Below are 110,709 nucleotides of genomic sequence, written 5' to 3'. Positions count from 1 at the left end.
AGGGGCAGGATGCGGGCCTGCGCCTCGATCCGGTGGATTTGGTCGGGCGTCAGCGCGGCCAGTGCACGGGCGGAAAGCGCCAAGACCGGCCCGTCATGGCCCGTCAGTTCAATGGCGTTGCCGGCAAATTCACCAATCTGATGTTCGCTCAGCGCAATCACGTCGCGGCCCGTTTCCTCAAGCCGCTCCTGCACCATCTGCCGCCGTGCGACATCCGTGATCATGTCCAGCCCGACCAGCGCGATGCGACTGCCCACGGCCATCAGCACATTGGTGTGATAGACCGGGCGGCCCTCGGCGTCTGCGGCGTCAAAGACAATGGGCTCGAAGTTGAAATGCGTGCAAAAACGCTCCAACAGAACCGGATCAGCCCGGTGTGAACGGGCGACATAGGCCACCCGCCCGATATGATCGAGCACCATCGCCCCCGTGCCTTCCAAGGCCAGCCCGTCATGTTCCAGCCCGGAATAGTCGATCACATCCTGCACCCGGTACCGAGTCTTCAGCAGGTCGATGACGTCCCAGCGGCGTTCGCGCCGACGGTTTGCGGCATACATCGGATAGACCGCCACATGGCCGCCCGCGTGGGTCGAGAACCAGTTGTTCGGAAAGACGCTATCGGGCGTCTCATCGCTGGTGTCGTCGAAATCATGCACGGTCACGCCATGATCGCGCAGCGCGGCCACGACGGTGTCAAACTCTGCCCGCGCGGCTTCGGCGACATCACCGGTGCTGGCCCGCTGAAAGGCGTTGTCGGCCTGCGTCTCGGGGTTGGAGCGGAAATGATGCGGGCGGATCATCACGACCGCCTGCGGTGCCTGAACCTGCATCATCAGTAGGCCCGTGTCGGACGGTCGAAGACGCGGCGGCCAAAGGCCGAGGCGGTCAGATCCACCATCAATTGCGCGGTGCGGCCACGCTCGTCGAGGAAGGGGTTCAACTCGACCAGATCGAGCGAGGTCATCAGCCCGCTGTCATGCAGCATTTCCATCACCAGATGGCCCTCGCGCACGGTGGCACCGCCCGGCACGGTGGTGCCGACCGCCGGGGCGACGGAAGGATCAAGGAAATCCACGTCGAGCGAGACATGCAGCATGCCGCCCGCCGCTTCGACTTTATCGAGAAAACGCTGCAAGGGTTTGGCAATGCCGCTCTCGTCAATCTCGCGCATGTCGACGTAAGTCACGGTGGTCTCTTGCAGGGCCGCGCGTTCCGCAGCATCGACCGAGCGCAGCCCGATCATCGCGATATTGTCATGGGGCAGGGGCTTGGCCACCTCGGGAAAGCCGTCAAACCCCTCGCGTCCGGTGACATAGCCCAGGGGCGTGCCGTGCAGGTTGCCGCTGTCGCTGGTCTGGGGCGTGTGGAAATCCGTATGCGCGTCGAGCCAGAGCACGAAGAGCGGACGGCCCGCCTTCTCGGCATGGCGCATCGCGCCCAGCACGGTGCCAAGCGCCAGCGCATGATCGCCGCCCATGAAGATCGGCAGCCCGTCGTCCATCGCCGCATCGGCGGCAGCGGCAAGGCTTTCGGTCCAAGCGATGGTCTCTTCCAGCGCGTGCAGTTTTTCATGCTCTTTCGCGTGATAGGGCGCGGGGGCGACATTGCCCCGGTCCACAACGCGATGCCCCAGATCGCGCAGCGCGCGCTCCAACCCGGCGGTGCGGAAGGCATCCGGCCCCATCAAACAGCCCCGGCGGCGTTTGCCACTGTCCAGCGGGACGCCGAGCAAGATGCAATTCTGTTCAGGTGACATCGGGAACTCCTCTGGTGTTTCAATCCAGATAGAGCACTCTTTGATGGTTCAACAAGCGGTCAAACTGCACATTTCGGGTAGGTTTTGCACAGATCGAAAGGCGATCTGTCCAGTTTGTCAACTCGCCCGTTTTGCAGCCATGACCCAGACCACCACCAGCACCGCCGAGATGAGCGCATTCCACCCTGCCATCGACAGGCCGAGCAACTGCCAGACGATCTCATCGCACATCACCAGCCCCACCGGGCCCTCGGTCGACAAAAGCGCGCCGCCATCAAGGCTGCCCATGTCCAAGCCGCCCCCGGTGCAAGAGCTTGGCCCCGGCCACCAGCCCCATTCGACACCGGCGTGAAACGCCCCGATCCCGGCCGTCACCGCCGCCGCGGCGGCCCCGAACCACGCCAGAAGGCGCGGCCCGCCCAAAAGCAGCAGCGCGCCAATCAGCACCGCCGCCGCATGGGGCCAGCGCTGCCAGAGGCACATTTTGCAAGGCGCATAGCCGCCCAGATGCTGAAAGCCAAAGGCCCCCAGCAACAGGGCGGCAGAACCGAGGGTCGCCAGTGTAATCAATGTCTTGCGTGTCATAGAACCTTCACCACCATAAAGCCGCCGATCAGCAGGGCCACCGCCAGGGTAAACATCATGCCCAGGCGCCGTTCAATGAAATCCCGGATCGGCGCGCCGAATTGCCACAAAAGCCCCGCCACCACGAAAAACCGCAGCCCCCGGGCAAGGATCGAGGTCATGATGAAAGTGCCCAGCGGCATCCCCGTCCAGCCCGACATGATGGTGATGACCTTGTAAGGAAAGGGCGTCACCCCGGCGACCAGCACCGCCCAGAAGCCCATGTCGTTGAACCGGGTCGAGAACTCCGCCATCGCATCGGCTTTGCCGAGGCTGGCAAGGATCGGCTGGCCAAGGCTTTCAAAGGCCAGCGCGCCAATCGCATAGCCCAAAAGCCCGCCCAGCACCGAGGCCAGCAGCGCCACCCCGGCGATCAACCAGGCGCGCCGCGGCTGCGCGATGATCATCGGGATCATCAGAATGTCAGGCGGGATCGGAAAGAATGAGCTTTCCACAAAAGCGACGACAGCCAGCGCCCAGAGCGCGTGGCGGTGTTGGGCCAGACCCAAGGTCCAGTCATAGAGGCGGCGGATCATGTATGGGGGCTCCGGTCTGTTTTGACTGCATCACCACGTGCAGGGCGCGAGGTCAAGCCAAGCGGGTCGCTTTGCGGAAAATCCCCTTGCCCGCCTGTGCAAGTCAGGCTACATGAGCCCCAGTGCCCAAGTGGCGGAATGGTAGACGCAGGGGATTCAAAATCCCCCGCCGCGAGGCGTGCCGGTTCGAGTCCGGCCTTGGGTACCACCTTGTTTCAGCAAGGCTTTCCGTTGAATTTTCCGGCGATTGAGCCCAGGTGAAAACCTGCGCGCGGCAGGTCTGTTTCCCCGGTTCTGGCGGAGCAGGCCCGGGCCATACGGGGAATCGCCGGCCTCGCTCCCGCCCCGCCGCTGCCAGCCCTCTCAGGTCCCATTGCGTTTCGGTTTGCCGGGCAGCAGCGACAGGATCTCGCCATCGGTGGAGTTCTTCGGCTCCTTCTCCGGCCCCAGAAAACGCAGGTTGCCATTGCTCTCAAGCTCCGCGATCAAGATCGCCTCAGGGTGTTTTTCAAGCCATTGCTCAAGGGTGAATTCCTCGGAAAGGCTGGTCACCCGAAACTCCCAGCCCTGCGCGATCAGGGCGTTGGATTCGAAATAGGTCTTGCCGCCGCCAATCACCTGACCGCCCAATGTGGCGGGCAAGGCGTGGCGTGAACTGGATTCGCGCACCCGTTGAAGCTGGAACACATTCTCGCGGCCAAACTCCGGCGCCAGATCGGTGGCCACCAGCGTGTTATAGGCGTCATTGTCAGTGGCAGAGATCAGTTTTTCATAGGCCACGAGATCAAGCCGTTCCTCGGCGGCTTTCGACAGGATATCGCCAAAAAACGTATCGATCCCCGCATCGCGCGCGCTGCGTAGATGGGCGTGGTTCGGATCGGCGATGATCACTTTGAGCTCCATCTTCTGAAGCGCTTCGGCCAAGGCCACGGACCAGCGCGAGCCGCCCAGGATGATCACCCCCGGCGCGGCAGAGGCGGTGAGCCCCAAGAGCCGCGCCATCGGGGTCAAGGTGAACCCATGCAGCACCACCGTCGCGGCGACGAGGGCGAAAGCCAAGGGCGCGATACGGTCCGCATCTGCGATCCCGAGCTGCACCAGACGCTCGCCAAAAAGCCCCGCCACCGCGACCAGCACCACCCCGCGCGGCCCGGTGAAGGCCACCAAGAGCCTTTCGCGCCACGGCACGTCGGAGAAGGCCAGCGCGGCAAAGACCGGCAAGGGCCGGGCGATCAGGATCACCGCCACCACGAAAAGCAGCGCGGTCAGGTCCAGCGAGGCCAATGCCGCCCAGCTCATATTCGCCGCGAGCAGGATAAAGACGCCGGAGACCAGCAAAACCGTGGCATGTTCCTTGAAACGGCGCATTTCGACATAGCTCGGCAGCCGCGCATTGGCGATCCAGATGCCCATGATCGTCACCGCCAGCAGCCCGGATTCATGCAGCACGTAGTCGGACAGGGCAAAGACCCCGAGCAGCACGACGAAAAGCACCGGGACTTTCATATATTCAGGCACATAGGCCAGCCGGAACGACCGGGCGATGCCCCAGCCCCCGGCCAGACCAAGCAGCGTGGCCACGCCGATACCAACCGCCAGAGCCTGTGCTGCGGCCCCGGCTGAACTTGACGCCTGAAGCACCATGACGACCTGAAACGCCAGCACCGCCGCCAAGGCCCCCACCGGGTCGTTCACGATGGCTTCCCATTGCAACAGGGCGGCAGGGCGTTTTTGCAGCTTCGCCTGCCGCAGCAGGGGCGCGATCACGGTCGGACCGGTCACGATCATAATGCCGCCGAAAACCGCCGAACTGGCCCAGCTCAGCCCCGCGACATAATGCAGGGTCAGCGCCGAGGCGAGCCACCCCAGCGGCGCGCCAAGGGCGACCAGCCGTTTGACCCCGGTCGCCGCGTCGCGCAGGGTGTGAAAATTCAGCGTCAGCCCGCCTTCGAAGAGGATAATCGCCACAGCGATCGAGATGATCGGCCCCAGCATATCGCCAAATTGCGTGGCCGGGTTGAGAATGCCCAAGATCGGGCCAACGATCAGCCCCGCCAGCAGCATCAGCACGATCGAAGGCATCCGCAGCCGCCAGGCCAGCCATTGGCTGCCGACCCCGAGCCCGCCGACAAGAGCAAATGCAAGAACCGGGGCCAAGCCCGCTGTTTCCGCTGTCGCCATATAGTCCTCACGATATGTCTCTGGCCAAGGCTAGCGCGCTCAGCAATTTCTCGCCAGTCTTTCCGCGGGATACCCTCCGCCGGGCCGGTAAAGTTCTGGTCGGGATGAAGTAGCGGTGCGGGGCGAGGCTTCAATCGCGGCAGGGATTTTAATTGCCGTGCACCGCCCGCAGGCAGGGACGGGCAGGGCCCGCGCGCATATTTCAAATAATCCGCAGGTCATCCCACCGCATACTGCGGTATACCGTCGACCTTCCCCACGGCTTCGGTTATCAGGGGCGCAAATGCAGCATTAGGGAGCATATCATGTCCGATATCATCTATACCAAGGTCGACGAAGCACCGGAATTGGCCTCGGCCTCGTTCCTGCCGATCATCCAGAAATTCGCCGACGCCGCGGGCGTCAGCGTTGGCACCAAAGACATCAGCCTCGCCGGCCGTATCCTCGCGACCTTCCCCGAGCACTTGAGCGAAGCGCAGCGCCAATCCGACGATCTGGCCGAGCTGGGCCGTCTGGTGAAAACGCCCGAAGCCAATGTGATCAAACTGCCGAATATCTCCGCCTCGGTGCCGCAGCTGGTCGCCGCGATCAAGGAGCTTCAGGCCCAGGGCTATGCGCTGCCCGATTATCCCGAAGAGCCGAAGAGCGACGAAGAAAAAGCCGTGCGGGCGAAATATGACGGGATCAAAGGCTCCGCCGTGAACCCGGTTCTGCGCGAAGGCAACTCCGACCGCCGCGCGGCCAAGGCCGTGAAAAGTTTTGCCCAGTCGAACCCGCACCGCATGGGTGACTGGGCCTCCGACAGCAAGACGCATGTCTCGTCGATGTCGGGCAATGATTTCTTTTCCAACGAGGTTTCCGCCACGCTCGACGCCGCCAGTGGCGCGAAGATCGTGCTGGAAACGGCGGATGGTGAGAAGGTGCTGAAAGAGGGGCTAGAGTATCCCGCGGGCACCGTGGTCGACGCGACCTTCATGAGCGCCGCCGCGCTGAAGGACTTTCTGAACAGCCAGATCGAAAAGACCAAGGAAGACGGCATCCTCTTCTCGCTGCACCTCAAGGCCACGATGATGAAGGTCTCCGACCCGATCCTCTTTGGCCACGCGGTCAAAGCCTATCTTGCGCCGGTGTTTGAAAAGCATGGGGAGAAGCTCAAGGAACTCGGGGTGAACCCGAACTCCGGCCTCGGCGATCTGCTGGCGCGTGTGAAGGGCGAGAGCGAGATCATGGCCGATATCGACGCCTGCATGGAAGACCGCCCGCCGATGTATATGGTCGATTCCGACAAGGGCATCACCAACCTGCATGTCTCCTCGGACGTGATTATCGACGCCTCGATGCCCGCGCTCATTCGCGCCGGCGGCAAGGGCTGGGGCCCGGATGGCAAGGAACATGACGCTAACTGCGTGATCCCCGACAGCTCCTATGCGCCGGTCTATGATGAGGCGATCAATTTCTTCAAAGAGAACGGCAAGCTCGACCCGGCAACCGCAGGCACGGTGCAGAACATCGGCCTGATGGCGCAAAAGGCCGAAGAATACGGCTCCCACCCCACCACCTTTGAATTGGCCGAAGCGGGCACCGTCAAGATGATCCTCGACGACGGCACCGTGCTGCACCAGCATAAGGTCGAGGCCGGCGACATCTGGCGCTCCTCCTCGGCGCGCAAGGCGCCGATCGAGGATTGGGTCAACCTCGCCATCTCGCGTCAAAAGGCCGAAGGCTGCCGCGCGATCTTCTGGCTCGACGCAAACCGCGCCCATGACGCCGAGCTGATCTCCTACGTCAAACCGATCTTGGAAGCCCAAGGCGTGGCCGATAAGTTCGAGATTATGGCCCCCCGCGACGCCACCCGCGCCTCGCTGGAGACGATCACCAAGGGCGAGAACACCATCGCGATCACCGGCAACGTGCTGCGCGACTATCTGACCGACCTCTTCCCGATCCTGGAACTGGCGACCTCGGCCAAGATGCTGTCGATCGTGAAGCTGATGAACGGCGGCGGTCTGTTCGAGACCGGGGCAGGCGGCTCGGCCCCGAAACATGTGCAGCAGCTGGTCGAGCAGAACCACCTGCGGTGGGACAGCCTGGGCGAGTTCTGTGCGCTTGGTGAAAGCCTGAAGTTCCTCGCCGATGCCCGTGGCAACGAGAAGGCGCGGGTGCTGGGCCATGCGGTGGAGACCGCGACGCAGGGCATTCTCGACAATGGCCGCTCCCCCTCGCGCAAAGTCGGCGAGCCGGACAACCGCGACAGCCACTACTGGTTCGCCCGCTACTGGGCCGAAGCCGTGGCGGCACAGTCCGACGACGCGGATCTCGCCGCATATTTCGCCCCCATCGCGAAGGAACTGGCAGAGAAAGAGGCCGACATCCTGTCCGAGCTTGCGGCGGCGCAGGGCCAGTCGGTTGACCTTGGCGGCTACTATCACACCGATGCGGCGAAAACCGCTGCGGTGATGCGCCCCTCGAAGACGCTCAACAGCATCATTGGCTAAAGCGGCTGATAGAAAACCTGTCGCGCCCTTAATCGGGGCGCGGCGGGACAATAGATAGCGGATAAACTGAGGATAGATCAGCGGCGTTAAACGCGCTGCCCCGATCTATTGCGTCCGCACCTCACGCACCCAGGCAACGATGGCCTGCCGCGCCTGCGCGTCCATCTGAATCGCATTCGGCGGGGGCATCGCATGGCTCACCCCCGCCTGCAGGTAGATCTCGCTGGCCTGACGCGCCACATCGCCGGGGGTTTCCAGATGCACCCCTTTGGGCGCCCAGCGAAGCCCCTCCCAAACCGGCTCGCGCGCGTGGCACATCGAACAATTGCCGATCACCGCATCATAGGCCGCCTCGAAACCCTCCGCCGCGGCAAAGCGCTGCTCATAGGGCGTGAGCGCCCGCGCCTCAGCCTCCTCCCAGGTCTCCCCGTCGCGCAGGGTGGAGAGCCAGGCGATCAGCACCATCAAAAGCACCGTCACCGCCCAGGTCCAATGCGGACCTTTGCCGGTCTTGTGCATCGTGTTGAAATAATGCCGGATCGTGACCCCGGTGAGGAAGATCAGGCTGGCGATGATCCAGGCGTATTGGGTGGCAAAGGCCAGCGGATAGTGGTTCGACAGCATCAGGAACACGACCGGCAGCGTCAGATAGTTGTTATGGGTCGAACGCACCTTGGCGATCTTGCCGTATTTCGCATCCGGTGTCCGCCCGGCCTTGAGGTCGGCCACCACGATCCGCTGGTTCGGCATGATCTGGAAAAACACATTCCCGGTCATGATCGTGGCGGTAAAGGCCCCCAGATGCAGCAGCGCCGCGCGGCCGGTGAAAATCTGGTTGTAGCCCCAGGACATGATCACAAGGATCACGAAAAGCAGCAGCATCAGCAGGGTCGGCCTTTCTGCCAGCTTGGATTTGCACAGCGCGTCATAAAGCAGCCAGCCGATGGTCAGCGAGCCGCCCGAGATCAAGATCCCCTGCCAGAGCGCCAGATCGGCCTTGGTCGGGTCAAGCAGGAACAGCTCCCCGCCAACCCAATAGATGATCATCAACAGCGCCGCACCCGAGAGCCATGTCGAATAGCTCTGCCACTTGTGCCAGGTCAGATGCTCCGGCATCCGCGCCGGGGCGACCATATATTTCACCGTGTGGTAAAAGCCGCCGCCATGCACTTCCCATTCTTCGCCAAACGCGCCTTCGGGCAGGGCGTCATTGGGTTTCAGCATCAAATCCAGCGCGATGAAATAGAAACTGGCCCCGATCCACGCCATTGCGGTGATGACATGCAGCCAGCGGACCGAGAATGCGATCCAATCCCATAGGATGGCTAAGTCGTACATTTGGGGGTCCTCCGGATTCTCATCTGCGCCCAGTCTAGGCAGCCGCGCATTCTATCGCTATGTCTGCTTCAGGCCCAGCAGCATCAAATAAATCAAAATAATGTCCTATCTCAACAATATCCGCACCTTTGTCCGCGTCTATGAGCTTGGCAGCATGTCCGCCGCCGGGCGCGACCTGCGGATCTCGCCCGCGGTCACCTCCTCGCGCATCTCTCAGCTTGAGGATCATCTCGGCGTGCGCCTGTTCCAGCGCACCACCCGCAGCCTTGCGCCCACCGATCAGGGCAAGACCTTCTACAGCGCCGCCTGCGATGTGCTGGAGGCGGTGGAGAATGCCGAGGCGCAGGTCATCAATATGACCGACAACCCCAAGGGCGCGCTCTATATCGCGGCGCCTCTGGGGCTCGGCAGGCGGCTCATCGCGCCGCAGGTGCCGGGGTTTCTGGAGCGCTACCCCGAGGTCAAGCTGCGGCTCAGGCTCACCGACCGCAAGGTCGACCTGACGACAGAGGGGCTCGACCTCGCGTTTTTTCTGGGCAACCCCGAAGACAGCAATCTGCGCATTCGCAAGATCGCAGATGTGCGCCGCGTGCTCTGCGCCGCGCCCGACTATATTGCGCGCCGCGGGCATCCCAAAGACGGGGCGACCCTGCTGGCCGAGAACCACGAATGTCTGAACCTGCGCTTTCCCGGCGCGCGGGAATTTCAATGGCCCTTGATGACCGCGCAGGGGCCGGAGCGGTTTCGCGTCGCCGGGCGGCTTGAATCCGACGACGGCGACGTGCTGACCGATTGGGCGCTCGGCGGGCAGGGGATCACGCTGAAACCGGTGTTCGAAGTGGCCGACCACCTGCGCGCGGGCCGCCTTGTCCCGGTCTGCGAGGAGACCCCGCCGGAGCCCATTCAGATGGCATGTCTGTTTACCCACCGCAAAGGACAGGACCCGAAGACCCGTCTGTTCATGGAATATATTATCGAGAAGATCGCGGATATCGTTAGTGCGGAGTGAGGCTGCCTATGGGGCGGAAGAAGGGCAGAGCGATCGCAGGGAGCCGCTTGCCGGGGGGGATCATCGCGACGAGGTTGGACTGCGATGATCAACAGGACGCTGGTCCGCTTTGAGCCCAAACCGTCTATCACAGATGGTTATGGCTTGCCCTCGAATGCCAGAGCATTTGATTTCAGATCGTCCGGCGTAAACCTGAAAATCGTCATCTCATCGACGCTATAGGCGCCAAGGCTTCTGTAGAATTCAATGGTGGGTGTGTTCCAGTCCAGAACCCCCCACTCCATCATCTCGCAGTTTCGTGCGAGGGCAAGAGAGCAAAGATACCCCATAATGATCTTGCCAAGACCCTGATGGCGGACTTTCGTATCCACGAAAAATCCATCGATATAAATTCCTGACCGTCCAGTAAACGCAGATGACTTCTGGCAAAAATAGGCAAAGCCCGCAATTTCGCCCTTGTAGTATCCAAACAGCGCCTCGCCCAGTTTTTCATTCAGAAGCCGTTTGATCTGAGGCTCGGTTGCCGTGATCTTGTCCGACATCTTTTGATAGGCGCCCAGTTTTTTCATGTATTCGACAACAAGCCCCGCATCATCCGGAGAAGCGTGTTGGATCATGAAGTTTGGATTAGATGTCGCTATTTTCTGCACAGTTTCATTCTCCCATACCTGTGTTTGCGAAGGTAAATGTCCTGCTGGTCACAGCAAGTCAGAAGATGTCTGCTTTGTCCGCTCTCTTGTCCCCTCGAACCACACAACCGAAAGGGGCAGGGCCATCACAGCCCCGCCCCCTGTCTTACACCACAGCCCTCTGCGGCAATCAGTCGTTGGACCAGCCAGAGACCGCTTTGACTTCGCAGAAGTCCTCGATCCCCCAGACGCCGCCTTCGCGGCCGTTGCCGGAGCGTTTCATGCCCCCGAAAGGCGCGCCGGCGCCTCGGCTTTCGCCGTTCATCTCAACCATGCCCGAGCGCAGTTTCTGCGCCAGACGGTTGCGACGTGCGCCATCTTGCGACTGGACGTAGTTGGTCAGCCCATAGACCGTGTCATTGGCCATTTCCACGGCCTGATCTTCGCTTTCGAACTTCATGATCGACAGCACCGGGCCAAAGATTTCCTCGCGCGCGATGGTCATGTCGGGGGTTACATCGGCGAACACCGTGGGTTTGACATAGAAACCGCGGTTCAGGTTCTCGGGGCGTCCGGTGCCGCCCGCGACGAGCCGGGCGCCTTCGTCGATGCCCTTTTGGATCAGATCCTGGATCTTGCCCCACTGGCTTTCATTGACCACCGGGCCAATGTGGCGGCCTTCTTCGCTGGCCGGGCCGACAGTGACCTTGGAGGCGACTTCGGCAGCCGTTTCAACCGCTTGGTCATAGACGCTGGCCTCGACCATCATCCGGCTCGGCGCGTTGCAGCTTTGGCCGGAGTTGTTCATCATATGCAGCACGCCGCGTTTCACGGCTTTTTCATCCGCATCGGCAAAGACAAGGTTCGCGCCTTTGCCGCCAAGCTCCAGATGCACCTTCTTCAGCGTATCCGCCGCGTTTTTCGAGATCGCGATGCCGGCGCGGGTGGAGCCGGTGAAGCTCACCATATCCACGTCCTCATGGCCGGTGAGCGCGGTGCCGACACCCTGGCCGTCGCCGTTGACAAGGTTGAAGACACCGGCGGGGAAACCGGCCTCATCCATCATCTCGGCAAAGAGCACGGCGCTCAGCGGGCTTTCCTCGGAAGGTTTCAGCACCATGGTGCAGCCCGCGGCCACGGCGGCGCCAACTTTCAGCGTCACCTGGTTCATCGGCCAGTTCCACGGCGTGATCATTGCCACCACACCCACGGCTTCATGGATGATCCGGTCATTCGGCGCGTGGTCGCCCAGAGGTTTGATGAACTTGAACTCTTTCGCCGCCTTGATGAAGTTTTTCATATGGCCATAGCCCGCGCCCCATTGCGCGGCACGGGCCATTTCAATCGGCGCGCCCATCTCGGTGCTGATCGCCTGGGCCATCTCTTCGGCGCGGGTCTTGTAGATCTCGACGAATTTTTCCATCAGCGCGATGCGCTCTTCAGGCGCGGTCGCCATCCAGCCGGGCAGGGCGGCTTTGGCGGCGGCCACGGCCGCGTCGACATCGGCCTGACCGCCCAGTGAAATGGTGGTGCAAGGCTCTTCGGTGGAGGGGTTGATGACCTGATGATCGCGGCCGTCCTGCGGGGCGACCCATTTGCCATCGATGTAGAAATCACGTTTTTCGATCATGCTTGTCTCCGTTGCTGTCTTGGGGGCCGCAGGGGGCCTTGTTCTGGTCCGGTCATTCCCGGCTCACGCTAGGCTTAGGACATATTTACACAAGGGAAAAGTTCGCGCTGCATATTTTGATCAAAATATTGCGATCCGCGCGGCTCAGCCCAGCGACGGGAACCGGATATCGACGCTCATCCCGTCGTTACTCTGCACCGACAGGGTCGCCTCATGCTGGAAGGTCAGCGTGCGGATCATCCGCCAGCCCAGCGAATTGGACCGTTCCGGCCGGGGCGCGTCTTCGGGCAGGCCGACCCCGTTGTCAAAGACCCGCAGCGTCAGCCCGTCATCGGCCTCGCGGGTCACCTCGATGGTGATCAGCCCCTCGTCGCGCCCGACAAAGGCGTGTTTATAGGCGTTGGTGATCAACTCCCCGACAATCAGCCCGATATCGACGGCCAGTTTATTGTCGAGCAGCAAAGGCGGGCAGTTGAGCTTGATGCCGATGATCTGATCGTCGCCGGTAAAGGCGCGTTCGGCGTTTTTCGTCACCTCATCGAGCATATCCGCAAGGTCGAGATCGGAACTGGAGGTCGAGCGTTGCATCAGCTCATGCGCCTTGGAGAGCGAGCCCACCCGGGTTTCCAGATCGCGCAGCACCTGCCGGGTCTCTTCCGCCTTGGCCTGCGATTTGCTCATGCGGATCAGCGCCACGATCAGGGCGAGGTTATTGCCGGTGCGGTGGTGCAATTCCTGCATCAGGAGGTCGCGGTCGGCAATGCCCTCGCTGAGCTCGCGGTTCTGCTCGGTCAACGCGGCGGTCGGGTCCTGCGCGCTATAGGCTTCCAGCGCCTGCTCGGCATTGGCGGTGATCGATGCGGCATCGGCCTGACAGTCGGGCAGCAGGAACTCCGCATGCACACGGGTGCCCTCATGGCCGGTGTCCACGTCAAAGCGCGCCGCAATCCGCTGCACGCCGCGCAGCCCCAGACCGAGCCCGCTGGAGGAGACGATGTCGCGCGCCGGGTCGAGCTTTTCCTTCTCGATCCCGCGGCCCTGATCGATCACCGTCAGGCCAAGCGCCAGCTTGCCCTCCACCTCAGTGAGCGAAAACCGGGCGCGGCCCTTCTGGCCATGCTCGATCGCATTGCGCGCCAGTTCCACGGCGGCGGTCACCGTGCGGGTGCGCTCGAACGGGGCAAAGCCCATGGCGGCGGTCAAGGTCAGCGCGATCTGGCGCAGGGTCGCGATATCGCTGCCTTTTTCAAGGTTCACCGAGGTCAGATGGATAGGTTTCATTGCGCGGCCTCCCGGGTGACCCTGAGCACGACGATAGAGGCGTCATCCCGGCCGCGAAAGGCGCGGTCGAGCAGATAGCCTGCGATCAGCAGGGGGGATTTATGCAGCAGCCCCTGAGGCAGGAAACCGTCGCGCAACGTGCGCAGCCCGTCGCTGTGCAGGATGATCAGATCGCCCGGCTCCAGATCAAAGCTTTCCTCATAGCCCCGGGTGCTGCGCGCGCCGATACGGCCATCGCGCACCGGCAGACGTTTGATCTCGGTCCCGCGCACCCGCAGGGTCGCGATATTGCCAAGCGCGGCATAGCGCAGGGTCATCTGGGGCTGTGCGACATGCAGCAAGGCTGCCACCGCCCCGCGTTTGCCGACCAGTTGCTCGGTCACCTCGCCCATCACGGCGCCCGGTTCGCCGTTGCTGGCGCGGCTGTTGAGCACCGCATCGCGGACTTCCTGCCCGGCGGCATCGGCCTCTGGCCCGTGGCCCAGCCCGTCGCAGATCAGCACATCGGTGGCATTCGGGGTCTGACGCAGCAGGAAATGATCGCCGCAGACCCGTTCATTGGGGTGGCAGACCCGCAGCCCGATGGCGTCGATCCCATAGCTTGGCGGGGGGGCGGCCTTGGCAAAGCTACAGACGATGGTGGTGCCAATATCTGGCCCGGTGAAAATATCAAACGTCGTCGACAGCCGCCGGATCGCGCCCAGACCGAGGCCGGCGGAATCGCCACTGCTGACCCCGTCCTGAAACATATTGTCGAGATCCGAAATGCCCGGCCCCCGGTCGGTAAAGACCATGACGATCTGGTCACATTCCGGCTCGGGCATGGCATTGATCAAAACCCGGCCCTTTTCCGCATAGCGCAGGATATTGGTGGTGGCCTCGGTCGCGACGATGGCGAGCTCATCCATCCGCCGTTTCGGCCAGCCATGCCGTGCGGCCAAACGCTGCGCAAAGCGGCGCACCACGGCGATGGCGCTTTGGTCCTGAACGTCAATCCATTGTTTCATAGGGTCACACTCATCAACACACTGGTCCCCGCACCGACGGCAGTGCGAATTTCAAACCGGCCCGCCAGACGCTGCGCGCCGCCCAGACCCCGGCCCAGACCGCCACCTGACGTATAGCCATCGCTCAGCGCCAAATCGACGTCCGCGATGCCCGGCCCCTTGTCCCAGCAGACCACGGTCAGCGTTTTGCGCCCCCGGTCGACATAGATGGAAAACTCGCCCCCGCCAGCATGCACGATCGCATTTCTGGCGATTTCGCTCACGGCGGTGGCAAAGCGGGTAACGCCCAAGGCCGAGGCGCCGTTCTCCTTCATGTAGCGCGCCACCGCCTGACGCACGGTCACGGCATCGCCGCTGGTCTTCAGCTTGTGCTGAGACAGCAGAACCTGCGCGCCAAAGTCGCTTTCATCAAATGCGGCGTAGCTGGGCAAGAGCATGGGTCAGGCTGAGCGCGGTGCGTATTTCGGGCAGATACATGCCAAGCTCGACCAGCGTTACGGCCACGGTGGGCCGCATGCCGACGACATAGGTCTCTGCCGCCAAGAGTTTGGAAATGCCGGCAAGCTGGGCAATGACCCGCCCGACGAAAGTGTCCACGATCTCCAGCGCGGAGATGTCGAGGATCACCCCGTCGATACGGTTCTGCGCGATCTTGTTGGACAGCCGGTCCTGAAGCTCCAGAATCTCAGTGTCCGTGATGTCATCCTGAATCGAGACAAGAAGCGCCCGTTCGACCAGATTAATCGACGTGACACCGGCCACCTTATTGAGCCTCGGTCTTTTGGATCACATAGCCCACGGTCAGCAAGGCGTCCGCCAGGGCGGCGCGGATGCTCGACCGGGTCGAGACGGTGCCCACATCGATGCCAAGCTGTACCATGGTCTGCGCGATCATCGGGCTGATGCCGCTGATGATACATTCGGCGCCCATCAGGCGCACCGCGGCAGCGGCGCGCAGCAGATGCTGGGCCACCTGCGTGTCCACCGTGCCGACGCCGGTGATGTCCATGATGACCACTTCGGCCTGACGTTCCAGAATGGTTTGCAGCAGGTTTTCCATGACCTCCTGCGCGCGGGCGGAATCCAGCGTGCCGATCAGCGGCAGGGTGAGGACACGGTCCCAAAGCTCGACAACCGGGGTCGAGAGTTCCAGCATCTCCTGGCGCTGGCGGTCAATGATCTGCTCGCGCTCGTTAATGAAGATCTCATTGGTGTAGATCGCAAAGGCATCCACCAGCCGGGTGACCAGCATCACATCGCGGATCAGGGCGCTGTGGTCGGAGGCGACCAGCGCTTCGAGCCGTTTGAACAAGGGCGCCTTCAGCGCCAGAACAAAGGTGGCCATTTCGGTGGGGGTCACGCCGCGGTTGACGCGCTCGCGGCTCACATCGGCCAGCACGGCGCGCAGATCGTCCCATTTGTCATCCTCAAGGTCCAAATCCTCGCCCGCGATCCCGTCGCGGATGCCCTTGGAGAAGGCTTTGAGCAATTCGCGGTTCTGGGCCAGGCTTTCGCTGTCCGAAAACAGGTCGGACCGTTTGACGCCCTCCTTGACCTGCGTCCCAAGCCATTCCTCAATAATGCCTTTAAAATCAGTATCGAGAACAGTCAGTATATTGGCCGTAGCAGATTGCGGCATCTTGCACCCCAGAGTTTATTTCTTAGCCTCATAGGCCAATCGCAGCAGCCAGTGTCAAGGGGAAGGGGGAAATTGATTGGCGGCAATGCGCCGCTTTGCCCGGGCCCGGGCGGGCAGGCGGCTCTGGTCAGGGGGCGGGGATCGGGTAAGGTGAGCGCATATAGATAGCGATCAGGAGATTGAGATGAAGAGATTTGCATATGCGATCGGTCTGCTCTGCGCAGCCGGGGCGGCCTGGGCGGATGTGACGGTGGGGATCACCAAGGACATGCCAAGCGTCACCGTGCCGGGCGCCGAGGGAGAGGTCGAGATCAAGCGCATTCAGGATACGGAGAACACGCTTCAAGGCGACTGGGCCAAAACCTCGCGCCCCTGTCCGGAGTTCTGCATCCAGCCCTTCACCCCCGCCGAAGGGGTGAAGACGATTGGCGAGTTGGAATTGATCGAGATGCTGAAAGACCCCGAGGCCGTGGTGGTCGACAGCCGGACCAGCGACTGGTTCCAGGGCGGCACCATCCCCGGTGCGATCAACATCCCCTACAGCTATGTGGTGGATGAGTTGGCCAAGCTCGGCTGTGCGGCGGATTTCGACGGTTGGGATTGTGAGGCCGCGAAACCGGTGGCGCTGTTCTGCAACGGCATCTGGTGCGGCCAGTCGCCCACCGCGATCCGCAATATGATCTCGGCAGGCTATCCGGCGGAGAAGATCTCCTATTACCGCGGCGGGATGCAGGTTTGGCGGATGCTGGGGCTGACGGTGACGGGGGAGTGAGGGCGCGGGAAAACGCTGACGATTTGCAGCAGCGGCAGTGAAGGATACCACCCCAGCCCGGAATCAAGCCGAAGGCGCCGGGCCATCGCCTGCCCGCCCGTCACGCCAGAGGCGTGCCGAGATGTATTCGCGCACCTTTGGTGCGGCGGGTAGGCGATTTGGTGAGGCTCGGCGCGACTTCCCGAGCGCACATCCCAGTTGAAAGATAAAGTGGTAAGAACGTCTGTTTGTCCGCCGACCCGCGATCAGGCGCTGGCCCTCGTGCAAGCGGCAGACGATGCCACCGAGCCCGGAATCAAGCCAAAGGCGCCGGGCCATCGCCTGCCCGCCCCATCGGGTAGGCGATTTGGTGAGGCTGGGTGCGACTTCGCAAACACACATCACGGTTGAGAGATAAAGTGGTAAGAACGCCCGTCAGATCGCCAACCCGCGGGCAGGTGCTGGCCCTTGAGCATGACCGCTAAAGAAAAACGGCGCCACCCCAAAGGATGACGCCGCTCTCCTACCTTCTCGGCAAACCGCTTACGCCGCTTCGCCCGGATGCCGCGGCACCAGCGCCCGCACCAGATCGCGCATGTGCAGCACGCCAACCTGCTTGCCCTCGCGCATCACGCGGTAGTTGTTGGTCGTATCCCCTTCGGACACCGCGATGATCGATTCCAGCGTGTCGTCATAATCGACCTCACCGGCGATATCGGCGGGCATCACATCGGTCTTCTCCATTACCGAACGCACGCGCAATACCCGGGCGCGGTTGATGTCGCTGACAAAGGCTTCGATATAGGGGTCATTGGGATTCAGCAGGATATGCTGCGGCTCACCCTGCTGCACGACGAACCCGTCCTTCAGGATCACCAGATGGTCCGCCAGTTTCAGCGCCTCATCCAGATCATGGGTGATGAAGATCACCGTCTTGTGCAACTCGGCCTGCAACTCGATCAGCAGGTCCTGCATGTCGGTGCGGATCAGCGGATCAAGCGCCGAGAAGGCCTCGTCCATCAGCATCACGTCAGAGTTCGACGTCAGCGCCCGGGCAATGCCCACACGCTGCTGCATCCCGCCCGAAAGCTGCGCCGGATACTGTTCGCCTTGCCCTTCCAGCCCCACGCGGTTGAGCCATTTGGTCGCCTCATCCGCGTATTTCTTGCGGCTCTTGCCTTCGATCTCCCAGCTCAACCCGGTGTTTTCCAACACCGTGCGGTGCGGCAGCAGGGCGAACTTCTGAAACACCATCGACATCTCGTGCTTGCGCAGCTGACGCAGGCGGCGCTCGTTATAGTCGAGGATATTCTCACCGTTCACGATCACCTCGCCCGCGGTGGGGTCAATGAGCCGGTTGAGGTGCCGGATCAGGGTGGATTTCCCCGAGCCCGACAGCCCCATGATCACCGTGGTCTTGCCCGCGGGCATGTCCACGTTGATGTCATTGAGCCCCAGCACATGGCCGGTTTCGGCCTGAAGATCGGCCTTGCTCATGCCGCCGCGCACCTTCTCCAGCGCGCCCTGCGGGTCGTCGCCAAAGATCTTATAGAGATTGCGGACGGAGATTTTGATGTCGTCTGTCATATCTGGCCTCACTTCTGCGCCGCATTGATCCGCGCAAGCGCGGCTTTGGTGACCCGGTCAAGGATGATCGCCAAGAGGACAATCCCCAGACCCGACAGAAGACCGACGCCCAATTCAAGGCTCCGGATACCGCGCAGCACCAGCACACCGAGACCCGGCGCCGACACCAGCGAGGCGATGACGACCATCGCAAGGCTCATCATGATGGTCTGGTTCACACCGGCCATGATATTGGGCAGGGCCAGCGGGATCTGCACCTTATAGAGCTTCTGGCGGTTGGTCATGCCAAAGGCGTCGGCGGCCTCGATCACGTCCTGATCGACCAGACGAATGCCCAGATCCGTCAGACGCACCACCGGCACGATGGCATAGAGGATGATCGCGATGCCATAGAGCTTGGGCTCGGTCACCGAAAAGAGGAAGATCAGCGGGATCAGGTAGACGAAAGGCGGCAGGGTTTGCAGCATGTCGAGCACCGGGATCATCGAGCGCTGCACCCGGTCGCTGCGCGACATGGCGATGCCGATGGGCACGCCGAAAAGCACACATATAAAGGCACAGACAAAGATGATCGCCAGCGTCTGCATGGTGTGGTCGTAAAAGTCGATAAAGGCGAGAAAGCCAAAGACCAGCGCCACCAGCCCGACCAGTTTCATCGAGCGGCCCACGGCATAGGTCACCGCCATCAAGAGCGGGATCATCACGAACCACGGCACCGATTGCATCAGCCAAAGCGCGTTTTCCAGCGCCCAGCTCAGCGGTTGGGTCAGCGGATCGACCACCACCTTGAGACTGTCTTTGATCGCAAGAAAGCCCTGTTCCAACCCTTGGGTCAGATCGCGCGACTGGGGGATCGCATCGCAGCTGTCGTGCAGCGCGTCGAGCGAGGGGAAGGGCATGTCCCAAAGCGTTGTATTGGTGTCGCCGCCGGCCTGGCCCATGAGGTCGGCCATGGAGCTGAGCCCGCCGCCTTCGTCGTCGCCGCACCAGTCGCGCAGGCCGATCGTGTCAAAGAAGTTGTCGTAAGTTGCCATCTGTCGCTTTCCCGGTCTTACCTGACCGTTTGCTTCTCAAGAGCGCTGTTCAACGTCGTACGGAACAGCTTGCCCCAAAGAGGGGCGGCAAATCTACTTATATCCTTGCAAAGAAACTGCCGCTCAGCGGGTGCCGGGTGCAGTAGGTGTGAAAAGATCTAAGCCTTTGCCGCCGGTTTAGAAACAAACGGGCGGGAACCTGGCTTAGGTCCCCGCCCGCAAATCTGTCATCCTGTCTTACTGCTCAAGCAGTTTCGACAGGTTGTCACGGGCGTCGTCACTCAGCCAATCGGCCCAGACGTCCTTGTTGTTCTGCAAGAAATACACCGCCGCTTCCTCGTTGGAGGCGTTGTTTTCATCCTGCCAGGCCAGCAGCTTGCTCATGTCGTCGGTCTTGAAGGTGACCTTGCCGATGAATTCCGCGATCTCGGGATTGTTGTCGTGGAAATCCTTGGTCATCACGGTCAGAACCGGCGCCGTCGGGAAGGCCGAAGGCTTGGGGTTCGGCGTGTCGACGTTCTGGTTGGCCAGATGGGCTTCTTCGTCATATTCGCCCAGATCGACGCTGGTCATGTCGTATTTGCCCAGCGGCGTTGTCGGCCCCCAGTAGTAGCCGAACCATGGCTCTTCGCTCTCATAGGCGGAGGCCATCGAGGTCACCATGGTCTCACCGGAACCGTGGTTGAAGACTTCGATACCGTTGCCTTCAAGGTCATAGGCGCGGGCGAGGTTGTCGCTCACCACGCGGCAGCCCCAGCCATCGGGGCAGTTGTTGAACATGCCGCCAACCAGTTCGGGATTCTCAAGAATGCCGTCGATGGTCTTCAGCTCAGGATGCGCTTCGGCGAGATAGGTGGGGATCCACCAGCCTTCGACGCCACCGGGATCAAGCACCGAGGTCAGCTCGACAATCTTGCCGTTCTCTTTCAGCTTCTTATAGGCGTCACCGGCCGAGTTGGGCCACATTTCCGGCACGATGTCCGGCTCGTTGTTTTCGGCCAGCGAGGTCACGGCGGGGGTGGTGTCGGAGGGCACCACGGTCACGTCGCAGGAATAGCCCTGCGTCAGCAGAAAGTTGGTCACGGCGGTGACGATCTGGGCCGATGCCCAGTTCATTTCCGCGATCGAGACTTCACCGCAATCCTGTGCCGCCGCGGCCATCGGAGTCGCTACGGCGAAAACCGTGCCAAGTAAAAATCGTTTCAAGTTCTATCTCCTCTGTATGTCGCCGACCTGCAAACACCTTCGTGCCTGCGTGTCGATCTCGTGCCCGCTCGCATCAGAATGCAGCCGGTCGCAGCCATAGTTGACCCGACCCGCTGCCAAGGCAAGCGGAATGCTGAGGGATAGAAAACAGGTTCGCCGCAGGAGTGCAACCAATCGCCGGTCGCATTCTGGCGACCGGCTGTCGGTTTTGTCCTGCTGGCGGGGGGCGGCCCCGCGCGGGGCGGCGCCTTTAGCGTCTGTTGCTGACGTCGATCTCCGCGACATAGGAGTGAATGTCGGCGCGGCGCAGGCCGATGTCGCTCAGCAGCCGGTCATCCATGCTGTTGAGCGTGGCCGCCGTGCGGTTGCGCAGCCAGCGGCGGGCGATCTTGGTCAGCAGCGGGCGCAGATTGGGCGCGCCGATGCCGGGTGCGCTGCGGCGCGGGATCGAGGGGCCGGCAAGGGCCGTGCGGGGCAGGGCAGGGGCGAGGGGGGTGTCTTTCAGCAGGTGGAAATGCATGGCATGCTCCAATTCAAAAATGGCGATAGAGATGCCCACAACCCTCCCGAACAGGCGCCGATACGCCGGTTCGCAAGTGCGGTGGGTTTCATCCCGGGTAAGATCCAGAAGTCGGTGGAGCCCCCAAGGGTCGAGCAGGCGGATCGGCCTGTCCCGCCCGGGGTTACCGGCGGTTCAGTAGTCTGCCTGGATGGTCCAGGCGCCTCATGTGAACTGCATTGATCATATGCCGCATTTGGCCTCCCGGCGTGACCTTTGCAAGAGCCCAAATGCGGGTGCGACACCCTGTCGCAATGACAAGGGCCTCAGCCACCATAGCAGGCCGCTAAGCGGGGTAGACCACGCGGCCATCGGGCTGGCGTTCCGCCCCCTCACTGGGTTTGGCGGGGTCGGTCCGACCAGGGGCCATCAGGTGCTGTACCTCATGTCCGTTGAGCAGCAGATAATCGGTGATGATCCGGCGGTGGCAGCGCCACCAAACCGCCTCGGAACACATCATCGCGATACGCTGCTCACTGCCCAGTTCCAAGAGCTCGGCGAAGGCCGCCTGAAACTCGGGCCCGAGCGCATAGTCGGCGTAGTTCTGAAAACTGCGCACCCGCCAGAAGTCGTTCACCGCGTCATCGACCTGCGGCTGCTTTTTGCGCCGCCCGCCCAGAGCGAGCATATGGCGGTAGCCGATCTGCACCTCGGCCAGACGCTCGGGGAAGCGGTCATCGTTGAAATCCGGGTTGCTGCGCGACTTTGGGAAAGAGCGCACGTCGATCAGCAAGCCGATCTGCGCCGCGCGCAGCATGTCGATCACCACCTCGGGGGCACGGTTGGAGTGGCCGATGGTATAGAAACCGCCGCTCATGATTTCAGCTTGGTCAGCGCGTCCTCTTTATGCGCGGCGATATGATCGGTCTTGTCGCTTTCGATCTCATATTGCGGCTCTTCCTTCGAGGCCCGGCGCTTGTGACCCTTATAGGTAAAATCCGCCTCATGCACTTTGGTGATATGGCCCTGCACCCGTCCGGCTTCGGAATTCCAGCTGACGTGATCGCCCTTTGCAAATTTAGCCATGGTGAACCTCCTATCCTATAGAAAGATAACGAAAGCCGGGCTGGCCCTGTTCCGCGCCGGGGGAAAGGCGCTCTACGACAGGTTGAGAATGATTCGACGTAAATATGGCGCTTGCGCCGGGATTGCGTCACCAGTCAGCGGGGTTTTGCACCATTGGTTCCGCTCTGCGAACAAGGCAAATGCAAGCTGGGCGAGAAAGAGGCGAAAAATTTGCGCGCTGGTTTACGCCCTATTGTTCAACACCGCGAAACAATGGCAGGGGCGCGCGGGGGCGGCTGCGCCGCGAAATACCTCCGAAACCCCAGGTTTCCTTAACGATCGGCGCTATCTGACTGATCGCAAAGGGAAACAATTGTCCCCGATTTGGGCCGGAGCGCGGGGCGAATGCGGCCAAATCGCATATTGTTCCGCCCATTTTCAAACATTTTTCGCTTTGTTGGACCGAAACGCTTGGCTATGCATGAAGATGCCCACTGGGGGGCAAAGAAAGTCTGTAGGTCACGGGGGCGGCCGCATTAAGCGCATCGAGGATGCGGGAGATGTGGGTACGCTGCATAACATGCGACCGTATTCACATAGCCGTCAGGGGTTGCGTCCCTCGGCCCGAGCCGCCTGTCGGCTTCTCCCTCTTGGTGCCGCGCCGATGCGTGTCGTCTGACCTGGATTTTTGCCAGCGGGGCGCGTGTGAACGAAGGGAGAAAGAAGATGTTTCAACTGCGACAGGGGGTTAAAGCGCCCCAAACGCAATTTTCTGCGGTCCAGGCTATTTCCTCCAGCGTTTCGCGCTCCATTCTACTCAAATCCGCATCAATATCTAAATCGGCCGCGTTGCGCGCCGCGTGCAACAAAGCTCAGGAGATTATTCAATGATCAGAACACTTGATTTCAACGCCTTCGCTGCCGGTACTGTGATTGACGACGAATATGCCGATCTGGGTGTGACGGTCTCCGCGAGCGGCGGGTCCGGCGATGCGATGATTTTTGACAGCGCCAACCCCACCGGGGGCGACCGCGATCTGGCCTCCGACACGCTCGAAGGGGTGCTGATCGTCTCTGAGGATGGCGACAGCAGTGATCCGGATGACAATGCGGGCGGTGGCAGCCTGTTCTTTGATTTCGACGATGCGGTGCGCATGAAAGGGGTCACCTTCAAAGACATCGAAGAGACCAGCGGCGACGGCACGCGGGTGATCTTCTATGACGAAGCAGGCGAGGTGATCCAGAACCACTATGTGAAACCCACCGGCGATGGCGGTGAGCGTTTCGTGCAGTTCAACATCGACGGCGTGTCGCGTTTCGAAGTGCGGCTCGAAGGCTCCGGCGCGATCGACAATCTGGTGTTCGACGATTGCAAGCCCGACACGGGCGGCGAGAATGAAGCGCCGGTGACCGAGGATGACGTGCTGATCCTTGACGAAGATACCGTCGGCACCGTCGATGTCTTGGCCAATGACAGTGATCCCGAAGGCGACACGCTGACCGTCACCATGGCCAGCTGCCCCGCCGGCACGGTCGAGATCGGCACCGATGGCGTGCTGACCTTCACCCCGGATGAGGATTTCAACGGCGAAACCACGATCACCTATACCGTCGATGACGGCAACGGCAACACCAGCGAAGGCACTGTCAATGTCACCGTCAACCCGGTGAACGATGCGCCTGTCGCCCGTGACGACAGCGCCAGCACCATCGGCAGCGATCCGGTGGTGATCGATGTGCTGGCCAATGACACCGATGTCGACGGGGACATGCTGAGCGTCGCGGATGCCAGCAGCGATGACGGCAGCGTCACCATCAACGACGATGGCACCATCACCTTCGTGGCCAATGACAATTTCACCGGCGATGCCACCATCACCTATACCGTGACCGACCCCGACGGGGCGACGGATGAGGCGGTGGTGACCGTGACCGTCGGCGCGGGCGAGCCCAGCCGCGACGGCTATGTCGATGGCACGCCGGGCGCCGATCTGATCGACGAGGATTATACCGGCGACCCTGATGGCGACATGATCGACAATAACGACGCGATCCTGCCCGGGGCCGAGGGCAATGACGACTATGTCCGCGCCGGCGACGGCGACGACACCGTTATGGCTGGCCGTGGCGATGATATCGTCGAAGGCGGCGCTGGCTCTGACGTGGTCTATGGCGGCGCGGGGGATGATCTGATCGACACCGGCAACGGCGATCTGGCCCCCGATCTGGGCTATCCCGAAAGCGACCGCGATAGCCTTGGCTTTGACCCCGATGCCGACCCCGAGAATGACCGCGACTATGTCGAAGGCGGCGCGGGCAATGATACCATCCGCACCGGCGACGACCGCGACACCATCTTTGGCGGCAGCGGCAATGACGTGATCGACGGCGGCATCGACGATGACCAGATCAATGGCGGTGCCGGCGATGACCGGATCGTCGGCGGGGAGGGCAATGACAGCATCCGTGGCGGCCGCGGCAATGACACGATCTATGCGGGCAATGACCCCGAGCTCGGTCTCGACGTGCTCGACATCCCCGATGAGGCCGATCCCGCCAACCCCTTCACCCCGGACCGCGTGCCCCATAACGGCATGGACACGGTTGACGGTGGCGCGGGCGATGATGTGATCTATGGCGCCGATGACGCGGATCTGCTGCGCGGCGGCTCGGGTGATGACTATATCGACGGCCAGATCGACAATGACACCATCGCAGGCAACACCGGCAATGACACGCTCTTGGGCGGTCAGGGCGACGACAGCATCTCCGGCGGTCAGGGCAATGACATGCTCTATGGCGGCACCGGCGACGACACGCTGCGCGGCAACCGCGACGACGACTATCTCGAAGGCGGCGCGGGTGATGACCTGCTCGACGGTGGCGGCCAGAACGACACGCTGATGGGCGGCGCGGGCGACGACCTGCTGCGCGGCGGTCAGGGCGACGATCTGCTCGACGGGGGCGCGGGAGTTGACGTGATGATCGGCGGCGCCGATCAGGATATCTTCGTCAATGTGAATGCGGGCGATGATGTCGATGGCGGCAGCGCCGGCGTGGACTTCGACACGCTCGATCTGCGGGATTCGGCGCCCGAAGGCGGTGGTCTGACCATCACCTATACTTCGGATGACCGGGAGGATGGCTATGTCGATTACTTTGATGCCGAGGGCAATGCCGCCGGGCGTCTGAACTTTGTCGAGATCGAGAATGTCATCCCCTGTTTCACACCCGGCACCAAGATCGCCACGCCCAAGGGCGAGATCCGTGTCGAGGACCTTCGGGTCGGGGACCGGGTCATCACCCGCGACAATGGCATCCAGACGATCCGCTGGGTCGGCGCGCGGGAGATGACCGGGGCCGAGTTTGAAATGGCCGCGCATCTCAAGCCCGTGCTGATCCGCAAAGGCGCGCTTGGCCATGATCTGCCGGAGCGGGACATGATGGTCAGCCCCAACCACCGCGTCTTGGTCGCGAATGACAAGACGGCGCTCTACTTTGAAGAGCGTGAAGTGCTGGTGGCGGCGAAACATCTGACCGGCATGGAAGGGGTCGACGTGGTTGACGTGTCGAACACCACCTACATCCATGTGATGTTTGACCGGCATGAGGTGATCCTCTCTGACGGCACATGGACCGAAAGCTTCCAACCCGGGGACATGTCGCTGGCCGGTATCGGTGAAGAGCAGCGCAACGAGATTCTGGAACTCTTCCCGGAGCTTGCCACGCAGGACGGTATCAACGGCTATACCGCCGCGCGCCGCTCGCTCAAGAAACACGAAGCCAGCCTGCTGGTGAAGTAATTCCCGCGGGGGCGCGGGAACCGACATATGCAGCGATGAGACGGGGCGGGCGACCGCCCCGTTTTCCTTCGGGGCGATGCTTTCCTATCTGGCCCGGTTCACTCCCGCATCCGGCAGCGCCATGCCGACCAATCCTCCGGCGTATCCAGATCCAGCCTTGCGCGGTTGCCGGGCAGGGGGACCAGCTGCACCCGGTCCGGGACGGCCCGCACCACCGAACGGCCACCATCATCGCCGCGCAGCTGTCGCATCTGCGCGAAGAGCGGGGCGGCAAAGACAATCGGATGCCCCGGCGCGCCCTGCGCGGTGGCCGCGCGCCAGATCAGCATGTCACTCTCCACATGCACCGCCGCGACAAGCCGGGCGAGGTCCTGGGCCTGCACCTCGGGCATATCCGCCAGCATCACCATCGCGGCGCCGGTCTCGGGCGGCAGCGCGGCAAAGGCGGTCCGCAGACTGGCCCCCATCCCCTCTGCCGCGTCAGGCACCGGCAGGGCGGTGATGTCGAGCCCCGAGAGCGCCGCATAGCGCGGATGCGGGGCCGGGGGCAGGGCGACGATGACCGGGCCGACACCCCGCGCCAGCCGCGCCTGCCGGCGCAGCAGGGGCTGGCCCTCCACCTCTTCGAGCAATTTGTCGCGCCCGCGCATCCGGGTCGACGCACCGGCAGCAAGCAGGATCACGGGGAATGGGGCGCGGGTCATGGGCAAAGCCTAGCCGCGAAGACGGGCCAGGGTAACCCCCTATGCAAAGCCGCGATGCCCGGGGCAAAATCCGCTAAACCACCGTTGGCAGGGCGCTTTTTCGTGCTACCATCGGAAGATGAAGCTGCAAGACCTGATCCCCCAGACGCTGTTGCGCAAGGCGCGCGAATATTCCCGCAAACTCTGGGTGCGGGTGGTCTTCATGGGGCTTTTGGCCTTTGTCGCGCTTGGGCTGACGCAATTGTTCGAGCCCCTGGTGCCAAAGAAAATCGCGACCCGTCTGACCGGGGAGGCCGCGGACCGTCTGTTGCAGATCATCGCGGATGCGATGCTGGCCGTGACGATCTTTTCGATCACCGTCATGGTGACCGTCTATCGCTCCTCCTCCTCGCAATTCACGCCGCGGGTGCATCGGCTGATCATCCAAGACCCGACCACACAGAACACATTGGCGGTCTTCATCGGCGCCTATGTCTATGCGCTGGTGGCGATCATCATGCGCGAGCTCGGGATCTATGTGGATGAACGGGCCTTTGTGCTGTTTCTGATGACGGTACTGGTGCTTGGGATCATCGTGATCTACCTGATCCGCTGGGTGCTGCATCTGCAAAGTCTGGGCAGTCTGATCGACACCACGCGCCAGATCGAACGGGTCACGACCGCGCTTTTCAAAGAGCGGCTTGAGACGCCCTGCATGGGCGGGCATCCCCTGACCACAAAACCGCCCGAGGGCGCATGGCCGGTGCATGCGGAAAAGAGCGCCTATCTGCAACATATCTACCCTGAAGCCCTGCAAGACCATGCGGAAACCCATGGGGTGCATGTCTATGTGACCCGCCGGATCGGGGATTTCATCTTTGCGGGGGAGCCTTTGCTCTATCTGATCCAGCGCGGCACGCCCAAGCCGAAAGACTCCGACAAGGGCAAAGAGCCGACCGTCGAGGAAGCGGTGTGCAGCGCGGTCACCCTGGGGGATCTGCGCACCTTTGACCAAGACCCGAGGTTCGGGCTGCGCGTTCTGGGGGAGGTCGCCTCGAAAGCGCTGTCGCCGGGGGTGAATGACCCGGGCACGGCGATTGACGTGATCACGCGGATCGGGCGGGTCCTGACCTACTACCGGGATGAGACCAAACCGAACGGGAAGGTCGCGCTGCCCAATCTGCATATCGCACCGATCGACGCCCGGGGTCTGATCGAAGACAGTTTCGGCGCGCCCGCGCGCGATGGCGCGGATGTGGTCGAGGTGCAGATCACCCTGCAAAACGTGCTGAACGGGCTGATGCGCCACCCTGATCCCGGTCTTGTCAGCGTGGCGCGGGAAGCGGCGGAGAACCACCTGCGCCGCGCCTTTGACGCGGTGCCTTTCGGCCCCGACCGCGCGATGATCTGGCACGCGGCGCAAGAGGATGTGCGCCGCGTGGTCGCCTCGCCGGATTAAAGCGGGCGGATTTTTAGCTGGGTGATGCGGTTGCCCTCGCGGGCCATGACCTCGAAGCGGAAGCCGTGGAAGGAAAACACCTGCCCCACGGTGGGGATCATCTGCGCCTCATGGATCACCAGACCGGCAATGGTATTGGCCTCGTCATCGGGCAGCGACCAATCGGTGGCGCGGTTCAGGTCGCGGATCGTCATCGCGCCCTCGACCATCAGATGCCCGTCTTCGGCCTGTTTCAGCGGGTGGTCGCCATCGGGGTCAAACTCATCGGTGATCTCGCCGACGATCTCTTCCAGAATGTCTTCGAGCGTGATCAGCCCCTGCAGCGAGCCATATTCATCCACCACCAGCGCAAAATGCGTGCGGCGGCGCAGGAACTGGCGCATCTGTTCGTCAAGCGTGGTGGTTTCCGGCACGAAATAGGGTTTCATCACCACTTCGGAGACGTTGAACTTTTTCAGCGCCGAGGCGTCGCCATCCGGCCCGCCGATCAGCTTATACATGGCGCGCAGCAGGTCTTTGGCATGGATCACGCCGATGATGTTTTCCGGGTCATCGCGAAAGACCGGCAGGCGGGTGTGGTTGGATTGCAGACATTGCTCAAGAATGGAGGAGGGATCCGCCTGCGCGTCGACCATCTCGATGCCGGAGCGGTGCAGCATGATTTCTTCGACCGTCCGTTCACGCAGATCAAGCGCGCCAAGGATGCGGTCGCGGTCTTCTTTTTCGACCACGCCTTCGGAATGGCCCAGTTGCAGCGCCCCGGCAATCTCCTCGCGCACCGCGAGAATGTTGCTGTCCGGGTCGATCTGCACGCCAAAGAGCCGCAGCACCCCGCGCACAAAAATGCGCACGGCGCTGACGACCGGGGCGAACAGCAGCACCACCAGCGCGATCGGGCGCGAGACCAGCGCGGCGGCGCGTTCGGAATTGGTGATCGCATAGGTCTTGGGCAGCACCTCGGCAAAGACCAGCACCAAAAGCGTCATCACCAGCGTCGCCAGCGCCACGCCGCTTTCGCCGAACAGCCGCGTGAACATCGCGGTGGCCATCGAGGCGGCGAGGATATTGACAAGGTTGTTGCCCAGAAGCACCGAGCCAATCAGCCGCTCATTGTCCTCGGTGATTTTCAGGGCCCGTGTCGCCCCGCGCGAGCCTTTGTCGGCCTGCGCGCGCAGCTTCCCGCGGGAGGCGGCGGTCAGCGCGGTTTCCGAGCCGGAGAAGAAGCCCGAAAGCACCAGCAGAAACAGGATAATTCCGGAGCTGAGCCAGAAAGCTGCGTCAAAAAGGGCGGGGGCCGTTTCCATGAAGTCTTTTTCCATTCATTATGTCTTGCAGATGTTATGGGCGCGGGGGCGGTGTCATTCAAGGGCCGCCTGCACGCCCGCACGCCGAAGCGCGCGGGGCGTAGACAGGCGACCGGGCGCGGCTATTGGCTGTCGGTGGCCGCGCTGCGCCCGTCCTTGGCCAGGGGGTGCCGCTCCAGCACCAGATCCGAAAGCCGCTCTTCGAGCACATGGGTGTAGATCTCGGTGGTGGCGACATCGGCATGGCCGAGCATCGTCTGGATCGCCCGCAGGTCCGCCCCATTGGCCAGCAAATGGGTGGCAAAGGCATGGCGCAGGGTATGCGGCGTGACCTTTTCCGGGGCCACACCGCCTGCGACGGCAAATTCCTTGATCAGCAGATAGAACCGATGCCGGGTCAGATAGCCGGCCACCCCGCGGGAGGGGAAGAGGTAGCGGGCGGGCGGTTTGCCCTTGGCCTGTGCCGCCTCATCCGCCTTGTCGCGCGCCACCAGCCAGGCGGCCAGCGCGTCGCGGGCCGGTTCTGACAGGGGCACCAGACGTTCCTTGCCGCCCTTGCCCGAGATCAGCAGCAGACGTGGATCGCCACGCGCCGCACTGACCGGCAGGCTGACCAATTCGCTGACCCGCATGCCGGTGGCATAGAGCAGCTCCATCAGACAGGTGTTGCGCAGCTGGTCCGCCAGCGAGCGGCCAGAGTTGCGGGCGGCGTCGAGCAGCCGGTCAACCTCCTCAACCGAAAGGATTTTGGGCAGGCGCTTGTCCTGCCCCGGTCCGGCGATTTGGATCGCCGGATTGTCCTCGCGCAGCCCTTCTTCAAAGGCGAAACGGTAGAGCTGCTTGATCGCCGACAGCCGCCGGGCACGGGTGGATTTGGCAAGCCCTTGGGTGTCGCAATGGACCAGATAGCTTTCCACCTCGCTGCGGTTGGCGCTGAGGAAATCATGGTTCTGCCGGGCCAGAAAGACGTCAAAATCCTTGAGGTCGCGGCCATAGGCCAGCTGCGTGTTGGTAGCGGCCCCCTGTTCGGCGGCGGCGGCCTCCAGAAAGCTGGAAATCCAGTGAAAGGTCGGGGTTTGGGTCATGGTCATTGTTCGAGCAGCACAATCTGCAAAGCGGCGCGGCGGGCGGTGTCTTCAAGACCCAGAGCGCGGAGGGTGGCAAGAGCGTCGCGCAGCGCGCCGGTGTCGCCGCTGGCCCCGTCGTGGAGCATCGACAAAAGGCGCAGGATCGCCATGCCGAGCTGTTCGTCCCGCGCAAGCGCCATCAGATCGGTGCGCGGGGTCGGGTTGGAGAAAGCATCATGCACCGCCGCGGCCAGATGCGCGTCGGGGGCCGGACCCTCGGGCACATCGCCCCGCGCCACCGCGCGCAGCAGCCGCTCTTGGGGGCCGTCGCCGATCACACGGCCGGCGGCGGTCTCATAGCCGGGCGAAAGCAGCGCCACATCCCGGGCCAGCAAGGCGGCCCGGCCGGCAAGCGGAATGGTCGAGAGCGGTTCGGCAAAAAGCGCCGCAAAGGACACTTCGAGCGAGGCTTCGCGCATGGCTTCCCAAGCGGGCGGCAGGGTCTTGGCCACCGCTTCGGCACTGCCGGTGCGCAGCGCGGTTTCAAAGCGTTGCAAGGCCGCGACCCGGTCCCAGATGCCGCCCGAGGCGGCGGGCTGGCGTTCGGTGTAGAGCCCCAGCAGTTGATTGTCGGGCAGCGCCCCCGCGCGGGTCAGCCGTTCGGCGGCCTCAAGCTGGGCCTTCCAGCCGGCCAGATCGCGCAGGTCCGCCACGGCATAGGGGCGTGGCAGGCTGTTGGAGGGCAACGGCTCGCCAATGGTTTCGAACAGACGGAAGGTCATCGGGTCCATCTGGCGCGGGGCGCGCAGCGGTTCGGACCCTTCGAAATAATCCGGATTCAGGAACCGGTCGAAAAGGTCGAGCTGGGTGGCGTCGAGCAGGCCGAGCGCCTGCGCGGAGCCGAAGGTCAGCGCCGCATCCTCCCATTGGCCGGCGCGGGCGTTGCAGAAAATCCTGGTGCCATAGTCGCGGGTGAGATGCGGCGATTTCATCAGACGCGCACAGGCGCGGTCTTCGGTGCCGGTCAGCAGCGACAGCTGCATCCACAGATCGAAATGCGCGGGCGAGGTGGTGACCCCGGCCTGTTCGATCAGCGAAAGCGCGGGGTCGAGCGCGCCGAGTTCCATCAGTTTCTCCACCCGGGCGAGGGCCAATGTATCGCCCTCCCGCGCTGTGCCCTGGGGCGCTTCGGCTTCGGCCAGCAGCACCGTATAAAGCAGCGCCTGCGCGGCGGGCAGATGCAGATCGGGCAGGTCCTTGATGCGCGCGGTGAGCGCATTGACCGAAGTGCCGGTCCAGATCGTGCCGGGCAGGCCGGTGACACTGCCGGGCACCAGCCCGATCCGGCGCGGCGCGCCATCGCCCAGCGGGGTGACCGTCACATGCGGCGCTGCGGCGGAGGCGGCCACGGGCGGCTCACTGCTGCGGGTGGCATGCGGGGGGCGCTGCGCCGCGGGGCTGGCGGGCCCCTGCTGGCCGAGCCAGTCAATCACCGACAAAGGCTGATCGTTGCGCTGATCTGCACCGGCATTGCCGCGCCCTTCTTTATCGGCAAGACGCGCGGCCGCCTCGGCATGCGGCATCAGCCCCCGGTCTTCGGCCGATTCGGCAAAGGCAGCGGGGGCCGTCAGGGTGCAGATCAACGCCCCCAAAGCAGCGAGGCTACGGGTCGGCAGGGCAGCGGACATGGGGTTCAATCCGCTGTCAGGGTAACGGGTTGGCGCGTCTCTGTCTGCTCGGGTGAGAAATCGACGCCAAAGAATGGCCCGATGTAGGCATAGCCCACAAGCCCGATGAACCCGATAATCGCGAGGAAAATCAGAAGCTTGAATAGTTTACCCATGGTGACTGCCTGCCCGGAATTCTGCTGTTTTGCCAAAGTATATATGGCCTTTCGGGTAAGATCACGTCATTCAAAGAAAAATGAGCGGAATTAAGCACAATAAACCCGAAGACGCGCAGGAGCCGCCGCGTTACCGACTGCACAAGACGGTGGCTTTGGTCGGCATGATGGGCGCGGGCAAGACGGCAGTGGGCCGCGCCGTGGCCGCAAAGCTGGGCGCGCCTTTTCTTGACAGCGATGCCGAGATCGAGGCGGCGGCCAACCTCAGCGTGCCGGAAATCTTTACCCGGGATGGGGAGCCGTTCTTTCGGCGGCGCGAGACCGAGGTGATCGCGCGGCTCTTGGCCGAAGAACGCTGTATTCTGTCGACCGGCGGCGGGGCCTTTCTGGCCGAGGTGAACCGCGACAATATCGCCGCCTACGGCGTGGCGCTTTGGCTGGATGCGCCTTTGGACCTGCTGTGGAATCGGGTGCGCTACAAGGACAGCCGCCCGCTGCTGCGCACGAAAGATCCCAAGGCGACCCTGTCGGCGCTCTATCACGACCGGGTGCCGCTTTACCGGCTGGCCGATCTGAGCGTGCCCTGCGAGCCGCGCCTGTCGATCGAGGCCATGGCCGAGCGGGTGATCGACAAGCTGCTGACCCGGCCTGATGTTTTGGAGAGAGTGGATGCGTGAGACGGTTTCCGTGGCCCTGCCGGGGCGCGAATATGATGTGGTGATCGGGCCGGGCCTGCTGGCCGAGGCAGGCGCGCTGATCGCGCCGCTGCTGCGCCGCAAGCGGGTGGCGGTGATCACCGAGAGCCGGGTGGCGGCGCTGCATCTGAAGACGCTGAAAGCCGGGCTGGCGGCGCAGGGCATTGAGGTCTCTGCGCTGGAACTGGCGCCGGGCGAGGGCACCAAGGACTGGGCCAACCTGCAGCGCTCTGTGGACTGGCTGCTCGACCAGCAGATCGAGCGCGGCGATATCGTGGTCGCTTTCGGCGGCGGCGTGATCGGGGATCTGGTGGGCTTTGCCGCCGCGATCCTGCGCCGCGGGGTGCGTTTTGTGCAGATCCCGACCTCGCTGCTGGCGCAGGTCGACAGTTCGGTGGGCGGCAAGACCGGGATCAACGCAAGCCAGGGCAAGAACCTGATCGGCGCCTTTCACCAGCCGAGCCTCGTGCTGGCCGATACCGATGTGCTGCGCACCATGCCGGCGCGTGATTTCCTGGCGGGCTATGGCGAGGTGGTGAAATACGGGCTGTTGGGCGACGCCGATTTCTTTGACTGGCTGGAGACCCATGGCCCGGCGCTGGCGGCGGGCGATATGGAAGCGCGGGTCGAAGCCGTGCGCCGCTCGGTGCAGATGAAAGCCGATATCGTGCAGCGCGACGAGACCGAACAGGGTGACCGGGCCTTGCTGAACCTTGGCCATACGTTCGGCCATGCGTTGGAAGCGGCGACGGGCTATTCCGAGCGGCTCTTGCATGGCGAAGGCGTGGCGATCGGCTGTGCGCTGGCCTTTGAGCTTTCGGCGCGGCTGGGGCTCTGCCCGCAGGAAGACCCGAGCCGCTTGCGCGCGCATCTGGCGGCCATGGAGATGAAGAAAGATCTTCGCGACATTCCCGGCGATTTGCCGGGGGCGGAGGAATTGCTGCGGCTGATGGGGCAGGACAAGAAGGTGGTCGATGGCCGGCTGCGCTTTGTGCTGGCGCGCGGGATCGGGCGGGCCTTTGCCGGGGCGGAGGTGGAGAACGACGAGTTGCTGGCGCTGCTGCGGGATGCGCTCGGCTGAGGCCAGTCGGCTACGGCACCGCGTAGAGGGCCAGCGCCTGCCCGCGGGTGGGCGATCTAACAGAAGTTCATGCCACTTTATGGCTCAGCCATGATGTGCGCTCGCGAGGTAACACCTAGCCTCACCAAATCGCCTACCCGTGCGGGCGGGCAGGCGATGGCCCGGCGCCTGCGGCTTGATTCCGGGCCAGGTGGTGTTCTCGCCGTGTCGCCAAAGGCGGGCAGGGCGCCGCAGCGCCCCACCCAATAATCTAACTCAGAACGGAATCTCATCGTCGAGGTCACGGCTGCCGCCGCCGCCGCCACCGCCGCCGTAGTTGCCGCCGCCGCCCTGCGAGGGGCCGCTGTCATAGCCGCCACCGTAGTCATTGCCACCGCCGCCGCCGCCATAGCCGCCGCCACCACCGCCACCGCCGGAGCCGCCGCCGGGACCGTCGAGCATGGTCAGCGTGCCGCCGAAGCCCTGCAGCACGACTTCGGTGCTGTAGCGGTCATTGCCGCTTTGGTCTTGCCATTTGCGGGTCTGCAACTGGCCTTCGATGTAAACCTTGGAACCCTTTCTGAGGTATTGTTCGGCGACGCGCACCAGACCTTCCTGGAAGATCGCCACCGAATGCCATTCGGTCTTTTCGCGGCGCTCGCCGGTATTGCGGTCTTTCCACGTCTCCGAGGTGGCGATGCGCAGGTTGCACACTTTGCCACCGTTCTGAAAGCTGCGCACCTCGGGGTCACGCCCGAGATTGCCGATAAGGATCACTTTGTTCACTGAGCCGGCCATCTTGCCCCCTCGTTTGTCAGTTCATGTCAGATTGGGGCGCGAATCCGATCGCACCCGGTTCGGCAGGTTATATCGCGCTTGTCGGGCAGAGAACACCGACTTTCCCACGCCGCCGCCCGCCAAATCCCTGCTGGCCCGCGCGGCGCAGTTTGCTATAGTCGCGCCAATGCAACGGCAAGGGGCAGGGACAGATGCGAGATAGGAAAGCTGTGGCCGCATTGGCCGCCATGGGCATGATTGTGACGCTTGCAGCCCCGGCTGCGGCAGAAATGTTCTCTTCTAAAAATCGGCGAGCGCTGTTTTCTTCGCAAAAGAACATCCTAGATAACCGGGCATCGCAGCAATATAAGGCCTCGGTCGCGTTGCAGCCGCCCAAGGTTGTGACCCCGACGAAATGGGATGTGCCGAAATACGGCGGCGCTTACAAAGGCGCCTATCTTGATGTCGCCCGGGGCGCGGCGCAGCGGCATGGCATTCCCGTCGATTTGTTCTTGCGGCTGGTGCAGCAGGAAAGCGGTTGGAACCCCAAGGCGCTGTCGCATAAGGGCGCGATGGGATTGGCGCAGTTGATGCCCCAGACCGCGCGGCTGCTGCGGGTCGATCCTGCCGATCCCGCGCAGAACCTTGAGGGCGGGGCGCGCTATCTCAAGCTGCAATACCGCACCTTTGGCAGCTGGGAACTGGCCCTGGCGGCCTATAACGCGGGGCCGGGGGCGGTGAAGAAATACGGCGGCGTGCCGCCCTATAAGGAAACGCGGCATTACGTGAAGGTCATCACCGGCAGCTGAGCGGCGTTGAGCGGCAATCCACCTATTGCGCCTCACCCGGGCAGCGGGCGGGGGAACTTATCTGACGGGACCGGGTTCTTTGGACAGAACCATCTGCGGCGGCTTGGCTGCTGCAGGAACGTTAGAGTGGAGTCGAAACATGCTCAATAATATCAAAACCTTTGCCCTTGCGGCTGGCGTCAGTACATTTGCCCTGACCGGGGCCGCTTTCGCGGATGAGGAGCTGCGCATTTCGGCGATTGACGTCGAATCTTCGGTCGCGGCTTCGGCAGAGAGCAATGGGCTGCAATTCTACCCTGATCTGGAGGAAGATCTGCGCAGCGAAGTGGCCGAACGCGTGCCCCTGAGCAGCGATGGCGCGGATCCGCAGATCAAGATCGACATTCGGAAAATCGCATTGAACGGCGCGACCATGTTGCCGGAAACCATGGAATTCAACCAGTTGGAAGGTGTTGTTGACATCACCAGCCCAACCGGCGCCACCGCGGGATACAGTTTTCCGGTTAAGGTAACCGCCGCAAGTGGCGATGGCATTGTGCCCGAGGGCTATGTCACCGTGGCCCCCTCCGACAGTGAGTTCTATGTGGCGCTTGTCTCGACCTTTGCCGATGTCGTGGTCGAAGGGCTGCAAAATGTGAACACCGCCGGGGGCAAGATCGACCCCTAAGCTGGCATAACCCTCTCTTCGGGCTGTCTTTCCCCGAGCTTGCCCGAAGAAAGCGGCGCGGATCCTCCCCTGATCCGCGCCATTTTTATGTCCGGCAGCGGGGCGGTCAGCTTGGCGTCACGCGCTGCCAGTCCGCCATTTTGCTGCGCATCCATGTGCGTTGGCGTTTGGCAAAGCGCCGGGTGGCGGTGATGGCGGCCGCGCGGGCCTGTTCCAGCGTCCATTCGCCGTCAAAGTAGCGGATCAATTCCGGCACGCCGATGGCGCGATGGGCGGGCAGGCTCGGGTCATAGCGCGGCCGCAGCGCGGCGATCTCATCCAGCGCGCCTTGCTTTAACATCAGATCGAAACGGCGTTCGATACGGGCGTTGAGCCACTCCCGCTCGACGTCGAACACCACCGGCAGACAGTCGGAAAGCGGCAGCAGCGGCGCGCCGGTGTTGCGCTGCCACTGGGCAAGCCCGCGCCCGGTGGCGGTCCAGACCTCCCAGGCGCGCTGCACGCGGGCGCGGTTGCGCTGGTCGATACCGGCGGCGGTCTCGGCGTCCAACTCGGCCAGCAGCGCCTCAAGGGGCATCTCATCCCCTGCGGCACGGACCTCTGGCGGGGTGGGCGGGATCTCGGCCAGACCTTGAGTCAGCGCCGCAAAATAAAGGCCGGTGCCGCCGGTGATGATCGCCCGTCTGTTCCCGGCCAGAAGCGGGGCAACCTCGCGCAGCCAATGGCCGGTGGAATAGGGCGCATCTTCGGGCAGATGACCATAGAGCGCATGGGGGGCGCGGGCCTCTTCTTCGGGGGAAGGGCGGGCGCTGATGACGCGAAAACAGTCATAGACCTGACTGGCATCGGCATTGACGATCACACCGCCCTGCGCCTCGGCAATGGCCAGCGCGAGGGCGGATTTGCCACTGGCGGTTGGCCCGGCGATCAGCACCGGGCGGTCGGGGGCGAGGCCGCTCAGCAGCGCGTCCAACTGGGCTTGCGGAATATCCGGCATTTCTTTGCGTCTTCCTCTCGCGGCGCATTGAACCTTGGGCGTATTTGCGACATTTTGGCGCGAAATGAAAACCCTTCCCCTTCCGCGCGAGTCTCTCGCCCCGGAGTGGTGAGCGAAAAAGGTGCTCCCCCATGTCCCTAGACACCCCGCAAGACAGTCCGCAAGTGACCTTTAACCGCGTCATGCTCAAGATTTCGGGGGAGGCGTTGATGGGGGATCAAAGCTATGGCCTGCATCCGCCGACCGTGGAGCGGATCGCACGCGAAGTGCATTCGGTGCATGAGCTCGGCGTCGAGATCTGCATGGTGATCGGCGGCGGCAATATCTTCCGCGGGCTGCAAGGCTCGGCGCAGGGGATGGAGCGGACCACGGCGGATTACATGGGCATGCTGGCCACCGTGATGAACGCGCTGGCGATGCAATCGGCGCTCGAAGGTCTGGGCATCCACACCCGGGTGATTTCTGCCATCACCATGAATGAGGTGGCCGAGCCCTATATCCGCCGCCGCGCCGTGCGCCACCTTGAGAAAAAGCGGGTCTGCATCTTTGCCGCGGGCACCGGCAACCCCTATTTCACCACCGACACCGCCGCCACCCTGCGCGCCAATGAGATGTCCTGCGAGGCGATCTTCAAAGGCACCAAAGTGGACGGCGTCTATGACAAGGACCCGGCGAAGTTCGACGATGCGAAACGCTATGAGACGGTCAGCTATGACGACGTGCTGCAAAAGCGTCTGGGCGTGATGGATGCGAGCGCCATCGCTCTGGCCCGTGACAACAATCTGCCGATCATCGTCTTCTCGCTGGATGAGCCCGGCGGGTTCAAGGGCATCCTGGCCGGTCAGGGTACCCATACGCGGGTGCAGGGCTGATCTTTCGGCCGGGCAGCGCGGGGCCTCCGCGCGCCGCCCTTGCGAATGCCCGCTGGTCATTCGACCCGCCAATGTTTTATACCCGCAGCAAAGCCGTGCCTTGGCACGACCACAGTCAGACCACAGGATGAGACCCCATGTCAGATGAATTCATGCTCGATACCGATGATCTTGAACGGCGGATGAACGGCGCGATTGCCTCTTTGCGGACGGAATTTGCCTCTCTGCGCACCGGGCGGGGCTCGGCCTCTATGCTGGAGCCGGTGATGGTGGAAGCCTACGGTCAGATGACCCCGGTCAATCAGGTCGGCACCGTGAACGTGCCAGAGCCGCGCATGGTGACAATCAATGTCTGGGACAAAGGTCTTGTCGGCAAGGTCGAGAAGGCGATCCGCGAAAGCGGTCTCGGGATCAACCCGCAGCTCAATGGCACGATCATCATGCTGCCGATCCCCGAGCTTAACGAAGAGCGCCGCACGCAGTTGACCAAAGTGGCCGGGCAATATGCCGAACACGCCCGCGTCTCGATCCGCAACATTCGCCGCGACGGGATGGATCAGATCAAGAAGGCCAAGAACGATGGCCAGATGTCCGAAGATGATCAGAAGATCTGGGAAGACGAAGTGCAGGCTCTGACCAACCGCTATATCACCACGATCGATGAGCAGCTTGAGACGAAACAGGCCGAGATCATGCAAGTCTGATGCCGTGCCCGCTGCGGCGGGGCCAGGCGCGCACTTGAAGGAGAAGGTCAGACGATGAGCACCGCCGAAATCCAACCAGAAATGATTCCCGGTGGGCCGCGTCACGTCGCGATCATCATGGATGGCAATGGCCGCTGGGCGACCCAACGCGGGCGGCCGCGGCTGTTTGGCCATCACGCGGGCGCCAAGCGGGTGCGCGAGATTGTCGAATGCTGCCCCGAGGTGGGGGTCGAATATCTGACGATCTTTGCCTTCTCGACCGAGAATTGGAAACGCACTCAGGTCGAAGTGGCGGGGCTTATGTCCCTGTTTCGGCGCTATATTTCCAAGGAAATGCGGGCGCTGAGCGAATATGGCGCAAGGGTGCGCTTTATCGGCGACCGCGACCGGCTGGATGACAAGCTGATCAAGCTGATGGGCGAGCTCGAGGGCGCCACGGCGCATAACACCCGGATCAATCTGACCATTGCGCTGAACTATGGCGGGCGGGATGAGGTCGCGCGGGCGACGCATCGTTTGGCGCAGGATGTGGCGCATGGCAGGCTCGATCCCGACTCTGTGGACGAAGAGACCCTGCCGCGCTACCTCGATACCCATGTCCTGCCGGACCCCGATCTGGTGATCCGCACCAGCGGCGAGGCACGGATTTCGAATTTTCTGCTCTGGCAGTCGGCCTATGCGGAATATGAATTTATTGACACGCTCTGGCCGGACTTCACGCGCGAGGAGTTCACCAAGCTCTGCGCCGCTTACGGCGGACGTGATCGGCGGTTCGGTGCGGTCAAGACCTGAGGAGACAGCGCCATGAAATCACCTGAACAATGGGCCGATCTGCGGGCGCGGATGCTCTCGGCCACGGCCATGATCCTTGTGGGGCTCTTGGGCATCTGGTTCGGCGGGCTGGTGTTTCACCTGCTGGTGGCGCTGATCTGCGGCATGATGGTGTGGGAGCTGGTCGGCATGTTGCGCGGGCCGGGGCAGGCGGAATCCTGGCAGTTGGGGCTGGTGACGGGTCTGGCCGTGCTGGCTTCGGTCTATCTGCCGGTGGGGCTGGGGCTGCCGCTGCTGCTGGGCCCGGCGCTCTTGGGCTTTGCTCTGCTCAGCGCCAATCGCACGATCTATATGAGTTTCACCGCGCTGATCCTGCTGGCGGGCTTTGGCCTGATCCAGCTGCGCGATGACATGGGTTTTGGCTGGCTGATGTGGCTGGTGCTGGTTGTGGTGGTCACCGATGTGGTGGGCTATTTCGCCGGGCGCGCCATTGGCGGGCCAAAGTTCTGGCCCAAGGTCAGCCCCAAGAAGACATGGTCCGGCACCGCCTCTGGCTGGCTTGGCGCGGCGCTGGTGGGGGCGATCTTTAGCTTCAACACCGGCTTTGGCCTGCAACTTGTGGGGATTTCCATCGCGCTGTCGATGGCCTCTCAGATGGGCGATATGGCGGAATCGGGGATGAAACGCAAAATGGGCGTCAAAGACAGTTCGGCGCTGATCCCCGGCCATGGCGGGCTTCTGGACCGTTTTGACGGGATGCTGGGGGCGGCTGTGTTCCTGCTGATGGTCGGCCCGATGATCGGCTTTCCGCCGGGCCTGAACTGAGCTTTATGCCACGTAAAATCTCGATACTGGGGGCCACCGGGTCCATCGGTCAGAACACGATTGATCTGATCCGCCGTGATCCGGCGGGCTATGATGTGGTGGCGCTGACCGGGGCGGGCAATGTCGCGCAGCTGGCGGCGGATGCGAAAGCCCTGCGCGCCGATGTGGCCGTGACCGCCCGCGAAGACCTGTTGGACGATCTGCGCGATGCGCTCGCGGGCAGCGGTGTGGAGGCCGCGGCGGGGGCCGAGGCGATCACCGAGGCCGCCGCGCGCCCTGCCGATTGGGTCATGTCGGCCATCGTCGGCGCAGCCGGGCTGGCGCCCGGGCTGGCGGCTTTGCAACAGGGCGGCACGCTGGCGCTGGCGAATAAGGAATCTCTGGTCTGTGCGGGCGCCTTGATGCTCTGTGAGGCGGCGCGGCACGGGGCCACGATCCTGCCCGTCGACAGCGAGCATTCCGCCGTTTTTCAAGCGCTGGTGGGCGAGGATATGGGCGCTGTGGAGCGCATCATCATCACCGCCAGCGGCGGGGCGTTTCGCGATTGGCCGCTCAAAGACCTGCCCCATGCGACGCTCGATCAGGCGTCGAACCATCCCAATTGGGACATGGGCCAGCGCATCACGATCGACTCGGCGTCGATGTTTAACAAGGCGATGGAAGTCATTGAAACCCGTGAGTTTTTCGGCATAGCGCCGGAGAGTATCGAGGTGCTGGTGCATCCGCAATCGATGATCCACGCGCTGGTGGGGTTTTGCGACGGCGGCTTGATGGCCCATGTCGGCCCGCCCGATATGCGCCATGCGATCGGCTATGCGCTGCACCATCCGACGCGCGCGCATCTGCCGGTCGAACGGCTTGATCTGGCCCGCATTGGCCAGTTGGATTTCACCGCGCCTGACGACGCCCGCTGGCCCGCGCTGCGGCTCGCGCGGGAGGTCATGGCGGCGGGGGGGCTGATGGGGGCGGTGTTCAACGCGGCCAAGGAAGTGGCGCTGGACGGGTTCATCGCCGGGCAGTTGCGTTTCACCCAGATGGCCGAGATCGTCGAAGAGGTGCTGGAGGCGCGCGCCGATGAGGCCGCACGGGGCCGGGGGCGCGACGCTATGACACTTGATCTGGTGGCCGAAGCAGACCATTTCGCACGCAAGGCAGCATGGGCCGCAATTCAGAAAAGGGCAGGGTAGTAGCTTGGACATTATGGGGTTTTTGCCGGAGTTCGGCGGGCTGATCTGGACGATACTGGCCTTTATCGTGGCGCTGTCGGTGATCGTGGCGGTGCATGAATACGGGCATTACATTGTCGGGCGCTGGACCGGGATCAAGGCCGATGTGTTCAGTCTGGGCTTTGGCCCGGTGCTGTTTTCGCGCGTCGACAGGCGCGGCACGCGCTGGCAGTTCGCGCTGCTGCCCTTTGGCGGCTATGTCAAATTCGCCGGCGATTCCAATGCCGCTTCGGGCAAGGATGAGACCGCGATGGAGGCGCTGGCGGAAGACCCCGAAGCGCTGCGCCACACCATGCATGGCGCGCCGCTCTATGCCCGTGCGCTGACGGTGGCGGCGGGGCCGGTGTTCAATTTCGTCATGTCGATCCTGATTTTCTTTGCCGTGGCGATGTCGGCGGGCACCGCGCGTGATCCGCTCACCGTGGGCGAGATGCGCGATCTGCCCGGGGCGGCTTTTGATCTGCAAGAGGGCGACGTGCTGCGCGCGGTCGAAGGCACGCCGGTGCCGTCCTTTGCCGAACCGGGGGCCTATGACCGCTTTGTCACCGCCTTGCCGCAGCAGCCGGTGCTGGAATATGACGTGACCCGCGACAGCCGTGATCTGACCGTCGACGGCCCCTATCTGCTGCCCGCTTTGGTGAGCAGCGTGGTGCCGCAATCGGCGGCGCAGGCGGCGGGGCTGCGCGGGGGCGATGTGATCACGGCCATTGACGGGCGTGAGATTTTCGCCTTTGGTCAGTTGAAAGAGGCGGTCGAAGCCTCTGACGGGGCGGCCTTGTTGCTGACCGTCTGGCGGCAGGGCGAAACGCTGGAGTTTACCCTGATCCCCAAGGCGACGGATGAGCCGCAGCCCGATGGCAGCTTCAAGCGCAACCTGCGGATCGGCATCGTCGGCGGCATGGCCTTTACCCCCGCGACCGAGACGCCGGGCGTGGGCGACGCCTTTGCCAGCGGGTTGGACAATACATGGCGCATCATCACCGGCTCCATCGCGGGTCTGCGCGAGATGATCGTGGGCAATATCAGCACCTGTAACCTCAGCGGTCCGGTGGGCATCGCCCAGACCTCGGGCGCGATGGCGAGCCAGGGGGCGCAGTCCTTCATCTATTTCATCGCGGTGCTGAGCACGGCGGTGGGGCTTTTGAACCTCTTCCCGATCCCGGCGCTGGATGGCGGGCATCTGGTGTTCTACGCCTATGAGGCGGTGACCGGAAAGCCCCCGAGCGATGGGGCCTTGCGGGTGTTGATGACCATCGGCATCGCTCTTGTGCTGACCCTGATGCTCTTTGCGGTTGGCAATGATCTGTTCTGCCCGTGAGGGCTGAATGAGCCGGGGGGCGTCGGATTATGCATGACGCCCCTGCCGCTGGCAGGCGGGCTGGATTGCCTGCAAAAAGCCACATTTAAACAAAATTGCGCCGCAATCGCGCGGCATAATGGGGCTTTCTATGGTCGGGAGGCTCTCATGCACGCACGTCAAAGATCATATCGCGGGCTTGGCCTGTTGCTGGACCTGAACTGGGACCGTGGGCTCTTTGTTCTGGCCATCGCAGGGGCGCTTTCCGCCGGGGCTTTCGTCGCCTCCTTTTAATCCCATTTGCGGCGGGCCATGGTGAGCCATGCCGCATCTTGTCATGCAGCTTGGTCTTACCGCATGATATCGTGTAAATATCCCCCCGTTGCTTTTGACAAACTCCATTAACCTGCGTAGTCAGGTTGGCAATCAATGTCGTTAAAAAACGGGTCGGTGTCATGGGACTGAGGAACGAGGGCAGAATGCCCATCGAGTGGGCGCAGCACAGCAAAGTTAGCAAGACCCTGCGGGGGGCATCATTTTGTGTGATGCTGTCGGTGGCTTGGCTGGTGCCGGGCAACGAAGCGGCGGCGCAGCAATATCAGTTCAATACGGTGGTCATTGAGGGCAATCAGCGCATCAATGACGGCGCGATCCTGAGCCGGGCCGGCATGGGGCGGGGGCAGACGGTCTCTGGCGGCCAGTTGAACGACGCCTATCAGAACCTGCAAAACTCGGGCCTGTTTGAATCCGTGGCGATTGAGCCGCGCGGTGGCACGCTGGTCATCACCGTGGTGGAACTGCCGACGCTGAACCGGGTGAGCTTTGAGGGCAACCGCCGGATCAAGGACGAGATGCTGGCCGAGCTGATTTCTTCGACCGAGCGCCGGGTGTTCAACCCGACCCAGGCCGAAGCCGATGCCGCCGCCATTGCCGAAGCCTATAGCAACGAGGGCCGCCTTTCGGCCCGCGTGCAGCCGCGCATCATCCGCCGTGATCAAAACCGTGTCGATCTGGTGTTTGAAATCTTTGAGGGCGACAATGTCGAGGTCGAGCGTCTGAGCTTTGTCGGCAACCGGGTCTATTCAGACCGCCGTTTGCGCCGCGTTCTGGGCACCAAACAGGCAGGGCTGTTCCGCCGCTTGATCAAGCGCGACACCTTTGTTGAGGGCCGTGTCGAGGCCGACAAGCAGATGCTGCGCGATTTCTACCTGTCGCGCGGCTATGTCGACATGCGCATCGAAGCGGTCAACGCCGAGCTGACCCGCGAGCGCGACGGTGTTTTCGTGGCCTATAACATCACCGAAGGGCAGCAGTTCCGCTTTGGCAATGTCTCGCTCGAATCCGAGGTGCCCGGCCTGAACGCGGCGGCTTACCGCGATATTCTCAAGATCCGTCCGGGGGTGATCTATACGCCCGCCTTGATCGAGAATGACATCGCGCGTCTGGAGCGTCAGGCGATCCGCGACGGGATCGATTTCCTGCGCGTCGAGCCGGTGATCGACCGCAATGAGCGGGATCTGTCGCTGAATGTGACCTATAGGCTGACCCGGGGGGAGCGTATCTTTGTCGAACGGATCGACATTGAGGGCAATACCACCACATTGGACCGGGTGATCCGGCGCGAGTTTGACAGTGTCGAGGGTGATCCTTTCAACCCGCGCGCCATTCGTCAGGCGGCGGAGCGCATCCGCGCTCTGGGGTATTTTGAGAGTGCCGAGGTCAATGCCCGGCAAGGGTCGAGCCCGGAACAGGTTGTCGTCGATGTCGATGTGGTCGAACAGCCCACCGGCTCGCTGAACTTTGGCGGGTCGTTCTCCAACAACGATGGCATCGGTGTTGCGGTCAGCTTTCAGGAAAACAACTTTCTGGGCCGGGGGCAAAAGCTGAACCTGTCGATCTCCACCGCCGAGGATGCGACGCGCTATGGGCTGAACTTCGTCGAGCCGCGCTTTCTGGGCCGCGATGTGGCGCTTGGGCTGAAGCTCGACTATGCCGAGACGAATTCCTCCTTTGCGAGCTATGACACCGAGCGCCTGCTGTTTCAGCCGAGCCTGCGGTTCCCGGTGAGCGAGAATGGCCGGATGACGGTGCGCTATACGCTTGAGGGCATCGAGATGCTGGACCGGGATGAGCCGACGGGGACACCGCCGAGGACGCCGCAGACCAACAGCGCCACCATTCAAAATGAGATCGACGCAGGCGCGTTGTTCTCCTCCTCACTGGGCTATACCTATACCTATGACACCCGCCGCACCGGGTTGGACCCGACGCAGGGGATGTTGTTCGAATTCGGTCAGGATTTCGCCGGTCTGGGCGGTGACAATAAATTCATCAAGACCTCTGCGAAAGTCGCGGGCGAGAAACGCCTCTTTAACGAAGACGTGGTTCTGCGCGCCACGCTTGAAGGCGGCGCGCTGGCCTGGAACAGCGGCACCAACCGCGCGGTGGATCGGTTCATTCTTGGCCCGTCGATCATGCGCGGCTTTGAGCCGGGCGGCATCGGCCCACGCGACAGGAGCAATGGCGCCGACGATCCGCTGGGCGGCAACTTCTTTGCCGTGGCACGGTTCGAGGCGGAATTCCCGCTGGGTCTGCCCGAAGAATACGGGATTTCGGGCGGGGTCTTTTATGACGTCGGCAACCTGTGGGATCTGAGCGATGTGAATACGGCGGGCAGCACCAGCATCGTCGGTGAAGACGGCTCGTTCCGCCATGTGGTTGGCGTCTCGCTCTTCTGGGACACGCCGCTGGGGCCGTTGCAGTTCAACGTCTCTGACGCGCTGAAAAAGGAAAGCTTCGACAAGGAGCAGAGCTTTGAGATCACGCTGCGCACCACGTTCTAAACCCCTGCGCGGGACGGTTGCAGCCATAGCAATCCTTTTGGCCGGGGTCGCCCCCGGCCATGCCCAGCAACGCCCCCCCGCCGACAGCCGGCCTGCGGCGACCTCTCTGGCGGTGCTGAGCCCGATCCTGACCATCGATTCTGAACGCATGTTCCGCGACAGTGCCTTTGGCCAGCGGGTGAACGCCGAGATCGAGGCGCAGAGCGCCGAACTGGCGGCGGAAAACCGCGAGATTGAGGCCAGTTTGGAGGCCGAAGAACGCGCCCTGACCGAAAAGCGCCCGACGTTGGAGCCCGCGACGTTTCGCGCCCTGGCCGATGCGTTCGATCAGAAAGTGCAGCGCACCCGCAGTGAACAGGCCGCAAAGAACCGCGCGCTGAGCGAGCAGTTGGACCGCGCCCGCGATCAGTTTCTTGAGGCGGCGGCCCCGGTTCTTGAGCAATTGATGCGCAATTCCGATGCGGCGGTGATCCTTGAGCGGCGGCGGGTTTTCGTGTCATCCTCGGCCATCGAAGTGACGGATGAGGCGATTTCCGTGCTGGATGAGACCATCGGCAGCGGGCTCTCCACACCGGCGGAGTGAGCGGCGCGGGCCTGTCGCATGCTTGCTCCTTTGCGCGTGAATTGGTAGCCATCCCTAAGCCCCTGAGACAAAGGACAATCCATGACCGAAGAGTTGCTGCGCGCCGATATTCAACTGATCCAGCGCATTCTGCCGCACCGCTACCCGTTTTTGCTGGTCGACAAGGTTGAAGAGATCAACGGCACCACATCGGCTGTCGGCTATAAGAACGTCACCATGAATGAGCCGCATTTTCAGGGTCATTTCCCCGGCACGCCGATCATGCCCGGTGTGACCATTGTCGAGGCGATGGCCCAGACCGCCGGTGTGATGGTGGGCGCGGCTCTCGGCATGGAAGACCGCAACATGTTGATTTACTTCATGTCGATCGACAAATGTAAGTTCCGCCGAAAGGTTGGCCCCGGCGATGTGCTGCGGATGGATCTGCAGACCCTGCGCGGCAAACCGGGGGCGAAGATCTGGAAATTCGGCGGTGTGGCGACGGTCGAGGGCGAAATGGCCGCCGAGGCCGAGTTCATGGCGATGATGGACCTGCCGCAGGACGCAGCATGAGCAATATCCACCCCAGTGCCGTGATCGAAGAGGGCGCGCAGATCGACCCTTCGGCCAAGGTTGGCCCCTTTTGCATGGTCGGGTCCAATGTCGTGCTGAAGGCCGATGTCGAGCTGAAATCCCATGTTGTGGTCACGGGCCGGACCGAAGTCGGCGAGGGCACGATGATCTTCCCCTTCGCGGTGATCGGTGAAATCCCGCAGGATTTGAAGTTCAAGGGCGAGGCCAGCCGTCTGGTGATCGGGGCGCGCAACCGCATCCGCGAACATGTCACGATGAACTGCGGCACCGAAGGTGGCGGTGGGGTGACCCGCGTGGGCGATGACGGGCTCTTTATGGCCGGCTGTCACATTGCCCATGACGCGATTGTCGGCGACCGGGTAATCGTGGTGAACAATGCCGCCGTGGCAGGGCATTGCGTGCTTGAGGATGATGTCATCATCGGCGGGCTGTCGGGCATCCACCAATGGGTGCGCATCGGGCAGGGCGCGATCATTGGCGCGGTGACGATGGTGACCAATGACGTGATCCCCTACGGTCTTGTGCAGGCGCCCCGGGGCGATCTGGATGGGTTGAACCTTGTCGGCCTCAAACGTGCTGGCGTGTCGCGCAGTGACATCACCGCGCTCCGGGCGGCGTTTCAGATGCTGGCGCAGGGCGAGGGGACATTCTCGGACCGGGCGAAACGTTTGGCGGATGAGACCCAGAGCGACTATGTGCGCCAGATCACCGATTTCGTCATGGCCGACACGGGTCGCCATTTCCTGACGCCGAAATGACCCTCGCGCTGATCGCCGGGCGCGGGTCTTTGCCCGCGCGGGTGGCGGCGGCGCAGGCCGAGCCGCCTTTGGTTTGCGTCTATGAGGGCTGCGCGCCGGAGGGGCTGAAGGCGGATCTGACCTTTCGGCTTGAGACTTTGGGCAGCCTGCTGGCGCATTTGCAGGCGGCGGGGATCGATCAGGTCTGTCTCTGTGGCGCCATCGACCGGCCCGATCTGGACCCGGCGCGGCTGGACGCGCGCACCGCGCCGCTGGTGCCGCAGTTCCAACAGGCGCTGGCGGCGGGCGACAATGGCGCGCTTGAGGTGATCAAGACGATTTTCGAAGAGCATGGGCTCACGGTGATCGGCGCGGATGCGCTGGTGCCGGGGCTGGTGGTCACCGAAGGCGTGCTCTCTGCCACCCAGCCCGACGATCAGATGCGCCGGGACGCCGCCCGCGGCGCGGCGGTGCTGGCCGGGCTGGCGGCGCTCGACATCGGGCAGGGCTGTGTGATCGGCGGCGAGCAGGTCTATGGGGTCGAGACCATCGGCGGCACCGATCACATGCTGGCGAGCCTGCCAGAGCGCGTGCGCGGGGCGCGGGCGGTGCTGTGCAAGGGGCCAAAGACCGGTCAGCTGCGCGAGATTGACCTGCCGACCATCGGGCCGGATACCTTGCAAGCGGCGCATCAGGCGGGTCTTGCCGGGGTGGTGGTCGCTGCCAAGGGGGTCATCGTCTTGGAACAAGAGCGTTGCGCGGCGCTGGCAGATGAATTCGGGCTGGTGCTTTGGGTGCGGGGAGATGACGCATGAAGGTGTTTATCCTTGCCGGGGAGCCTTCGGGCGACCGTTTGGGCGGGGCGCTGATGGCCGGGCTGAAGGCGCTTCGGCCCGAGGTGTCCTTTGACGGGATCGGCGGGCCGCAGATGATGGCACAGGGGCTGCAAAGCCGCTTTGACATGGATGAGTTGAGCGTCATGGGGCTGGCCGAAATCCTGCCCAAATACCGCGCGCTGATGGCCCGGATCAATGAGACCGCGCAGGCGGTGATTGATACCAAGCCGGATGTGCTGATCACCATCGACAGCCCCGATTTCTCGCTCCGCGTGGCGCGGAAGGTGAAAGAGAAATCCAACATCAGAACAGTGCATTACGTGGCCCCCACCGTCTGGGCCTGGCGCCCCGGTCGGGCCGAAAAAATGGCCCGTTGGGTGGATCACGTGTTGGCGCTGTTCCCCTTTGAGCCGCCCTATATGGAAGCCGCGGGCATGGCCTGTGATTTCGTCGGCCATCCGGTGGTGGCCGAGCCTCTGGCCGATGATACCGAGGCGGCCGCTTTCCGTGCCGAACATCACCTAAGTGACGCGCCACTGCTCTTGGTCTTGCCCGGCTCGCGCCGAGGCGAGGTCACCCGGCTTGCGCCGGTGTTCCAGCAGGTCGTGGCGCGGCTGGTCGAGGCCGAACCGTCGCTGCGCGTGGTGGTGCCGGCGGCGGGACCGGTGGCGGCGCTGGTCAAACAGGCGACGCGGAATTGGGCCGGCAGGCCCGTGGTGCTGGACCCGCGCGGGCAGGAGGCCGAGGCTTTCGCCGCGCGCAAACGGGCGGCCTTCCGCGCGGCGGATGTGGCGCTGGCGGCCTCGGGCACCGTGTCACTTGAGCTGGCGGCGGTGAGCACCCCCATGGTGATCGCCTATGACATGAATTGGATCAGCCGCCAGATCATCGGGCGGATGCTGCGGGTGGATACGGTGACGCTGGTGAACCTTGTGTCGGAAAGCCGCACGGTGCCGGAATTCATCGGTGCGAACTGTCGCCCCGGCCCGATCGCGCAGGGTATCTTGCAGGTGCTGCGTGCGCCGGGGGCGCAGAAGGATGCGATGGCGCTGACCATGACGCGTTTGGGCAAGGGCGGCGAAGCGCCCGGATTGCGGGCGGCGCGGGCGGTCTTGGACCGGCTTTGAAGGGGCGCCTGCCGCGCCTTCTGGACAGAAAGCTGAGGGGCCGCGCCCCTCAAACTCCCCCAAGTATTTCTGGCTGTAGAGAGCTCAGCCGCGGTGAATCCAGCCGCCGCCAAAGATGCGGGTGCTGTCGGGGTCATAGAAGACACAGGCCTGACCGGGAGAGACGCCTTCCTCGGCGGTGAGCAATTCCACTTCGGCCTCGGTCTCGCTGATCGGGCGCAGGATCGCGTCGCGCGGCGGGCGGGTGGAGCGCACGCGCACGGCGATATGCCATTCCTCGCGCGACGTCAGCGGCGCATCGCCCAGCCAGTTGATCTCGCGCACCGGGATCTTGCGGGTGGCGAGCATCGCCTTGGGCCCGACGACGACCTCTTTGCGCTCGGGGTCGAGCTTCACCACATAGAGCGGATCGGCCAGACCACCAATGCCAAGACCGCGCCGCTGGCCGATGGTGTAGTGGATCACACCCTCATGTTTTGCCAACACATTGCCCTCGGTATCGACGATATTGCCCGGATCAGCGGCCTCGGGGCGCAGTTTGCGAATGACGGCGGCATAGTCGCCATTGGGCACGAAACAGATGTCCTGGCTGTCGGGCTTGTCGGCCACGACCAGACCGTATTTCGCGGCCAGCGCGCGGGTGTCATCCTTGCTCGGCAGATGGCCCAGCGGGAAACGCAGGTAGGAAAGCTGCTCTTCGGTGGTGGAGAAGAGGAAATAGCTCTGGTCGCGGTTGCCATCGGCGGCGGCATGAAGTTCCGGGCCGTTCTCGCCCATCTTGCGCTGGATGTAATGGCCAGTGGCCATACAGTCGGCGTCGAGATCCTTGGCGGTTTCCAGAAGATCCTTGAACTTCACGCGTTCGTTGCAGCGGATGCAGGGCACCGGCGTGGCGCCGCCCAAATAGCTGTCGGCGAACTCATCGATCACCGCGTCTTTGAAGACGTTTTCATAGTCCAGCACGTAATGCGGAAAGCCCATTTCCTCGGCCACGCGGCGGGCGTCCTGAATGTCGACACCCGCACAGCAGGCGCCTTTTTTGGCCAGCGCCGCGCCGTGGTCGTAGAGCTGCAGGGTCACGCCCACGACGTCATAGCCTTCGTCGGCCAGCATCGCGGCCACCACCGAACTGTCGACACCGCCCGACATCGCCACGACCACCCGCGTGTCGGCGGGGGCTTTGGCGAATCCAAGCGAATTGAGTGGCGGGGTCTGGTCGAGGGGCATGGCGGTCTCCGGGGGTTTGTGGGGGAATATAGGAAAATGTGAGTTAGTCACAAGGGCCAGCTTCACCCCCCGTTAAGGCAGATGGGGGCATCAAGACCGCAAAGCAATGGCGGATAATGTGATGTACCTGAAGAAAGTTGACGGCCCCCGGTCCGTTACATTGGCCGATGGGAGCGTCATGTCACGCGCCGATCTGCCGGATCCCGACACCCGCCGCTGGGTCGCCTCACGCAAGGCGGCGGTGGTGCGCGGGGTGGTGTACGGGCTGATCACCCAGTCCGAAGCGCTGGCGCGATACGGGATCAGCGATGATGAGTTTATGGAATGGCTTCAGGCGGTTACCGATCATGGGGAGGCGGCGTTGAAAGCCACTGCCTTGCAAAAGTATAGACAACTTTAGGTTGTCGTGCTATGGGTATAGCTCTCGGTAACGGGTAGTTAACCTTTATTGCGCAGGATCACATCAATCGCCCTCAGGAGCCGGAGAGACAAAGATGCGTGTATTGCTTGTTGAAGACGACCCTACAACCTCGCGCAGCATCGAACTGATGCTGACCCATGCGAATCTCAATGTCTATGCCACCGACCTCGGGGAAGAGGGGATCGATCTGGCAAAGCTTTATGACTATGATTTGATCCTTCTGGACCTCGATCTGCCGGATATGAATGGCCATGAGGTGCTGCGCCAGCTGCGGCTCAGCCGGATTGAGACGCCGATTCTCATCCTGTCGGGGGCGGATGATACCGAAAATAAGATCCGCGGCTTTGGCTTTGGGGCGGATGATTACCTCACCAAACCCTTCCACCGCGAAGAACTGGTGGCGCGCATTCATGCGATTATCCGGCGTTCCAAGGGCCATTCGCAATCGGTGATCGAGACCGGGCAGATCGCGGTGAACCTCGATGCCAAGACGGTGAGCGTGAATGACAATCCGGTGCATCTGACCGGGAAGGAATATCAGATGTTGGAATTGCTCAGCCTGCGCAAGGGTACGACGCTGACCAAGGAAATGTTCCTGAACCATCTTTATGGCGGCATGGATGAACCGGAGTTGAAGATCATCGACGTCTTCATCTGCAAGTTGCGCAAGAAACTGAGCCTGGCGACCGGGGGCGAGAACTATATCGAAACCGTCTGGGGGCGGGGCTATGTGCTGCGCGATCCGGAGCCTGCCGCGCTGAACCTCGCGGCCAGCGCCTGATGTTCTGAAATCGCTAGACCTGCCCCGGATCGCCACCTATCTAACGCGGAGGTGACAAAATCCGAGGGCAGATCGTGACATCTCAGATCGAAGTGGCGGCGTTGGACAGGACGCAGGCAGAAGCAGAACTGGCACGGCTGGCCGAGGTGCTGAGCGCCGCGAATGTGGCCTATCATACCGATGATGCGCCAGAGATATCGGATGCGGAATATGACGCGCTGAAGCGGCGCAATGCGGAGATTGAAGCGCGGTTCCCCGATCTGAAACGCAGCGATAGCCCCTCGGAGCAAGTCGGGGCGGCTGTCGCGGAAGGGTTCTCGAAAATCCGCCATGCGGTGCCGATGCTGTCTCTGGCCAATGCTTTTGAGGCTGAAGAGGTCACTGAATTCGACGCGCGGATACGCAAGTATCTCGGGCTCGGCAGCGATGCGCCGCTTGCCTATACCGCAGAGCCCAAGATCGACGGGCTGTCCCTCTCTCTGCGGTATGAAAAGGGCAAATTGGTGCAGGCGGCGACGCGGGGCGATGGCGCGGTGGGCGAGAATGTCACCGCCAACGCGCGCACGATTGCGGATGTGCCGCAGCAGATCACCGATGCCCCGGAGCTGCTGGAAGTGCGCGGCGAAGTCTATATGAGCCACGCGGATTTCGCGGCGCTGAATGACCGCCAAGCGGCAGCGGGCGGCAAGACCTTTGCCAACCCGCGCAACGCCGCCGCCGGATCGCTGCGCCAATTGGATGCAGAGATCACCCGCGCCCGGCCACTGCGCTTTTTTGCCTATGCATGGGGGGCGCTTTCGGCGCCGTTGGCCGAGACGCAAAAGGGCGCGATTGACCGGCTGGAAGAGCTTGGTTTCGCGACCAACCCGCTGACCGCGCTTTGCGATGGGCCGTCTGCGATGATCGCCCATTACGAAAAGATCGAAGAACAGCGCGCGACGCTGGGCTATGACATCGACGGCGTGGTCTACAAGGTGAATGATCTGGCGCTGCAAGACCGGCTCGGTTTCCGCTCGACCACGCCGCGTTGGGCGATGGCGCATAAATTCGCCGCGGAACTGGCCTGGACCCGGTTGGAGGCGATCGACATTCAGGTCGGGCGCACCGGGGCGCTGTCTCCGGTGGCGCGGTTGCAGCCGGTGACCGTGGGCGGGGTCGTGGTGTCCAATGCGACGCTGCACAATGAGGATTACATCAAAGGGCTGGACAGCAAGGGCGCCGAAATTCGCGGCGGCAAGGACGTGCGCGTCGGCGATTGGGTGCAGATCTACCGCGCCGGCGATGTGATCCCCAAAGTGGCCGATGTGGACCTCACGAAACGGCCCGAGGATGCGCAGCCCTTTGTCTTCCCGACCCGCTGTCCGGAATGCGGCTCTGACGCGATTCGCGAGCCGGGCGATGCGGTGCGGCGGTGCAGCGGTGGTCTGATCTGCCCCGCGCAGGCTGTTGAAAAACTGAAACATTTCGTGGCCCGGGGCGCCTTTGACATCGAAGGGCTGGGGGCCAAACAGGTCGAACAATTCTATCAAGATGGCTGGATCGCGGAACCTGCGGATATCTTCACCCTGAAAGACCGCTATGGCAGCGGTGTTCAACAGCTAAAAAACCGCGAGGGCTGGGGGCCGAAATCGGCCGAGAAACTGTTTCAGGCGATTGATGAGAAACGCGAAATCCCCTTGGCGCGGCTGATCTTCGCGCTTGGCATCCGCCATGTGGGCGAGGCCGCGTCGAACCTGATCGCCCTGCATTATGGCGATTGGCAGAGTTTCGAGGCCGCCATGGCCGAGGCGCGGGACCAGACCGGCCCGGCCTGGGACGATCTGCTCGGGGTCGATGGTGTCGGCAGCGTGATGGCCGGCTCTCTGGTCGCGGCCTTTGCGCAGGATGCGGAGCGGGCTTCGATCGACCGGCTGGTGGCGCATCTCACGGTGCTGCCCGCAGAGCGGCCCGATACTGCGGACAGCCCGGTGGCGGGCAAAACGGTCGTCTTTACCGGCACTTTGGAAAAGATGAGCCGCGCCGAGGCCAAGGCCCGCGCCGAACGGCTCGGGGCAAAGGTCTCGGGCTCGGTCAGCGCGAAAACCGATCTGCTGGTGGCCGGGCCGGGGGCCGGCTCCAAGGCCAAGAAGGCCGCCGATCTGGGGATCGAGACCTTGGACGAAGATGGCTGGCTGGCCCTGATCAACGGGTTATGAGCGGCCGTCCGGAACAGTTGTTCCCACTGTTTGCGGGGCTGGAAACCTTGGAGGGCGTCGGGCCAAAGACCGCGCAGCTGCTCGGCCAGATGGGCATTCAGGCGCCGCGTGATCTGATCTTTACCCTGCCGCATTCGGGGATCGACCGGCGCCTGCGCGAGACGGTGAAAGATGCGCTCTTGCCCGCGACGCTGACCGTGGCGGTGACCATCGGGCCGCACCGTCATGCCAAGAACCGGGGCGGTGCCTACCGTATCAACGTCGAGGATGCGCAGACCAGTTTCCAGCTCGTCTTCTTCCACGCCCGCGGCGACTATTGGCAGCGGCATCTGCCCGAAGGCAGCCGCCGGATCGTCTCGGGCCGGGTGGAGCTTTTTGATAACATGCCGCAAATGGTGCATCCTGATTTCGCTTTGCCAGAAGAGCAGGCGGGCGAGATTCCCGATTTTGAGCCGGTCTATCCGCTGACGGCGGGGCTGACGCAAAAGCTGATGTATAAGGCCACGCGCGGGGCGCTGACGCGGCTGCCGGTGGTGGCGGAATGGGCCGATCCGGGGCAGGTGGCGCAGGCGGGCTGGTCGGATTTCCCCACGGCGGCACGGGCCGCGCATGACCCGCAAAACGCCACGGACCTCACCGCCACCGCGCCGGCGCGCGAGCGGCTGGCCTATGACGAATTGCTCGCCCATCAGGTGACCCTGGCGCTCGCGCGGCAGCATGAGCGGCGCAAGAAGGGGCGGCCCAGTCTGGGGGATGGGCGGTTGCAACAGAGGGTGCTCGGCAGCCTGCCCTATAGCCCCACCGGGGCGCAGCGCCGCGCCATCGAAGAGATCACCGCCGATATGGCGCAGCAGACCCGGATGAACCGGCTGCTGCAGGGGGATGTGGGCGCGGGCAAGACGCTGGTCGCCTTCATGGCGCTGTTGCGCGCGGTGGAGGCCGGCGGGCAGGCCGTGCTGATGGCCCCGACGGAGATCCTTGCCCGGCAGCATTTGATGGGTCTGCAACCGCTCGCCGAACAGGCGGGCGTCGTGCTGGAAATCCTGACCGGACGTGACAAGAGCAAGGAGCGGCGCGACAAATTGGCGGCGCTGGAGCGGGGGGATATCCACATTCTCGTCGGCACCCATGCGGTGTTTCAAGCCGATGTAGCCTTTGCCGATCTGCGGCTGGCGGTGGTCGATGAGCAGCACCGTTTTGGCGTGCGGCAACGGCTGGAGCTGGGCCGGAAGGGCCGTCTCGCCGATGTGCTGGTGATGACCGCCACGCCGATCCCGCGCAGTCTGGCACTGGCGCAATATGGCGATATGGATGTCTCGGTGCTGGATGAAAAACCCCCCGGGCGGCAGCCCATCCGGACCGCGCTGGTCTCCACCGGGCGGATGGATGAAGTCATCGAAAGGATGCGCCACGCCATTGCCGAGGGGCGGCAGTGCTATTGGGTCTGCCCGCTGGTGGAGGAAAGCGAGGTCAGCGATCTCACCGCCGCCGAAGACCGTTTCAAACGCCTGCGCGCTGCACTTGGCGAGGGGGTCGTGGGGCTGGTCCATGGCCAGATGCCCCCGGCCGAGAAGGACGCGGCAATGCGGGACTTCCAGGCGGGCGAGACCAAAGTGCTGGTGGCAACCACGGTGATCGAAGTGGGCGTCGATGTGCCCAATGCGACGATTATGGTGGTGGAACGGGCCGAGATTTTCGGCCTCGCGCAGCTGCACCAGCTTCGCGGACGGGTCGGGCGCGGCGCGGGGGCCTCGACCTGTCTGCTGATGTATCAAGCGCCGCTGAGCGAGACCGGGCGGCAGCGTTTGGAAGTCTTGCGCGAATCTGAAGATGGTTTTGTCATCGCCGAGACCGATCTGAAAATGCGTGGCACCGGGGATCTGATCGGCACCGCGCAATCCGGGGTGCCGCGTTTCCGCGTGGCCGATCTGGAGCGGCAGGCGGGGCTGATGGCGATTGCGCAATCGGATGCACGCAAGCTTTTGTCGGATGATCCGGCCTTGGAAAGCCCGCGCGGACAGGCCGTGCGCCTGTTGCTCTGGCTCATGCGGCAGGATGAGGCGATCCGTTTGATATCAGTCGGTTAGTGGCTGTCCGTTCTTTTTGTTCACCGATGTTCTCATAAAGTTCTTTACTTCGGGCGCGGTAAATGAGAACAAAGGAGCAACAAATAGGAGGAGGGCCGATCATGACATTTCACACACTCAAATCCATCGCGACACGGTCGCAGGATACATTGCTTCAGGATGCCGCCGGTGCGGCGGCCTTGATCGTGATGTTGGTCGTGGGGTTGCATTTGCCCGCCTTCGTCTGAGTTGCCTCAGGCTCTCATGCCGCGCTGTTGGATGCATCCGTCCCAATTTGATGCAGCGACACGCCTGTCCGTTGGTCGTACCGACAGCGCGGGTCCCACATGAGTAATGCCGACTGACGCCGCCATCCTATTGGATGAGCGGCGTTTTTTTGGTGGGGCCGCCGATGTCACAGCGGTAGAGCGGCTTGCAATCTGCTACTGTTTTTCGGCCTGCTGCATGGCTTCTTGCAGCGCATCAAGGCTCAACATGATGGAGGCATGGCGGTTCTTGTAAGCGGTCGCGGGGGTGAGCACCTCAAGCCCGTCAAAGGGCGCTTCAGGGGCAGGGCCGTTATCCTTAAGCATGGCGCGCAGCTGATCGCGGGCGCGGGTGACCTCTTCCACGGTGCGGCCCAATGCCGCGGAACCGACGACCGCCGCGGCGGCCTGGCCCAGGGCGCAGGCTTTCACATCCTGCTTCATCTCGGCCAATTGCCCGTCTGCCATACGCACATCCACCGTGATGGTCGAGCCGCAAAGCGGCGAGCGGCGTTTGACGCTGGCTTGGGGGTCTTCCATGCGGCCCAGATGCGGAATCTCCGCCGCCAGCGCCAGAATGCGCGCGGAGTAGAGCTTGATGAGGTCCGTCTCGCCCGACATGGCTGTTCCTTTTCGTAGCAAAACCCTACATAAGCGCCGCAGACGCAGATGCAAATAGTTCCATTGAGGTGCCCGATGACATTCGATCCAGCAAGCCTTGAGTTCAATGACGCGGGCCTTGTGCCGGCCATTGCGCAGGACGCGAACACCCATGAAGTCCTCATGCTGGCCTGGATGAGCAAAGAGAGCATTGCGCGGACATTGCAAAGCGGCAAGGTGACCTATTGGAGCCGCTCACGGCAGGCTTTCTGGGTCAAGGGAGAGACCAGCGGCAACCTGCAAGAGCTGGTGGAGATGCGCCTCGATTGCGACCGCGATTGCCTGCTGGTCCTGGTGAACCAGACCGGGCCCGCCTGCCACACCGGACGGCGCAGCTGCTTCTATACCGGTATTGAGAATGGTGAAGAGGTCGAGCTGATGGCGCCCGAAGATTAACTTCGCGGCCTAAAGCCCTATCATCGCACGAATATCCGCGGGGGGCGCGCCGTTCTCTCGGTAGAGCGCGATGGCTCTCGCGTCGTCGCGTTTGGCCAATCTCTTGCCGCTGTCGTCGCGGATCAGCCGATGGTGATGGTAGCGCGGCACCGGCAGGTCCAGCAAGGCTTGCAGCAGCCGGTGAATATAGGTCGCCTCGAAGAGATCACGCCCGCGCAGCACATGGCTGACAGACTGGGCGGCATCGTCCAGAACCACCGCCAGATGGTAGGACGTTCCCATGTCCCGGCGCGCCAGAACCACGTCCCCGACTTGGGCGATAAGCTGGGCAGGGTGCAGCGCAATTTCCCCGGTCTCGCCAGCTGGCCCGGCCCCGTCTTCAGTGAAGGAGAGTTCGGAAAGGTCCAGGCTTTCCAAAGCCTTGGCCATGTTCAGGCGCAGCGCGCCCGCGTCGCGGGCATGACCGGCATCGCGACAGGTGCCGGGGTAGATGATCCCGTCGGGGCCGAAGGTTGGCTCAGCCCCTTCCTGTGGCGCGGCGGTGGCGGCGAGGATGTCGCGGCGCTTGCAGGTGCAGGCGTAGAGCAGGCCGCGCTGCCATAGCGCGTCAAGCGCCTCTTGATAGGCGGGCAGCCGCTCAGACTGCCGCATTACCGGTTCGGGCCATGTCAGGCCCAGCCAGCCAAGGTCGCGGTAAATTTGCGCCTCCCACTGGGGGCGCGCGCGGGACTGGTCGATATCTTCGATCCGCAGCAGGAATTGACCGCCCTGCGCCTGCGCCAGATCATAGGCCAGCAGGGCAGAATAGGCATGCCCCAAATGCAGTGGCCCGGTGGGGGATGGGGCGAAGCGTGTCGTGAAAGTCAACTCTTTTCAATAAGATATAGCGTGGCGTTCAAGTCGAGGCCCGGCAGATGGGGGCCGTCTTCGGCCAGCAGCAATACCGCGGCGCCACAGTCGGTCCATTCATGGATCATCCCCAGGGTGCCACTATCGACCAAAGCGTGATCATTCAGAGAAAACAAGAGTTTGCCGCCCTTGTTTAATCTATGCATCAAACTGTCGAAAAGCGAGATCGGTGCCGCGCCGGGGCCGATGACGCCGACCGCCGTGATCGTATTATATGCGCCCGTCTTGAACGGAAGATCTGCATCAGGATCGATCTCTAATAGATTGCGATAGATGCCTTTTTTGCGCGCCTCGCTCAGCATGTTGACCGAAGGATCAGCGCCATCGATGGTGGTAAACCCAGCCTCTTTCAGCGCCGCACCAGAGAGGCCGGTGCCGCAGCCGATGTCCAGGATCGGTTGTTCCTTGTCCGATACGAAGGTGGCCAAAGCCGCGGCGGCGCGTTCGGGCGTGGCATAGCCTTGGGCCAGAATGTCTTGCTCGTAGCTCGGGGCCCAGTCGTTGTAGATCTGGCGGATCTTTTTAGGATCACGCGCGGCGTAGGCTCTGTCGATATGTCGCTCTGTCATATCTCTAACCTATGGGGGTTGGAAAGGAGCGTCCAGCCCTATCCCTGATCCAGCCAGTCCTGCCATGCCGCCTTGGCGCGGTCGGTATAGGCTTTGTAGCGGTCCTTGCGGCCCCGACGGCCTGATTTCAGCCCTTCGACCGGGGGGAAGAGGCCGAAATTCACATTCATCGGCTGGAAAGTCTTTGCATCCGCGCCGCCGGTGATGTGGGTGATCAGCGCCCCCATGGCGGTGCTGTCGGGCGGGGTGGGCAGGCTGCCGCCTTTGATCTCGGCGGCGGCCATGCGCCCGGCAATCAACCCCATCGCGGCGCTTTCGACATAGCCTTCGACGCCGGTGATCTGGCCCGCAAAGCGGATATTGTCGCGGCTGCGCAGGCGCATCTGGTCGTCGAGCAGCGTCGGCGAGTTGATAAAGGAATTGCGGTGGATGCCGCCAAGGCGCGCAAAGCGGGCGTTCTCAAGCCCCGGAATGCGTTTGAAAACATCGGTTTGCGCGCCGTACTTCATCTTGGTCTGGAAGCCGACGATATTGTAGAGCGTGCCCAGTTTGTTGTCGCGGCGCAGCTGCACGACCGCATGGGCCTTGACCTCGGGCTGGTGCGGATTGGTCAGGCCCACGGGTTTCATCGGCCCGTGGCGCAGGGTTTCGCGGCCCCGTTCGGCCATCACTTCGATGGGCAGGCAGCCGTCGAAATAGCCCGCCGTCTCGCCCTCGCGGAACTCGGTCTTGTCAGCAGCCAGCAGCGCGTCGATGAAATCGTCATATTGCTGTTTGTCCATCGGGCAGTTGAGATAGGCGGTGCGCTCTTCCTCGGTCTCGCCCTTGTCATAGCGCGACTGCATCCAGGCTTTCGACATGTCGATACTGTCGAAATAGACGATGGGGGCGATGGCGTCGAAAAAGGCCAGCGCTTCGGCGCCGGTCTCGGCGGCGATGGCCTCGGCCAGGGCGCCGGAGGTCAGCGGGCCGGTGGCGATGATCCATTTGCCCTCACGCGGCAGTTCGGTGATCTCGCCATAGTCGACGGTGATATTGGGATGCGCCAGCAGTGTGTCGGTCACGCTCTGCGCGAAAGGGTCGCGGTCTACGGCCAGCGCACCGCCGGCGGGCAGGCGGTTCTTGTCGGCGCAGGCCATGATGAGGCCGTTGGCGGCGCGCATTTCCCAATGCAACAGCCCCACGGCGTTCTGCTCATCATCGTCCGAGCGGAAGGAGTTGGAGCAGACCATCTCGCCCAGCAGCCCGGTTTGATGGGCGAAGGTTCCGACTTTGGGACGCATTTCGTGGATGACCACTTGGGCGCCCGCGTTTGCGGCCTGCCATGCGGCCTCTGATCCGGCCATGCCGCCGCCGATGATGTGCAATGTATCTGTCATGGGGGCGATGTAGGACAGGGCAGCCCCATGCGCAACAGGCAAGAGCGGGCGGGCTGCTAGGGGGAATGGTTTTGGGGTCGCCGCTGCGGGGATGGTCGGTCAGTGAGAGGCTGACCCGGAGGGACCTTCCGCCCACGGCGACCCAAAAGCATCAAGCCTGTGGCCTTGTCCTATCTTTGCCCCAATTTCGCCAGATTTGCCAGCGGTGATTTCGCAACAGTGCGGCGCGGCTTTGGAAACAATTACTGAGACCAGTCGGGGCTGCGTTTTTCCAAGAAAGCGTCGATGCCTTCGCGGGTGTTGGCGTCGAGCATATTGCGCACCATGACATCGCCGGTGAAGGCATAGGCCTCAGCGGTGGGCATGGACAATTGCTCATAGAAAGCGCCTTTGCCGTGGCGGACGGCGGTGCCGAGTTTGGCGGCGATTTTCTCGGCGAGGGCCTGGGTTTCGCTCTCCAGTTGGTCCGCTGGCACAGCGCGGTTGATGAGGCCCAGCTCGGCAGCGCGGGGGGCGGGGATGAAATCGCCGGTGGTGAGCATCTCGAACGCCTGTTTGCGCGGGATGTTGCGGGTGAGCGCGACCATGGGGGTGGAGCAGAAAAGGCCGATGTTCACACCATTGACGCCAAAGCGCGTGTCCTCGGCGGCGAGAGCCAGATCGCAGGTGGCGACCAATTGGCAGCCTGCGGCGGTGGCGATGCCATGGACCTGTGCAATGACGAGCTGTGGCAGGTTTTGGATGCGAGCCATCAGGCCGGCGCAGCGGTCGAAGAGGTCTTTGAAGGCCGCCGCACCGCCGTCTTCGGCCTGGCGCATCGCCGTCATCTGGCGCAGGTCGTGGCCGGCGCAGAAGGCTTTGCCCGCGCCCGACAGGATGATCACGCGGGTGCTGCGGTCTTCGGCCAGCGCGTCGAGTTTGCCGTGCAGGGCGGCGATCATCTCATCCGACAGCGCGTTCAGCCGCTCGGGCGCGTTCATGCGCAGATGGGTGATCGGCCCCTGTGCCGTAACGTCAAGAATTGTCACCTTGCCCTCCCAAGTTGAACGCGCCAACGTTACGCCGAGGCAGGCAGGGAGGACAAGTATGGCCGTCAAGATGGATGCAGCGGCGCTGGAGGCGTTCATGCGCGAGGTCTTTGATCAGGTGGCAGATGATTTCGCGGTGGACCATGTGGCCGAGAATGAGATCACCATGCGTCTGCTGACCGCCGAGCGGCATCTGCGCCCCGGGGGGACGGTGTCTGGCCCGTCGATGTTCGCCCTTGCGGATGTGGCGGCATATCTCGTGACGCTGGCGATGATCGGGCCGCGGGCCTTGGCGGTGACGACGAATTGCTCGATCGATTTCATGCGCAAGCCGCTGGCGGATGTGCATCTGGTGGCCAAGGGCAAGCTGTTGAAACTGGGGCGGCAGCTGTCGGTGACGGATGTGCTGATCTATTCGGAAGGGTCGGATAAGCCGGTGGCGCGGGCGAGCCTGACCTATGCGATACCGCCGGTGAAGGTGTAGAGGCTGGCCCGGAATCAAGCCGCAGGCGCCGGGCCATCGCCTGCCCGTCCCCCCGGGTAGGCGATTTTGCAGCAGGCGCGACTCTCTGCGACCCCACATCAAACCTGAGAGATAAAGTGGCATGAACAGAGTGGCGCATCGCCGACCCTCGGGCAGGCGATGGCCCTAGGTGCTTGACCGCATAAAAAAGGGCCGGGAAAAACCCGGCCCAGGAAGAGGTCTGGCCTACGCCACAGGGAAGCTACGCCTGCCAGAACACGCGGGACGCCTCCTTGGAGGCCTGTTCCGGTGTCAGTCCCGCGTCCTGCAATTGCCAGGGCTCAAGGGCGGCGAGCGCAAGGCGGGTGCGGCGGCGGGTCGCCCATGTGGTCACGGCGGCCGCAAAGCGCAGCGCGATCACCGCAGGGACCGGCAGGGCGCGGTATGTCATCAAAGTCATCGCATCGGCGCTCAAGGGGCGTGCCTGTGTCATGGGGAATCTCCTGAATTGTATTGACACAATCTGTAGATCATCTACGGTTACCAAGGTACAAAAAGCGATACAATTTTGCTACAGGAATATTGTAATGGGTACAATTTGGCAGCCAAAACTCGCCGAAGGGCAGGGGCCGAAGTATAAATTGGTCGCCCAGACGATCCGCGAGGGGATCAGGGACGACGCCCTGGCGGTGGGAGACAAACTGCCGCCGGTGCGCGAATTGGCCTATCAATTGGGCATCACCCCCGGCACCGTGGCGCGGGCCTATAGCATCCTGACCGACGAGGGCCTGCTGGAAGCCGAGGTCGGGCGCGGCACCTTTGTCGCGCCGCCGCAGGCGGCCATTCGCGAGGATGTCTGGAATCGCGAGCAGGGCAATTGGATCAAGGAGTTGGAGGTGGCCGAGACCAATGCCGTGAGCCTCTTTAGCCCGCGGCTGCCGGACATGGGGCAGATCGCCGTCATTCGCAACGCGCTGCGGCAGGTGGCGGATCGGGCGGGGGAGGATTTCATGAACTACCCGACCCGTGACGCCTATGCCCCGGTGCGGCAATCGGTGGTGGATTGGCTCGCGCATCTGGCGCTTGGCCCTTTGAACGAGGGGGATGTGATCCTGTCCCATGGGGGGCAGAGCGGGATTGTATTGGTCCTGCAGGCGATCCTGTCGGGCCCGAAGCCGGTGATGCTGGTCGAAGACCTCTCCTACGCCGGGTTCCGCCGCGCGGCTGAGGTGCTGCGGGCCGAGGTGGTGGGGGTGGCGATGGATGCCGAAGGCGTGATCCCCGAGGCGCTGGACAAGGCGGCCCGCGACAGCGGCGCGCAGGTCTTTTGCACCACGCCAGAGGTCCATAACCCGACCGGCAGCCATACCAGCCTGGCACGGCGGCGCGAGCTTTTGGCGGTGGCGCAGCGCCATGGGCTGGAGATATTGGAGGACGATTGCTACCGCATGGGTGCCGCCCGCGCGCCGAGCTATCGCTCGCTCTGGCCGGAACATGTCTGGCATGTCTCCTCGATCTCAAAAGAGCTGACGCCCGCGCTGCGGGTGGGCTTTGCGCTGGCCCCGCTGGGCCGGGCGGCGGATCTGCGGCGGGTGGCGGAATATGGCTATTTCGGCCTGTCGCGCCCCCTGGCCGAGGTGACGCGGATCCTGCTCACCGAGCCGCGCATGAAACAGATCTGCGCCGAGATACGCGAGCGGCTGGCGGAATATGTGGAGGTCGCGGTGAACCACCTTGGCGGGCATGACCTGCGCTACGCACGCGATGTGCCCTTCCTCTGGCTGCAATTGCCGCCGGGCTGGCGGGCGGCGGGCTTTTGCCGCGCGGCAGAGGCGCAAGGCGTGCAGATCCGCTCTGCCGATGAATTTGCCCTGCGCGATGGCCGCGCGCCCCATGCGGTGCGGATCGCGGTCAACGCGCATGTCTCGCTCAAGTCATTCGAAGCCGCGATGCAGCGGCTGCGCTGCCTCTTGGACAACCCGCCGGAGCAGATCAGCGTGTAGATTTATGGGGTATTATTATACCTAAATCGTAAAGTCCTGTTTTTGCTTGGATAATCGCGCCTCGATGCGCTTGACCCGACCTTGCGCATCTATATAACCCCTGCATCAGATAACGGGCGGGGGAATCCTCGTTCGACCAACCTCAAACGGGAATTCATCCATGAAAACCTTTTCTGCGACACCGGCAGATATCGACAAGAAATGGATCATCATCGACGCCGAAGGCGTCGTGCTGGGCCGTCTCGCCTCGATCGTTGCCATGCGTCTGCGCGGCAAGCACAAGCCGTCCTTCACACCGCATATGGATTGCGGTGACAATGTGATCGTCATCAACGCCGAGAAGGTGCAGATGACCGGCAAGAAGCGCGATGAGCACTTCTACTGGCACACCGGCCACCCCGGCGGGATCAAATCGCGCACCAAGGAGCAGATCCTTGAAGGCGCGCATCCCGAGCGTGTGGTGACCCAGGCCGTCAAGCGCATGCTGCCCGGCAATCGCCTGAGCCGCCAGATCATGACCAACCTGCGCGTCTATGCAGGTAGCGAACACCCTCATGAGGCCCAGAGCCCCGAAGTTCTGGATGTCAAATCCATGAACAAGAAAAACACGCGGAGTGCATGAGCATGGCTGACGAAATCAAATCCCTCGACGGTCTCGAAGCAGCCGTGACCGAGAACATCGGCGGCGTGCAGGGCACCGAAACCGAAGTGACCCCCCGTGAGCCGGTTCGTGACGAACTGGGCCGCGCCTATGCCACCGGCAAGCGGAAAGATGCGGTCGCCCGCGTCTGGATCAAGCCCGGCTCCGGCAAGGTTGTCGTCAACGGCAAGCCGCAGAACGAGTATTTCGCGCGCCCCGTGCAGCAGCTGATCCTCGCGCAGCCTTTCGGCATCACCAACACCGAAGGCCAGTTCGACGTGATCGCGACTGTCAAGGGCGGCGGTCTCTCCGGTCAGGCGGGCGCGGTCAAGCACGGCATCTCCAAGGCGCTGCAGCTTTACGACCCCTCCCTGCGCGGTGCGCTGAAAGCGGCAGGCTTCCTGACCCGCGACAGCCGCGTCGTCGAGCGGAAGAAATACGGTAAGGCCAAAGCGCGCCGGAGCTTCCAGTTCTCCAAGCGTTAAGCTTAGCTGTCATGATTTTGGAAAGGGCCGCCCGATGGGGTGGCCCTTTTTCGTTTGGGGGATGCTCTGCCCATTCGGAAAAACGCAGGGTTGCTTCGGTTTTACTTAGCCAATTAGCTAACCATCTTGACTGATCAGGCTTTCGCTGTTTCAGTTAGGGATATGTCTAAGTTTCACCTCGATCTTTGCTTTTCAGCTCTCAGCGACCCGACGCGACGGTCGATCCTTCAGCGCCTCGCACGCGGAGAGGCGACAACGAGTGAACTGGCGGAGCCGCATGATATGGCTTTGCCATCCCTCATGTCGCATCTGAAAAAGCTGGAAGCGGCCGGTTTGATTTCAACTAGGAAGAAAGGCCGAACGCGCATCTGCCGATTGGCGCCGGACGCCTTAAAACCCGCGCAAGATTGGCTGGCAGAACAAAACGCCCTTTGGGAAGCGCGGCTCGACCAATTCGATGACTATGTCACCAACCTCATGCGGGAGAGAGATAAATGACTTTCGATCCAGAAACCGATCTTACATTTACCCGATTGATTCAGGCACCTCGTTCAGTCCTGTGGGAATGCTGGACCACACCCGAACACATCAAGCATTTCTTTGTGCCCAAGCCACATAGGATTGAGAAATGCGAGATCGACCTGCGTGTGGGCGGCAAGTTCAATACCACGATGAATGTCGAAGGCAATTTGATGGAGAATGAGGGCGTTTATCTAGAGATTGAGGACGGCAGAAAGCTTGTTTTCACGGATACTTACCGCGAGGGATGGAAGCCTGCCGCTGATCCGTTCATGACCGCCATCATCGAGTTCAAAGACGATGGAAACGGCGGCACGCTTTATACCGCAACCGTGCGACATCGCACGCCAGAAGCCCGTCAAAGCCATGAAGACATGGGCTTTTTTGACGGCTGGGGGACCGTCGCGACGCAACTGGAGGCATACGCTCAGTCCATCAAATGATCGAACAAATGATCGAAAACGGGGGCTGCGCGCAGAAATGCCTGCAGCGTGGCACCCCCTACAAAAAAGGCCGCCGCGGGTGTCCCGCAGCGGCCTTTCCATCAACCCCGCAGGGGGCCGGTTCAGCTCAGCTGCCGATCTCGTAGCTGACGGTCAGGCCCAGCACGCCATCGCTGTCGTTGGTGTCTTCATAGATCGCCTCGAAGGCCATGCCGTTGCCCATGTCATAGGCCACGCCCGCTTCGGCATAGAGGTTGTCGTCGCGGTCGGAGTTGCCGACCAGACCGACAAAGGACCACTGTTCGGTGAGCGGTGCCTCGAAGGCAAACTCCTGATCGCTGTCGCCGCTGTCGGGGTCGATGATGATCGCCACGGCGCCGGTCACGTCACGGCCAATGGGAAAGCCCAGGGTGCCGGTGATCTCTTCGCTGTGGTCTTTCGAGCCGTCGAGCCATGCGTAGGAATAGCTCAGATCCCAGTTCATGCCCTGGCCGAAGTCTTGGCCGTAGCCGAGGTCGATCTCAAGCTCCACGTCATCGACCGGGTCGTCATGCACCGAAGTCGCGCTGAGGCCGGTGTGAAAACCGCCGTAGGTCACTTCGCCGAAGATCTCGAAGTCATGGTCGCGGTGGTGGAACGTATCGGGGTCAATGTCCACCGAGCTGGACACACCGGCGGACCAGCCCATCGGCGCGGTCTCAAGCACCGGGTCGAAGCCGGTGGTGATCGTGTCCTGCGCATGGGCCGCGGTGGCGAGCAAGCCGGCCGACAGGCCGACACTGAGGAGAATTTTAGATGTCATGGCAATTGCCTTGATTGCGACCGGGCGCAAAGGCCTGATCTGATTGAAAACGCCCTGCGGATAGGCCCGCGGCGGGGCGGCTTCAACGGCCGATTGTGCATGTCTGCCATGCATTTGCATATTTTTATGTGAAGTAAGAACGGCGGCGAAGCATTTGTTTTTTCGGATGGTTTCGAAACCCCTCCGGCGGGCCTATATGTCAGACAACCACAGGAGACCCCGATGCAGTATTCCGTTCTTGACCTCGCCCCGGTGCCCGAAGGGGCCGATGCCCGCACAGCGATCCGCAATTCCGTCGCCCTGGCTCAATTGGCCGAAGCGAAGGGCTATCACCGGTTTTGGATGGCGGAACATCACAACATGCCGGGGATCGCATCGGCGGCGACCTCGGTGCTCTTGGGCCATGTGGCGGACCATACCAAGACCATCCGCGTCGGCGCGGGCGGTGTCATGCTGCCCAACCATGCGCCGCTTGCCATTGCCGAGCAATTTGGCACGCTGGCCGCGATCCATGGCGACCGGATTGATCTGGGGTTGGGCCGGGCGCCCGGTGGCGATCAGGCGGTGATGCGGGCGCTGCGGCGCGGCATGGGCGGCGGCGATCATTTCCCCGATGATGTGGCCGAGCTGATGTCCTATCTCGGCGCGCCCGACCCGCGCGCCCCGGTGCGCGCGCATCCGGGTGAGGGGACGCATGTGCCGATCTGGATTCTGGGCTCTTCGCTCTATGGCGCGCAGCTTGCGGCGCATTTCGGGCTGCCCTATGCCTTTGCCTCGCATTTCGCGCCGGACGCGCTGGCGGAGGCCACTGCGATCTACCGGCGGGATTTCAAACCTTCGGAAGCCTGCCCCAACCCGCGGTTCATGCTGGCGGTGAATGTCTTTGCCGCTGATACCGATGAGGAAGGCGCCTATCTGCGGACCTCCATGCAGCAGGCTTTCGCCCGGCTGCGCACAGGCCGCCCCGGCAAGCTGCCGCGCCCAGTGCGCGATATCGATGCCGAGATCGGCGCGGGGCTGCGGCAGGGTGTGGATCAGGCGCTTCGGATCACCGCGGCGGGCAGTCCGGAGACGGTGAAGCACCAGCTTGAGACGCTGATCGCGCAGCACCGGCCGGATGAGTTGATCCTGACCGGGCAGATCCACGATCACGCCGCGCGGCTGCGCTCCTTCGAGATTGCGGCGGAGGTTTTGCAGGATGTCGGGGTGGTGGCCTAACCGCCGCCCTTCACTCGTCCGGTTGAACCAGCCCCAACCCGCGCAGGTAAATCCCGATCCCGGTCTCCAGCAGATCGTCCGGGGGAAAGGGCGAGGCCCGGCCCGGTGAGTTGCGGGCGAAGAGCTCGACGACACCGTGGCTCATCGCCCAGATATGGGCCGAGAACATCGAGGCCGGCGGGCGTTTGTCAGCCGGAATATGCTGGCTCAGGTCGGCGGCAGCGCGTTCCAGCACGGCATTGGCACGGTTGGCGGCATGGGCCAGTTCCGGGGTGCGGTTAACCGAAATGCCGGATTCGAACATCGCGATGTAATGGCCGGGATGTTTGCGCGCAAAGGCCAGATAGGCGCGGCCCGTGGCCTCAAAGGCTTTCAGCGCCGAAGGTTGGCCGGATTCATAGGCGAACTCCATTAGCTCGGCAAAGATGCCATAGCCCTGATGCGCCGCCTCGGCGATGAGGTCTTCGCGGCCTTCAAAATGGCGGTAAACCGCCGCCGGGGTGACGCCGGCGCGTTTGGCGGCTTCCGAAAGGGTAAAGCCGGTCGGCCCGCGCTGCTCGATCAACTCAAGGGCGGCGTCAATGAGAGCCTGGCGCAGGTTGCCGTGGTGATAGCCGCGTTTAGGCATCCCAAAGGTCCGGTCCGCCGCAGATCGTCGGGTCAATCGCGCCGATCGCTTTGACGTCCTTTTGCGGGTAGTCAAAGGCATGCAGCACATGGCGCATCGCGGCCAGCCGCGCCCGGCGTTTGTCGTCCGAGCGGATCACGGTCCAGGGTGTTTCGGGGCTGTGACTGCGGGCGAGCGTGTCGACGATATGGGCCGAATATTCGTCCCATTTCGCCAGACCTTCCACGTCGATCTGGCTCAGCTTCCACTGTTTGAGCGGATCGCTCTCGCGCGAGAGCATGCGGCGCAGCTGCTCGGCGCGCCCGACATTGAGCCAGAACTTGAACAGATGGATGCCGTCTTCGACAAGCATCTGCTCAAAGGGGGTGACCTGTTGAAAGAAATGCGCGCGTTGGCCGGGGGTGCAAAAGCCAAAGACAGGCTCGACCACGCCGCGGTTGTACCAGGAGCGGTCATAGAAAACCATTTCGCCGGCGGTGGGCAGGTGCTTGATATAGCGCTGAAAATACCACTCACCGCGCTCTTTCTCGGTGGGTTTCGACAGGGCCACGACCCGTGCTGCGCGTTGGTTCAGATTGTCGCGCATCCGGCGGATCGTACCGCCTTTGCCCGCGGCATCGCGGCCTTCGAAAACCATGGCCACCCGCGCCCCGCTTTCGCGGACCCAGGATTGCAATTTGACCATTTCGATCTGCAAGCGGTCATAGTCGCGCTCATAGGTCTTGCGCGACAGGCGTTCGGCGTGGGGGTAGGAGGGCGACAGGATGTCGTCCTTGTCAGCGCGGCGGATCGCTTGGCGGACGCCTTCAGGGGCGTCATTCTCGAAAAAGGCGCTGATTGCGCCGTCAAAAGGCAGATCCATGGGCGCTCCTGTTGGGCTGTTCTTGTTACAATATGGGATGTTAAGCGGCTTAACGCAAACCCGGACGGGCGGCGGCGCGGTCAATGGCATCCACCACCGCAGCCGGGTCCGCGTGATGCGGCATATGGCCCATGCCGGGCAGGCGGGTGAGGGCGCCGTTCGGGAGGTCCTTGATCAGTTCTTCGGCATGGATATGCATCGGCACGATGGTGTCGGCATCGCCATGGATGATCTCGACCGGCAGGGTCAGGCGGTCATATTGGGCGGACATTTCAACCACATGGGGGCGCAGCTGGTGCACCTGTTGCGCATTGGCCCGGCTGGCGCTGCGGCGCAGGGTAAGGCCGGCGCCGATGTGATCGGCATAGCCTTCAGGGGCGGTCTGCGGGGCGAAAATGGCCTCGATGCTGCTTTCCACCGCCCGTTCGGGCACAAAGGCGGTGACCGCCGGGATGAAAAAGGCGCCGCCGAGCCGCGAGGCGGTGACGTTATAGAGCCAGCCCAGCCCCCCGGGCCAGGGTTTGGAGACGGCAGAGACCAGCACCAGCGCGGCGGTCTGGTCGGGCCGCGCCAAGCCCCATGCCAGCGCCACGGCACCGCCAAAACTATGGCCCATCACGATCGGGTTTTCGACGCCCAGTTGATCGGCGGCCCGTTGCAGCAAGGCGGCCTGTTCCTGCGGCGACTCCCCCAGCGGGTTCCAGGCGCCGCGCTTGCCGGGCAGGCGGGCGGTATAGCCCATGCCGGGGCGGTCGAGCAGGATCACGCGGTAGCGCGCGCTCAGTCGCTGGGCAAAGCCCATGGTGAAATCGCGCAGATTGCCGCTGGCGCCATGGATCAGCACCAGATCGGGGCCGCTGCCGATGATCTTGGCATGAACCGCAAGCCCGCCGACCTTGATGATCTGCCCCTCGGGCGGGTGGCTGGCCTCGGCCGCCGCCTCCTGTGCGCGGGCGCGCCATTGGGTGACGCCAATGAGCAGCGCCAGCGCCAGCAGCAGGAAGATCAGCAGCTTAACGGCCAATTTCGTTCATATCGAAAGGGGTGGTCTGGTAGATCTCGTTGATCCAATTGCCATAGAGCAGATGCGCATGGCTGCGCCAGCGGTTGACCGGGGTGCGGCTGGGATCGTCTTCGGGGTAGTAGTTGCAGGGCACGTTGATCGGCACGCCGTTTTCGACGTCGCGGTCATATTCCTGCTTCAGCGTGTCGCGGTCATACTCGAAATGGTTAAAGACATAGAGCGCCCGATGCGCCGGGTCTTCGATCAGACAGGGGCCGACCTCATCGCTGCCGAGAAGCGTGGTAAGGCCCGGGCGCGCGTCGACTTCCTCTTGCCGGATTTCGGTCCAACGCGAGACCGGCACGGTGCAATCGTCCGAAAAGCCGCGCAGATAGGGCGAGGCCGGGGCGCGGTTCTGGTGGCGGAAACAGCCGAAAGCCTTGGCGGGAAGCATATGTTTCTTCACCCCGTGGAAGTGATTGATCATCGCCATGCCGCCCCAGCAGACGCCAAAGGTGGAGTGGATATTGGTCTGGGTCCATGCCATGACCTCGCGCAGCTCGTCCCAATAGGTCACCTCGTCAAAGTCGAGATGTTCAATCGGCGCGCCGGTGATGATCAGCCCGTCGAATTTCTCCTGCTTCATTTCCTCGAAGGGGCGATAGAAGCTTTCCATATGTTCGGCGGCGGTGTTGCGGGCCTGGTGGTCGGACATGCGGATGAGGCTGAGCTCAATCTGCAAGGGCGTGGCGCCGATCAGACGGGCGAACTGGTTCTCTGTCTGGATCTTTTTCGGCATCAGGTTCAGCAACGCGATGCGCAGGGGCCGGATGTCCTGCCGCGCGGCCAATTCCTCGTCCAGCACCATGACGCCTTCGTTGCGCAGAACGTCAAAGGCGGGCAGGCGGGCGGGGATTTTGATGGGCATGGGACAGGTCTTTCAGGCGGGCTAGAGCAGTCAGGTAATATCGGGCGGGCGGGGTTCAACCGCCTCCGGGCAGGCGATCGGCGATGAGATCGGTAAAGTCTTCGGGAGCGCGCAGCGCGTCAATGTCGGCGGGCGTGATGGTGACGCCCCATTTCGCCATCGCCGCATAACGTGGTTGGCGGTGCGACAGGGCGGCGGCATAGGTCCAGCGGATGAAGTCGTCGGGGTTCACCGCGCCCTCAGTAATATTCTTTTCGGCCAGATAGTCGGCCCATGCGCGGGCGAGGAAGCCGGGCTGATAGGCCATGGGTTTCGGCGCCTTGTCAAAGCGGCGGATCAGCTCCTGGGTATGGGCCTCGTCGCCCTTGATCCAGACCAGCAGGCATTCGTCGGAGAGTTGCCGCAGCAGCGGGTCGTTCGGGTCTTCGGGATCGACCCATTCGCAGATCGACCCACCGGTGTCGCAGATGAAATGCGGGTAGCCATAAAGCTGCTCGGCCCGGGTGGCGAAATAGGCGGTGTCTTGCAGCGCGTTGATCTCGGCCCGGCGAAAGGCCTCTTGCCGCTTGGCATATTCGGCCATGGGCAGGCCGCCACGGTCCGGATCGCCCGGTTTGCCCAGCCATGTGGCCACGGGCGAGAGGTTGTCGAAGGTGATGTTCGACCCGATGTAGATACTGTCGCTCAACAGCAGGTCGCGCAGGAAGGGCACTTTCATCGCCTCGGCCTTGGCGTTGTCGGCAATCAACTCGCCCAGATAGCGGGTGCCGATGCGGTAATCGATGGAGTAGTGAAACCAGTCGCCACTGTCGCGCAGCATGCTGGCAAGATGGGTCTTGCCAAGACCCGACATGCCAAAGATCAGCACCTTGCGGCGCGGGGCAGCGCGCCAGTCTTCAGCCGTGGGATAGAGCATAGTTCACCGAGGGTTACGAGGTTCGTTTCCCCTGACTACCCCAGGCTTTCACCAGACGCCAGATGCGGCCATCAAGCACCAGCAGACCAAGCGCCAAGAGCACAAAGCCGGCATAGGCGGCGGGGCGCAGGGTCTCGTCGCGCAGCCAAGCGCCAAGCAGGATCGCCACGGGGGCAACCAGCAGCGTGACCAGCATCAGATTGCTGCTGCCCGCCATCGCCAGCACGCGGTAATAGAGCAGATAGGCCAGCGCCGTGGCGGCCAGCGCGTAATAGGCGATGGCGGTGAGCGTGGCGGGGGCGAGGTCCAGCGTCAGCGGGCCTTCGACAACCCACGCCAGCGGCAGCATGATCAGCGTGGCCCCGGTAAGCATCCCGGCGGCAGCGAGCTGTGGCGGCTGGCCCGCGAAATGTTTGCGCGCCCAGACCCCGGCCATCGCGTAGGACATCGCCCCGCCCAGCACCGCAAGCTGTGCGAGGCTGCCGATGTCGAGATTCTTGAGGTTTTCCAGACCGATGGCGGTGGTGACCCCGGCAAAACCGAGGCAGACGCCAAGGGCCTTGCGCGGGGTGATGCGCTCGTCGGCGAGGAAGATGGCGGCGGCCAGCACGCCGAAGATCGCGGTGGCGGCGTTGAGGATGGACGTGAGCCCCGAGGGGATGTGCAACTGCCCCCAGGCCATGAGCGAAAAGGGGATCACGTTGTTCAAGAGCCCCATGACCAGAAAGGCCCCCCAGATGCGCGGCGCGCGCGGCAGCGGCAGGCGCATCAACAGCACCGCCCCCCAGAGCACCAGCATCGCCCAGAAGACGCGGTGCGCCACCGAAGTGAGCGGGCCGACTTCATCGAGCGCCACGCGCACGGCGACAAAGGATGCGCCCCAGAGCAGGGCCAAGAGTCCCATTTCAAGCCAAGCGCGGGGGGAGATGGTTTTCTGTGTGATCATGGGTTTGGTGTAGGCGCAAATCTGGCATCCCGCGACCCGAAAGATGCGCATGCATAAAAAACGCCGCCCGGCGGACCGGACGGCGTGGCAAATCCCTGGAGGGGGGATCAGAAGGTGAAGCCGACCTTGACGCCGAAGGCGACGGCGTCGTTGTCTTCGAAGTTGGCCGCCGGGGCCGCGCCGGGGATCGCTGTCTGCGCATCGCCGATGTTCACATAGCGGATGCCGGAGGTGATCTTCATATTGTCACGGGTATAGACCGCCGCCAGTGCGAGGCTTTTGTTGCCATCGGTCGGGCCAAGGTTGGAGGCGAAACCGCCGTTGGATTTCTCATAGCCCACCGAGGCAGAGACCGACCATGTGTCGCTCAGGCGGCGGCCAACGCCGAGAGAATAGGTGAAGACGTCGTCGTCATAGCTGACCAGCGAGCCGCCGCCCGTGAGAGTGCCGTAGTTCGCGGGCGAAATGTCGAAGTCCGACCAATCGACCCAGCGGACCCCGCCGAAGAGCAGCGTGTCTGCGGCGATGCCGGTCTGAAATTCGAGGTTCACCGATTGCGGCGTCTCGATATCGGTGGTCGACCGGTTGGGGCCGCCAAGCACCGAGTTTTCAGTGGTATCCACGTCATGCTTGATCTTGGAGTTGTAGGTCAGCGAGACCCGCATCGCGATCTCGGGCTTTTCATAGGCGAAGCCGAGGGCATAGCCGACCCCGGTATCGCGGTCGCCGTCCACACGATAGGGCGCTCCGGCGAATGGACCGGCTGATCCCGTAACGAATGGAACGGCGGCGGTGGCTTCGATGGTCTGGATGCGGATGCCGCCGTGAACGCTGAAGTTGTTCGGCATCTTGTAGCGCAGCAGCCCGGTCAGCGCATGGCTGTCGAGATCGGCCTGCGACCCTTGGGCATAATAGTTGGTGCCGGTCGGGTAATCGACATCCGCGCCAAAGGGCTGGTCATAGATGACCGCATAGGACAGGCGGTCGTTGATGTCGGCTTTGTAGGCGGCACCGAATTGCATGTAGCTCGATGTCATGTCACCGGAATCGAAACCGCCGAGCGCCGCGACAGCGGTGCCGCTCGTGTCGGGCGAAATCGCGCCAAAGGTAAACTCGGCATATCGCCCGCTTTCAAACAACGCGTTGATGGACTGGCCAGAGCGGTCGATGCCGCCGGCTTGGACCATTGCAGTCGATGCCAAAAGCGCCGGGATGGCCAGAAAATGCGGTCTCATAAGTATCCTCCCAAAGACTTCTGCGCAGACCCTCCTCCGCGCAGGTTGAGTGCATGTAAGCAACAGGGGATGCGCCCGGTCAATTGCTGACCTAAGGTCACGCCGGGCTCAGGGAGCCGAGGCGGCCTTGTTGCGTGTTTCATGCCACAGATTGAGATAGTTCCCGGTAAAGATCACCGCCGCCCCGATAAAGACCCAAACATCCAGCGCTTCGGCGTAAAGCAACATGCCGATGATCGCGATGACCGGCAGGCGCACGAAATCGATCGGCACCACCACCATGGCCGGGGCCAAGCTCAGCGCATTGGTCAGGCAGTAATGCGCCAAGAGGCCGCAGCCCCCCACCAGCGCAAGGAAAGGCAGGCTGGCCGCGTCGGGCGGCATAATATCACCATCGTATCCAGCGGTTAACAGGCCAAAGACAAGCTGCGTGGTGGTCAGGTAGAACAGGATCGTGGTGATGCCCTGGGTGCGGGTGAGACGTTTGGTCAGCACATTGGTCAGGGCAAAGAACACCGCGCAACTGGTCGCGGCGATAATGCCAAGATTCAGGTTGCCGATGTCGGGGCGGGCAACGATCAATATGCCGATGAACCCCATCAGCGCCGCCAGCGCGCGCATCGCGGTGAGCCGTTCGCCCAGCAGGAAAATCGACAGGACAACCACCCAGAGCGGCGAGGTGAACTCCATCGCAAAGACCTGCGCAAGCGGGATCAATGTCACCGCTAGAAACCACAGATTCTGGCCGATGAAATGCGCCATATTGCGCAAAAGTTGCAATCCAAGGTTGCGGGTGTTGATCTGCCGCCATGCGCCGCTGACCCCGGCGATCGACAGGACCACGATGACGCCAAAGGCGCTGCGGTACATCATGATCTCAAAAGTATCGTAGCGCCCCGACAATTCGCGCCCCGCCACCGCCATGGCCGAAAAAGAGGCGATGGAGCCAATCATCCAGAGGGCAGCGCGGAGGGTCGGCGTCATGGGGTTTCCGTTTATCTGAAGTCGCGTGTGATCCCGGCGGTAAAGTGCGGCGCGCCGATCTCTCGGTGCGGGTCAGATATGCTTGAAGGTCCGGTGCCTGCGCGGCGGAGTCTAGGCCGCGCGGTGCGGGTGGCCGCGAAGGGCCACCCTGAAGTTTATTCCCACTCGATGGTGCCCGGAGGTTTCGAGGTGATGTCATAGGTGACGCGGTTGATGCCCGGCACCTCATTGATGATCCGCGTGGCGGTCTCGCCCAGAAACTCATGGCTGAAGGGGTAGTAATCCGCCGTCATGCCATCCACGGAGGTCACCGCACGCAGGGCGCAGGCGAAGTCATAGGTGCGACCATCGCCCATCACGCCCACGGTGCGCACCGGCAGGATCGCGACGAAAGCCTGCCAGATGTCGTCATAGAGCCCGTGACGGCGGATCTGGTCGATATAGACCGCATCGGCCTCGCGCAGGATGTCGAGCTTCTCGCGGGTGATCTCACCGGGGCAGCGGATCGCAAGGCCCGGCCCGGGGAAGGGGTGACGACCGATGAAGCTCGGCGGCAGGCCCAGCTCACGGCCCAGCTCGCGCACCTCGTCCTTGAAAAGCTCGCGCAGCGGTTCGACCAGTTTCAGGCCCATCTTCTCAGGCAGGCCACCGACGTTATGGTGGCTCTTGATCGTCACCGAAGGCCCGCCGGAGAAGGAGACGCTTTCGATCACGTCGGGGTAGAGCGTGCCTTGGGCAAGGAAGGTCGCGTCGCCCACTTCCTTCGCGTGTTTCTGGAACACGTCGATGAAGAGTTTGCCGATGATCTTGCGCTTGGTCTCGGGGTCGGAGACACCGTCGAGTTCGCCAAGGAAGAGTTCTTGCTCATCCGCGTGGATCAGCGGCATGTTGTAATGATCGCGGAACATGGTGACGACCTCTTCGGCCTCACCCTTGCGCAGCAACCCATGATCAACAAAGACGCAGGTGAGCTGGTCGCCGATCGCCTCATGGATCAGCACGGCAGCCACGGAGCTGTCGACACCGCCCGAAAGGCCACAGATCACCTTCTGGTCGCCAACCTGCTCACGGATCGCGGCAATGGCTTCCTCACGGTAGGCGCTCATGGTCCAGTCGCCCTTGAAGCCCGCCAGCCGCACGAAGTTCTCGTACAGACGAGGGCCGTTGGGGGTGTGATGCACCTCGGGGTGAAACTGCACGGCGTAGAAATGACGCTCAACATCGGCGGTAATGGCGAAGGGCGCGTTGGGGGAGGTGCCATAGACCTCGAACCCCGGGGCGATCTTGCTGACGTGATCACCGTGGCTCATCCAGACCTGTTCGCGGTCGGTGGCGAACCAGCCTTCGAGCAGATCAAGCTGTTGCCCGGTGGGGGTCACGAAGGCCCGGCCAAATTCGGCGGTGCCGTGGCCGCGCTCCACATGACCGCCAAGGCAGTGCATCATGACTTGCTGGCCATAGCAGATGCCAAGGATCGGCACGCCCAGTTCAAAGACCGATTGCGGCGGACGCGGGGCGCCTTCGGCAAAGACAGAGGACGGGCCACCTGACAGGATCACCGCCTTGGGCGCGAAATCCTGAAGGAAAGCATCGTCCACCGTGTTGAACGGGTGGATTTCGCAATAGACATTCAGCTCTCGCAGGCGGCGCGCGATAAGCTGCGTGACCTGGCTGCCGAAGTCGATGATGAGAAGGCGGTCATGGGTGATATCTGTCATGGGGCCGTGATTAGGCCCGTGCGCGCGCGCTGGCAAGCCTCAAGCACGCTCTCTGCGCGCGGCTGCGGCGAATAATCCCGGCCCTTGGCGTAACGGGACGCCGCGATGTCGCTTTTTGCCGCTAGGGGGCGTTATCCGCGCGAAGGGGGCGCCGGGAATGGGGTAGTGACAGGCAAGACTTGGCGAAGGGATATCAGCATGGCGGAATCAGCACGGCGAACGCGCGGCGGCGGTGGAGCGGCACGGCGGGCAGCACGCTCGGCGGTGTCATTCGAAACAGCGCGCTATATCGAGCGGAATATCCCGAACTTCGAAGTGCTGACCGAAGAAGCGCTGGAAATCATCGAGCATAACGCCGACACCGTGCTCGAAGAGATTGGTGTGAACTTCCCCGACAACCCCGAGGCATTGGCGCTGTGGCGTGACGCCGGCGCCGATGTGCAGGGAGACCGGGTGCGCATCCCGCGCGGTCTGGCACGCAAACTGTGCTCCACCGCGCCCTCGACGATTACCCAAGTGGCGCGGAACCGGGAGCGCGATGTTGTGATCGGGGGCAAGAGCCTTGTCCTCGCCCCCGTCTACGGCCCGCCCTTCGTGCGCGATGCTGCCGGGGGGCGGCGCTATGCCACGATGGCGGATTTCGAGAAGTTCGTGAAGCTGGGCTATATGTCGAAATGGCTGCACCACTCGGGGGGGACGGTATGTGAGCCGACCGACATCCCGGTGAACAAACGCCACCTCGACATGCTGCACGCACATATGACGCTGAGCGACAAACCCTTCATGGGTTCGGTGACCGAGCCCAGCCGGGCGCAGGATTCCGTCGATATGTGCGGGGTGCTCTTTGGCAAGGACTTCGTGCAGGAAAACACGGTGATGACCTCGCTCATCAACATCAACTCGCCGATGACATTTGATGACGTGATGATGGGCTCGCTCAAGGTTTATGCCGAGAACAATCAGGCCTGCATCATCTCACCCTTCATCGTCGGTGGGGCGATGGCACCGGTGAGTGTCGCAGGGACGCTGACACAGGTGCTGGCCGAAACGCTGGCCGGCATCGCCTATAGCCAGTTGGTCCGCCCCGGTGCGCCTGTCATCATGGGGGCTTTCGTGACCTCCATCGACATGAACAGCGGCGCGCCGACCTTTGGCACGCCGGAGGCCGCGCATATCACCTATGGCGCTGGGCAATTGGCACGTCGGCTCAAGCTGCCGTACCGCAGCGCCGGGTCGTTCAATGGCTCGAAACTGCCCGATGCGCAGGCGGCCTACGAGTCCTCGAACAGTCTGAACATGGGGCTGCTCTCGGGCGTGAATTTCATGCTGCACGCCTGTGGCTGGCTGGAAGGCGGGCTTGTGTCTTCTTTCGAGAAATTCGTCATGGACGCCGACCAGCTTGGCACGCTGCATCACCTCGCCCGGGGGGTGGAGATGGACGAGAACGCCCAAGCGATGGATGCGATCCGCGAGGTCGGGCCGGGGGGGCATTACCTTGGCTGCGTGCATACCCAGAACAACTTCCGCGATGCGTTCTGGAAGTCGGACCTGTTGGACTACAAACCCTTTGAGACATGGTCAGACGAGGGCGCGCGCGATACGCAAACACTGGCCACCGCGCGGGTCGAGAAGATGCTGGCAGACTATCAGCAACCCGCGCTCGATCCGGCCATTCGTGAGGCGTTGGACGCCTTTGTGGCAGAGCGCAAAGCGGCGGAACCCGACAGCTTTACGTAAACGCGCTGGGGGCGATCACCCCGCTGGCGCGGGTTCTGTCGCTGCTCTGAGAAAACGGGCTTCGCCCACCATGGCGATCAGCACATCGACGTGGCGCAAAAGGCTGTAGCTCGCATCCCCGGCCTGGCGCTGGGTGTTCAGCTCGGTCTCGATCTCGATCAGTTTGAGCAGCGCGGTGCCGTGGCGCGGCAGCAGGCCAAAGCCCAGAATACGCGGCAGATGGGTGGCGCGGCGGTACTCTTCCGCGCCGATCCTCGCGGCCCGCATCAGCAGGCGCGGGCGGTGCAGTTTGTTGAGCATGGATAGCAGATCTTGCATGGCAGACACTCCTTGGGGCGGGGTGGGGAATCACCCCGAGAGCCAAAGTCTGTCACAACTTTTCCGGGTGTTGCGCGAGGCGCACTCACGCCGCACGGCGGTGTCACGGCTGTTTATCTTTTGGAAACAATGATGCCCGAACCAGCTAATTTTAACCAACGGGTAACCAAAGGATTCATACTTTGTGAATAATTCTGGGGATAACTCCCCGGTTTGGGCCCGCCAAACATGGAAGTGGCAGTCAATTGAAGGCGCATTATCACACCGATCAAACCCTATTGCCGGGATGGGTGCCGGATGGGGCGCTGCATTATCTCGCACATACCGAAGCGGGCGCCCCCATTCGGGCGCTTGCGCGTAAAGCGGGGTGCCATGCGTCGACAATCATGCGCCAGATCAGACGTATCGAAACCCGGCGGGATGATCCGTTGGTCGATGCGGCGCTGCGCAGGCTCGGGGCGCTGCGGCCTGCGTTTCAAAACACTGCCCTTCCCGCAGCAGGAAAGGCCGCCACAATGCAGAAATCCCCCGCACTTCCAGATGAGGAAACCTTTGCCGTCGAAGCGCTCCGGGTGCTGCGCCGGTTGCGAGAGACCGGCGCGGTATTGGCCGTGGCCGAGGGGATGGAGAAGGCGGTGGTCGTGCGCGAGAGCGACAGCGGCCCCGGCGCGCGCACGGCGGTGGTGGATGCCGCCGTGGCGCAGGCGATGGCGCTGAAGGATTGGATCACGCCCGGCCCCGCCGGGCGCGTCACACGCTACCGTATCACCAACGCAGGCCGTGGCGCCTTGCGCAAACTGGCCGAGGAACAGGGCACCCCCGAAGGGCCGGGCGGCTTTGCCGAGGAACAGGCGGGTTTTGCGGGGTTGGACGCGGAACCGGCGCTGCCAGAGGCGGAGACCCCGCGCAGCCGCAGCCGCTATCACCTGTCAGAAAGCCCGCTTACAGCGCTCGCCCGGCGGCGCGACAAAAACGGCGCGCCGTTTCTCGACGCGGCGCTTGTCCATGCCGGTGAGCAATTGCGCGAGGATTTCGAGCTGGCCCAGATGGGCGCACAGGTCGGGCAGAACTGGGATCATTTCCTGACCCCGGGCACAGCGACCACGGCGCGGGGCGGTCATGCGGGGGTGATGGCGGCCTCGGCGGCGCGCAAGCGGGTGGGGGACGCCATGGCCGAGCTTGGCCCCGGCCTGTCGGATGTGGTGCTGCGCTGCTGTTGCTATCTCGAAGGGTTGGAGACCACGGAAAAACGGCTCGGCTGGTCGGCGCGGTCGGGCAAGATCGTGCTGCGCATCGCGCTGATCCGGCTGAAACGCCACTATGATGAGACCGTGGGGCCGGGTGGCCCGATGATCGGCTAAGGCAAAAGGCGGCGGGCACGATTGCCCGCCGCTCTGCGTTCATTCAGCGACTTGCGTCGGCGTCTCATCGGTCACCGAGATCGCCACCGCGTCTTTCTCCCCCGCCGCGCGGACACCGGCGGCGTAATCGGGGTGCACTTTCTCAAGCACCGCATACCAGCGTTCCTTTACCGCTTGCGAACAGGGGGCCATGGCGCCCGCCATATTCGCATGCAGACGGTCACGCTGCGCTTGGTCAAAGACCTCAAGGTAGAGCTTGCGCGGCTGGATGTAATCGGCGTCCGCTTCCTCCTGAACATAGCGATCCGCATCGCCCGAGATGCGCAGCGGCGGTTCTTGCACCGAGGGGTCGGGGCGGGCCGACTCTTCATATTGGTTCGGCTCGTAATAGGCATCCGGATGGCCGGTCTGCTGCGGGAAGAACCGCATCAACCCGTCCTTGTGGTAGTGATGCATCGGCGCGGCCTTGGGCGCGTTGACCGGCAGCGCTTCGTAATGCGTGCCCAGACGGTAGCGGTGCGCGTCGGCATAGGAAAACACCCGCGCTTGCAGCATCTTATCGGGCGAGAAGCCAATGCCGGGGATCTTGTTCGAGGGCGAATAGGCGGCGTTTTCGATGCTCTGGAAGTAGTTGTCGGGGTTGCGGTTGAACTCCAACATGCCGACCGGGATCAGCGGGTAGTCGGCATGGGGCCAAACCTTGGTCAGGTCAAAGGGGTTGAAGCCGCAGGTCTCCGCCTCTTCTTCGGGCATGACTTGGATGTTCAGCTCCCACTTCGGATAGTCGCCGCCTTCGATCGCGTTGAAGAGATCTTCTTGGAAGTTCTCGCGCGTCTCACCGATCAGCCGTTCGGCGTCTTCATTGCTGCGGTTGCGGATTTCCTGCTGACAGCGGAAGTGGAATTTGACCCAATGCCGCTCGCCCTTGGCGTTCCACATCGAATAGGTGTGGCTGCCGTAGCCATGCATATGCATCGGGTTCACCGGGATGCCGCGGTCCGACATCAGGATGGTGACCTGATGCACCGATTCAGGCTGCGCGGCCCAGAAGTCGAACATCGCCTCGGGCGAGCGCAGATTGGTGCGCGGGTGGCGTTTTTGGGTGCGGATGAAGTCCGGGAACTTATAAGCATCGCGGACAAAGAAGATCGGGGTGTTGTTGCCCACGACGTCCCAGTTGCCTTCTTCGGTGTAGAATTTCACCGAGAAGCCGCGCACATCACGCTCGCTGTCGGCGGCGCCAAGCTCCCCCGCCACGGTGGACCAGCGCGACAGGATTTCGCAGGTCTTGCCGACTTCGGAAAAGATCGCGGCACAGCTGTAGTCGCTGATGTCATGGGTGACGGTGAAGGTGCCTTCGGCGCCCCAGCCCTTGGCGTGAACGGCACGTTCGGGGATGCGCTCGCGGTTCTGATGGGCGAGCTTTTCGATCAGCTGGTAATCGTCAAGCAGGACCGGGCCACGGCTGCCGGCGGTCTTGCTGGTGTCGTTGGTCGGCATCGGCGCGCCGGCGGTGGTGGTCAGACGTTTGCTCATGTCGGGGTCCCCTCTGGTTTGTCTAAGAGAAGGATGGCCGATCAGCGTGATAATTTCCAATTGCAGTTTTATACCGCTTCGATAGGTAAAGGTTATGCGCTTTACGCTAAAACAATTGGAATATTTTCGCGCCCTCGCCACGCTGGGCAATTTTGGCCGCGCGGCGGAGGCCTGCCACATCTCGCAGCCGGCCCTCTCGGTGCAAATCCGAACCTTGGAACAGAGCCTTGGCGGGCGGTTAATCGAGCGGCAGAGCCGCGCTTCGGTCTTGACCCCGCTGGGCCGGGAGGTGCTGGCGCGGGCGGAGGATATCCTGCGCCAAGCCCGGCTGCTGGAGGCCACGGCGCGGGCCCAGGTCGGGCTGTCGGGGACGCTGAACCTCGGCCTGATCCCCACCATCGCGCCCTATCTGCTGCCCGGCGTGCTCGCCGCGCTGCGGGCGCAGGACATTTCGCTGCGGGTGGAGGTGCGCGAGGCGCAGACGGAGGCTCTGCTGGCCGATCTGCGCAGTGGCGCGCTGGATGCCGCGGTGATGGCTCTGCCGTCGGGAGAGGCCGATATGGCCAAGACGCCCCTCTTCGAGGACCGTTTTCTGCTGGCCGGATCCGCCGAGCGCATGGCCGGGCCGATGGTCACCCGACCGACCGATCTGGCGCGCACCCCTTTGATGTTGCTCGAAGATGGGCATTGCCTCACGGATCAGGCGCTCGAGGTCTGCCAGCGCGACCGTACCCAGGCGGGGATTCACACCGGCGCCTCCTCATTGGCGACGCTGTCGCGGCTGGTCGAAGCGGGGTTTGGCATGACATTGATGCCCGAGATCGCGGCGCGCACGGAGTTGGACGCGGCTCCGGGCTTGCGGTTGCACCGTTTCGCCGCGCCGGAACCTGCGCGGCAGATCGGGCTGCTGCGCCGTGCCGGCACGCCCGCAGACGGCTGGGTCACGCAGTTGACGGAGATATTGAAGGAAGTGGGGCAGGGAGTGACCGAAGAGACGCGCCGCCTGTTCTAGCGGCGGTAGCGGTCAGGGGATCAGGCCAATCTGGCCTGATCTGAGCGTCAAAGCAGGCTTAGGCCGCTTCAGTCTTACGCGCATTGGCAAGGTATTCCAGCACGTTTTCCGGGCTGGAGACGCCGTAAGGGTCTTCGCTGTGGTTGTCGCAGATGCCGGGCTCTTCGAACCATGCTTCGATCTTGCCATCGTTGATGATGGCCGCATAGCGCCAGCTGCGCGCGCCGAAGCCGAGGTTGTCTTTCGCCACCAGCATGCCCATGCGGCGGGTGAACTCGCCCGAACCGTCCGGGATCACGTCGATGTTCTCGACGCCCTGCATCTCTTTCCACTTGTTCATGACAAAGCTGTCATTGACCGACAGGCAGTAGATCGCGTCGATGCCCTGCTCTTGGAAAGCGGCAAAGTTGTTCTCGAAACCGGGCAGCTGGTAGGTGCTGCATGTCGGTGTGAAGGCACCGGGAAGGGAGAACAGGACGACGCGCTTGCCCTTGAAGAAATCATCGCTGGTCTTGTCTTCCCAGCGGAAGGGGTTGTCGCCCCCGATGCTTTCATCGCGCACGCGCGTTTTGAAGGTGACGTTGGGAACTTGAATACCGGGTTTCATCGCGTCTCTCTTTCTCGAATTGGATTCTTCATGGCGTGGTAGCGGATATAAGAAGGGTCTTCAACTTTCGCAATGCTGCAACTGCACGGTTCACGGCCCGCGACGTAAAACCGCATGAGAACAGCGGGATAGGGGGTTGCGGCAGATGCATGACTGCGTTGCGGGGGCAATTATCGGTGCTGGTGGTCATCGGCCCGGTGACTATGATAGAGAGACTGCGACACAATGATCAGAGGCATGCCATGCGCGATCTGAAGATACCCGAACAGCGCCACCCCGAAAAAGCGCGCAAACCCGACAATGCCCAGCCGAAAAAGCCAAGCTGGATCCGGGTGAAGGCCCCCGGTGGCAAAGGCTATGCCGAGACCGCGCGGATCATGCGGGACAACAAGCTGGTCACGGTCTGCGAAGAGGCGGGCTGCCCGAACGTTGGCGAATGCTGGTCGCAGGGCCATGCCACGATGATGATCATGGGCGAGGTCTGCACCCGCGCCTGTACCTTCTGCAACATCGCCACCGGCAAGCCGCCCGAAGCGCTCGATGTTTTCGAGCCGGGCCGGGTTGCCGATGCGGTGGCAAAACTGGGGCTGAACCATGTGGTGATCACCTCTGTGGACCGCGATGACATCAAGGACGGCGGCGCCGAGCATTTCGCCCAGACGATCCGCGCCGTGCGTCACCGCAGCCCCGGCACCACGATCGAAATTCTGACGCCGGATTTCATTCGTTGTGACCCTTCGGTGCTGGAGCAGGTGGTCGAGGCGCGCCCGGATGTGTTCAACCACAATCTTGAGACGGTGCCGGGCCTCTACCCGGAGGTGCGCCCCGGGGCGCGTTACTTCCATTCCCTGCGGCTGTTGCAGCGGGTGAAGGAGCTGGACCCCTCGATGTTCACCAAATCGGGCATCATGGTGGGGCTGGGCGAAGACCGGCAGGCGGTCATTCAGGTGATGGAAGACATGCGCGCCGCCGACATCGACTTCCTGACCATTGGCCAATACCTGCAACCGACGCCGAAACACCATGCGCTGGACCGTTTCGTGACGCCGGAAGAGTTCGCCTCCTATGAGAAAGCGGCCTATGGCAAAGGCTTCCTGATGGTTTCGGCCACGCCGCTGACGCGCTCGTCCTACCACGCGGGTGCGGATTTCGCGCGGCTGCGCGAGGCGCGCAATCGCAAGCTGGGGCTGGCGTGAGCAAGCGGCCCGGCGTCAACTGCCGGGCAGCGCCTTGAGATAGGCCGCGATGGCGTCGCGGTCGCTTTCGGGCAATTGCGCGAGGTTGCGGACCACCTCCGCCATCTCGCCGCCTGCGCTGTCATAGTCGGGGGTGAAGCCCGAGGTGAAATAGGCCACCAGATCGGCCTTTGACCAATCGAGTTGCGCCGGCGTGATGCCGGGTATCTTGCCCTTGCCCGACGGGTTCGGCGCCCCGGTCAGCCAGGCGCTGCGGTCCAGCGCGCCCAAAGCGTTGCGCGGCGTGTGACATTCGCCGCAATGGGCCAGCCCCTCGGCCAGATAGCGCCCGCGTTCGACCTGCGCATCCGGCGCATCGGCCAGGACGTAGTCATCCTTGGCAAAGAGCAGCTTCCAGGCACCAAGCCCGCGGCGGATGTTAAAGGGGAAGCCCACGTCATGCGCTTTGCTGACGCTGTCGCTGGCAGGCAGGCTTTGTATAAAGGCAAAGAGATCCGCCACATCCTGCGGCGCAAGATGGTGATAGGCGGTATAGGGAAAGGCGGGGTAGTAATGCTGCCCCCCGGGGGAGACGCCCTGCGTGACCGCGCGCGCGAACTCCGGCAAGCTCCAATCGCCGATGCCGTGCTCCGGATCGGGGGAGATATTGGGCGCGTAGAACGTGCCGAAATCGCTGGCGAAGGGCAGCCCGCCCGCCAGCACCAAACGGTCTTCGCCCTCGCTCTCCGGCGCGGCATGGCAGGAGACACAGCCGCCCGCCGCAAAGATCAGCGCCCCGGCCTCGGGGTCGGCGGTCAGACCCTCGGCATAATCGGGATCAAGCGGTTCGGGCCGGGTCAAAGCCCAGCCCGCGGCCGCGCCAAGAACGGCGCAGCCGAGCACGACAGTTACAATAAGGCGCAAGGTTTAGTCCTTGGGCACGCGGTAGTCATCATGGCAGGCGCCGCAGGCTTTGCCGAGCCCGTTCATCCCCGCTCTGAGCGCGTCAAGATCCGTGCCTGCGGTGTCGATCATCTCGGCACTGGTGGTGCGCAGGTTTTCCAGCGCTTTGCCGAAACCGTCCATATCGCTCCAGATTTCAGGCTTCGCGCGGGAGCCTTCCACAGCGCCTTCTTCGGTGCCTTCGAGCCAGAGGCTGGCGGGGTCGAGCCCGGCGGCGGCATGTAGGTTGGATGCCGCGACCTTGGCCATTTCGGCGTCATATTCGGTTTCGCCCTTGGCCATACCGCCCAGAATACCCGTGTGATAAGCGATCAGCTGCATCTGCGCCTGACGGGCTTTCACCGCGGCATTGGCGGCCTTTTCGCTATGGCTTGCCGCGAAACCTGCGGTGGCAATCATCACGGCGCCGAGGCCGATGGCAGTAATGCTTTTGGTCAAATACATGGTTGTCTCCCTTTTCTTGCCGCAGCGTAACACGGGCGGGGCGGCGCGCAAAAAACAAAAATGTGATGAGCGGGCGGGGAGGCGGGCCGCTTAAAACCGGCGCGGCACCCGTTCGGCGGTGGCCCAGTCCGGCCAGTAGCCCAGCCATTCGATCAGGCCGATGGCCAGTGCCGCAAGGATGATGGCAAAGACCAGTATCACCCGGCTCAGCGATGGCGGATTGCGCGCCCAAAGGGACATGCGCATCAGCCAGCGCGGGTCGATCACGTAAAGCGGACCTTGCCGATAAAGGGCAGGTTGCGGTCGCGTTGGGCAAAGTCGATGCCGTAGCCGACGACAAATTCATCCGGAATCTCAAAGCCGGTCCAATCGGCCTTGAGGTCCACCTCGCGCCGGGTGGGTTTGTCGAGCAGAGCAATCGATTTCAACCGCGCAGGCTCGCGCGAGCGCAAGAGGTTGGTGACATGGTGCAGCGTGTGGCCGGTGTCGACGATGTCTTCGACGACGAGCACATCGCGCCCCTCGATCGCGCCGCGCAGATCCTTGAGGATGCGCACCTCGCGGCTGCTTTCCATCGCGTCGCCATAGCTCGACGCCTCCAGGAAATCGACCTCGATCGGCAGGTTCAATTCGCGCACCAGATCGGCGATGAACACGAAGCTGCCGCGCAGAAGACCCACGACGACAAGTTTGTTGGTGCCGTCGAATTCGTCCTGAATTTCGCGGCTCAAATCCTCGATCCGGGCCGCGATGGCCTTGGCCGAGATCATTTCATCGATGACGTAAGGCCGTTGTGCCATGGTTTGCCCTTGAATCTGCGGGATCGAACAGTGAGATAGGGGGTAACCCGCAATGTAACGGAACGCAATGCCCACCCATTCTGAGACCCGCCAACTGCCCTATACCGCGCAACAGATGTATGATCTGGTCGCCGATGTGGGGCGCTACCCTGACTTCCTGCCCTGGACCGCCGCCGCGCGCATTCGCAGCGACGAGGACCGCGGCGACCATCGGGTGATGGAGGCCGATCTGGTGATCTCCTTCAAGGTGTTCCGCGAGCGTTTCACCAGCCGGGTGGTGCTGTGGCCCGAGGCCAAGAAGATCGACACCGAGTATCTGGACGGGCCGTTCCAATATATGAAATCAAACTGGCATTTTGAGGACAACCTCGAAGGATGCCAGGTGCATTTCTTTGTCGATTTCGAGTTCAAGAATGCGATTCTGCAAAAGATCATTGGCGTGGTGTTCAATGAGGCGATGCAGCGGATCGTGCGGGCTTTCGAAGCGCGGGCGAAGGCGCTTTACGGGCCGCAGGCATAGGTTTTGCCGCCGGCGGGCGTAGGTCTGGCCAAAAAGACTTGGGGCTCAGCTCTTGAGCCACTCGTAGCCACGCAGGAGCAATGCGAGCGCATGATCGCGGGCGGCTTGGCGGACAGCGTCGCGGCCCTGCGCGCCGAAATCCAAGGTTTCCGTCTCTACCCCGGACGCTGTGGCAAGGCCGAAACAGACCCGGCCTTCGGGCTTATGCTCGGACCCGCCGGGGCCAGCGATGCCGGTGATGGAAACGGCGATCTTGGCGCAGGAATGGCGCAGGGCGCCGCTGGCCATTTCCCGGGCGACCGGTTCGGAGACCGCGCCGAACTCTGCTAGGGTTTCATCTGCCACCTCCAGCATCGCCATTTTCGCGGCATTCGTATAGGTGACAAACCCCCGGTCCAGCAGCGCGGAAGAGCCGGGCAGGTCGGTCAAAGCAGCCGCGACCATGCCGCCGGTGCAGCTTTCGGCGCAGGTGACCATCGCGCCGGTTTCGCGCGCTTTGTCAAGCAGTTGCGCAGCGAGGTTCATCTACAGCGCCCCATGATAGAGCGCCGCCAGCGCCATGACCCCCAAGGCCGCAAAGACCCCGGCAAAAACATCGTCGAGCATCACGCCAAAGGGGCCGCCCTGGCGGTCTGCCCAACCGACGAGCAGCGGCTTCCAGATGTCGAACAGCCGGAACAGCCCAAAGGCGGCGATCCAGCCCGGCCACATGGCGAGGATCGGGATTTGCATCGACCAGGCGGCATAAGACAGCGGCAAGAGCGCGATCCATTGGCCAACCAATTCGTCCACCACGACCTCGGAAGGGTCATGGTCAGGCCCGCCGGCCGTGTAACGCGCGGTGGCCCACCAGCCGAGCGGGAAGGCAAGGATGAGACCAATCACCAGCAGGGGAAAGCCGCCCATGACATGCAAGAGCCAGGCATAGGGCAGGGCGATCAGCGAACCCCAGGTGCCGGGGGCGGGGCGGATATGGCCGACGCCGAGCAGCGTGGCGATGAGATGCGCAGGGCTCATGTCTTCACCAAAGTCGCGGTGGCCATACAGGCGATGCCTTCGCCGCGGCCGGTAAAGCCGAGACCTTCGCTGGTGGTGGCTTTGACCGAGACACGGTCGATCTCAATCCCCAGCATCTCGGCCATGGCGGCGCGCATGGGGGCGACATGGGGGCCGATCTTGGGCTGCTCGCAGATCAAGGTGCAATCGACATGGGTGAGGGTGAAGCCCATTTCGCGGGCCAGTTCCGCCGCGTGGCGCAGGAAGATGTCGCTGCGGGCGCCTTTCCACTGCGGATCACTGGGCGGGAAATGCTGGCCGATGTCACCCCGCGCCAGCGCGCCATAGATCGCATCGGTGACCGTATGCAGTGCCACATCGGCGTCCGAATGGCCGACCAGCCCGTGGCTATGGGCGATATCGACGCCGCAGAGGGTCACGTGATCTCCGGGGCCAAAGGCGTGAACGTCAAATCCGTTGCCGGTGCGAATATCCATGCGGGTCTCCAATAGGCGGGCGGCGCGGGCAAAATCCTCGGGCCGGGTGATTTTCAGGTTATCGGCGCTGCCTTGGGTGATGGCAACCTGTAGCCCCGCCGCGCGGGCGACTTCGACATCATCGGCAGCACTGCCGTCATAGGCGGCATGGGCGGCGCGGATCGCGGCAAGGTCGAACCCCTGCGGGGTCTGGGCGGCGAAGAGCTGGCTACGGTCTTGGCTGCCGATGACGCGCTCCTCGCGGCCACGCCAGAGCGCATCGGTGACGGGCAGGCCGGGGGCGGCGGCGGGATGGCTGGCCAGCGCGTCGATCACCCCATGGATGACCGCGGCGCTGACGCAGGGGCGGGCGGCGTCGTGGATCAGCACTTTGTCGGCCTGCCGGATGGCGGCCAGCCCGCGCTGGACGGAGGCAGAACGCTCGGCCCCACCGGGGGTGACGGTGATGCCCTTGGCGGTGAAGCCGGGGGCCTGGGCCATATCATCTTCATGCAGGACGAGGACGATCTCGGTGATCTGCGGCATGGCTTCGAACGCCGCCAACGTATGGTCAATCACCCGCGCCCCGGCGAGCGGCTGCCACTGTTTCGGCTGCGGCCCACCCGCGCGGCGACCACGGCCTGCGGCGACGATCAGGGCGGCGATGCTCATGCGGGATTTCTCGGCAGGGGACAGGACATGGCTCTGTCTAGGCAATGCCGCCGGTCTGTGCAATCTGAGCGGGCTGCCTAAAAATGAGGCAATGGCGTGGCGCATGGCTGGTTTTCAGGCTAGATTCATTGAGGTCGCGCAGCGCTGAGGCTACACAGCGAGAGACCGCACAAGGATTGATCATGTGACCGCCGACGCTCTGAAATTCACCCCACCGGTCTTGCTGGCCCCGATGGCCGGGATCACCGATCTGCCCTATCGCAGCCTTGTGGCGCGATTCGGGGCGGGGCTTGTCGTGTCCGAGATGGTCGCCAGTCAGGAATTGCTGAGCCGCCGCCCCGGCACGCGCGAGAAAGCGGAATTGGGTCTGGGGGTGGTCGGCACCTCGGTGCAACTGGCCGGGCGCGAGGCCGCGCCGATGGCCGAGGCCGCGCGGATGGTCGAGGCGATGGGCGCCGAAATCATCGACATCAACATGGGCTGCCCGGCCAAGAAGGTCACCCAGGGCGCTTCCGGCTCGGCGCTGATGAAAACCCCGGACCACGCGCTGCGCTTGATCGAGGCCGTGGTGGGGGCGGTCAAGGTGCCGGTGACGTTGAAAACCCGGCTTGGCTGGGACGACGACATGCTCAATGCCGCGCCGATCGCCAAACGGGCCGAGGAAGCGGGCGTGCAGATGGTCACCATTCACGGCCGCACCCGCTGTCAGTTCTACAAGGGCCGCGCGGATTGGGCGGCGATCCGGGCGGTGAAAGAGGCGGTCTCGGTCCCGGTCATCGCCAATGGCGACATCACCAGCAGCCAGGAGGCGCAGCAGGCGCTGGCGCTCTCGGGCGCGGATGGGGTGATGGTGGGGCGCGGCGCGCAGGGGCAGCCCTGGTTGCTCGCGCAGATCGCCCATGATCTTTACGGCCATCCGGCCCCCGTGGTGCCGACCGGGGCGGCGCTGGCCGAGCTGGTGGCGACGCATTTCGAGGCGATGTTGCAGTTCTACGGGGCCGAGCTTGGGGGCCGTGTCGCGCGCAAGCATCTGGGCTGGTATATGGATCACGCAGGCACCCCCGCCGATCTGCGCCGGGCGCTGTTGACCGCGCGGGAGGCAAAGGCGAGCTTGGCCCTGATCGGCGAGGCCATGGCCCCCGACCATGCGGTCGCGGCATGAGCACCGCCGCCGCGGAGCCGCATATCTGGACCTCCCTGCCGGTGCCGGTTTTTCTGATCGCCGAAGACGACCGGGTCGATGATCTGAACCCCGCCGCCGAAGGTTTTCTGAACACTTCGGCACGGGCGGCGCGCGGGGTGCCGATCTGGCAGCTGATCGCGGTGGACCACCCGCTGGAGGCCGCATTCGCCCGCGCCCGGGCGCAGGAAACGCCGCTCTTTGTCAATGATGTGGATGTGGGCGCACAGCAGCGCGCGCCTTTGCAATGCGGCTTGCAGATCGCGCCTTTGGCGGGGGCAGCGGGGCGGATGATCCTGATGATCACCCCGCGCGAATTGGCCGGGCGGGTGAGCCAGGATCACAGCGTCAAATCCGCGGCGAAATCCGCGATTGGCATGGCCGAGATGCTGGCCCATGAGATCAAGAACCCGCTTGCCGGGATCACCGGGGCGGCGCAGCTCTTGTCGATGAACCTTGGGCCGGATGATCTGGAACTGACCGATCTCATCGTGACAGAAAGCCGGCGGATCGTGAAACTGCTGGAGCAGGTGGAGCAATTCGGCAATCTCACCGCCCCTGAACGGCGCGCGGTGAACCTGCATGATGTGCTCGACCGCGCCCGGCGTTCGGCGCTGCTCGGCTTTGGCGCGCATATGAGGATCGTCGAGGACTACGATCCGTCGCTGCCGCCCGCGCTTGGGGATAAGGATCAGCTGATGCAGGTCTTGTCGAATCTGATCCGCAATGCCTCGGAAGCCGCCGGTCCCGCCGGTGGGACGATCCGGCTGCGCAGTTTCTACGAACATGGTTTCCGTCTGCGCCGCGCCGATGGCGACGGCCAGTCGCTGCCTTTGCAGATCGAGGTGATCGACGATGGTCCCGGTCTACCGGACCATATCCGCACCGATGTCTTTGATCCTTTCGTTTCGGGCCGCGAAAACGGCACCGGGCTGGGCTTGGCGCTGGTGAGCAAGATCATCTCGGACCATGGCGGCTGGATTTCCGTCGCCTCCGCGCCCGGACATACCGCCTTTCGCATTTCGCTGCCCCGCGCCACCGCGGCTGACCTTGAGGAGAATTGACATGGATGGCACCATCCTCGTCGCCGATGACGACCGCACGATCCGCACCGTTTTGACCCAAGCGCTGACCCGCGCCGGCTGCAAGGTGCATGCAACGTCGAGCCTTACCACGCTGATGCGGTGGGTGGGCGAAGGCAAGGGCGATGCGGTGATCTCGGATGTCGTTATGCCCGATGGCAACGGGTTGGAAATGCTGCCGAAAATCGCGCAGGACCGGCCCGGTCTGCCGGTCATTGTGATTTCGGCGCAGAATACCATCATGACGGCGATCAAGGCCAATGAGGCCGAGGCTTTCGACTATCTGCCCAAGCCCTTTGACCTGCCGGATCTGATGAAACGCACCGCCCGCGCGCTGGAGCAGAGCGCCAGCCTGCCGCGCCGGGGCCGCGCGCCCGACGATCAGGCCGATGAGGGGGAGGATCTGCCGATGATTGGGCGCACGCCGGTGATGCAGGCGCTCTACCGCGCGGTGGCACAGGTGTTGAATGGCGATCTGCCGATCCTGATCCGGGGCGAAAGCGGCACCGGCAAATCGCTGATCGGGCGGGCGATCCATGATCTGTCTGACCGCCGCGGCCTGCCGTTCATCACCCTCAGCGAGATGGATCTGGCCGAGGTCGACGGCCCGGCGCAGCTTTTGGCGCGGCTGCGCGGTGGCACGCTGATCATCGACGAGGTGACCGATCTGCCGCCGGAACATCAAGCGCGGCTGGTGCGGATGCTGGACCTTTGCGAAGCGAAGGGCGCGGAGGGGGATGCGCCGCGGTTCATCGGCACCAGTCAGGCCGATCTGGAAGCTGCGCTGGAAGAGGGCAGGCTGCGCCGCGATCTCTATTTCCGCCTCAGCGGCAGGACGCTCGGCGTGCCCGCCCTGCGCGACCGGGTCGAGGATATCCCGCTTCTGGCCGCGCATTTCCTGAACCGGGATGCCGCCCACCCCCTGGCCCTGTCTGACGCCGCCGCCCGCGCGCTGCAAAAAGCGCCATGGCCCGGCAATGTGCGCCAGTTGGAACAGGCGCTTCGGCAACTTGCCCAAACCAGCCTTGGCGGGGAGGTGACCGAGAGCGACGTGACCCGGCTGCTCGGCGCGCAACTGCACCGCGCCCCGCTGCAACAAGAGGCCGATAACGAGCGGATGGGCGCCTCGGTCGAGCGGCATCTGCAACGCTATTTCGATCTGCATGGCGCGATGCTGCCGCCGCCCGGTCTCTATGCGCGTATCCTGCGCGAAGTCGAACTGCCGCTGATCGAGATCGCCCTCGCCGCCACGGCAGGCAATCAGGCGAAATGCGCGACTTTGTTGGGAATCAACCGAAATACTTTGCGCAAAAAGATCACCGACCTCGATATTGAGGTGACACGGGGCCGAAAAATGATGTAAAAGAGCCACATAACCGTGGCCATCGGGGAACTATCCCGGTCAGGACCACATAAAATGGCGGTTGGTGCAGCACTGCATCACAACATCGGTGAGGTATGCGGGTGGCAACCCGGTCACGCAGGTTCAAACTTGAGCGTTTGGGACGGCTAAGGCGCGTCAAACGGCTGCGCAACTGGTCCACCTTTGGGCTGGTGGTGCTCGGCCCCGTGCTCGCGCTTGCCACCTATCTGGCGCTTGGCCCTCTGGGGCAGGGGGCGGATACCTTCAACCTGCGTCTGATCCTGCTGACCGATCTTGTCTATGTGCTGCTGGTCGCAGCACTGGTCTTGATCCAGGTCGGGCGGCTGATCTCAGCCCGCCGGGCCAAATCCGCCGGCTCGCGGCTGCACCTGCGGCTGACCGGGGTGTTCGCGCTGATGGCGCTGATCCCGACGGTGACCGTGGCGATCTTTGCCGGGCTCACGGTGAATGTCGGGCTTGAGGGCTGGTTTTCGGACCGGGTGAGCGGCGTGGTTGGCTCCTCGCTTGCGGCGGCTGAAGCCTATGAGGCCGAGCAGCGCGAAGACCTGATCGCCGACGCCCAGACCCTTGCCCGCAGCATTTCCAACGCCCGCGCCCAAGGCATTGGGCTTAGCGACAGTGAGCTGCTCGGCGAAGGGCAGCGCCAGATCCAGCGCGGGCTGCGCGAGGCGTTCTTGATCGACAGCACTGCCCAGATCCGCGCCCGGGGGGACCGGTCTTATCTGTTCGATTTCGAGCCCCCGACGGAAGAGCAGATCGCCACAGCCGCCGAAGAGGGCGTGCTGGTGATCGAGGATTGGCCCAACAACGAGTTTCGCGCGCTGGTGCCGATGGACGCCTATGTCGACCGCTACCTCTATGTCTCGCGCGCGGTGGATGGCGATATCCTGTCGCTGCTCGATGAGACCAAGGAAACCGTGAGGCTCTACCAACAGCTTGAATCCGAGCGCGGCCGGCTGCTGTTTGAATTTGCCCTTGTCTATCTGGGCTTTGCGGTGATCCTCATCCTCGCGGCGGTCTGGCTGGGCCTCTGGTTCGCCGAGCGTTTGTCGGGCCCGGTGGGGCGGCTCACCGGGGCCGCGCAGCAGGTTGGTGCCGGGGATCTGAACGTGCAGGTGCGCGAAGAGGAAGGCGACGACGAGATCGCCATGCTGGGGCGCTACTTCAATCAGATGACGCGGCAGTTGAAAGGCCAGCGCGAAACCCTGCTGGAGAATACCGACCAGATCGAGCGGCGCCGGCGTCTGTTCGATTCCGTGCTCAGTTCTGTCACCTCGGGCGTGGTCGGGCTCGACCCCGAAGGCCGCGTTACTTTCGTGAACCGCTCTGCCATGCGCCTGCTCGATTGGTCCGAGGAACAGCAAAGCCTGCCCCTGACCTTGGCGGTGCCGGAGTTTGGCCCGCTGTTTGAAACCGTCAAGACCGCCGCGGGCGAAGTGGCCCAGGCCGAGATCAAAGTCTCGCGCCAGGGAGCTTTGGAAAACCTGCTGGTGCGGATGGCCACCCGCCGCGCCGAGAATGGCGAGTTGGAAGGCTATGTCGTGGCCTTTGACGATGTGACCGATCTGGTCAGCGCGCAGCGCATGGCCGCCTGGGGCGACGTGGCCCGGCGCATCGCGCATGAGATCAAGAACCCGCTGACCCCGATCCAGCTCAGCGCCGAGCGGATCAAACGCAAATTCGGCCCCAAGATGGCCGAAGGCGACGACGAGGCGCTTGAACAGATGACCGGGGTGATCATCCGCCAGACCGGCGACCTGCGGCGCATCGTCGATGAATTTTCGAAATTCGCCCGGATGCCCGAGCCCGAAACCAGCCGTCAGGATATCACCGACCTGCTGCGCGACGCGGTGCTGTTGCAGCAAACCCGGCAGGAAGACGTGCGCATTGATCTGGACCTGCCCGACACAGCGGTGATGGCCGAACTGGACGCGACGATGATTTCCCAAGCGCTGACCAATCTGGTCAAGAACGCGGGCGAAGCCATTCAAACGCTGAAGAAAAAAGACGCCCCCGAAGGGCTGGTGCCGCAGATCCGGGTGGCGCTCTTTACCAAGGACCAGCAGCTTTGCATCACCGTGGCAGACAATGGCGTCGGCCTGCCCGAAGACCGGGCCAGCCTGTTTGAACCCTATGTAACCACGCGCAGCGAAGGCACCGGGCTGGGCCTGCCGATCGTGAAAAAGATTATCGAGGAACATGGCGGCAGCCTGACGCTCGAAACCGCGCCTGTCTTTGACGGGCAGGACCATCAGGGCGCCATGGCAGTGATCTCACTGCCGCTGGCCGCCGATACAACACCGCAGCAAGGGGACAAGGCAGATGAGTGATATTCTGATTGTAGATGACGAACGCGACATCCGTGAGTTGATCTCGGATATTCTTCAGGACGAAGGTTTTGCCACCCGGCTGGCCGGAAACTCTGACGAGGCGATGGGCGAGATCAACACCGAAGCCCCGGCGCTGATCATCCTTGATATCTGGCTCAAGGACAGCCGGATGGATGGGATCGACATCCTGAAAACCGTGAAGCGTGACAACCCGGATGTGCCGGTGGTCATCATCTCGGGCCATGGCAATATCGAGATTGCGGTGGCCGCGATCAAACAGGGGGCTTACGACTTTATCGAAAAGCCTTTCAACATCGACCAGCTTCTGGTGGTGATCCGCCGGGCCATGGAAACCTCCCGCCTGCGCCGCGAGAACCAGACCCTCAAGCGCCGCGACACGACAACCGCCGAGATGATCGGCACCTCTGCCCCCTATCGCGCCTTGCTGAGCCAGCTCGACAAGGTCACCAAATCCAATGGCCGGGTGATGCTGACCGGCCCGGCGGGGGCGGGCAAGGAAGTGGCCGCGCGCTATATTCACGCCAACTCTGCCCGCGCCTCGGCCCCCTTCGTGACCGTGAACTGCGCCGGGGTGGCGCCTGACCGGATGGAGGAAGTCCTCTTTGGCCGCGAAACGCCGGACCGCGGGGTTGAACCGGGGCTGCTGGAACAGGCCCATGGCGGGGTGATCTATTTCGATGAGGTCGCGGATATGCCGCTGGGCACCCAGTCCAAGATCCTGCGCGTCTTGGTGGACCAGCAGTTCACCCGGGTCGGTGGCACCGATAAGGTGCGCGTCGACCTGCGCGTCATCTCTTCGACCAACCGCGATCTCGATCAGGCGATCAAGGCAGATACCTTCCGGCAGGAACTCTATCACCGGCTGAATGTCGTCCCGATCGCCGTGCCCTCGCTCGAAGAGCGCCGCGAGGATATCCCGCTGCTGGCCGAACATTTCATCGCCGAGTTCAACGCCTCGCAAGGGCTGCCGCAGCGCAGCCTGACCGAAGATGCGGTGGCGCTGATGCAGACGATGGTCTGGCCGGGCAATGTGCGGCAGTTGAAGAACCTTGTTGAGCGCGTGCTGATCCTCGGCGATGGCTCTGGCCCGATCGAGGCCCGCGAACTGCCCGGCGAAGAGGAAGGCGGCGGCGGCGAAGAGGGGCGCGTTGTCCTGTCCGGCGCCCTGGCCACCCTGCCGCTGCGCGAAGCCCGCGAGGCCTTTGAACGGGAATATCTGCTGACCCAGATCAACCGTTTCGGCGGCAACATCAGCCGCACCGCCAATTTCGTCGGCATGGAACGCAGCGCCCTGCACCGCAAATTGAAATCACTGGGCGTCGTCACCTCGGCCAAGGCGGGCGTGCGCGTGGCACATGTGGACGAAGAGATCGAAGCGACCGGCTAAGGCGCTTTTGGTCAAAGATACTTCGAAAAATGCGAGGGGCTGGCCCCTCGCACCGCCAGCCTTAGCCGCGCGTGACGATCTGAAACGATCCATCCGGGTTGCGGATCACGCAGGAGTTCGGGTTCAGCGCCGGCAGGGTCGTGGTGGCCTGTACCGGGGCCGCGCGGGCGACGCTGCCGGGGCAGGCGGGGATCGACACCGGGGCAAAGCCGCGGTCGGCCATGCATTGCGTCTCCACCCGTTTGCGCAGGGCGGTGTTGGGGTCGAATGTCACCAGCTCGCCGGGAATGTAGAACCCGCCCGTGCTGGTGCAATTGTTGTTGGAATCGCAGCTGCGGCGCGGCGGCACATAGCGCGGCGGCGTGCGGCGCATCTGGGTCGAGACCGGCACATCGCGCAGCGCCTGCACTTCGCAGGCGGTGGTGGCGCGGCTCACTTGCGCAACATTGGCGCCGGGTTTGTAATAGGTATTGAGCGGCGCACAGGCGGCCGCGCCCATGGCGATGAAGGTCAGGACAAAGACAGTGCGGGCGGGGCGGGGCGATATCGGTTTCATGGCGGCATCATGCGCCCCCCGCGCGGCAAAGACAATTGATTTGACCCTTGCCATGCCGTCTGTCATGCCATCTAACCGACCTGACAGGACTGCGGCCCCAAGGGGAAGGCAGAAGGTAAGGAAGCCTTTATGAAGATCATCATTTGCGGCGCAGGGCAGGTGGGCTGGCAGATTGCCCGGCATCTCAGCGGGGAACGCAACGATGTCACCGTTGTCGACAGCAATGCCGAGCTGATCCGCCGCGCCACTGACACGCTGGATGTGCAGGGCATCGCGGGCTTTGCGAGCTACCCCGATGTGCTCGACCGTGCCGGGGCGCGGGATGCCGAGATGATCATCGCCGCGACCTATTCCGATGAGGTCAATATGGTGACCTGTCAGGTCGCGCATTCGGTCTTTGGCATCAACCGCAAGATCGCGCGGCTGCGCAGCCAGTCCTATCTCGACGCGATCTACTCTGACCTCTACCGCCGCGATCACATGCCCATCGATGTGGTGATCAGCCCCGAAATGGAGGTCGCCACCGCCGCCCTGCAACGGCTCAGCGCGCCCGCGTCTTTCGACACCGAAGTCTTTATGGACGGGCAGGCGCAGCTTTTGGGCATCACGATTGACGAAGACTGCCCGGTGGTGAACACCCCGTTGCGGCAGTTGACCGATCTCTTCTCGACCCTGCGCGCGGTGGTCGTGGGCGTGCGCCGCGATGGCACTTTGTTCGCGCCAGAGGCGAAGGACCAGATTTTCCCCGGTGACGATTGCTATGTCTTTTCGCATCACGAAGATGTCGCCCGCACGATGGAGATTTTCGGCAAGCAAACCACCAAGCAGGAACGTGTCGTGCTGGTCGGCGGTGGCAATGTCGGGCTGACCGTGGCGCAGCATCTTGAGGCCGGGCCGCTGCGGGTCCGCACCAAGATGATCGAGAAGAACCGCAAATGCGCCGAACGCGCCGCCGAAGCGCTGGAGCGGACGATTGTTCTGAACGGCGACGGGCTGGATGCCGCATTGCTGGCCGAGGCGGGGATCAGCCGGGCCGATGCGATGCTGGCGGTGACCGATGATGACAAGACCAATATGCTTGCCTGTGTGCGCGCCAAGGCCGAGGGCTGCGACTATGTCATTGCGCTGATCAATGACCCGACGCTGGTGCCGCTGATGACGCCTTTGGGCATCGACGCCTATATCAACCCGCGCGCCACCACCGTCAGTTCGATCCTGCGCCACATTCGCCATGGCCGGGTGCGGGCGGTCTATTCTATTGGCGATGCCGAGGCCGAGGTGATCGAGGCCGAGGTGCTTTCGACCTCGCCGCTGGCGGGCAAGAAAGTGTCCGAGATCGACTTTCCCGAGGGCGTGCTGATCGGCATGCTGCGCAAGGAGGGCAAGGTGATCCGCCCGCAGGGCAACACCCGGATCGATGAGGGCGATGTGGTGGCGCTCTTTGCGCTGGCCGAGGATGTGCCACGGGTCGAGCAACTGTTACAGGTCTCGATCGACTTCTTCTGAACCGGGGGCAAAGGTGTCGCAAACGACCACAATTCGCCGCGAGATCACCCAGCTGCCGCTGTTCTTGCAGCTGTTTGGCGTCTCGGCCCTGTCGATGATCGTGCCGTCGATCCATGGGTTGGTGGCGAACGACCATCTTGCCAGCCGCGCCTTTCTCTATGCCGGGCTCTTGGGGCTGGTGGCCTTTACGCTGATCGCCATTGCCCATGCCGGGCGCAAACCGCTTGACGGGGCGCTTGGGCCGCTTCTGTCGCTGCTCTCGGCCTTTGTCTTCCTGCCGGTGTTTTTCGCCGTCCCGTTTCTGGAGGCGCTGCCGACGACGCGGTTCGTGAATGTCTATTTCGAAATGGTCAGCGCGCTGACCACCACCGGGGCCACGGTCTTTGACAACCCAGAACGGCTCAGCGACACGCTGCATCTGTGGCGCGCGCAGGTCGGCTGGATGGGCGGGCTGCTGATGTGGGTCGCGGCCTCGGCTATTCTGGCGCCGTTGCATCTGGGCGGGTTTGAAGTGACCGCACAGGCCGAGCCAGGCCGGCTTGACGACCGCGCGGGCGTGCGTGTGGGGCGGATCACCCCGCGCCAACGGCTGCTGCGCACCACCCAGACGCTCCTGCCGATCTACGCCGGGCTGACCCTGCTTTTGTGGCTCTTGCTGGTGATTGGCGGCGAGACCGCGCTGGTGGCGCTTTGTCATGCCATGTCGGTCTTGGCGACCTCGGGCATTTCGCCCATCGGCGGCATCGAAGAGGCGCAGATCAACGTCTCGGGCGAGGCGGTGATGATGCTGTTCATGTTCTTCGCCCTGTCGCGGCTGACCTTTTCCAAAGACACGGTGACCGCGACCCAGGGCGGGCTGATGACCGACCCGGAATTTCGCATCGGCATTCTGGTCGTCGTGGGCGTGCCGCTGTTGCTCTTCGCGCGCCATTGGATCGGTGCCTTTGAGGTCGAGGTCGAAGTCGACGGGGTGCGCGCCCTGCATGCCCTTTGGGGGGCGGTCTTTACGGTGATGTCCTTTCTGACCACCACCGGTTTCGTTTCGGAACATTGGATCGAGGCGCAGGGCTGGTCGGGGCTGCGCACGCCGGGGCTGGTGCTGATGGGGCTGGCGCTGATCGGCGGCGGTGTGGCAACCACGGCGGGGGGCGTGAAACTGCTGCGGGTCTTTGCGCTCTATCAAAACGGGGTGCGCGAGATGGACCGGCTGGTCTATCCCAACTCTGTCAGCGGAGCCGGGACGGCGGGCCGCCGGTTGCAAAGCAACGGCGCCTTTATCGCGTGGATTTTCTTCATGCTCTTTGCCATGTCTCTGGCCGGGGTGACGCTGCTGTTGACGCTCACCGGCGCGCCTTTTGACGCGGCGATGGTGATGTCGGTGGCGACTCTCTCCACCACCGGGCCGCTGATCGAACATGCGGCAGATACGCCGATCCGGCTTATCGAACTGGGGTTGGCGGCGAAAGCGATCCTTTCCGGGGCCATGGTGCTGGGGCGGCTCGAAACCTTGGCGATTATTGCGCTGCTCAGCCCGAATTTGTGGCGCGCCTGACACGGTTGCCGCTTTGTCTGGGTTGGCGCATCGAGATTTAGTCTGGAAACTCGCGCCCAGCCGCTCCATACTTGGCCCAATGGGGGGGTCCGGTACGCGGACGCCAGCAAGAACAAAGGCGAGACTACGATGGCGTCAGACAGACAGAACCTACAGGATGCGTTCCTCAATCACGTGCGCAAGACCAAGGTCCCGGTGACGATCTTTTTGATCAACGGGGTCAAACTGCAAGGTGTGATTACCTGGTTCGATAACTTCTGCGTTCTGCTGCGCCGCGATGGTCAGAGCCAGCTTGTCTATAAACACGCGATCTCGACCATCATGCCAAGCCAGCCGATCAGCCTTTACGAGGGCGAAGACGCTTCTTGAGCCGCCCAGTTTTCCAGATCGACAACAGCGACGGGCCCGGCGTGACACGCGCTTGGGTGCTGCATCCTGATATCAAATCCGACAACGAGCGGCGCGCGCCTGAGCCCGCACTGGCCGAAGCCGTGGCGCTGGCCGAAGCGCTGCCGGAGCTGGAGGTCATAGGCGCCGAAGTCGTGCCGCTGCGCACGGTTCAGGCCGGGATGCTGTTCGGCAAAGGCAAGATCGAAGAGCTTGAACAGCGCATGAAGGAGGCCGAGGTCGAGCTTGTCTTGGTCGATGGTCCGGTCACGCCGGTGCAGCAGCGCAACCTGGAGAAAGCCTGGGGCGTCAAACTGCTCGACCGCACCGGGCTGATTCTCGAAATTTTCAGCGACCGCGCCGCCACCCGCGAAGGCGTGCTGCAGGTCGAGATGGCCGCGCTGAACTACCAGCGCACCCGGCTGGTGCGGGCCTGGACCCACCTTGAACGTCAGCGCGGCGGTTTGGGCTTTGTCGGCGGCCCGGGGGAGACCCAGATCGAGGCCGACCGCCGCGCCATTGATGACCAATTGGTGCGCCTGCGCCGTCAGTTGGAAAAGGTCGTGAAAACCCGCGCCCTGCACCGCGCCGCGCGGGCCAAGGTGCCCTATCCGATCGTCGCGCTGGTGGGCTATACCAACGCTGGGAAATCCACGCTTTTCAACCGCTTGACCGGGGCCGAGGTCATGGCGAAAGACATGCTCTTTGCCACGCTCGACCCCACCATGCGCAGTCTCGTGCTGCCCAATGGGCCTGAGATCATCCTCAGCGATACGGTCGGCTTCATCTCGGATCTGCCGACCGAATTGGTCGCCGCCTTCCGCGCCACGCTCGAAGAGGTGCTGGCCGCTGACATCATCTGCCATGTGCGCGATGTCTCCCATGCCGAGACCGAAGAGCAGGCGCAGAATGTGCGCGATATCCTCTCCTCCTTGGGCGTGCCGAAAGAGACGCGCAGCTTTGAGGTCTGGAATAAGCTCGACCTTCTGCCCGAAGACCGTGCCGAGGCCATGCGCGCCCGCGCCGCGCGCAAGGACGATGTGCTGGCAATCTCGGCGATCACCGGCGAGGGTCTGGACACTCTGCAAGAGGTCATCGCCGAAGCGCTGCAAGGCGCAGTGCGCGAGGCGGTGCTGACGCTCGACTTTGCGGATGGCAAGAAACGCGCCTGGCTCTTTGCGCAAGACGTGGTCGAGGGCGAGCGTCAGACCGAGGAGGGCTTTGAGATCACGGTGCGTTGGTCGGCCCGGCAGGAAGCCGACTTTCAACAGCTTTGAGCGTCATTCTTCGGGAAAGGGCCGCCGGTTGGTGACCTGTTCAGGCCGGCGTTTTTCGTAGAAGGCATTGCCGCCCGCCGTCACAACGTAATGCATGTTGTTGTAATTGGCCCGGTACCATGCGGCGTGAAAGAATTTGGCGCGTGACACTTTGGGATGGCGCTCGCCGCTCAGCACGGCCAGCGCGACCTGTCGCGCAAGGCCCGCGCCTTTGTGCATCGGTTTCGTCATCACTCCCGGCGCGAATTGTTTCGGCTGGCCGACCACGCCGCAGACGGTGTTGGGGAAACGGTCAGAATGAACGCGGTTCATCACCACACTGCCCACCGCCAGCATCCCGTTGGGGCTGGAGCGGTTGGATTCGAAATACATCGCCCGGGCCATACATTCGACCTCTGCCGCGGCGGGGCGCGTTTTCGGCGTGTCCCCCGATCCGCCGCAGGCGGTCAGCACGGTGAGGCCAATCAGGGCGAGAGTGATTTTTGACTGCTGTATCATGTTGGGCAAGCTGCGGACCTCCTGAAACCCTGCCTATGTGCTGTCGATTGCGGGGGGGAATCCAGTGGAAAATGGCCGGGGGCGCGAAAACAGGCTCCCTTTCGCCGCCCCGCAGGGCTCTGATTGAAGTATTTCTCGCAATCGTGATGCCCCGCTTCATATCTACCCCCAAGAAACCGGAGCCGCCATGACCCTCGTGATCCTCTACCTCGCCACCTTCATCCTGTTCCTCGGGCTCGATTACCTCGGGCTGAGCTATCTCATCAAACCGGTGTTCGAACGTGACATCGGGGAGTGGTTGCTCGATGACTTCCGGATCGCGCCTGCCGGCGTGTTCTATGCCTTTTACGTGGGCGTGCTGCTCTACTTCGTGGCATGGCCCGCGATGACGCAGGGCCATGGGCTGCTCTGGGTCTTTGGCAATGGCCTGCTGATCGGCGCCATGGCCTATGGCACCTATGAGTTCACCAATCTCGCCACGCTGAAGGACTGGACCTGGGCCATGGTGGCCCGCGATTTCACCTGGGGGGCGTTGCTGACCGGCACTTCGGCGACGCTCGGCGTGGCGATCACGCGGGCGCTGACCTAGCGGCCATTCTCGCTCGACCAGCGCCACATGCCGGGTTTGAGCCCGGCGAGCTGCCAATCGCCGACACTCTCGCGGATCAGGCGCAGGGTCGGCAGCCCGACATGGGCGGTCATGCGCCGCACCTGACGGTTGCGCCCCTCGCGGATGGTGATGCGCAGCCAAGCGTCGGGCACGGTCTTGCGAAAGCGCACCGGCGGGTCGCGCGGCCAGAGGGTGTCGGGCGCGTCGATCTGCGCCACCTCGGCCGGTTTGGTCATGCCATCCTTCAGCGCCACGCCCTTGCGCAACGCGGCGAGCGCGGCTGCGTCGGGGGTGCCTTCAACCTGCACAAGATAGGTCTTGGGCCGTTTGTATTTCGGATGCGCGATGCGGGCCTGCAGCGGGCCGTGGTCGGTCAGCACCAAGAGCCCCTCGCTGTCGCGGTCCAGCCGGCCCGCGGGGTAGAAGCCTTTCTCCTGGATATAGGCCGAGAGGGTGGGCCGGGTGCTGCCTTCGGTCCCCTTGTCGGTGAACTGGGACAGCACCCCATAGGGTTTGTTGAGCAAGATCACACGGGCCGTCATCGCGCAGGCTCCAACCGCGTCACGCCCACCGAGGCGGCCCGGGCGAGCTCTTCGTCCAGCGACATCGGGATATATTCGCCGCGCCGCCAGAGCTGCGCCATGTCGTCATAGTGGCGCGACAGGAAGTGGCCCGATTGCCCGGTTGAGGTGACGAAGACCGAACTGTCGGGATCGGCGAAATCATAGACGCCGCGATAGCCCGCGCCATGAACGTTGAAGAACGGATCTTCCCCGGTGCCCCGGGTCAGCCCGCGTTGCAGGGTATTGTCACCGCCAGAGGTCGATTGCCGGATGTTCACGAAGTAGCGCAGCAGCGGCACCTCGCCCAGGACCGGGTGATCATGGGTCGCCTGATGCGCGTCGCCCCAGCGGAGGGATTCCAACTGCTTGCCCCAGGTCTCGTTGATCCACAAAAGCGCGTCATCCAACGCGGCGCGGGCCATGTCCTGACAGGTCTCGACCGGGGCGGATTGGCGCACGTCGCACCATTTCGACGCCCCTTCGACATCGCGGAAGACACGTTCGATAAAGAGCGGCTGCACATGGGTGAAGGCTTCGGTCAGCGGGCCCAGTTCGTCGCGGATCAGCCGGTCCTGCAAGGCCCGCACCCAGGCGGCATAGATCAGCGGCTCTGGCAGATGTTCGTTCATCTCACCGGACCACCCCGCCAGCAGATCGAGCGCCCGCTGGCGCTGGCGCTCTGGCGTGCCGTCGGGCGCGGCCTCTCCGGTGAACCACAGTTCGGCGCCAATGAGCGGCAGCAGGGCGCGGGCGGTGGGGCTGACGGTATCAAGCTGGGCTTCGATGAAACTGTCGCGGGTGTGCACCTCGCGGTTCTGCATGAGGCGCTGCCAGCGTTTGACCCGCTGCGTGTCGCCCCAGACAAAGGAGACATGGTTGGGGAAAGGGCGATCGACGGTCTTGTTGTTGGTATTGCCCAGGATGCCCCCCGCGGGGGCGATGAACTCAGGATTGGCAGTATAGGGCAGCATCCCGTCCCAGCGGTTCGCCGCGATCCAGCCGGGGCTGGGCAGGCGGCCTTGGCTTTGGTGCTGCGCATCGCGGCGCGGCAGGGCGCCGATGGTCTTCATGGCGATGGTGTCACGGTCCACCAGCGTCAGATTCTGCGCAGGGGCGACATAGTCCGTCGCGGCGTTGATCGCCTGTTGCACCGATTTCGCCCGCATCACCTTCATCGCGGCAGCGAGCGAGGTGTCATTGTCGCGCAGCACGGTGGCGGCGACAGCGGCCACATGGCCCGCCGGAGTCACCTCGGCGAGATTGTAGTGGCTGCCGGGCATGACCGGGCCGTTGTCTGTCCAGCGCAGGGTGACGGTGACGGGATCGGCGTCTTTGATATTGATGATCGAGGCCCGTTTGCGGAACTTCTTGAACCCCTCCGGCGTGCGGTATTCCTCCGCATTGTCGGGGTTCAGCTCTTCGATATAGACGTCTTGGTCGTCCACATAGGCGGTGGTCAGCCCCCAGCCAAGATCGGCGCTGCGCCCGGTGAGCACCACCGGCATGCCGGGGATCGTGCCGCCGATCACGCCGCCGGTCTCAAGCTCCAGCCGCGCGAGATACCAGATCGCCGGGGCGCTGAAGCCCAGATGCGGGTCATTGGCCAGAAGCGTGCCGCCCGCGGCAGAGCGCGAGGGGGCCGCGGCCCAGGCGTTTGACGCCCCGGCAAAGGCCTGCGGCTTGAAGGGCGACAGCGGATGGTGCGGCGTGGGCGTGGCGGCGGCAAAACGTGGGGCATCGGGGAAAAGTGCTGCATATTCGGGCAGGGCTGCCACACCGGAGCCCGGCACATCGGGCAGGATATCTTTCACCCGCTCTTCGTCCGTCAGCGCCAGCGAGACCCGGGCGCGCAGCACTTCCGCCTCTAGATGGCCCGACATTTGCAGCCCCATCAGCTTGGCGATCGCCAGCGAATCCGCCGGGCGCCAGGGCGCCATGGGGGCGTTGAAAAGCCACATCTCCGGCGCGCCGCGGCCAAGCGCTTCGGTGTTGATCTGGTCGAGCCGCGCGTTGATCCCCGCGGCATAGGCTTCCAGCGCGGCCTCGGTTTCCGGATCCAGATGCTCGACCGAACGGGTCGCAAGACGGTAGATGTCATAGCGCCGCATCAGCTTGTCGGTGGCCACCGTGGCGGTGCCGAAAACCTCCGACAGCCGCCCCTGCGCGGTGCGGCGCAGGGTGATCAGTTGCCACAGCCGGTCCTGGGCATGGGCAAAGCCAAGGCCAAAGAACACATCGGCATCCGTCTCGCCAAAGATATGCGGCACATTGGCATTGTCGCGCACCACCTCCACCGGGGCGGTGAGGCCGCGCACCTGAACGGTGTCGTTGTAATCGGGCAGGGAACGCGCGGCGAACCAATAGACCAAAAGCAGGATTACCACGCTCAGCGTGATCAAGAACACCGCCAATCGGACAAGCCAGCGAAACATCAGTGCCATCGAAAGATCCTCGACTGGCGCGCAGATTGACCGGGGCGCGCAGGGTGGTAGGTGTAGTCACAGGCAATAACGCAACTGGATGACAAGGAAAAGCACATGGCAAAGCTCGCGTTTCTGGGACTGGGCGTCATGGGCGCCCCGATGGCGGGGCACCTGCAAACAGCGGGCCACGAGGTGACCGTCTACAACCGCACCGAAAGCAAGGCGGAGGACTGGGTCAAGACCTATGGCGGTGCCATGGCCAAGACCCCGCGGGAGGCGGCTGAGGGGGCGGATTTCGTGATGGCCTGCGTGGGCAATGACGATGATCTGCGCGCGGTCTGTCTGGGCGATGAGGGCGCATTCGGGGGCATGTCAGCAGGGGCGATCTTTGTCGATCACACGACGGTTTCTGCCGCCGTCACACGCGCGCTTTATGCCGCGGCCAAGGACGCGCAGGTCAGTTTCATCGACGCGCCGATCTCGGGCGGTCAGGCCGGGGCGGAGAACGGACAACTGTCGATCATGTGCGGCGGCGACGAAGGCGCCTTTGACCGGGCCCTGCCGGTGATGGAGGTCTATGCCAAGATTTGCCGCCGGATCGGGGAGAGCGGCGCGGGCCAGATGACCAAGATGTGCAACCAGATCGCCATTGCGGGGCTGGTGCAAGGTCTGTCAGAGGCGCTGCATTTTGCCGAGAAGGCAGGCCTTGATGGCCGTGCGGTGGTTGAGGTGATCAGCCAGGGCGCGGCAGGGTCCTGGCAGATGGAAAACCGCTATGAGACCATGCTGGACGATGCTTTCGACCACGGGTTTGCGGTGGATTGGATGCGCAAGGATCTCGGCATCTGTCTGGATGCGGCGGATGAGACCGGGGCGAGCCTGCCGGTGACGGCGCTGGTCGATCAGTTCTATAAAGATGTGCAGAAACTTGGCGGCGGGCGTTGGGATACGTCGAGCCTTTTCAAGCGTCTGCGGGCGATGGATTAAGCGCGGGCGCTGCCCGGCCTGAGACCGGGCAGCCCTTAAACAGGGGCCGCTGAGTTGGACCTCAGGGAATGATCCGCGAGTATTTGGTGCCTTCGAGCGTCGCACCGATGCGCAGCCCCGCGCGGCCAAAGACGGCGGCCAACACCGGTGCCATGACGGTCGTGGTATCCGCCGAAACACTGTCGCCCCGGTCAGAGATCACATATTCCAGCCCGGCGCCCGCAGCCCAGCCCGGCGAGCGGCGGAATTCGCGCAGCGCGGGTTCGGTCATGAAGAACAACACATGCGCATATTGCTGTGCGCCGATCTGCAAGCCACCCGACGCTTTGGTGACCGAGTAGTAATCCACCGTCACGTCATTCACCCGCAGCGCGCCGCGCCCGTAGGCCCCGCCAAAGCCGAGACCGGCTTCGGTCACCAGCGGCATGACCAACATGCCATTGGCTTTCTCGGCCAGTTGTCTTGTGTTGGGGTAGCTGCGGTACATCTCGGCCAGGGTCGCGTCGACCCGCGCGTCGATCATCGCACTGCCGCGCCCGCCGACACCATTGCCGCAGGCCGCTGTCACCCCAAGCGCGGAAAGCGCGCCGAGTGTCACCATACGCCGTGTATATGTTTGATTGCTCATTTCTTCTGCCCGTGTATTGATTGTTTGCCTGCTGCCGGTTTGCCCGGCTTGTAGTGCAATTTACGCAAAATCAAGCGCTTTGTCATGCTGAATGGCGCTGTTGCGCAGATTTACGCCCTTTAATCACGCGTTTCCGCGCAGGAGTCGCGCCACATCCGGGGCGAAATAGGTCAAAACCCCGTCACAGCCCGCGCGTTTGAAGGCCATCAGGCTTTCCATCATCACCCGGTCGCCATCGACCCAGCCCTGATCGGCAGCCCCGCGGATCATGCTGTATTCGCCCGAGACCTGATAGGCAAAGGTCGGCGCGCCAAAGCTGTCTTTCACGCGGCGGCAGATGTCGAGATAGGGCATCCCGGGTTTGACCATCACCATATCCGCACCTTCGGCCAGATCCCGGGCCACGAGGCGCAGGGCTTCGTCGCTGTTGGCCGGGTCCATCTGATAGGTCTTCTTGTCCCCCGTAAGCGCGGCAGAGGCGCCGACCGCATCGCGGAACGGCCCGTAAAAGGCGCTGGCATATTTGGCGGCGTAGCTGAGGATCATCACATCGGAATGGCCGGCCTGCTCAAGCGCTGTCCGGATCGCACCGATGCGGCCATCCATCATGTCCGACGGGCCGATGATATCCGCACCCGCTTCGGCCTGCGCCAGTGCCATTTTGACCAGCGCCTCAACGGTGCGGTCATTCACGATGATCCCGTCTTCGACGAAACCGTCATGGCCATTGATGTTATAGGTGTCCAGCGCCACATCGGTCATCACCACCATATCGGGCAGCGCTTGCTTGATCGCGGCGATCGCCCGATTGGCGGCGTTCTGCGGGTCCCATGCGCCTGCGCAATCCTCGGTCCGGTCCTCGGGGCCGGTATAGGGAAAGACGCAGACCGCGCCGATGCCCAGATCCGCCGCCTCGCGCACCGCCGCGACCAGCTTGTCGACCGAGCGGCGCATGACGCCGGGCATGGAAGGGACGGGCTCTTCCACACCTTCGCCTTCGCGCACGAAAACCGGCCAGATCAGATCGCCCAAGACCAACTCATTCTCGCGCACCAGCGCGCGGATACCGGCATTGGCCCGGGTCCGGCGCAGGCGGGTGGCGGGGAAGGGGGCGTTGATCGGTTGCATCAAAAATACCTCAAAATGGCTTGCCAAGGGCTTGCCATTTATTTTCCAACGCCTCAACCCTATGAATTGACATGCTGGCCCGCTAAGAGTGCCGGCGGACAGACAGCGAACGAGCAGGCCTTGGACTGGTATCAGACCCTCTTTGAAATGATCGACATGCGGTCCTTCTCGAACCTGTGGTTCTGGATCATGCTGGCGGTGATGTGGTCCACGGCGAGCCATTGGGTGCTGGGGGTGCCCTTTGACATGGTGCTGCGCGCGCGGCGCTATGGCGGTGAGGCCGAGGCCGATTTGGAAGACATCGTGCGGATCAATGTGAACCGGCTGCTCTATATCGCGCAGGTCTCTGGTCTGTGGCTTTTGGGGCTGGGGTTCTTTGCGCTGACCTCGCTGCTGCTCCTCGGCTTCGTCTATCACATCGAATTTGCGCAGGCCGTGCTTCTGCTCGGTTTTCCGATGTCGATGGTGGGGCTGCTGAGCCTCTCCACCGCGCGGCTGATCCGGGTCGAAGGCGCGACCGGCGAGGTGCTGTGGCGGCGGCTGATGCGACACCGGCTCTATACCCAGATCATCGGCATGGTGTCGATCTTTGTCACCGCGGTCTGGGGAATGTACCAAAATCTGGCCGTCGGCCCGCTGGCGGGTTGACAGCCGTTCGATCAAGGCCAATTGAGTTCCGATGAACGATCCGCGCAATATCACCCTCTCCGGCGTTCCCGAAGGCTATGACGCCCGCGCCATTCTTGACGAAGTCGCCAAGAGCGGCCAGCCGGTGGCCCATGTGGCGCGCGATGACAAGCGCATGGCGGCACTGCAGGCAGCGCTGCGGTTCTTTGCGCCCGACATGCCGGTCATCACCTTTCCAAGCTGGGACTGCCTGCCTTACGACCGCGTCTCGCCCAATGCCGATATCTCGGCGCGGCGCATGGCAACATTGGCGGCGCTGGTGCATGAGATGCCGGAAAGGTTTGTCCTGCTGACCACGCTCAACGCGGCCACCCAGCGGATCCCCGCCCGGGCGACCCTGCGCGATGCGGCCTTCTCGGCCCGGGTCGGCAGCCGGATCGACGAAGCCGCG

The 110,709-nt window shown here is 63.2% G+C and carries 112 protein-coding genes and 1 tRNA gene (2 of these 113 only partly in view); 54 read left to right on the top strand and 59 right to left on the bottom strand.

Annotated features, from left to right (window positions below; translation table 11 throughout):
- The 4 genes from ctlX to AB4M76_RS11170 form a co-directional block, all read right to left on the bottom strand.
- A protein-coding gene (ctlX, locus tag AB4M76_RS11185) for a citrulline utilization hydrolase CtlX (protein ID WP_368441931.1) crosses the window boundary here: on the bottom strand, positions 1 to 833 show its 5' portion. 79 nt of this gene lie to the left of the window's left edge; only the first 833 of its 912 coding nucleotides appear in the window; its start codon is at positions 831 to 833; its stop codon lies off the left edge, out of view.
- Positions 833 to 1,756, bottom strand: coding sequence for an arginase (rocF, locus tag AB4M76_RS11180; RefSeq protein ID WP_368441929.1), 924 nt, complete (start codon positions 1,754 to 1,756; stop codon positions 833 to 835). The genes ctlX and rocF overlap by 1 nt, the downstream gene beginning before the upstream one ends.
- A gap of 117 nt (positions 1,757 to 1,873) precedes the next feature.
- Complete coding sequence (locus tag AB4M76_RS11175; RefSeq protein ID WP_368441928.1) at positions 1,874 to 2,341, bottom strand: disulfide bond formation protein B; 468 nt, start codon at positions 2,339 to 2,341, stop codon at positions 1,874 to 1,876.
- Positions 2,338 to 2,916, bottom strand: coding sequence for a YqaA family protein (locus AB4M76_RS11170; RefSeq protein ID WP_368441927.1), 579 nt, complete (start codon positions 2,914 to 2,916; stop codon positions 2,338 to 2,340). Before AB4M76_RS11170 ends, AB4M76_RS11175 begins: the two co-directional genes overlap by 4 nt.
- A 124-nt stretch (positions 2,917 to 3,040) precedes the next feature.
- Here AB4M76_RS11170 and AB4M76_RS11165 point away from each other — a divergent pair.
- A tRNA-Leu gene (locus AB4M76_RS11165) sits at positions 3,041 to 3,124 on the top strand.
- 155 nt (positions 3,125 to 3,279) lie between these two features.
- Here AB4M76_RS11165 and AB4M76_RS11160 read toward each other — a convergent pair.
- Positions 3,280 to 5,097 carry a cation:proton antiporter gene (locus AB4M76_RS11160; RefSeq protein ID WP_368441926.1) on the bottom strand — a complete coding sequence of 606 codons (1,818 nt, stop codon included), beginning with the start codon at positions 5,095 to 5,097 and terminating at the stop codon, positions 3,280 to 3,282.
- A gap of 305 nt (positions 5,098 to 5,402) precedes the next feature.
- On the opposite strand from AB4M76_RS11160, the gene AB4M76_RS11155 reads away from it, so the two are divergent.
- On the top strand, positions 5,403 to 7,592 hold the full coding sequence (locus tag AB4M76_RS11155; protein ID WP_368441925.1) for an NADP-dependent isocitrate dehydrogenase: 2,190 nt from the start codon (positions 5,403 to 5,405) through the stop codon (positions 7,590 to 7,592).
- A 105-nt stretch (positions 7,593 to 7,697) separates the two neighbouring features.
- On the opposite strand, the gene AB4M76_RS11150 is transcribed toward AB4M76_RS11155, so the two are convergent.
- Positions 7,698 to 8,930: a urate hydroxylase PuuD gene (locus AB4M76_RS11150; protein ID WP_368441924.1), complete on the bottom strand. Its 1,233-nt coding sequence runs from the start codon at positions 8,928 to 8,930 to the stop codon at positions 7,698 to 7,700.
- Positions 8,931 to 9,030: 100 nt separating this feature from the next.
- Here AB4M76_RS11150 and AB4M76_RS11145 point away from each other — a divergent pair, with 100 nt between their 5' ends.
- On the top strand, positions 9,031 to 9,939 hold the full coding sequence (locus tag AB4M76_RS11145) for a LysR family transcriptional regulator (protein ID WP_368441923.1): 909 nt from the start codon (positions 9,031 to 9,033) through the stop codon (positions 9,937 to 9,939).
- Positions 9,940 to 10,076: 137 nt separating this feature from the next.
- On the opposite strand, the gene AB4M76_RS11140 is transcribed toward AB4M76_RS11145, so the two are convergent.
- The 7 genes from AB4M76_RS11140 to AB4M76_RS11110 all read right to left on the bottom strand — a co-directional run bounded on the left by AB4M76_RS11140 (position 10,077) and on the right by AB4M76_RS11110 (position 16,125).
- Positions 10,077 to 10,556, bottom strand: coding sequence for an N-acetyltransferase family protein (locus AB4M76_RS11140; RefSeq protein WP_368441922.1), 480 nt, complete (start codon positions 10,554 to 10,556; stop codon positions 10,077 to 10,079).
- Between the two features lie 202 nt (positions 10,557 to 10,758).
- On the bottom strand, positions 10,759 to 12,198 hold the full coding sequence (locus AB4M76_RS11135) for an aldehyde dehydrogenase family protein (RefSeq protein ID WP_368441921.1): 1,440 nt from the start codon (positions 12,196 to 12,198) through the stop codon (positions 10,759 to 10,761).
- 144 nt (positions 12,199 to 12,342) lie between these two features.
- Positions 12,343 to 13,479, bottom strand: a complete 1,137-nt coding sequence (locus AB4M76_RS11130; RefSeq protein ID WP_368441920.1) for a sensor histidine kinase — start codon at positions 13,477 to 13,479, stop codon at positions 12,343 to 12,345.
- Entirely contained in the window at positions 13,476 to 14,486 is a 1,011-nt protein-coding gene (locus tag AB4M76_RS11125; RefSeq protein ID WP_368441919.1) for an ATP-binding protein, read from the bottom strand. Before AB4M76_RS11125 ends, AB4M76_RS11130 begins: the two co-directional genes overlap by 4 nt.
- Complete coding sequence (locus AB4M76_RS11120; RefSeq protein WP_368441918.1) at positions 14,483 to 14,923, bottom strand: ATP-binding protein; 441 nt, start codon at positions 14,921 to 14,923, stop codon at positions 14,483 to 14,485. Before AB4M76_RS11120 ends, AB4M76_RS11125 begins: the two co-directional genes overlap by 4 nt.
- On the bottom strand, positions 14,895 to 15,248 hold the full coding sequence (locus AB4M76_RS11115; protein ID WP_368441917.1) for an STAS domain-containing protein: 354 nt from the start codon (positions 15,246 to 15,248) through the stop codon (positions 14,895 to 14,897). Before AB4M76_RS11115 ends, AB4M76_RS11120 begins: the two co-directional genes overlap by 29 nt.
- A gap of 1 nt (position 15,249) precedes the next feature.
- Entirely contained in the window at positions 15,250 to 16,125 is an 876-nt protein-coding gene (locus tag AB4M76_RS11110; protein ID WP_368441916.1) for an STAS domain-containing protein, read from the bottom strand.
- A 184-nt stretch (positions 16,126 to 16,309) separates the two neighbouring features.
- Between AB4M76_RS11110 and AB4M76_RS11105 the strand changes: the two genes are divergently transcribed.
- Complete coding sequence (locus AB4M76_RS11105) at positions 16,310 to 16,897, top strand: rhodanese-like domain-containing protein (protein ID WP_368441915.1); 588 nt, start codon at positions 16,310 to 16,312, stop codon at positions 16,895 to 16,897.
- A 522-nt stretch (positions 16,898 to 17,419) separates the two neighbouring features.
- On the opposite strand, the gene AB4M76_RS11100 is transcribed toward AB4M76_RS11105, so the two are convergent.
- The 6 genes from AB4M76_RS11100 to AB4M76_RS11075 all read right to left on the bottom strand — a co-directional run bounded on the left by AB4M76_RS11100 (position 17,420) and on the right by AB4M76_RS11075 (position 22,288).
- On the bottom strand, positions 17,420 to 18,463 hold the full coding sequence (locus AB4M76_RS11100) for a glycine betaine/L-proline ABC transporter ATP-binding protein (protein ID WP_368441913.1): 1,044 nt from the start codon (positions 18,461 to 18,463) through the stop codon (positions 17,420 to 17,422).
- An 8-nt stretch (positions 18,464 to 18,471) separates the two neighbouring features.
- On the bottom strand, positions 18,472 to 19,497 hold the full coding sequence (locus AB4M76_RS11095) for an ABC transporter permease (RefSeq protein WP_368441912.1): 1,026 nt from the start codon (positions 19,495 to 19,497) through the stop codon (positions 18,472 to 18,474).
- A 237-nt stretch (positions 19,498 to 19,734) separates the two neighbouring features.
- Entirely contained in the window at positions 19,735 to 20,703 is a 969-nt protein-coding gene (locus AB4M76_RS11090) for an ABC transporter substrate-binding protein (protein WP_368441911.1), read from the bottom strand.
- Between the two features lie 250 nt (positions 20,704 to 20,953).
- The gene (locus AB4M76_RS11085; protein ID WP_368441910.1) at positions 20,954 to 21,223 is read right to left on the bottom strand and encodes a DUF1127 domain-containing protein; all 270 of its coding nucleotides are present in this window, start codon (positions 21,221 to 21,223) and stop codon (positions 20,954 to 20,956) included.
- A 325-nt stretch (positions 21,224 to 21,548) separates the two neighbouring features.
- Complete coding sequence (locus AB4M76_RS11080; RefSeq protein ID WP_368441909.1) at positions 21,549 to 22,079, bottom strand: DUF488 family protein; 531 nt, start codon at positions 22,077 to 22,079, stop codon at positions 21,549 to 21,551.
- Entirely contained in the window at positions 22,076 to 22,288 is a 213-nt protein-coding gene (locus tag AB4M76_RS11075) for a DUF2945 domain-containing protein (protein WP_368441908.1), read from the bottom strand. Before AB4M76_RS11075 ends, AB4M76_RS11080 begins: the two co-directional genes overlap by 4 nt.
- An 866-nt stretch (positions 22,289 to 23,154) precedes the next feature.
- Here AB4M76_RS11075 and AB4M76_RS11070 point away from each other — a divergent pair.
- Complete coding sequence (locus AB4M76_RS11070) at positions 23,155 to 26,070, top strand: Hint domain-containing protein (RefSeq protein WP_368441906.1); 2,916 nt, start codon at positions 23,155 to 23,157, stop codon at positions 26,068 to 26,070.
- 98 nt (positions 26,071 to 26,168) lie between these two features.
- On the opposite strand, the gene AB4M76_RS11065 is transcribed toward AB4M76_RS11070, so the two are convergent.
- Entirely contained in the window at positions 26,169 to 26,774 is a 606-nt protein-coding gene (locus tag AB4M76_RS11065; RefSeq protein ID WP_368441905.1) for an NTP transferase domain-containing protein, read from the bottom strand.
- A 118-nt stretch (positions 26,775 to 26,892) separates the two neighbouring features.
- Here AB4M76_RS11065 and AB4M76_RS11060 point away from each other — a divergent pair, with 118 nt between their 5' ends.
- Entirely contained in the window at positions 26,893 to 28,212 is a 1,320-nt protein-coding gene (locus AB4M76_RS11060) for a DUF2254 domain-containing protein (protein WP_368441904.1), read from the top strand.
- On the opposite strand, the gene AB4M76_RS11055 is transcribed toward AB4M76_RS11060, so the two are convergent.
- The 4 genes from AB4M76_RS11055 to AB4M76_RS11040 all read right to left on the bottom strand — a co-directional run bounded on the left by AB4M76_RS11055 (position 28,209) and on the right by AB4M76_RS11040 (position 32,426).
- On the bottom strand, positions 28,209 to 29,516 hold the full coding sequence (locus AB4M76_RS11055; protein ID WP_368442426.1) for an HlyC/CorC family transporter: 1,308 nt from the start codon (positions 29,514 to 29,516) through the stop codon (positions 28,209 to 28,211). The genes AB4M76_RS11060 and AB4M76_RS11055 overlap by 4 nt on opposite strands.
- A gap of 122 nt (positions 29,517 to 29,638) precedes the next feature.
- Positions 29,639 to 30,607 carry a tyrosine recombinase gene (locus AB4M76_RS11050; RefSeq protein WP_368441903.1) on the bottom strand — a complete coding sequence of 323 codons (969 nt, stop codon included), beginning with the start codon at positions 30,605 to 30,607 and terminating at the stop codon, positions 29,639 to 29,641.
- Entirely contained in the window at positions 30,604 to 32,271 is a 1,668-nt protein-coding gene (locus AB4M76_RS11045; protein WP_368441902.1) for a hypothetical protein, read from the bottom strand. Before AB4M76_RS11045 ends, AB4M76_RS11050 begins: the two co-directional genes overlap by 4 nt.
- Positions 32,272 to 32,276: 5 nt before the next feature.
- On the bottom strand, positions 32,277 to 32,426 hold the full coding sequence (locus AB4M76_RS11040) for a hypothetical protein (RefSeq protein ID WP_368441901.1): 150 nt from the start codon (positions 32,424 to 32,426) through the stop codon (positions 32,277 to 32,279).
- A gap of 80 nt (positions 32,427 to 32,506) precedes the next feature.
- Here AB4M76_RS11040 and AB4M76_RS11035 point away from each other — a divergent pair, with 80 nt between their 5' ends.
- Together AB4M76_RS11035 and aroB are read left to right on the top strand one after the other, a co-directional pair.
- A complete protein-coding gene (locus AB4M76_RS11035) occupies positions 32,507 to 33,103 on the top strand; it encodes a shikimate kinase (protein ID WP_368441900.1) in 597 nt (198 codons plus the stop codon).
- Entirely contained in the window at positions 33,096 to 34,202 is a 1,107-nt protein-coding gene (gene aroB / locus AB4M76_RS11030; protein WP_368441898.1) for a 3-dehydroquinate synthase, read from the top strand. The genes AB4M76_RS11035 and aroB overlap by 8 nt, the downstream gene beginning before the upstream one ends.
- 255 nt (positions 34,203 to 34,457) lie before the next feature.
- Here aroB and AB4M76_RS11025 read toward each other — a convergent pair whose 3' ends face one another.
- The gene (locus AB4M76_RS11025) at positions 34,458 to 34,979 is read right to left on the bottom strand and encodes a single-stranded DNA-binding protein (protein WP_368441897.1); all 522 of its coding nucleotides are present in this window, start codon (positions 34,977 to 34,979) and stop codon (positions 34,458 to 34,460) included.
- Positions 34,980 to 35,206: 227 nt separating this feature from the next.
- Here AB4M76_RS11025 and AB4M76_RS11020 point away from each other — a divergent pair, with 227 nt between their 5' ends.
- Together AB4M76_RS11020 and AB4M76_RS11015 are read left to right on the top strand one after the other, a co-directional pair.
- A complete protein-coding gene (locus AB4M76_RS11020) occupies positions 35,207 to 35,767 on the top strand; it encodes a lytic transglycosylase domain-containing protein (protein ID WP_368442425.1) in 561 nt (186 codons plus the stop codon).
- 139 nt (positions 35,768 to 35,906) lie between these two features.
- Positions 35,907 to 36,434: a hypothetical protein gene (locus tag AB4M76_RS11015; protein ID WP_368441896.1), complete on the top strand. Its 528-nt coding sequence runs from the start codon at positions 35,907 to 35,909 to the stop codon at positions 36,432 to 36,434.
- Positions 36,435 to 36,540: 106 nt separating this feature from the next.
- Here the strand turns inward: AB4M76_RS11015 and miaA are convergent, their stop codons facing one another.
- Positions 36,541 to 37,431, bottom strand: coding sequence for a tRNA (adenosine(37)-N6)-dimethylallyltransferase MiaA (gene miaA, locus AB4M76_RS11010; protein ID WP_368441895.1), 891 nt, complete (start codon positions 37,429 to 37,431; stop codon positions 36,541 to 36,543).
- A gap of 131 nt (positions 37,432 to 37,562) precedes the next feature.
- Between miaA and pyrH the strand changes: the two genes are divergently transcribed.
- The 13 genes from pyrH to lpxB all read left to right on the top strand — a co-directional run bounded on the left by pyrH (position 37,563) and on the right by lpxB (position 49,825).
- Positions 37,563 to 38,303 (top strand): UMP kinase, encoded by a 741-nt coding sequence (pyrH, locus tag AB4M76_RS11005; RefSeq protein WP_368441894.1) that lies wholly within the window; start codon positions 37,563 to 37,565, stop codon positions 38,301 to 38,303.
- A 137-nt stretch (positions 38,304 to 38,440) separates the two neighbouring features.
- Positions 38,441 to 39,007, top strand: a complete 567-nt coding sequence (gene frr / locus AB4M76_RS11000; protein WP_368441893.1) for a ribosome recycling factor — start codon at positions 38,441 to 38,443, stop codon at positions 39,005 to 39,007.
- Between the two features lie 54 nt (positions 39,008 to 39,061).
- The gene (gene uppS / locus AB4M76_RS10995) at positions 39,062 to 39,799 is read left to right on the top strand and encodes a polyprenyl diphosphate synthase (RefSeq protein WP_368441892.1); all 738 of its coding nucleotides are present in this window, start codon (positions 39,062 to 39,064) and stop codon (positions 39,797 to 39,799) included.
- A gap of 12 nt (positions 39,800 to 39,811) precedes the next feature.
- The gene (locus tag AB4M76_RS10990; RefSeq protein ID WP_368441891.1) at positions 39,812 to 40,603 is read left to right on the top strand and encodes a phosphatidate cytidylyltransferase; all 792 of its coding nucleotides are present in this window, start codon (positions 39,812 to 39,814) and stop codon (positions 40,601 to 40,603) included.
- A gap of 5 nt (positions 40,604 to 40,608) precedes the next feature.
- Positions 40,609 to 41,790: a 1-deoxy-D-xylulose-5-phosphate reductoisomerase gene (gene dxr, locus AB4M76_RS10985; protein WP_368441890.1), complete on the top strand. Its 1,182-nt coding sequence runs from the start codon at positions 40,609 to 40,611 to the stop codon at positions 41,788 to 41,790.
- Positions 41,791 to 41,794: 4 nt separating this feature from the next.
- A complete protein-coding gene (rseP, locus tag AB4M76_RS10980) occupies positions 41,795 to 43,147 on the top strand; it encodes an RIP metalloprotease RseP (protein WP_368441889.1) in 1,353 nt (450 codons plus the stop codon).
- 147 nt (positions 43,148 to 43,294) lie between these two features.
- The gene (locus AB4M76_RS10975) at positions 43,295 to 43,420 is read left to right on the top strand and encodes a hypothetical protein (protein ID WP_368441888.1); all 126 of its coding nucleotides are present in this window, start codon (positions 43,295 to 43,297) and stop codon (positions 43,418 to 43,420) included.
- Between the two features lie 185 nt (positions 43,421 to 43,605).
- The gene (gene bamA / locus AB4M76_RS10970) at positions 43,606 to 45,969 is read left to right on the top strand and encodes an outer membrane protein assembly factor BamA (protein WP_368441887.1); all 2,364 of its coding nucleotides are present in this window, start codon (positions 43,606 to 43,608) and stop codon (positions 45,967 to 45,969) included.
- Entirely contained in the window at positions 45,941 to 46,552 is a 612-nt protein-coding gene (locus AB4M76_RS10965) for an OmpH family outer membrane protein (protein ID WP_368441886.1), read from the top strand. Before bamA ends, AB4M76_RS10965 begins: the two co-directional genes overlap by 29 nt.
- An 81-nt stretch (positions 46,553 to 46,633) precedes the next feature.
- Positions 46,634 to 47,104, top strand: a complete 471-nt coding sequence (gene fabZ / locus AB4M76_RS10960) for a 3-hydroxyacyl-ACP dehydratase FabZ (RefSeq protein ID WP_174858229.1) — start codon at positions 46,634 to 46,636, stop codon at positions 47,102 to 47,104.
- The gene (gene lpxA, locus AB4M76_RS10955) at positions 47,101 to 47,883 is read left to right on the top strand and encodes an acyl-ACP--UDP-N-acetylglucosamine O-acyltransferase (RefSeq protein WP_368441885.1); all 783 of its coding nucleotides are present in this window, start codon (positions 47,101 to 47,103) and stop codon (positions 47,881 to 47,883) included. Before fabZ ends, lpxA begins: the two co-directional genes overlap by 4 nt.
- Positions 47,880 to 48,677: an LpxI family protein gene (locus tag AB4M76_RS10950; protein ID WP_368441884.1), complete on the top strand. Its 798-nt coding sequence runs from the start codon at positions 47,880 to 47,882 to the stop codon at positions 48,675 to 48,677. Before lpxA ends, AB4M76_RS10950 begins: the two co-directional genes overlap by 4 nt.
- On the top strand, positions 48,674 to 49,825 hold the full coding sequence (lpxB, locus tag AB4M76_RS10945; protein ID WP_368441883.1) for a lipid-A-disaccharide synthase: 1,152 nt from the start codon (positions 48,674 to 48,676) through the stop codon (positions 49,823 to 49,825). The genes AB4M76_RS10950 and lpxB overlap by 4 nt, the downstream gene beginning before the upstream one ends.
- An 84-nt stretch (positions 49,826 to 49,909) precedes the next feature.
- On the opposite strand, the gene mnmA is transcribed toward lpxB, so the two are convergent.
- Positions 49,910 to 51,052, bottom strand: a complete 1,143-nt coding sequence (gene mnmA, locus AB4M76_RS10940; RefSeq protein ID WP_368441882.1) for a tRNA 2-thiouridine(34) synthase MnmA — start codon at positions 51,050 to 51,052, stop codon at positions 49,910 to 49,912.
- A gap of 121 nt (positions 51,053 to 51,173) precedes the next feature.
- Between mnmA and AB4M76_RS10935 the strand changes: the two genes are divergently transcribed.
- From AB4M76_RS10935 to AB4M76_RS10915, 5 genes are all read left to right on the top strand, one after another.
- Entirely contained in the window at positions 51,174 to 51,452 is a 279-nt protein-coding gene (locus tag AB4M76_RS10935; RefSeq protein WP_368441881.1) for a DUF1153 domain-containing protein, read from the top strand.
- Positions 51,453 to 51,546: 94 nt separating this feature from the next.
- Entirely contained in the window at positions 51,547 to 52,254 is a 708-nt protein-coding gene (gene ctrA / locus AB4M76_RS10930) for a response regulator transcription factor CtrA (RefSeq protein WP_368441880.1), read from the top strand.
- Between the two features lie 74 nt (positions 52,255 to 52,328).
- Positions 52,329 to 54,449 carry an NAD-dependent DNA ligase LigA gene (gene ligA / locus AB4M76_RS10925; RefSeq protein WP_368441878.1) on the top strand — a complete coding sequence of 707 codons (2,121 nt, stop codon included), beginning with the start codon at positions 52,329 to 52,331 and terminating at the stop codon, positions 54,447 to 54,449.
- Entirely contained in the window at positions 54,446 to 56,536 is a 2,091-nt protein-coding gene (recG, locus tag AB4M76_RS10920) for an ATP-dependent DNA helicase RecG (RefSeq protein WP_368441877.1), read from the top strand. Before ligA ends, recG begins: the two co-directional genes overlap by 4 nt.
- A 101-nt stretch (positions 56,537 to 56,637) precedes the next feature.
- The gene (locus AB4M76_RS10915) at positions 56,638 to 56,763 is read left to right on the top strand and encodes a hypothetical protein (protein WP_368441875.1); all 126 of its coding nucleotides are present in this window, start codon (positions 56,638 to 56,640) and stop codon (positions 56,761 to 56,763) included.
- Positions 56,764 to 56,958: 195 nt separating this feature from the next.
- Here the strand turns inward: AB4M76_RS10915 and AB4M76_RS10910 are convergent, their stop codons facing one another.
- Positions 56,959 to 57,402: an iron-sulfur cluster assembly scaffold protein gene (locus tag AB4M76_RS10910; RefSeq protein WP_368441874.1), complete on the bottom strand. Its 444-nt coding sequence runs from the start codon at positions 57,400 to 57,402 to the stop codon at positions 56,959 to 56,961.
- Positions 57,403 to 57,477: 75 nt separating this feature from the next.
- On the opposite strand from AB4M76_RS10910, the gene hisI reads away from it, so the two are divergent.
- Positions 57,478 to 57,837 (top strand): phosphoribosyl-AMP cyclohydrolase, encoded by a 360-nt coding sequence (gene hisI / locus AB4M76_RS10905; RefSeq protein WP_368441873.1) that lies wholly within the window; start codon positions 57,478 to 57,480, stop codon positions 57,835 to 57,837.
- A gap of 9 nt (positions 57,838 to 57,846) precedes the next feature.
- Here hisI and gluQRS read toward each other — a convergent pair whose 3' ends face one another.
- The 4 genes from gluQRS to AB4M76_RS10885 all read right to left on the bottom strand — a co-directional run bounded on the left by gluQRS (position 57,847) and on the right by AB4M76_RS10885 (position 61,722).
- A complete protein-coding gene (gene gluQRS / locus AB4M76_RS10900; protein WP_368441872.1) occupies positions 57,847 to 58,704 on the bottom strand; it encodes a tRNA glutamyl-Q(34) synthetase GluQRS in 858 nt (285 codons plus the stop codon).
- Positions 58,701 to 59,315, bottom strand: coding sequence for a class I SAM-dependent methyltransferase (locus tag AB4M76_RS10895; protein WP_368441871.1), 615 nt, complete (start codon positions 59,313 to 59,315; stop codon positions 58,701 to 58,703). The genes gluQRS and AB4M76_RS10895 overlap by 4 nt, the downstream gene beginning before the upstream one ends.
- A 38-nt stretch (positions 59,316 to 59,353) precedes the next feature.
- Positions 59,354 to 60,694, bottom strand: coding sequence for a methylenetetrahydrofolate--tRNA-(uracil(54)-C(5))-methyltransferase (FADH(2)-oxidizing) TrmFO (trmFO, locus tag AB4M76_RS10890; protein ID WP_368441869.1), 1,341 nt, complete (start codon positions 60,692 to 60,694; stop codon positions 59,354 to 59,356).
- Between the two features lie 242 nt (positions 60,695 to 60,936).
- Complete coding sequence (locus tag AB4M76_RS10885; protein ID WP_368441867.1) at positions 60,937 to 61,722, bottom strand: enoyl-CoA hydratase; 786 nt, start codon at positions 61,720 to 61,722, stop codon at positions 60,937 to 60,939.
- Between the two features lie 58 nt (positions 61,723 to 61,780).
- On the opposite strand from AB4M76_RS10885, the gene AB4M76_RS10880 reads away from it, so the two are divergent.
- Complete coding sequence (locus tag AB4M76_RS10880) at positions 61,781 to 62,206, top strand: PaaI family thioesterase (protein ID WP_368441866.1); 426 nt, start codon at positions 61,781 to 61,783, stop codon at positions 62,204 to 62,206.
- 241 nt (positions 62,207 to 62,447) lie between these two features.
- Here the strand turns inward: AB4M76_RS10880 and AB4M76_RS10875 are convergent, their stop codons facing one another.
- Entirely contained in the window at positions 62,448 to 62,678 is a 231-nt protein-coding gene (locus AB4M76_RS10875) for a DUF1127 domain-containing protein (protein WP_368441865.1), read from the bottom strand.
- A gap of 94 nt (positions 62,679 to 62,772) precedes the next feature.
- On the opposite strand from AB4M76_RS10875, the gene AB4M76_RS10870 reads away from it, so the two are divergent.
- The 5 genes from AB4M76_RS10870 to AB4M76_RS10850 all read left to right on the top strand — a co-directional run bounded on the left by AB4M76_RS10870 (position 62,773) and on the right by AB4M76_RS10850 (position 66,275).
- A complete protein-coding gene (locus AB4M76_RS10870) occupies positions 62,773 to 64,188 on the top strand; it encodes a PLP-dependent aminotransferase family protein (protein ID WP_368441864.1) in 1,416 nt (471 codons plus the stop codon).
- 160 nt (positions 64,189 to 64,348) lie between these two features.
- Positions 64,349 to 64,810, top strand: coding sequence for a 50S ribosomal protein L13 (gene rplM / locus AB4M76_RS10865; RefSeq protein WP_368441863.1), 462 nt, complete (start codon positions 64,349 to 64,351; stop codon positions 64,808 to 64,810).
- 2 nt (positions 64,811 to 64,812) lie between these two features.
- Complete coding sequence (gene rpsI, locus AB4M76_RS10860) at positions 64,813 to 65,313, top strand: 30S ribosomal protein S9 (RefSeq protein WP_368441862.1); 501 nt, start codon at positions 64,813 to 64,815, stop codon at positions 65,311 to 65,313.
- Between the two features lie 162 nt (positions 65,314 to 65,475).
- The gene (locus AB4M76_RS10855; protein WP_368441861.1) at positions 65,476 to 65,811 is read left to right on the top strand and encodes an ArsR/SmtB family transcription factor; all 336 of its coding nucleotides are present in this window, start codon (positions 65,476 to 65,478) and stop codon (positions 65,809 to 65,811) included.
- Positions 65,808 to 66,275 (top strand): SRPBCC family protein, encoded by a 468-nt coding sequence (locus AB4M76_RS10850; RefSeq protein WP_368441860.1) that lies wholly within the window; start codon positions 65,808 to 65,810, stop codon positions 66,273 to 66,275. The genes AB4M76_RS10855 and AB4M76_RS10850 overlap by 4 nt, the downstream gene beginning before the upstream one ends.
- 127 nt (positions 66,276 to 66,402) lie before the next feature.
- Here AB4M76_RS10850 and AB4M76_RS10845 read toward each other — a convergent pair whose 3' ends face one another.
- The gene (locus AB4M76_RS10845; protein ID WP_368441859.1) at positions 66,403 to 67,077 is read right to left on the bottom strand and encodes a hypothetical protein; all 675 of its coding nucleotides are present in this window, start codon (positions 67,075 to 67,077) and stop codon (positions 66,403 to 66,405) included.
- Between the two features lie 222 nt (positions 67,078 to 67,299).
- Between AB4M76_RS10845 and AB4M76_RS10840 the strand changes: the two genes are divergently transcribed.
- Positions 67,300 to 68,295 carry an LLM class flavin-dependent oxidoreductase gene (locus AB4M76_RS10840; RefSeq protein WP_368441858.1) on the top strand — a complete coding sequence of 332 codons (996 nt, stop codon included), beginning with the start codon at positions 67,300 to 67,302 and terminating at the stop codon, positions 68,293 to 68,295.
- Positions 68,296 to 68,305: 10 nt separating this feature from the next.
- Here the strand turns inward: AB4M76_RS10840 and AB4M76_RS10835 are convergent, their stop codons facing one another.
- From AB4M76_RS10835 to guaA, 9 genes are all read right to left on the bottom strand, one after another.
- Positions 68,306 to 68,923 carry a TetR/AcrR family transcriptional regulator gene (locus AB4M76_RS10835; protein ID WP_368441857.1) on the bottom strand — a complete coding sequence of 206 codons (618 nt, stop codon included), beginning with the start codon at positions 68,921 to 68,923 and terminating at the stop codon, positions 68,306 to 68,308.
- On the bottom strand, positions 68,916 to 69,785 hold the full coding sequence (ppk2, locus tag AB4M76_RS10830) for a polyphosphate kinase 2 (RefSeq protein WP_368441856.1): 870 nt from the start codon (positions 69,783 to 69,785) through the stop codon (positions 68,916 to 68,918). The genes AB4M76_RS10835 and ppk2 overlap by 8 nt, the downstream gene beginning before the upstream one ends.
- Before the next feature lie 49 nt (positions 69,786 to 69,834).
- Complete coding sequence (locus tag AB4M76_RS10825) at positions 69,835 to 70,809, bottom strand: alpha/beta fold hydrolase (protein ID WP_368441855.1); 975 nt, start codon at positions 70,807 to 70,809, stop codon at positions 69,835 to 69,837.
- Positions 70,799 to 71,716 (bottom strand): homoserine O-succinyltransferase, encoded by a 918-nt coding sequence (gene metA / locus AB4M76_RS10820; RefSeq protein WP_368441854.1) that lies wholly within the window; start codon positions 71,714 to 71,716, stop codon positions 70,799 to 70,801. The genes AB4M76_RS10825 and metA overlap by 11 nt, the downstream gene beginning before the upstream one ends.
- A gap of 55 nt (positions 71,717 to 71,771) precedes the next feature.
- Entirely contained in the window at positions 71,772 to 72,632 is an 861-nt protein-coding gene (locus AB4M76_RS10815) for an ATPase (protein WP_368441853.1), read from the bottom strand.
- Positions 72,633 to 72,645: 13 nt separating this feature from the next.
- Complete coding sequence (locus AB4M76_RS10810; RefSeq protein ID WP_368441852.1) at positions 72,646 to 73,578, bottom strand: DMT family transporter; 933 nt, start codon at positions 73,576 to 73,578, stop codon at positions 72,646 to 72,648.
- A 107-nt stretch (positions 73,579 to 73,685) separates the two neighbouring features.
- A complete protein-coding gene (locus tag AB4M76_RS10805) occupies positions 73,686 to 74,813 on the bottom strand; it encodes an OmpP1/FadL family transporter (RefSeq protein WP_368441851.1) in 1,128 nt (375 codons plus the stop codon).
- Positions 74,814 to 74,921: 108 nt separating this feature from the next.
- Positions 74,922 to 75,797 carry a DMT family transporter gene (locus AB4M76_RS10800; RefSeq protein WP_368441850.1) on the bottom strand — a complete coding sequence of 292 codons (876 nt, stop codon included), beginning with the start codon at positions 75,795 to 75,797 and terminating at the stop codon, positions 74,922 to 74,924.
- Between the two features lie 155 nt (positions 75,798 to 75,952).
- Positions 75,953 to 77,515 carry a glutamine-hydrolyzing GMP synthase gene (gene guaA / locus AB4M76_RS10795; RefSeq protein WP_368441849.1) on the bottom strand — a complete coding sequence of 521 codons (1,563 nt, stop codon included), beginning with the start codon at positions 77,513 to 77,515 and terminating at the stop codon, positions 75,953 to 75,955.
- Positions 77,516 to 77,713: 198 nt separating this feature from the next.
- Between guaA and AB4M76_RS10790 the strand changes: the two genes are divergently transcribed.
- Positions 77,714 to 79,252: a trimethylamine methyltransferase family protein gene (locus AB4M76_RS10790; RefSeq protein ID WP_368441848.1), complete on the top strand. Its 1,539-nt coding sequence runs from the start codon at positions 77,714 to 77,716 to the stop codon at positions 79,250 to 79,252.
- 15 nt (positions 79,253 to 79,267) lie between these two features.
- On the opposite strand, the gene AB4M76_RS10785 is transcribed toward AB4M76_RS10790, so the two are convergent.
- A complete protein-coding gene (locus AB4M76_RS10785; protein ID WP_368441847.1) occupies positions 79,268 to 79,570 on the bottom strand; it encodes a DUF6477 family protein in 303 nt (100 codons plus the stop codon).
- A gap of 278 nt (positions 79,571 to 79,848) precedes the next feature.
- Between AB4M76_RS10785 and AB4M76_RS10780 the strand changes: the two genes are divergently transcribed.
- Complete coding sequence (locus AB4M76_RS10780; protein ID WP_368442424.1) at positions 79,849 to 80,931, top strand: DUF6456 domain-containing protein; 1,083 nt, start codon at positions 79,849 to 79,851, stop codon at positions 80,929 to 80,931.
- A gap of 39 nt (positions 80,932 to 80,970) precedes the next feature.
- Here AB4M76_RS10780 and AB4M76_RS10775 read toward each other — a convergent pair whose 3' ends face one another.
- On the bottom strand, positions 80,971 to 82,467 hold the full coding sequence (locus AB4M76_RS10775; protein ID WP_368441846.1) for a catalase: 1,497 nt from the start codon (positions 82,465 to 82,467) through the stop codon (positions 80,971 to 80,973).
- A gap of 94 nt (positions 82,468 to 82,561) precedes the next feature.
- Between AB4M76_RS10775 and AB4M76_RS10770 the strand changes: the two genes are divergently transcribed.
- Positions 82,562 to 83,479, top strand: coding sequence for a LysR substrate-binding domain-containing protein (locus AB4M76_RS10770; protein WP_368441845.1), 918 nt, complete (start codon positions 82,562 to 82,564; stop codon positions 83,477 to 83,479).
- Positions 83,480 to 83,537: 58 nt separating this feature from the next.
- Here AB4M76_RS10770 and AB4M76_RS10765 read toward each other — a convergent pair whose 3' ends face one another.
- The gene (locus tag AB4M76_RS10765) at positions 83,538 to 84,086 is read right to left on the bottom strand and encodes a peroxiredoxin (RefSeq protein WP_368441844.1); all 549 of its coding nucleotides are present in this window, start codon (positions 84,084 to 84,086) and stop codon (positions 83,538 to 83,540) included.
- Between the two features lie 242 nt (positions 84,087 to 84,328).
- Here AB4M76_RS10765 and lipA point away from each other — a divergent pair, with 242 nt between their 5' ends.
- Complete coding sequence (lipA, locus tag AB4M76_RS10760) at positions 84,329 to 85,282, top strand: lipoyl synthase (RefSeq protein WP_368441843.1); 954 nt, start codon at positions 84,329 to 84,331, stop codon at positions 85,280 to 85,282.
- A 15-nt stretch (positions 85,283 to 85,297) separates the two neighbouring features.
- On the opposite strand, the gene AB4M76_RS10755 is transcribed toward lipA, so the two are convergent.
- The 4 genes from AB4M76_RS10755 to hpt all read right to left on the bottom strand — a co-directional run bounded on the left by AB4M76_RS10755 (position 85,298) and on the right by hpt (position 87,468).
- Positions 85,298 to 86,185 (bottom strand): cytochrome c, encoded by an 888-nt coding sequence (locus AB4M76_RS10755; RefSeq protein ID WP_368441842.1) that lies wholly within the window; start codon positions 86,183 to 86,185, stop codon positions 85,298 to 85,300.
- A gap of 3 nt (positions 86,186 to 86,188) precedes the next feature.
- Positions 86,189 to 86,668, bottom strand: coding sequence for a cytochrome c (locus AB4M76_RS10750; RefSeq protein ID WP_368441840.1), 480 nt, complete (start codon positions 86,666 to 86,668; stop codon positions 86,189 to 86,191).
- Positions 86,669 to 86,758: 90 nt separating this feature from the next.
- A complete protein-coding gene (locus tag AB4M76_RS10745; protein ID WP_368441839.1) occupies positions 86,759 to 86,935 on the bottom strand; it encodes a hypothetical protein in 177 nt (58 codons plus the stop codon).
- Positions 86,932 to 87,468, bottom strand: a complete 537-nt coding sequence (hpt, locus tag AB4M76_RS10740) for a hypoxanthine phosphoribosyltransferase (protein ID WP_368441838.1) — start codon at positions 87,466 to 87,468, stop codon at positions 86,932 to 86,934. The genes AB4M76_RS10745 and hpt overlap by 4 nt, the downstream gene beginning before the upstream one ends.
- Positions 87,469 to 87,535: 67 nt before the next feature.
- On the opposite strand from hpt, the gene AB4M76_RS10735 reads away from it, so the two are divergent.
- A complete protein-coding gene (locus AB4M76_RS10735) occupies positions 87,536 to 87,988 on the top strand; it encodes a type II toxin-antitoxin system RatA family toxin (RefSeq protein WP_368441837.1) in 453 nt (150 codons plus the stop codon).
- A 45-nt stretch (positions 87,989 to 88,033) separates the two neighbouring features.
- Here AB4M76_RS10735 and AB4M76_RS10730 read toward each other — a convergent pair whose 3' ends face one another.
- From AB4M76_RS10730 to AB4M76_RS10720, 3 genes are read right to left on the bottom strand one after another with little or no spacing between them, the layout of a single operon-like run.
- Entirely contained in the window at positions 88,034 to 88,513 is a 480-nt protein-coding gene (locus AB4M76_RS10730; protein ID WP_368441835.1) for a CinA family protein, read from the bottom strand.
- Positions 88,514 to 89,005, bottom strand: coding sequence for a phosphatidylglycerophosphatase A (locus AB4M76_RS10725; RefSeq protein WP_368441834.1), 492 nt, complete (start codon positions 89,003 to 89,005; stop codon positions 88,514 to 88,516). It abuts the gene before it with no gap.
- A complete protein-coding gene (locus AB4M76_RS10720; protein WP_368441833.1) occupies positions 89,002 to 90,132 on the bottom strand; it encodes a bifunctional 2-C-methyl-D-erythritol 4-phosphate cytidylyltransferase/2-C-methyl-D-erythritol 2,4-cyclodiphosphate synthase in 1,131 nt (376 codons plus the stop codon). Before AB4M76_RS10720 ends, AB4M76_RS10725 begins: the two co-directional genes overlap by 4 nt.
- Before the next feature lie 184 nt (positions 90,133 to 90,316).
- Here AB4M76_RS10720 and dusB point away from each other — a divergent pair, with 184 nt between their 5' ends.
- From dusB to AB4M76_RS10695, 5 genes are all read left to right on the top strand, one after another.
- A complete protein-coding gene (gene dusB, locus AB4M76_RS10715; RefSeq protein ID WP_368441832.1) occupies positions 90,317 to 91,294 on the top strand; it encodes a tRNA dihydrouridine synthase DusB in 978 nt (325 codons plus the stop codon).
- Entirely contained in the window at positions 91,291 to 92,376 is a 1,086-nt protein-coding gene (locus AB4M76_RS10710; protein WP_368441831.1) for a nitrogen regulation protein NR(II), read from the top strand. The genes dusB and AB4M76_RS10710 overlap by 4 nt, the downstream gene beginning before the upstream one ends.
- Before the next feature lies 1 nt (position 92,377).
- Complete coding sequence (locus AB4M76_RS10705; protein WP_368441830.1) at positions 92,378 to 93,757, top strand: response regulator; 1,380 nt, start codon at positions 92,378 to 92,380, stop codon at positions 93,755 to 93,757.
- A gap of 95 nt (positions 93,758 to 93,852) precedes the next feature.
- Positions 93,853 to 96,108, top strand: a complete 2,256-nt coding sequence (locus AB4M76_RS10700) for an ATP-binding protein (RefSeq protein ID WP_368441829.1) — start codon at positions 93,853 to 93,855, stop codon at positions 96,106 to 96,108.
- Positions 96,101 to 97,516 carry a sigma-54-dependent transcriptional regulator gene (locus AB4M76_RS10695; RefSeq protein ID WP_368441828.1) on the top strand — a complete coding sequence of 472 codons (1,416 nt, stop codon included), beginning with the start codon at positions 96,101 to 96,103 and terminating at the stop codon, positions 97,514 to 97,516. Before AB4M76_RS10700 ends, AB4M76_RS10695 begins: the two co-directional genes overlap by 8 nt.
- Before the next feature lie 61 nt (positions 97,517 to 97,577).
- Here AB4M76_RS10695 and AB4M76_RS10690 read toward each other — a convergent pair whose 3' ends face one another.
- Positions 97,578 to 98,072: a hypothetical protein gene (locus AB4M76_RS10690; RefSeq protein ID WP_368441827.1), complete on the bottom strand. Its 495-nt coding sequence runs from the start codon at positions 98,070 to 98,072 to the stop codon at positions 97,578 to 97,580.
- Positions 98,073 to 98,201: 129 nt separating this feature from the next.
- Between AB4M76_RS10690 and trkA the strand changes: the two genes are divergently transcribed.
- From trkA to hflX, 4 genes are all read left to right on the top strand, one after another.
- Positions 98,202 to 99,578: a Trk system potassium transporter TrkA gene (trkA, locus tag AB4M76_RS10685; RefSeq protein WP_368441826.1), complete on the top strand. Its 1,377-nt coding sequence runs from the start codon at positions 98,202 to 98,204 to the stop codon at positions 99,576 to 99,578.
- 13 nt (positions 99,579 to 99,591) lie between these two features.
- On the top strand, positions 99,592 to 101,130 hold the full coding sequence (locus AB4M76_RS10680; RefSeq protein ID WP_368441825.1) for a TrkH family potassium uptake protein: 1,539 nt from the start codon (positions 99,592 to 99,594) through the stop codon (positions 101,128 to 101,130).
- A 129-nt stretch (positions 101,131 to 101,259) separates the two neighbouring features.
- Entirely contained in the window at positions 101,260 to 101,499 is a 240-nt protein-coding gene (gene hfq, locus AB4M76_RS10675; protein WP_007119530.1) for an RNA chaperone Hfq, read from the top strand.
- Positions 101,496 to 102,794 (top strand): GTPase HflX, encoded by a 1,299-nt coding sequence (gene hflX, locus AB4M76_RS10670; RefSeq protein WP_368441824.1) that lies wholly within the window; start codon positions 101,496 to 101,498, stop codon positions 102,792 to 102,794. The genes hfq and hflX overlap by 4 nt, the downstream gene beginning before the upstream one ends.
- A 3-nt stretch (positions 102,795 to 102,797) precedes the next feature.
- Here hflX and AB4M76_RS10665 read toward each other — a convergent pair whose 3' ends face one another.
- Positions 102,798 to 103,292, bottom strand: a complete 495-nt coding sequence (locus AB4M76_RS10665; RefSeq protein ID WP_368442423.1) for a cell wall hydrolase — start codon at positions 103,290 to 103,292, stop codon at positions 102,798 to 102,800.
- Positions 103,293 to 103,479: 187 nt separating this feature from the next.
- Here AB4M76_RS10665 and AB4M76_RS10660 point away from each other — a divergent pair, with 187 nt between their 5' ends.
- The gene (locus tag AB4M76_RS10660; protein WP_368441823.1) at positions 103,480 to 103,881 is read left to right on the top strand and encodes a DUF2177 family protein; all 402 of its coding nucleotides are present in this window, start codon (positions 103,480 to 103,482) and stop codon (positions 103,879 to 103,881) included.
- Here the strand turns inward: AB4M76_RS10660 and AB4M76_RS10655 are convergent.
- Positions 103,878 to 104,444, bottom strand: coding sequence for a pseudouridine synthase (locus tag AB4M76_RS10655; RefSeq protein WP_368441822.1), 567 nt, complete (start codon positions 104,442 to 104,444; stop codon positions 103,878 to 103,880). The genes AB4M76_RS10660 and AB4M76_RS10655 overlap by 4 nt on opposite strands.
- A complete protein-coding gene (locus tag AB4M76_RS10650) occupies positions 104,441 to 106,906 on the bottom strand; it encodes a penicillin acylase family protein (RefSeq protein ID WP_368441821.1) in 2,466 nt (821 codons plus the stop codon). Before AB4M76_RS10650 ends, AB4M76_RS10655 begins: the two co-directional genes overlap by 4 nt.
- Before the next feature lie 96 nt (positions 106,907 to 107,002).
- Here AB4M76_RS10650 and AB4M76_RS10645 point away from each other — a divergent pair, with 96 nt between their 5' ends.
- On the top strand, positions 107,003 to 107,875 hold the full coding sequence (locus AB4M76_RS10645) for an NAD(P)-dependent oxidoreductase (protein ID WP_368441820.1): 873 nt from the start codon (positions 107,003 to 107,005) through the stop codon (positions 107,873 to 107,875).
- A 61-nt stretch (positions 107,876 to 107,936) separates the two neighbouring features.
- On the opposite strand, the gene AB4M76_RS10640 is transcribed toward AB4M76_RS10645, so the two are convergent.
- Positions 107,937 to 108,503, bottom strand: coding sequence for a YSC84-related protein (locus tag AB4M76_RS10640; protein WP_368441819.1), 567 nt, complete (start codon positions 108,501 to 108,503; stop codon positions 107,937 to 107,939).
- Positions 108,504 to 108,626: 123 nt separating this feature from the next.
- Positions 108,627 to 109,631, bottom strand: a complete 1,005-nt coding sequence (gene hemB, locus AB4M76_RS10635; protein WP_368441818.1) for a porphobilinogen synthase — start codon at positions 109,629 to 109,631, stop codon at positions 108,627 to 108,629.
- Positions 109,632 to 109,751: 120 nt separating this feature from the next.
- On the opposite strand from hemB, the gene AB4M76_RS10630 reads away from it, so the two are divergent.
- Complete coding sequence (locus tag AB4M76_RS10630; RefSeq protein WP_368441817.1) at positions 109,752 to 110,279, top strand: component of SufBCD complex; 528 nt, start codon at positions 109,752 to 109,754, stop codon at positions 110,277 to 110,279.
- Positions 110,280 to 110,310: 31 nt separating this feature from the next.
- Positions 110,311 to 110,709: the 5' portion of a transcription-repair coupling factor gene (mfd, locus tag AB4M76_RS10625; RefSeq protein ID WP_368441815.1), read on the top strand. The gene runs 3,081 nt beyond the window's last position; only the first 399 of its 3,480 coding nucleotides appear in the window; it begins with the start codon at positions 110,311 to 110,313; its stop codon lies off the right edge, out of view.

Origin of the sequence: Sulfitobacter sp. PS-8MA (assembly GCF_040933935.1) — a bacterium.
In the GTDB taxonomy this organism is placed as follows: Bacteria; Pseudomonadota; Alphaproteobacteria; order Rhodobacterales; family Rhodobacteraceae; genus Sulfitobacter.
Note: the sequence above shows the minus strand (reverse complement) of the source record. Positions and strands in the feature narration are given on the sequence as shown.

Coding starts and splice junctions, on each gene's coding strand:
- AB4M76_RS10775 (WP_368441846.1), bottom strand. CDS start 82,467: ATGAGCAAACGTCTGACCACCACCGCCGGCGCGCCGATGCCGACCAAC.
- AB4M76_RS11160 (WP_368441926.1), bottom strand. CDS start 5,097: ATGGCGACAGCGGAAACAGCGGGCTTGGCCCCGGTTCTTGCATTTGCT.
- AB4M76_RS10810 (WP_368441852.1), bottom strand. CDS start 73,578: ATGATCACACAGAAAACCATCTCCCCCCGCGCTTGGCTTGAAATGGGA.
- AB4M76_RS10935 (WP_368441881.1), top strand. CDS start 51,174: ATGTACCTGAAGAAAGTTGACGGCCCCCGGTCCGTTACATTGGCCGAT.
- AB4M76_RS11105 (WP_368441915.1), top strand. CDS start 16,310: ATGAAGAGATTTGCATATGCGATCGGTCTGCTCTGCGCAGCCGGGGCG.
- AB4M76_RS11080 (WP_368441909.1), bottom strand. CDS start 22,079: ATGAGCGGCGGTTTCTATACCATCGGCCACTCCAACCGTGCCCCCGAG.
- rplM (WP_368441863.1), top strand. CDS start 64,349: ATGAAAACCTTTTCTGCGACACCGGCAGATATCGACAAGAAATGGATC.
- mnmA (WP_368441882.1), bottom strand. CDS start 51,052: ATGCCCCTCGACCAGACCCCGCCACTCAATTCGCTTGGATTCGCCAAA.
- AB4M76_RS11145 (WP_368441923.1), top strand. CDS start 9,031: ATGTCCTATCTCAACAATATCCGCACCTTTGTCCGCGTCTATGAGCTT.
- AB4M76_RS10895 (WP_368441871.1), bottom strand. CDS start 59,315: ATGACAGAGCGACATATCGACAGAGCCTACGCCGCGCGTGATCCTAAA.
- AB4M76_RS10850 (WP_368441860.1), top strand. CDS start 65,808: ATGACTTTCGATCCAGAAACCGATCTTACATTTACCCGATTGATTCAG.
- AB4M76_RS11045 (WP_368441902.1), bottom strand. CDS start 32,271: ATGTCCGCTGCCCTGCCGACCCGTAGCCTCGCTGCTTTGGGGGCGTTG.
- AB4M76_RS10785 (WP_368441847.1), bottom strand. CDS start 79,570: ATGCAAGATCTGCTATCCATGCTCAACAAACTGCACCGCCCGCGCCTG.
- lpxB (WP_368441883.1), top strand. CDS start 48,674: ATGAAGGTGTTTATCCTTGCCGGGGAGCCTTCGGGCGACCGTTTGGGC.
- AB4M76_RS10650 (WP_368441821.1), bottom strand. CDS start 106,906: ATGGCACTGATGTTTCGCTGGCTTGTCCGATTGGCGGTGTTCTTGATC.
- trkA (WP_368441826.1), top strand. CDS start 98,202: ATGAAGATCATCATTTGCGGCGCAGGGCAGGTGGGCTGGCAGATTGCC.
- recG (WP_368441877.1), top strand. CDS start 54,446: ATGAGCGGCCGTCCGGAACAGTTGTTCCCACTGTTTGCGGGGCTGGAA.
- uppS (WP_368441892.1), top strand. CDS start 39,062: ATGAGCACCGCCGAAATCCAACCAGAAATGATTCCCGGTGGGCCGCGT.
- rocF (WP_368441929.1), bottom strand. CDS start 1,756: ATGTCACCTGAACAGAATTGCATCTTGCTCGGCGTCCCGCTGGACAGT.
- rpsI (WP_368441862.1), top strand. CDS start 64,813: ATGGCTGACGAAATCAAATCCCTCGACGGTCTCGAAGCAGCCGTGACC.
- ctrA (WP_368441880.1), top strand. CDS start 51,547: ATGCGTGTATTGCTTGTTGAAGACGACCCTACAACCTCGCGCAGCATC.
- AB4M76_RS11020 (WP_368442425.1), top strand. CDS start 35,207: ATGGGCATGATTGTGACGCTTGCAGCCCCGGCTGCGGCAGAAATGTTC.
- AB4M76_RS11095 (WP_368441912.1), bottom strand. CDS start 19,497: ATGGCAACTTACGACAACTTCTTTGACACGATCGGCCTGCGCGACTGG.
- fabZ (WP_174858229.1), top strand. CDS start 46,634: ATGACCGAAGAGTTGCTGCGCGCCGATATTCAACTGATCCAGCGCATT.
- AB4M76_RS10990 (WP_368441891.1), top strand. CDS start 39,812: ATGAAATCACCTGAACAATGGGCCGATCTGCGGGCGCGGATGCTCTCG.
- dxr (WP_368441890.1), top strand. CDS start 40,609: ATGCCACGTAAAATCTCGATACTGGGGGCCACCGGGTCCATCGGTCAG.
- AB4M76_RS10870 (WP_368441864.1), top strand. CDS start 62,773: ATGGGTACAATTTGGCAGCCAAAACTCGCCGAAGGGCAGGGGCCGAAG.
- AB4M76_RS10665 (WP_368442423.1), bottom strand. CDS start 103,292: ATGATACAGCAGTCAAAAATCACTCTCGCCCTGATTGGCCTCACCGTG.
- AB4M76_RS10835 (WP_368441857.1), bottom strand. CDS start 68,923: ATGCCTAAACGCGGCTATCACCACGGCAACCTGCGCCAGGCTCTCATT.
- AB4M76_RS11065 (WP_368441905.1), bottom strand. CDS start 26,774: ATGACCCGCGCCCCATTCCCCGTGATCCTGCTTGCTGCCGGTGCGTCG.
- AB4M76_RS10805 (WP_368441851.1), bottom strand. CDS start 74,813: ATGAGACCGCATTTTCTGGCCATCCCGGCGCTTTTGGCATCGACTGCA.
- AB4M76_RS11125 (WP_368441919.1), bottom strand. CDS start 14,486: ATGAAACAATGGATTGACGTTCAGGACCAAAGCGCCATCGCCGTGGTG.
- AB4M76_RS10875 (WP_368441865.1), bottom strand. CDS start 62,678: ATGACACAGGCACGCCCCTTGAGCGCCGATGCGATGACTTTGATGACA.
- AB4M76_RS10800 (WP_368441850.1), bottom strand. CDS start 75,797: ATGACGCCGACCCTCCGCGCTGCCCTCTGGATGATTGGCTCCATCGCC.
- AB4M76_RS10950 (WP_368441884.1), top strand. CDS start 47,880: ATGACCCTCGCGCTGATCGCCGGGCGCGGGTCTTTGCCCGCGCGGGTG.
- AB4M76_RS11130 (WP_368441920.1), bottom strand. CDS start 13,479: ATGAAACCTATCCATCTGACCTCGGTGAACCTTGAAAAAGGCAGCGAT.
- AB4M76_RS11140 (WP_368441922.1), bottom strand. CDS start 10,556: ATGATCCAACACGCTTCTCCGGATGATGCGGGGCTTGTTGTCGAATAC.
- AB4M76_RS11170 (WP_368441927.1), bottom strand. CDS start 2,916: ATGATCCGCCGCCTCTATGACTGGACCTTGGGTCTGGCCCAACACCGC.
- AB4M76_RS10695 (WP_368441828.1), top strand. CDS start 96,101: ATGAGTGATATTCTGATTGTAGATGACGAACGCGACATCCGTGAGTTG.
- AB4M76_RS10765 (WP_368441844.1), bottom strand. CDS start 84,086: ATGAAACCCGGTATTCAAGTTCCCAACGTCACCTTCAAAACGCGCGTG.
- AB4M76_RS11155 (WP_368441925.1), top strand. CDS start 5,403: ATGTCCGATATCATCTATACCAAGGTCGACGAAGCACCGGAATTGGCC.
- AB4M76_RS10880 (WP_368441866.1), top strand. CDS start 61,781: ATGGCCGTCAAGATGGATGCAGCGGCGCTGGAGGCGTTCATGCGCGAG.
- pyrH (WP_368441894.1), top strand. CDS start 37,563: ATGTCCCTAGACACCCCGCAAGACAGTCCGCAAGTGACCTTTAACCGC.
- AB4M76_RS10725 (WP_368441834.1), bottom strand. CDS start 89,005: ATGAGCCCTGCGCATCTCATCGCCACGCTGCTCGGCGTCGGCCATATC.
- AB4M76_RS10790 (WP_368441848.1), top strand. CDS start 77,714: ATGGCGGAATCAGCACGGCGAACGCGCGGCGGCGGTGGAGCGGCACGG.
- AB4M76_RS10770 (WP_368441845.1), top strand. CDS start 82,562: ATGCGCTTTACGCTAAAACAATTGGAATATTTTCGCGCCCTCGCCACG.
- bamA (WP_368441887.1), top strand. CDS start 43,606: ATGCCCATCGAGTGGGCGCAGCACAGCAAAGTTAGCAAGACCCTGCGG.
- AB4M76_RS10655 (WP_368441822.1), bottom strand. CDS start 104,444: ATGACGGCCCGTGTGATCTTGCTCAACAAACCCTATGGGGTGCTGTCC.
- AB4M76_RS10645 (WP_368441820.1), top strand. CDS start 107,003: ATGGCAAAGCTCGCGTTTCTGGGACTGGGCGTCATGGGCGCCCCGATG.
- AB4M76_RS11110 (WP_368441916.1), bottom strand. CDS start 16,125: ATGCCGCAATCTGCTACGGCCAATATACTGACTGTTCTCGATACTGAT.
- AB4M76_RS11070 (WP_368441906.1), top strand. CDS start 23,155: ATGATCAGAACACTTGATTTCAACGCCTTCGCTGCCGGTACTGTGATT.
- AB4M76_RS11015 (WP_368441896.1), top strand. CDS start 35,907: ATGCTCAATAATATCAAAACCTTTGCCCTTGCGGCTGGCGTCAGTACA.
- AB4M76_RS10750 (WP_368441840.1), bottom strand. CDS start 86,668: ATGTATTTGACCAAAAGCATTACTGCCATCGGCCTCGGCGCCGTGATG.
- AB4M76_RS11085 (WP_368441910.1), bottom strand. CDS start 21,223: ATGCATTTCCACCTGCTGAAAGACACCCCCCTCGCCCCTGCCCTGCCC.
- AB4M76_RS10690 (WP_368441827.1), bottom strand. CDS start 98,072: ATGAAACCGATATCGCCCCGCCCCGCCCGCACTGTCTTTGTCCTGACC.
- AB4M76_RS10660 (WP_368441823.1), top strand. CDS start 103,480: ATGACCCTCGTGATCCTCTACCTCGCCACCTTCATCCTGTTCCTCGGG.
- AB4M76_RS10915 (WP_368441875.1), top strand. CDS start 56,638: ATGACATTTCACACACTCAAATCCATCGCGACACGGTCGCAGGATACA.
- AB4M76_RS10975 (WP_368441888.1), top strand. CDS start 43,295: ATGCACGCACGTCAAAGATCATATCGCGGGCTTGGCCTGTTGCTGGAC.
- lipA (WP_368441843.1), top strand. CDS start 84,329: ATGCGCGATCTGAAGATACCCGAACAGCGCCACCCCGAAAAAGCGCGC.
- AB4M76_RS10720 (WP_368441833.1), bottom strand. CDS start 90,132: ATGAGCATCGCCGCCCTGATCGTCGCCGCAGGCCGTGGTCGCCGCGCG.
- metA (WP_368441854.1), bottom strand. CDS start 71,716: ATGCCCATCAAAATCCCCGCCCGCCTGCCCGCCTTTGACGTTCTGCGC.
- AB4M76_RS11025 (WP_368441897.1), bottom strand. CDS start 34,979: ATGGCCGGCTCAGTGAACAAAGTGATCCTTATCGGCAATCTCGGGCGT.
- hfq (WP_007119530.1), top strand. CDS start 101,260: ATGGCGTCAGACAGACAGAACCTACAGGATGCGTTCCTCAATCACGTG.
- AB4M76_RS10640 (WP_368441819.1), bottom strand. CDS start 108,503: ATGAGCAATCAAACATATACACGGCGTATGGTGACACTCGGCGCGCTT.
- AB4M76_RS11120 (WP_368441918.1), bottom strand. CDS start 14,923: ATGCTCTTGCCCAGCTACGCCGCATTTGATGAAAGCGACTTTGGCGCG.
- trmFO (WP_368441869.1), bottom strand. CDS start 60,694: ATGACAGATACATTGCACATCATCGGCGGCGGCATGGCCGGATCAGAG.
- AB4M76_RS10815 (WP_368441853.1), bottom strand. CDS start 72,632: ATGCTCTATCCCACGGCTGAAGACTGGCGCGCTGCCCCGCGCCGCAAG.
- AB4M76_RS10710 (WP_368441831.1), top strand. CDS start 91,291: ATGAGCACCGCCGCCGCGGAGCCGCATATCTGGACCTCCCTGCCGGTG.
- AB4M76_RS11035 (WP_368441900.1), top strand. CDS start 32,507: ATGAGCGGAATTAAGCACAATAAACCCGAAGACGCGCAGGAGCCGCCG.
- AB4M76_RS11150 (WP_368441924.1), bottom strand. CDS start 8,930: ATGTACGACTTAGCCATCCTATGGGATTGGATCGCATTCTCGGTCCGC.
- hisI (WP_368441873.1), top strand. CDS start 57,478: ATGACATTCGATCCAGCAAGCCTTGAGTTCAATGACGCGGGCCTTGTG.
- AB4M76_RS10910 (WP_368441874.1), bottom strand. CDS start 57,402: ATGTCGGGCGAGACGGACCTCATCAAGCTCTACTCCGCGCGCATTCTG.
- AB4M76_RS11050 (WP_368441903.1), bottom strand. CDS start 30,607: ATGACCATGACCCAAACCCCGACCTTTCACTGGATTTCCAGCTTTCTG.
- AB4M76_RS11055 (WP_368442426.1), bottom strand. CDS start 29,516: ATGGAAACGGCCCCCGCCCTTTTTGACGCAGCTTTCTGGCTCAGCTCC.
- aroB (WP_368441898.1), top strand. CDS start 33,096: ATGCGTGAGACGGTTTCCGTGGCCCTGCCGGGGCGCGAATATGATGTG.
- miaA (WP_368441895.1), bottom strand. CDS start 37,431: ATGCCGGATATTCCGCAAGCCCAGTTGGACGCGCTGCTGAGCGGCCTC.
- AB4M76_RS10735 (WP_368441837.1), top strand. CDS start 87,536: ATGCCCACCCATTCTGAGACCCGCCAACTGCCCTATACCGCGCAACAG.
- hpt (WP_368441838.1), bottom strand. CDS start 87,468: ATGGCACAACGGCCTTACGTCATCGATGAAATGATCTCGGCCAAGGCC.
- AB4M76_RS11060 (WP_368441904.1), top strand. CDS start 26,893: ATGAAGCTGCAAGACCTGATCCCCCAGACGCTGTTGCGCAAGGCGCGC.
- guaA (WP_368441849.1), bottom strand. CDS start 77,515: ATGACAGATATCACCCATGACCGCCTTCTCATCATCGACTTCGGCAGC.
- hemB (WP_368441818.1), bottom strand. CDS start 109,631: ATGCAACCGATCAACGCCCCCTTCCCCGCCACCCGCCTGCGCCGGACC.
- AB4M76_RS10730 (WP_368441835.1), bottom strand. CDS start 88,513: ATGAACCTCGCTGCGCAACTGCTTGACAAAGCGCGCGAAACCGGCGCG.
- ppk2 (WP_368441856.1), bottom strand. CDS start 69,785: ATGGATCTGCCTTTTGACGGCGCAATCAGCGCCTTTTTCGAGAATGAC.
- AB4M76_RS11135 (WP_368441921.1), bottom strand. CDS start 12,198: ATGATCGAAAAACGTGATTTCTACATCGATGGCAAATGGGTCGCCCCG.
- AB4M76_RS11100 (WP_368441913.1), bottom strand. CDS start 18,463: ATGACAGACGACATCAAAATCTCCGTCCGCAATCTCTATAAGATCTTT.
- lpxA (WP_368441885.1), top strand. CDS start 47,101: ATGAGCAATATCCACCCCAGTGCCGTGATCGAAGAGGGCGCGCAGATC.
- AB4M76_RS11175 (WP_368441928.1), bottom strand. CDS start 2,341: ATGACACGCAAGACATTGATTACACTGGCGACCCTCGGTTCTGCCGCC.
- AB4M76_RS10855 (WP_368441861.1), top strand. CDS start 65,476: ATGTCTAAGTTTCACCTCGATCTTTGCTTTTCAGCTCTCAGCGACCCG.
- AB4M76_RS10840 (WP_368441858.1), top strand. CDS start 67,300: ATGCAGTATTCCGTTCTTGACCTCGCCCCGGTGCCCGAAGGGGCCGAT.
- AB4M76_RS11040 (WP_368441901.1), bottom strand. CDS start 32,426: ATGGGTAAACTATTCAAGCTTCTGATTTTCCTCGCGATTATCGGGTTC.
- AB4M76_RS11075 (WP_368441908.1), bottom strand. CDS start 22,288: ATGGCTAAATTTGCAAAGGGCGATCACGTCAGCTGGAATTCCGAAGCC.
- AB4M76_RS10845 (WP_368441859.1), bottom strand. CDS start 67,077: ATGACATCTAAAATTCTCCTCAGTGTCGGCCTGTCGGCCGGCTTGCTC.
- AB4M76_RS10705 (WP_368441830.1), top strand. CDS start 92,378: ATGGATGGCACCATCCTCGTCGCCGATGACGACCGCACGATCCGCACC.
- AB4M76_RS10700 (WP_368441829.1), top strand. CDS start 93,853: ATGCGGGTGGCAACCCGGTCACGCAGGTTCAAACTTGAGCGTTTGGGA.
- frr (WP_368441893.1), top strand. CDS start 38,441: ATGTCAGATGAATTCATGCTCGATACCGATGATCTTGAACGGCGGATG.